General features: G+C 71.8%; 100 protein-coding genes and 1 tRNA gene (2 of these 101 cut by a window edge). 43 read left to right on the forward strand and 58 right to left on the reverse strand.

Annotation, left to right across the window (positions count from 1 at the left end):
- On the forward strand, positions 1 to 237 hold the 3' portion of the coding sequence (locus tag AA23TX_RS29695) for a mycothiol transferase (RefSeq protein WP_155546077.1). It extends 273 nt beyond the left edge of the window; only the last 237 of its 510 coding nucleotides appear in the window; its start codon lies off the left edge, out of view; the stop codon is at positions 235 to 237.
- On the opposite strand, the gene soxR is transcribed toward AA23TX_RS29695, so the two are convergent.
- Complete coding sequence (gene soxR / locus AA23TX_RS29700; RefSeq protein WP_155546078.1) at positions 234 to 704, reverse strand: redox-sensitive transcriptional activator SoxR; 471 nt, start codon at positions 702 to 704, stop codon at positions 234 to 236. The two genes, AA23TX_RS29695 and soxR, sit on opposite strands and share 4 nt — an antisense overlap.
- Positions 705 to 802: 98 nt before the next feature.
- Between soxR and AA23TX_RS29705 the strand changes: the two genes are divergently transcribed.
- Positions 803 to 1,396: an NADPH-dependent FMN reductase gene (locus AA23TX_RS29705; RefSeq protein ID WP_155546079.1), complete on the forward strand. Its 594-nt coding sequence runs from the start codon at positions 803 to 805 to the stop codon at positions 1,394 to 1,396.
- 107 nt (positions 1,397 to 1,503) lie between these two features.
- Here the strand turns inward: AA23TX_RS29705 and AA23TX_RS29710 are convergent, their stop codons facing one another.
- The 3 genes from AA23TX_RS29710 to AA23TX_RS29720 form a co-directional block, all read right to left on the reverse strand.
- Positions 1,504 to 1,992 carry a hypothetical protein gene (locus AA23TX_RS29710; protein ID WP_155546080.1) on the reverse strand — a complete coding sequence of 163 codons (489 nt, stop codon included), beginning with the start codon at positions 1,990 to 1,992 and terminating at the stop codon, positions 1,504 to 1,506.
- Positions 1,989 to 3,350, reverse strand: a complete 1,362-nt coding sequence (locus AA23TX_RS29715; RefSeq protein WP_439328795.1) for an ATP-binding protein — start codon at positions 3,348 to 3,350, stop codon at positions 1,989 to 1,991. Before AA23TX_RS29715 ends, AA23TX_RS29710 begins: the two co-directional genes overlap by 4 nt.
- 65 nt (positions 3,351 to 3,415) lie before the next feature.
- Positions 3,416 to 4,117: a response regulator gene (locus tag AA23TX_RS29720; protein ID WP_155546082.1), complete on the reverse strand. Its 702-nt coding sequence runs from the start codon at positions 4,115 to 4,117 to the stop codon at positions 3,416 to 3,418.
- Positions 4,118 to 4,227: 110 nt separating this feature from the next.
- Here AA23TX_RS29720 and AA23TX_RS29725 point away from each other — a divergent pair, with 110 nt between their 5' ends.
- Positions 4,228 to 5,133, forward strand: a complete 906-nt coding sequence (locus AA23TX_RS29725) for a phosphatase PAP2 family protein (RefSeq protein WP_439328779.1) — start codon at positions 4,228 to 4,230, stop codon at positions 5,131 to 5,133.
- 297 nt (positions 5,134 to 5,430) lie between these two features.
- Here the strand turns inward: AA23TX_RS29725 and AA23TX_RS29730 are convergent, their stop codons facing one another.
- Entirely contained in the window at positions 5,431 to 6,852 is a 1,422-nt protein-coding gene (locus AA23TX_RS29730; RefSeq protein ID WP_155546083.1) for a hypothetical protein, read from the reverse strand.
- A gap of 182 nt (positions 6,853 to 7,034) precedes the next feature.
- On the opposite strand from AA23TX_RS29730, the gene AA23TX_RS29735 reads away from it, so the two are divergent.
- Positions 7,035 to 8,420 (forward strand): pyridoxal phosphate-dependent decarboxylase family protein, encoded by a 1,386-nt coding sequence (locus tag AA23TX_RS29735; RefSeq protein ID WP_155546084.1) that lies wholly within the window; start codon positions 7,035 to 7,037, stop codon positions 8,418 to 8,420.
- On the opposite strand, the gene AA23TX_RS29740 is transcribed toward AA23TX_RS29735, so the two are convergent.
- Positions 8,417 to 10,087, reverse strand: coding sequence for a thiamine pyrophosphate-dependent enzyme (locus AA23TX_RS29740; RefSeq protein WP_230862762.1), 1,671 nt, complete (start codon positions 10,085 to 10,087; stop codon positions 8,417 to 8,419). The two genes, AA23TX_RS29735 and AA23TX_RS29740, sit on opposite strands and share 4 nt — an antisense overlap.
- Positions 10,088 to 10,089: 2 nt before the next feature.
- On the opposite strand from AA23TX_RS29740, the gene AA23TX_RS29745 reads away from it, so the two are divergent.
- Positions 10,090 to 10,764, forward strand: a complete 675-nt coding sequence (locus tag AA23TX_RS29745) for a GntR family transcriptional regulator (protein ID WP_155546085.1) — start codon at positions 10,090 to 10,092, stop codon at positions 10,762 to 10,764.
- A 300-nt stretch (positions 10,765 to 11,064) separates the two neighbouring features.
- Positions 11,065 to 11,907, forward strand: a complete 843-nt coding sequence (locus tag AA23TX_RS29750; protein ID WP_155546086.1) for an alpha/beta fold hydrolase — start codon at positions 11,065 to 11,067, stop codon at positions 11,905 to 11,907.
- Here the strand turns inward: AA23TX_RS29750 and AA23TX_RS29755 are convergent.
- From AA23TX_RS29755 to AA23TX_RS29765, 3 genes are all read right to left on the reverse strand, one after another.
- Positions 11,881 to 12,885 carry a pirin family protein gene (locus AA23TX_RS29755; RefSeq protein WP_155546087.1) on the reverse strand — a complete coding sequence of 335 codons (1,005 nt, stop codon included), beginning with the start codon at positions 12,883 to 12,885 and terminating at the stop codon, positions 11,881 to 11,883. The two genes, AA23TX_RS29750 and AA23TX_RS29755, sit on opposite strands and share 27 nt — an antisense overlap.
- A 151-nt stretch (positions 12,886 to 13,036) precedes the next feature.
- Positions 13,037 to 13,330: a hypothetical protein gene (locus AA23TX_RS29760; RefSeq protein ID WP_155546088.1), complete on the reverse strand. Its 294-nt coding sequence runs from the start codon at positions 13,328 to 13,330 to the stop codon at positions 13,037 to 13,039.
- Between the two features lie 183 nt (positions 13,331 to 13,513).
- Complete coding sequence (locus tag AA23TX_RS29765) at positions 13,514 to 13,948, reverse strand: single-stranded DNA-binding protein (RefSeq protein ID WP_155546089.1); 435 nt, start codon at positions 13,946 to 13,948, stop codon at positions 13,514 to 13,516.
- A 126-nt stretch (positions 13,949 to 14,074) separates the two neighbouring features.
- On the opposite strand from AA23TX_RS29765, the gene AA23TX_RS29770 reads away from it, so the two are divergent.
- Positions 14,075 to 14,671 (forward strand): PhoU domain-containing protein, encoded by a 597-nt coding sequence (locus AA23TX_RS29770; RefSeq protein ID WP_155546090.1) that lies wholly within the window; start codon positions 14,075 to 14,077, stop codon positions 14,669 to 14,671.
- Positions 14,672 to 14,741: 70 nt separating this feature from the next.
- On the opposite strand, the gene AA23TX_RS29775 is transcribed toward AA23TX_RS29770, so the two are convergent.
- Complete coding sequence (locus AA23TX_RS29775; protein ID WP_155546091.1) at positions 14,742 to 15,158, reverse strand: zinc ribbon domain-containing protein; 417 nt, start codon at positions 15,156 to 15,158, stop codon at positions 14,742 to 14,744.
- 100 nt (positions 15,159 to 15,258) lie between these two features.
- On the opposite strand from AA23TX_RS29775, the gene AA23TX_RS29780 reads away from it, so the two are divergent.
- Positions 15,259 to 15,684 (forward strand): nitroreductase/quinone reductase family protein, encoded by a 426-nt coding sequence (locus AA23TX_RS29780; RefSeq protein ID WP_155546092.1) that lies wholly within the window; start codon positions 15,259 to 15,261, stop codon positions 15,682 to 15,684.
- Here the strand turns inward: AA23TX_RS29780 and AA23TX_RS29785 are convergent.
- The 4 genes from AA23TX_RS29785 to AA23TX_RS29800 all read right to left on the reverse strand — a co-directional run bounded on the left by AA23TX_RS29785 (position 15,681) and on the right by AA23TX_RS29800 (position 19,853).
- On the reverse strand, positions 15,681 to 17,705 hold the full coding sequence (locus tag AA23TX_RS29785) for a transglycosylase domain-containing protein (RefSeq protein WP_230862956.1): 2,025 nt from the start codon (positions 17,703 to 17,705) through the stop codon (positions 15,681 to 15,683). The two genes, AA23TX_RS29780 and AA23TX_RS29785, sit on opposite strands and share 4 nt — an antisense overlap.
- Positions 17,706 to 17,831: 126 nt before the next feature.
- Positions 17,832 to 18,653 (reverse strand): ABC transporter permease, encoded by an 822-nt coding sequence (locus tag AA23TX_RS29790; RefSeq protein ID WP_155546094.1) that lies wholly within the window; start codon positions 18,651 to 18,653, stop codon positions 17,832 to 17,834.
- Complete coding sequence (locus AA23TX_RS29795; protein ID WP_196425587.1) at positions 18,613 to 19,416, reverse strand: ABC transporter ATP-binding protein; 804 nt, start codon at positions 19,414 to 19,416, stop codon at positions 18,613 to 18,615. Before AA23TX_RS29795 ends, AA23TX_RS29790 begins: the two co-directional genes overlap by 41 nt.
- Positions 19,413 to 19,853 (reverse strand): MarR family winged helix-turn-helix transcriptional regulator, encoded by a 441-nt coding sequence (locus AA23TX_RS29800; RefSeq protein WP_155546095.1) that lies wholly within the window; start codon positions 19,851 to 19,853, stop codon positions 19,413 to 19,415. Before AA23TX_RS29800 ends, AA23TX_RS29795 begins: the two co-directional genes overlap by 4 nt.
- Before the next feature lie 318 nt (positions 19,854 to 20,171).
- Here AA23TX_RS29800 and pspAB point away from each other — a divergent pair, with 318 nt between their 5' ends.
- The 4 genes from pspAB to AA23TX_RS29820 all read left to right on the forward strand — a co-directional run bounded on the left by pspAB (position 20,172) and on the right by AA23TX_RS29820 (position 22,667).
- The gene (gene pspAB, locus AA23TX_RS29805) at positions 20,172 to 20,729 is read left to right on the forward strand and encodes a PspA-associated protein PspAB (RefSeq protein ID WP_155546096.1); all 558 of its coding nucleotides are present in this window, start codon (positions 20,172 to 20,174) and stop codon (positions 20,727 to 20,729) included.
- A gap of 71 nt (positions 20,730 to 20,800) precedes the next feature.
- Positions 20,801 to 21,211: a VOC family protein gene (locus AA23TX_RS29810; protein ID WP_155547400.1), complete on the forward strand. Its 411-nt coding sequence runs from the start codon at positions 20,801 to 20,803 to the stop codon at positions 21,209 to 21,211.
- A gap of 78 nt (positions 21,212 to 21,289) precedes the next feature.
- Positions 21,290 to 21,928 (forward strand): hypothetical protein, encoded by a 639-nt coding sequence (locus tag AA23TX_RS29815; protein WP_155546097.1) that lies wholly within the window; start codon positions 21,290 to 21,292, stop codon positions 21,926 to 21,928.
- A 61-nt stretch (positions 21,929 to 21,989) separates the two neighbouring features.
- Positions 21,990 to 22,667 (forward strand): GNAT family N-acetyltransferase, encoded by a 678-nt coding sequence (locus tag AA23TX_RS29820; RefSeq protein ID WP_155546098.1) that lies wholly within the window; start codon positions 21,990 to 21,992, stop codon positions 22,665 to 22,667.
- Here the strand turns inward: AA23TX_RS29820 and AA23TX_RS29825 are convergent.
- The gene (locus tag AA23TX_RS29825; RefSeq protein WP_155546099.1) at positions 22,664 to 23,089 is read right to left on the reverse strand and encodes a DUF2269 family protein; all 426 of its coding nucleotides are present in this window, start codon (positions 23,087 to 23,089) and stop codon (positions 22,664 to 22,666) included. The two genes, AA23TX_RS29820 and AA23TX_RS29825, sit on opposite strands and share 4 nt — an antisense overlap.
- Positions 23,090 to 23,224: 135 nt before the next feature.
- Here AA23TX_RS29825 and AA23TX_RS29830 point away from each other — a divergent pair, with 135 nt between their 5' ends.
- Entirely contained in the window at positions 23,225 to 23,581 is a 357-nt protein-coding gene (locus AA23TX_RS29830) for a hypothetical protein (protein ID WP_155546100.1), read from the forward strand.
- Here the strand turns inward: AA23TX_RS29830 and AA23TX_RS29835 are convergent.
- The 6 genes from AA23TX_RS29835 to AA23TX_RS29860 all read right to left on the reverse strand — a co-directional run bounded on the left by AA23TX_RS29835 (position 23,578) and on the right by AA23TX_RS29860 (position 31,522).
- The gene (locus tag AA23TX_RS29835) at positions 23,578 to 24,918 is read right to left on the reverse strand and encodes an APC family permease (RefSeq protein ID WP_439328780.1); all 1,341 of its coding nucleotides are present in this window, start codon (positions 24,916 to 24,918) and stop codon (positions 23,578 to 23,580) included. The genes AA23TX_RS29830 and AA23TX_RS29835 overlap by 4 nt on opposite strands.
- 51 nt (positions 24,919 to 24,969) lie before the next feature.
- Positions 24,970 to 26,247, reverse strand: coding sequence for a sensor histidine kinase (locus tag AA23TX_RS29840; RefSeq protein WP_155546101.1), 1,278 nt, complete (start codon positions 26,245 to 26,247; stop codon positions 24,970 to 24,972).
- 96 nt (positions 26,248 to 26,343) lie between these two features.
- Positions 26,344 to 27,774, reverse strand: coding sequence for a carboxylesterase/lipase family protein (locus AA23TX_RS29845; RefSeq protein ID WP_155546102.1), 1,431 nt, complete (start codon positions 27,772 to 27,774; stop codon positions 26,344 to 26,346).
- A 175-nt stretch (positions 27,775 to 27,949) separates the two neighbouring features.
- Complete coding sequence (locus AA23TX_RS29850) at positions 27,950 to 30,124, reverse strand: xanthine dehydrogenase family protein molybdopterin-binding subunit (RefSeq protein WP_155546103.1); 2,175 nt, start codon at positions 30,122 to 30,124, stop codon at positions 27,950 to 27,952.
- Positions 30,121 to 31,083 (reverse strand): FAD binding domain-containing protein, encoded by a 963-nt coding sequence (locus AA23TX_RS29855; RefSeq protein WP_155546104.1) that lies wholly within the window; start codon positions 31,081 to 31,083, stop codon positions 30,121 to 30,123. Before AA23TX_RS29855 ends, AA23TX_RS29850 begins: the two co-directional genes overlap by 4 nt.
- Positions 31,070 to 31,522, reverse strand: coding sequence for a (2Fe-2S)-binding protein (locus AA23TX_RS29860; protein ID WP_155546105.1), 453 nt, complete (start codon positions 31,520 to 31,522; stop codon positions 31,070 to 31,072). The genes AA23TX_RS29855 and AA23TX_RS29860 overlap by 14 nt, the downstream gene beginning before the upstream one ends.
- A 197-nt stretch (positions 31,523 to 31,719) precedes the next feature.
- On the opposite strand from AA23TX_RS29860, the gene AA23TX_RS29865 reads away from it, so the two are divergent.
- The gene (locus AA23TX_RS29865; protein WP_155546106.1) at positions 31,720 to 32,286 is read left to right on the forward strand and encodes a TetR/AcrR family transcriptional regulator; all 567 of its coding nucleotides are present in this window, start codon (positions 31,720 to 31,722) and stop codon (positions 32,284 to 32,286) included.
- Here the strand turns inward: AA23TX_RS29865 and AA23TX_RS29870 are convergent.
- Genes AA23TX_RS29870 through AA23TX_RS29880 form a run of 3 tightly spaced genes read right to left on the reverse strand, consistent with a single transcriptional unit; the run spans position 32,283 to position 35,097 of the window.
- A complete protein-coding gene (locus AA23TX_RS29870) occupies positions 32,283 to 32,642 on the reverse strand; it encodes a hypothetical protein (RefSeq protein WP_155546107.1) in 360 nt (119 codons plus the stop codon). The two genes, AA23TX_RS29865 and AA23TX_RS29870, sit on opposite strands and share 4 nt — an antisense overlap.
- A 53-nt stretch (positions 32,643 to 32,695) precedes the next feature.
- On the reverse strand, positions 32,696 to 34,189 hold the full coding sequence (locus tag AA23TX_RS29875) for a CoA-acylating methylmalonate-semialdehyde dehydrogenase (protein WP_155546108.1): 1,494 nt from the start codon (positions 34,187 to 34,189) through the stop codon (positions 32,696 to 32,698).
- An 8-nt stretch (positions 34,190 to 34,197) separates the two neighbouring features.
- Positions 34,198 to 35,097, reverse strand: a complete 900-nt coding sequence (locus tag AA23TX_RS29880; RefSeq protein ID WP_155546109.1) for a Cgl0159 family (beta/alpha)8-fold protein — start codon at positions 35,095 to 35,097, stop codon at positions 34,198 to 34,200.
- Positions 35,098 to 35,214: 117 nt separating this feature from the next.
- Here AA23TX_RS29880 and AA23TX_RS29885 point away from each other — a divergent pair, with 117 nt between their 5' ends.
- The 11 genes from AA23TX_RS29885 (at position 35,215) to AA23TX_RS29935 (ending at position 58,459) form a co-directional block, all read left to right on the forward strand.
- Positions 35,215 to 36,009: a GntR family transcriptional regulator gene (locus AA23TX_RS29885; RefSeq protein ID WP_155546110.1), complete on the forward strand. Its 795-nt coding sequence runs from the start codon at positions 35,215 to 35,217 to the stop codon at positions 36,007 to 36,009.
- A gap of 62 nt (positions 36,010 to 36,071) precedes the next feature.
- A complete protein-coding gene (locus tag AA23TX_RS29890) occupies positions 36,072 to 37,094 on the forward strand; it encodes a ferritin-like domain-containing protein (protein WP_155546111.1) in 1,023 nt (340 codons plus the stop codon).
- Between the two features lie 36 nt (positions 37,095 to 37,130).
- Positions 37,131 to 38,447 (forward strand): hypothetical protein, encoded by a 1,317-nt coding sequence (locus tag AA23TX_RS29895; RefSeq protein ID WP_230862763.1) that lies wholly within the window; start codon positions 37,131 to 37,133, stop codon positions 38,445 to 38,447.
- The gene (locus tag AA23TX_RS29900) at positions 38,444 to 39,439 is read left to right on the forward strand and encodes a hypothetical protein (RefSeq protein WP_155546112.1); all 996 of its coding nucleotides are present in this window, start codon (positions 38,444 to 38,446) and stop codon (positions 39,437 to 39,439) included. The genes AA23TX_RS29895 and AA23TX_RS29900 overlap by 4 nt, the downstream gene beginning before the upstream one ends.
- 1 nt (position 39,440) lies before the next feature.
- Positions 39,441 to 42,401 (forward strand): hypothetical protein, encoded by a 2,961-nt coding sequence (locus AA23TX_RS29905; protein ID WP_155546113.1) that lies wholly within the window; start codon positions 39,441 to 39,443, stop codon positions 42,399 to 42,401.
- Between the two features lie 52 nt (positions 42,402 to 42,453).
- Positions 42,454 to 42,981: a hypothetical protein gene (locus AA23TX_RS29910; RefSeq protein WP_155546114.1), complete on the forward strand. Its 528-nt coding sequence runs from the start codon at positions 42,454 to 42,456 to the stop codon at positions 42,979 to 42,981.
- Between the two features lie 21 nt (positions 42,982 to 43,002).
- Positions 43,003 to 43,800: a DUF3592 domain-containing protein gene (locus AA23TX_RS29915; RefSeq protein ID WP_155546115.1), complete on the forward strand. Its 798-nt coding sequence runs from the start codon at positions 43,003 to 43,005 to the stop codon at positions 43,798 to 43,800.
- A 114-nt stretch (positions 43,801 to 43,914) separates the two neighbouring features.
- Positions 43,915 to 46,278, forward strand: coding sequence for a penicillin acylase family protein (locus AA23TX_RS29920; protein ID WP_155546116.1), 2,364 nt, complete (start codon positions 43,915 to 43,917; stop codon positions 46,276 to 46,278).
- Positions 46,279 to 46,657: 379 nt separating this feature from the next.
- Positions 46,658 to 50,917, forward strand: a complete 4,260-nt coding sequence (locus AA23TX_RS29925) for a LamG-like jellyroll fold domain-containing protein (protein ID WP_155546117.1) — start codon at positions 46,658 to 46,660, stop codon at positions 50,915 to 50,917.
- Between the two features lie 37 nt (positions 50,918 to 50,954).
- Entirely contained in the window at positions 50,955 to 57,983 is a 7,029-nt protein-coding gene (locus tag AA23TX_RS29930; protein WP_155546118.1) for an RHS repeat-associated core domain-containing protein, read from the forward strand.
- The gene (locus tag AA23TX_RS29935) at positions 57,980 to 58,459 is read left to right on the forward strand and encodes a hypothetical protein (protein WP_155546119.1); all 480 of its coding nucleotides are present in this window, start codon (positions 57,980 to 57,982) and stop codon (positions 58,457 to 58,459) included. Before AA23TX_RS29930 ends, AA23TX_RS29935 begins: the two co-directional genes overlap by 4 nt.
- Before the next feature lie 587 nt (positions 58,460 to 59,046).
- On the opposite strand, the gene AA23TX_RS29940 is transcribed toward AA23TX_RS29935, so the two are convergent.
- A tRNA-Leu gene (locus AA23TX_RS29940) sits at positions 59,047 to 59,120 on the reverse strand.
- A 174-nt stretch (positions 59,121 to 59,294) separates the two neighbouring features.
- On the opposite strand from AA23TX_RS29940, the gene AA23TX_RS29945 reads away from it, so the two are divergent.
- On the forward strand, positions 59,295 to 59,909 hold the full coding sequence (locus tag AA23TX_RS29945; protein WP_155546120.1) for an ANTAR domain-containing response regulator: 615 nt from the start codon (positions 59,295 to 59,297) through the stop codon (positions 59,907 to 59,909).
- A gap of 33 nt (positions 59,910 to 59,942) precedes the next feature.
- Positions 59,943 to 60,464: a DUF4352 domain-containing protein gene (locus AA23TX_RS29950; protein ID WP_155546121.1), complete on the forward strand. Its 522-nt coding sequence runs from the start codon at positions 59,943 to 59,945 to the stop codon at positions 60,462 to 60,464.
- Between the two features lie 47 nt (positions 60,465 to 60,511).
- Here the strand turns inward: AA23TX_RS29950 and AA23TX_RS29955 are convergent, their stop codons facing one another.
- The 5 genes from AA23TX_RS29955 to AA23TX_RS29975 all read right to left on the reverse strand — a co-directional run bounded on the left by AA23TX_RS29955 (position 60,512) and on the right by AA23TX_RS29975 (position 65,344).
- Positions 60,512 to 61,225, reverse strand: a complete 714-nt coding sequence (locus tag AA23TX_RS29955) for an ABC transporter ATP-binding protein (RefSeq protein ID WP_155546122.1) — start codon at positions 61,223 to 61,225, stop codon at positions 60,512 to 60,514.
- Positions 61,215 to 61,988 carry an ABC transporter ATP-binding protein gene (locus AA23TX_RS29960; RefSeq protein ID WP_155546123.1) on the reverse strand — a complete coding sequence of 258 codons (774 nt, stop codon included), beginning with the start codon at positions 61,986 to 61,988 and terminating at the stop codon, positions 61,215 to 61,217. The genes AA23TX_RS29955 and AA23TX_RS29960 overlap by 11 nt, the downstream gene beginning before the upstream one ends.
- Entirely contained in the window at positions 61,985 to 63,112 is a 1,128-nt protein-coding gene (locus AA23TX_RS29965; protein ID WP_155546124.1) for a branched-chain amino acid ABC transporter permease, read from the reverse strand. Before AA23TX_RS29965 ends, AA23TX_RS29960 begins: the two co-directional genes overlap by 4 nt.
- Entirely contained in the window at positions 63,109 to 64,080 is a 972-nt protein-coding gene (locus AA23TX_RS29970; protein WP_155546125.1) for a branched-chain amino acid ABC transporter permease, read from the reverse strand. The genes AA23TX_RS29965 and AA23TX_RS29970 overlap by 4 nt, the downstream gene beginning before the upstream one ends.
- A gap of 109 nt (positions 64,081 to 64,189) precedes the next feature.
- Entirely contained in the window at positions 64,190 to 65,344 is a 1,155-nt protein-coding gene (locus AA23TX_RS29975; protein WP_155546126.1) for a branched-chain amino acid ABC transporter substrate-binding protein, read from the reverse strand.
- Between the two features lie 549 nt (positions 65,345 to 65,893).
- On the opposite strand from AA23TX_RS29975, the gene AA23TX_RS29980 reads away from it, so the two are divergent.
- The gene (locus AA23TX_RS29980; RefSeq protein WP_155546127.1) at positions 65,894 to 66,664 is read left to right on the forward strand and encodes an alpha/beta hydrolase family protein; all 771 of its coding nucleotides are present in this window, start codon (positions 65,894 to 65,896) and stop codon (positions 66,662 to 66,664) included.
- On the opposite strand, the gene AA23TX_RS29985 is transcribed toward AA23TX_RS29980, so the two are convergent.
- Together AA23TX_RS29985 and AA23TX_RS29990 are read right to left on the reverse strand one after the other, a co-directional pair.
- On the reverse strand, positions 66,630 to 67,601 hold the full coding sequence (locus AA23TX_RS29985; protein WP_155546128.1) for a LysR family transcriptional regulator: 972 nt from the start codon (positions 67,599 to 67,601) through the stop codon (positions 66,630 to 66,632). The two genes, AA23TX_RS29980 and AA23TX_RS29985, sit on opposite strands and share 35 nt — an antisense overlap.
- Before the next feature lie 4 nt (positions 67,602 to 67,605).
- The gene (locus AA23TX_RS29990) at positions 67,606 to 68,046 is read right to left on the reverse strand and encodes a PaaI family thioesterase (RefSeq protein ID WP_020646636.1); all 441 of its coding nucleotides are present in this window, start codon (positions 68,044 to 68,046) and stop codon (positions 67,606 to 67,608) included.
- 62 nt (positions 68,047 to 68,108) lie between these two features.
- On the opposite strand from AA23TX_RS29990, the gene polA reads away from it, so the two are divergent.
- The 3 genes from polA (at position 68,109) to AA23TX_RS30005 (ending at position 73,301) form a co-directional block, all read left to right on the forward strand.
- Positions 68,109 to 70,850, forward strand: coding sequence for a DNA polymerase I (gene polA, locus AA23TX_RS29995; protein ID WP_155546129.1), 2,742 nt, complete (start codon positions 68,109 to 68,111; stop codon positions 70,848 to 70,850).
- A gap of 97 nt (positions 70,851 to 70,947) precedes the next feature.
- Positions 70,948 to 71,481 carry an EF-hand domain-containing protein gene (locus AA23TX_RS30000; RefSeq protein WP_155546130.1) on the forward strand — a complete coding sequence of 178 codons (534 nt, stop codon included), beginning with the start codon at positions 70,948 to 70,950 and terminating at the stop codon, positions 71,479 to 71,481.
- 209 nt (positions 71,482 to 71,690) lie between these two features.
- Positions 71,691 to 73,301 carry a S1 family peptidase gene (locus AA23TX_RS30005; protein ID WP_155546131.1) on the forward strand — a complete coding sequence of 537 codons (1,611 nt, stop codon included), beginning with the start codon at positions 71,691 to 71,693 and terminating at the stop codon, positions 73,299 to 73,301.
- 221 nt (positions 73,302 to 73,522) lie between these two features.
- On the opposite strand, the gene AA23TX_RS30010 is transcribed toward AA23TX_RS30005, so the two are convergent.
- The 6 genes from AA23TX_RS30010 to AA23TX_RS30035 form a co-directional block, all read right to left on the reverse strand.
- Positions 73,523 to 74,095, reverse strand: a complete 573-nt coding sequence (locus tag AA23TX_RS30010) for a TetR/AcrR family transcriptional regulator (protein ID WP_155546132.1) — start codon at positions 74,093 to 74,095, stop codon at positions 73,523 to 73,525.
- Positions 74,092 to 75,987, reverse strand: coding sequence for a YhgE/Pip domain-containing protein (locus AA23TX_RS30015; RefSeq protein ID WP_155546133.1), 1,896 nt, complete (start codon positions 75,985 to 75,987; stop codon positions 74,092 to 74,094). The genes AA23TX_RS30010 and AA23TX_RS30015 overlap by 4 nt, the downstream gene beginning before the upstream one ends.
- Complete coding sequence (locus AA23TX_RS30020) at positions 75,984 to 76,673, reverse strand: P-loop NTPase family protein (RefSeq protein WP_155546134.1); 690 nt, start codon at positions 76,671 to 76,673, stop codon at positions 75,984 to 75,986. The genes AA23TX_RS30015 and AA23TX_RS30020 overlap by 4 nt, the downstream gene beginning before the upstream one ends.
- Before the next feature lie 275 nt (positions 76,674 to 76,948).
- Positions 76,949 to 77,869, reverse strand: coding sequence for a GNAT family N-acetyltransferase (locus AA23TX_RS30025; RefSeq protein WP_155546135.1), 921 nt, complete (start codon positions 77,867 to 77,869; stop codon positions 76,949 to 76,951).
- A 23-nt stretch (positions 77,870 to 77,892) separates the two neighbouring features.
- Positions 77,893 to 78,807, reverse strand: coding sequence for a GNAT family N-acetyltransferase (locus AA23TX_RS30030; protein WP_155546136.1), 915 nt, complete (start codon positions 78,805 to 78,807; stop codon positions 77,893 to 77,895).
- On the reverse strand, positions 78,804 to 79,655 hold the full coding sequence (locus AA23TX_RS30035; protein ID WP_155546137.1) for a class I SAM-dependent methyltransferase: 852 nt from the start codon (positions 79,653 to 79,655) through the stop codon (positions 78,804 to 78,806). The genes AA23TX_RS30030 and AA23TX_RS30035 overlap by 4 nt, the downstream gene beginning before the upstream one ends.
- Positions 79,656 to 79,960: 305 nt before the next feature.
- Between AA23TX_RS30035 and rpsA the strand changes: the two genes are divergently transcribed.
- Complete coding sequence (gene rpsA / locus AA23TX_RS30040) at positions 79,961 to 81,460, forward strand: 30S ribosomal protein S1 (RefSeq protein WP_155546138.1); 1,500 nt, start codon at positions 79,961 to 79,963, stop codon at positions 81,458 to 81,460.
- A 106-nt stretch (positions 81,461 to 81,566) separates the two neighbouring features.
- On the opposite strand, the gene AA23TX_RS30045 is transcribed toward rpsA, so the two are convergent.
- Positions 81,567 to 82,181: a TetR/AcrR family transcriptional regulator gene (locus AA23TX_RS30045; RefSeq protein ID WP_155547402.1), complete on the reverse strand. Its 615-nt coding sequence runs from the start codon at positions 82,179 to 82,181 to the stop codon at positions 81,567 to 81,569.
- Between the two features lie 181 nt (positions 82,182 to 82,362).
- Between AA23TX_RS30045 and AA23TX_RS30050 the strand changes: the two genes are divergently transcribed.
- Positions 82,363 to 82,983, forward strand: coding sequence for an HD domain-containing protein (locus tag AA23TX_RS30050; protein ID WP_155546139.1), 621 nt, complete (start codon positions 82,363 to 82,365; stop codon positions 82,981 to 82,983).
- Between the two features lie 5 nt (positions 82,984 to 82,988).
- Complete coding sequence (locus tag AA23TX_RS30055; RefSeq protein ID WP_155546140.1) at positions 82,989 to 83,435, forward strand: OsmC family protein; 447 nt, start codon at positions 82,989 to 82,991, stop codon at positions 83,433 to 83,435.
- A 21-nt stretch (positions 83,436 to 83,456) separates the two neighbouring features.
- Here AA23TX_RS30055 and AA23TX_RS30060 read toward each other — a convergent pair whose 3' ends face one another.
- Together AA23TX_RS30060 and AA23TX_RS30065 are read right to left on the reverse strand one after the other, a co-directional pair.
- Positions 83,457 to 83,711, reverse strand: a complete 255-nt coding sequence (locus AA23TX_RS30060; protein WP_155546141.1) for a hypothetical protein — start codon at positions 83,709 to 83,711, stop codon at positions 83,457 to 83,459.
- Positions 83,712 to 83,860: 149 nt separating this feature from the next.
- A complete protein-coding gene (locus AA23TX_RS30065; protein WP_155546142.1) occupies positions 83,861 to 84,091 on the reverse strand; it encodes a hypothetical protein in 231 nt (76 codons plus the stop codon).
- 141 nt (positions 84,092 to 84,232) lie between these two features.
- On the opposite strand from AA23TX_RS30065, the gene coaE reads away from it, so the two are divergent.
- Positions 84,233 to 85,417: a dephospho-CoA kinase gene (gene coaE / locus AA23TX_RS30070; protein WP_155546143.1), complete on the forward strand. Its 1,185-nt coding sequence runs from the start codon at positions 84,233 to 84,235 to the stop codon at positions 85,415 to 85,417.
- On the opposite strand, the gene AA23TX_RS30075 is transcribed toward coaE, so the two are convergent.
- The 7 genes from AA23TX_RS30075 to AA23TX_RS30105 all read right to left on the reverse strand — a co-directional run bounded on the left by AA23TX_RS30075 (position 85,414) and on the right by AA23TX_RS30105 (position 92,685).
- On the reverse strand, positions 85,414 to 86,037 hold the full coding sequence (locus AA23TX_RS30075) for a response regulator (protein WP_155546144.1): 624 nt from the start codon (positions 86,035 to 86,037) through the stop codon (positions 85,414 to 85,416). The genes coaE and AA23TX_RS30075 overlap by 4 nt on opposite strands.
- A complete protein-coding gene (locus AA23TX_RS30080; RefSeq protein WP_230862765.1) occupies positions 86,034 to 87,305 on the reverse strand; it encodes a sensor histidine kinase in 1,272 nt (423 codons plus the stop codon). The genes AA23TX_RS30075 and AA23TX_RS30080 overlap by 4 nt, the downstream gene beginning before the upstream one ends.
- Positions 87,302 to 88,810 (reverse strand): ArnT family glycosyltransferase, encoded by a 1,509-nt coding sequence (locus tag AA23TX_RS30085; protein ID WP_155546145.1) that lies wholly within the window; start codon positions 88,808 to 88,810, stop codon positions 87,302 to 87,304. Before AA23TX_RS30085 ends, AA23TX_RS30080 begins: the two co-directional genes overlap by 4 nt.
- A gap of 91 nt (positions 88,811 to 88,901) precedes the next feature.
- Positions 88,902 to 90,320: an ArnT family glycosyltransferase gene (locus AA23TX_RS30090; RefSeq protein ID WP_155547404.1), complete on the reverse strand. Its 1,419-nt coding sequence runs from the start codon at positions 90,318 to 90,320 to the stop codon at positions 88,902 to 88,904.
- Positions 90,321 to 90,388: 68 nt separating this feature from the next.
- Positions 90,389 to 91,132 (reverse strand): ABC transporter permease, encoded by a 744-nt coding sequence (locus AA23TX_RS30095; RefSeq protein ID WP_155546146.1) that lies wholly within the window; start codon positions 91,130 to 91,132, stop codon positions 90,389 to 90,391.
- A gap of 11 nt (positions 91,133 to 91,143) precedes the next feature.
- Positions 91,144 to 92,049, reverse strand: coding sequence for an ABC transporter ATP-binding protein (locus tag AA23TX_RS30100; protein ID WP_155546147.1), 906 nt, complete (start codon positions 92,047 to 92,049; stop codon positions 91,144 to 91,146).
- Between the two features lie 117 nt (positions 92,050 to 92,166).
- A complete protein-coding gene (locus AA23TX_RS30105) occupies positions 92,167 to 92,685 on the reverse strand; it encodes a ribonuclease FAU-1 family protein (RefSeq protein WP_155546148.1) in 519 nt (172 codons plus the stop codon).
- 99 nt (positions 92,686 to 92,784) lie between these two features.
- Between AA23TX_RS30105 and AA23TX_RS30110 the strand changes: the two genes are divergently transcribed.
- From AA23TX_RS30110 to AA23TX_RS30125, 4 genes are all read left to right on the forward strand, one after another.
- Complete coding sequence (locus AA23TX_RS30110) at positions 92,785 to 94,299, forward strand: DUF5685 family protein (protein ID WP_155546149.1); 1,515 nt, start codon at positions 92,785 to 92,787, stop codon at positions 94,297 to 94,299.
- 13 nt (positions 94,300 to 94,312) lie between these two features.
- Positions 94,313 to 94,918, forward strand: a complete 606-nt coding sequence (locus AA23TX_RS30115) for a carboxymuconolactone decarboxylase family protein (RefSeq protein WP_155546150.1) — start codon at positions 94,313 to 94,315, stop codon at positions 94,916 to 94,918.
- A gap of 46 nt (positions 94,919 to 94,964) precedes the next feature.
- The gene (gene uvrB / locus AA23TX_RS30120; RefSeq protein WP_277875426.1) at positions 94,965 to 97,121 is read left to right on the forward strand and encodes an excinuclease ABC subunit UvrB; all 2,157 of its coding nucleotides are present in this window, start codon (positions 94,965 to 94,967) and stop codon (positions 97,119 to 97,121) included.
- 570 nt (positions 97,122 to 97,691) lie between these two features.
- Positions 97,692 to 98,039 carry an MmcQ/YjbR family DNA-binding protein gene (locus AA23TX_RS30125; RefSeq protein ID WP_155546152.1) on the forward strand — a complete coding sequence of 116 codons (348 nt, stop codon included), beginning with the start codon at positions 97,692 to 97,694 and terminating at the stop codon, positions 98,037 to 98,039.
- On the opposite strand, the gene AA23TX_RS30130 is transcribed toward AA23TX_RS30125, so the two are convergent.
- Together AA23TX_RS30130 and AA23TX_RS30135 are read right to left on the reverse strand one after the other, a co-directional pair.
- Positions 98,036 to 98,425: a VOC family protein gene (locus tag AA23TX_RS30130; RefSeq protein WP_155546153.1), complete on the reverse strand. Its 390-nt coding sequence runs from the start codon at positions 98,423 to 98,425 to the stop codon at positions 98,036 to 98,038. The two genes, AA23TX_RS30125 and AA23TX_RS30130, sit on opposite strands and share 4 nt — an antisense overlap.
- Before the next feature lie 66 nt (positions 98,426 to 98,491).
- Positions 98,492 to 99,886 carry a S28 family serine protease gene (locus tag AA23TX_RS30135; RefSeq protein WP_155546154.1) on the reverse strand — a complete coding sequence of 465 codons (1,395 nt, stop codon included), beginning with the start codon at positions 99,884 to 99,886 and terminating at the stop codon, positions 98,492 to 98,494.
- Between the two features lie 226 nt (positions 99,887 to 100,112).
- Here AA23TX_RS30135 and AA23TX_RS30140 point away from each other — a divergent pair, with 226 nt between their 5' ends.
- Complete coding sequence (locus tag AA23TX_RS30140; protein ID WP_155546155.1) at positions 100,113 to 100,616, forward strand: SRPBCC family protein; 504 nt, start codon at positions 100,113 to 100,115, stop codon at positions 100,614 to 100,616.
- Here AA23TX_RS30140 and AA23TX_RS30145 read toward each other — a convergent pair.
- From AA23TX_RS30145 to AA23TX_RS30160, 4 genes are read right to left on the reverse strand one after another with little or no spacing between them, the layout of a single operon-like run.
- On the reverse strand, positions 100,613 to 101,353 hold the full coding sequence (locus AA23TX_RS30145) for an enoyl-CoA hydratase/isomerase family protein (protein WP_155546156.1): 741 nt from the start codon (positions 101,351 to 101,353) through the stop codon (positions 100,613 to 100,615). The genes AA23TX_RS30140 and AA23TX_RS30145 overlap by 4 nt on opposite strands.
- A gap of 18 nt (positions 101,354 to 101,371) precedes the next feature.
- Positions 101,372 to 101,845: a hypothetical protein gene (locus tag AA23TX_RS30150; RefSeq protein ID WP_155546157.1), complete on the reverse strand. Its 474-nt coding sequence runs from the start codon at positions 101,843 to 101,845 to the stop codon at positions 101,372 to 101,374.
- The gene (locus AA23TX_RS30155) at positions 101,845 to 102,768 is read right to left on the reverse strand and encodes an ABC transporter permease (protein WP_196425588.1); all 924 of its coding nucleotides are present in this window, start codon (positions 102,766 to 102,768) and stop codon (positions 101,845 to 101,847) included. The genes AA23TX_RS30150 and AA23TX_RS30155 overlap by 1 nt, the downstream gene beginning before the upstream one ends.
- Complete coding sequence (locus tag AA23TX_RS30160; RefSeq protein ID WP_155546159.1) at positions 102,765 to 105,629, reverse strand: alpha/beta fold hydrolase; 2,865 nt, start codon at positions 105,627 to 105,629, stop codon at positions 102,765 to 102,767. Before AA23TX_RS30160 ends, AA23TX_RS30155 begins: the two co-directional genes overlap by 4 nt.
- Positions 105,630 to 105,933: 304 nt before the next feature.
- On the opposite strand from AA23TX_RS30160, the gene AA23TX_RS30165 reads away from it, so the two are divergent.
- The 3 genes from AA23TX_RS30165 to AA23TX_RS30175 are packed head-to-tail and all read left to right on the forward strand — an operon-like array spanning position 105,934 to position 109,525.
- Positions 105,934 to 106,896, forward strand: a complete 963-nt coding sequence (locus AA23TX_RS30165; protein ID WP_155546160.1) for a TerC family protein — start codon at positions 105,934 to 105,936, stop codon at positions 106,894 to 106,896.
- A 52-nt stretch (positions 106,897 to 106,948) separates the two neighbouring features.
- On the forward strand, positions 106,949 to 108,892 hold the full coding sequence (locus tag AA23TX_RS30170; protein ID WP_155546161.1) for a S9 family peptidase: 1,944 nt from the start codon (positions 106,949 to 106,951) through the stop codon (positions 108,890 to 108,892).
- Positions 108,893 to 109,525, forward strand: coding sequence for an HAD family hydrolase (locus AA23TX_RS30175; protein WP_155546162.1), 633 nt, complete (start codon positions 108,893 to 108,895; stop codon positions 109,523 to 109,525).
- On the opposite strand, the gene AA23TX_RS30180 is transcribed toward AA23TX_RS30175, so the two are convergent.
- From AA23TX_RS30180 to AA23TX_RS30195, 4 genes are all read right to left on the reverse strand, one after another.
- Positions 109,507 to 110,163, reverse strand: coding sequence for an RES family NAD+ phosphorylase (locus AA23TX_RS30180; RefSeq protein ID WP_155546163.1), 657 nt, complete (start codon positions 110,161 to 110,163; stop codon positions 109,507 to 109,509). The two genes, AA23TX_RS30175 and AA23TX_RS30180, sit on opposite strands and share 19 nt — an antisense overlap.
- A 51-nt stretch (positions 110,164 to 110,214) precedes the next feature.
- Positions 110,215 to 110,796 (reverse strand): MerR family transcriptional regulator, encoded by a 582-nt coding sequence (locus tag AA23TX_RS30185; protein ID WP_155546164.1) that lies wholly within the window; start codon positions 110,794 to 110,796, stop codon positions 110,215 to 110,217.
- 520 nt (positions 110,797 to 111,316) lie between these two features.
- On the reverse strand, positions 111,317 to 112,294 hold the full coding sequence (locus tag AA23TX_RS30190) for a LacI family DNA-binding transcriptional regulator (protein ID WP_155546165.1): 978 nt from the start codon (positions 112,292 to 112,294) through the stop codon (positions 111,317 to 111,319).
- 105 nt (positions 112,295 to 112,399) lie between these two features.
- Positions 112,400 to 113,177, reverse strand: the 3' portion of a protein-coding gene (locus AA23TX_RS30195; RefSeq protein WP_230862766.1) for a helix-turn-helix domain-containing protein. The gene runs 143 nt beyond the window's last position; the window shows 778 of its 921 coding nt (coding positions 144–921); its start codon lies off the right edge, out of view — the gene reads right to left on this strand; its stop codon occupies positions 112,400 to 112,402.

Genomic DNA, 113,177 nt, shown 5'->3' on the forward strand with positions numbered 1-113,177 from the left:
GACGTCGAGGCCGTCCGGGTCGACCGGCCGGACCTGCTCACCGGCTACTACGACGCGGTGCACGAGCAGACCGTCCGCTACCTCGAGAACCTCGACGAGCCGGCGCTCGACCGGGTCGTCGACGAGGCATGGGACCCGCCGGTGACGCTGGGTGTGCGGCTGGTCAGCGTCCTCGACGACGACATCCAGCACGCCGGGCAGGCGATGTTCGTCCGCGGAGTGCTGGAGCGCCGCTAGTCTTCGTAGCCCTCCCCGCGGTGATCGGCCAGGCGCCGCGGGCCGGGCCCCTCGACGCCGAGCTGGTCGCCCGGGTTGGCGAGCCGGCACTTGGCCAGGGACATGCAGCCGCAGCCGATGCAGTCGGTGAGCTGGTCGCGCAGCTGTTCCATCTGACGGATCCGCGCGTTCAGGTCGTGCTGCCAGCACTGGGAGATCCGGGCCCAGTCGGCCCGGGTCGGGGTGCGGTCGTCGGGGAGCAGGGCGAGCACCTCCCGGATCGCCGACAGCGGCATGCCGACCCGCTGGGACATCCGGATGAAAGTCACCCGCCGCAGCGCGTCGCGGCAGTAGCGGCGCTGGTTGCCGGCGGTGCGGCGGCTGCGGATGAGGCCTTCGTCTTCGTAGAACCGCAGGGCCGACGCGGGCACCCCGCTGCGCCGGGAGAGTTCGCCGACGGTGAGCTCGGGCAGTTTGGTGGTGACCATGGTTTCCAGCCAATCACAGCCGGACACTTGACTTCAAGCGAGCTTGAGGTCTGATCCTGGCTCGGACGGCAACAACGCCGCTGTGCCAAGGAGGAAGTGTGTCCGAAGCTCCCGTGCGGGTCGCGGTGATCGTGGGAAGTGTCCGGGAAGGACGGTTCGGCCCGGTGGTGGCGGACTGGCTGGCCGGCGTCACGGGCGACCACGGCGGGTTCGAGGTCGACGTCGTCGACCTCGCCGAGCCCGACCTCCCGATGGTGCTGCCGGCGTTCGGCGCGGTGCCACCGGCGGCGGTGGTCGCCGAGGTCGCGAAAGTGACGCCGCGGCTTCTCGCCGCCGATGCGTTCGTCGTGGTCACCCCGGAGTACAACCACAGTTATCCGGCCTCGCTGAAGAACGCGATCGACTGGCACCGCGCGGAGTGGACGGCCAAGCCGGTCGCGTTCGTCTCGTACGGCGGGATGTCGGGCGGCCTGCGCGCGGTCGAGCACCTGCGGGCGGTCTTCGCCGAGCTCCACGCGGTGACGATCCGCGACACGGTCAGCTTCCACGGCGCCCACGCCCGCTTCGGCGAGGACGGAACGCCGACCGACGCGGCGGCGGCGGTCGCGGCGAAGGCGATGCTCGACCAGCTGAGCTGGTGGGCCCGGTCGCTGGCGGAGGCCAGGACGGTCCGGCCGTACCCCGGAGCTTGACTTCAGGTCGGCTTGAACGGGGCGCACCCCGGCCGGTCGGTTCTTCCGGGCCGTCCCGATCTTCGTCGCCTCGGCCACCGTGCCGGTCAGTCCACTGTAGACAGTGCTCAGAACGCCTGGCACGCCTGGTACGGCAGCTGGACGTCCGTCCCGACGAGGGCGATGGTGCCGTCGACCGAGTACCCGCCCTGCGCGGCCAGCGCCGCGAACGCGGTGCAGACCAGCTGGTTGATCCCGGTGCCGGTGATCGGCTTCAGCGGGAACGCGAAGGTGATCGTCGCCTTCGGGCCGGGAGCCAGCTCGATCGGTCCGGTCCGGTACGGCAGGTTCGTCAAGTAGCCGTCGGCCGCCTCGTCGGTGCTCGGTCCGGCCAGCAGCATCGACAGCGCCGTTTCGACCCCCACGGTGGTACCGGTCGACCGCGTCACCGGGGCGACCCGTCCGTCGATGACGAAGTACAGGATCGCGTCGGTGCCGCGCCCGCTGCTGCCCGGGTTCCGCAGCGTCGGCGCCGGCCCGGCCGAGACGACACCGGTCGGCTTGACGCCGCACGCGCTCACCAGCAGCAGGACGACCAGGACGAAGAGCTTCTTCACCGCGCCTCCACGACCAGGGCCTGCCGGGGCAGGCGCACCTCGAAGCGGGCTCCCACACCGGTGTTGGCCGCGAGGATGTCGCCGCCGTGCAGCCGCGCGTTTTCGCGCGCGATGGACAGCCCGAGCCCGCTGCCCTCCGACCGCGCCCGGGCCGTGTCCGCCTTGGCGAAGCGGTCGAAGATCCGGGGAAGCACTTCGTCCGGGATGCCCGGCCCGTGGTCGGTGACGGTCAGCACGACGTCGGCACCCTCCGCCCGCAGCACCACTTCGACCGGGGGCGCGCCGTGCCGCAGCGCGTTGCCGACCAGGTTCGCCACGACGATGTCCAGCCGCCGCCGGTCGAGCGCGGCCGTGATCCCGGCCGGCAGGTCGGCGACCACCGCGGAGTCTTCGGAACCGGGTTCCCACCCGCGCGCGGCGAGGCTGTCGGTGACCGCGGCCGCGACGTCCAGCTCCTCCCGGCGCAGCTCGGCCCGCCCGGCGTCGAACCGGGAGATCTCGATCAGGTCCTGCACCAGCCGGGTCAGCCGTTTCGTCTCCGCCGACACCAGCCGCGCGGCGACCGCGGTGTCCGCGGGCAGCTGGCCGGCGTCCTCGTCGAGGACGTCGGTGACGGCGTTCATCGCCGCCAGCGGCGTCCGCAGCTCGTGCGAGACGTCGGCGACGAACCGCCGCGCGTCGGCCTCCATCGAGCGCAGCGTGCCGACCGTGCGCTCCAGCTCCGCCGCGGTGTGGTTGAACGTCGTGACCAGCTGCGCGAGCTCGTCGGAGCCCTTGACCCGCAGCCGCACGTCGAGGCGGCCCCGGCCGAGCTGGTCGGCCGCGGTGTTCAGCGCGCGGACCGGCCGCAGCACCTGCCGCGCGGCCAGCAGGGCCACCCCCACCGCGAAGGGCAGCGCGAGCGCGGAGACCAGCCAGGCCTGGCGGGCCAGTTCGTCGATCGCGGCCTGCTGCTGGTCGAGCGATGTCCCCGCGAAGACCTCGAGGCCGCTCGGCGTGCCCGACGCCGTCTGCACCGGGATCCCGACGTAGAACTGCGGGAACCCCTGGGCGTCGACGCGCTGGAACTGGGTGTACGTGCTGTTCGCCACGGTCTGGCGCAGCTCGGCGGGCACCTGTTCCAGCGACATGCCCGAAGTCGAGTGCAGGTTGTGGTAGACGACCAGCGCGCCGCTCGGCTTGAGCGCCGCCGCGAACGCGTCGAGCGTCGCTTGCGTCGGCGGCAGCGACACGGTCGGCAGGTACGCGACGATCTGGTCGCGCAGCTTCAGCATCGTCTGGTCCTGGATGCCCTTGAGGATGGCGTTGCGCGCGGAGACGTAACTCGCGCCGGCCGCGGCGGTGGCGCCGAGGATCATGATGACCGCGAAGGCGGCGACCAGCCGGGGCCTCAGCCCGGCGAGCCACGAGCGGACCTGCCGGATCACGACCGGCCGAACCGGTAGCCGAACCCCCGGACCGTCTGCACGTGTTCCGGCTTCGCCGGCACGTCTTCGATCTTCGCGCGCAGCCGCTGCACGCACGCGTCGACGAGCCGCGAGTCGCCGAGGTAGTCGTGGTCCCAGACGGAGGAGAGGATCTGCTGGCGGCTGAACACCTGCCCGGGTGTGCGCGAGAGCTCCAGCAGCAGCTTCAGCTCGGTCGGGGTCAGCGACACCGGTGCGCCGCGCTTGGTCACCTCGAGCGCGGCCCGGTCGATCACCAGGTCGCCGTGGCGTTCTTCGGGCGCCGACTGTTCACCAGGACGTTCGCCCGGCCGCTCGCTGACGGCCCGGCGCAGCACGGCCCGGATCCGCGCGTCCAGCACGCGGGGTTCGACCGGCTTGGCGACGTAGTCGTCCGCGCCCGCTTCGAGCCCGGCCACGACGTCGAAGTCGTCGCTGCGCGCGGTGAGCATGATGATCGGGATCGGTCCCGACGCGCGCATCCGGCGGCACGTCTCGAAGCCGTCCATCCCGGGCAGCATCAGGTCGAGCACGACGATGTCGGGATGCTGGTGCACGAGCACCTTGATGCCGCGCTCACCCGACTCCGCGGTGTGCACCACGTGTCCCTGCCGGCGCAGGGCCAGTTGCAGTCCTTCCCGCACCGCCGCGTCGTCTTCCACCACCAGTACCTCGGCCACGGCGCCATTATTCGGAAAAGCGCACGTCGTGGCGACCCGGGCCGATCTTGTAGCAAAACCATGACATCGCCCTGACGGGATCTCGAAATGCCGGAGCCAGACTCGAAGACATGGCAGTGATCATCTCCGACGTACGCCCCGCCGCCCCGCCGGCCGGGCGCCACGCGCTCGTGACCCGGGCCGTGTCCCGCACCGCCGTGCTCGCGGCGAGCGCGGGCGGGTTCGCTCTCGCCTTCGTCGCGGCCTACCTGCTCTTCGTCCGCACGGAGGCCGGGCGCGGCGTCGAGAACGGCGTCGTCCGCAGCGCCCAGTCCGCCGGGGCGACGGTCGAGTGGGCGGCCCCGCTCCGGGACACCGATCTGGTGGTCGTGCTCGGCGGCGTCGCGGTGCTGCTGGTGGTGATCGCCCTGGTGCGGCGCCGGTTCGCGCTCGGCGTGACGGCCCTGCTCATGCTCGCCGCGCCGCTGATGGTGGCGCAGCTGCTCAAGCTGTACGTCCTGGACCGCCCGAGCACGGGCGACCGGTTCGGTGTCGCGAGCCACAACAGCTTCCCCAGCGGGCACGTCAGCGCGGCGATGGCCGTCCTGGTCGCGCTCGCGATCGTGCTGCCACGCCGCTTCCGCCTGCAGGCCCTGATCGCCGGCGGGGTCGGCGTCGCCTGGGTCTCGGCCGCGGCCGTGGCGCTGGGCTGGCACCGGTTGAGCGACACCGTCGGCGGCTGTCTCCTGGTCGCCGCGGTCACCTGCGCCGGGGCGGCGGTGGTGTCCGCCCGCCGCCCCGACGGTGACCGGGTGCCGCCGGTCCCGGTGCTCTGCGGCTTGCTGGCGCCGGTGGCGCTGGTGCTGGCCGGCTACCTGATCCTCGGGACGGCGACGTCCGGCGCCGCCCAGTTCGTCGCCGCGATGGTCCTCGCCGCGCTGTCGGCGATGGCGGTGGTGCTGCTGCTGGCCGCGCCATTGCGGCGGGTGGCGTTCGACCCGGCCGAAGCCCGGGTCCGGCGGCTCCGGCGCCGCTGACCGCCCCGGCGGGACCGGGAGTCCGTGTTATCGTTCGAAACGCCTGCCGGGATCGACAGCACATCGGGTGCCCGATTGCGGCGATGAAGGCATGGGCATCGCGTCCCGACCGGAGGTCGGCTCGAGAGAGTCGGCCTGCGTGTGAGATCCAGGATGAGATACCGACTGGTACAGGGTAGGCGGTAACAGTCCCCTCATGGCGCCGGCGCTTGACCGGCCACTCGGGGGAGCGACACCGTCGAGTGCAGATCCGGTGCTTCCCCGGTCGTCCGTCATCGGCCGGGGACTACCCGGCGATCACAGACCCAGTGCCGCCCGCAGCGCGGTGACCGCCGCCGCGACGGCCGTTCCCGCTCCACCGGCACCCTTGGCGAGAGCGACCAGGGCGTTGAGCCGACGCAGCATCCCGGGCTTGTCCGGCTCCTTGGCCGCCAGTTCCTTGTTCACGCTCGCGACAGCGTCTTCGGCTTGGTCGGCGGCTTCGTCGGTCACCTTGCCGCGCAGTGCGGCGACTTCCGCCTCGAGCTTCTCCACGAGCGCCGCGAGGTCGGCGCCCTGCGTCCCCATGTTCACGTCCCGCATGGTGACCGTCGACTTGGACGCGACGACGCCCGCCGAGCCGTGGACGACGGTTTCGTTCTTCTCCTGCACGAGATCTCCTCCGTTGATCAGGTAGAAGTTTCCCCTGGGGCGCTCCAGCGCCTCGGACAGCATGGTCGCCGCATCGGTCAGCTTGCGGGCGAGGCCCTTGCTCGACACCTGGTTGCTCAGCACCTGCAGCATCCAGATGCGGTCGGCGTAGTAGCCGTGCGCCGCGTCGATCACCTCGGTCAGGTACTCGCGCTGCCTCAGCCCGTGCCGTTCCGGGCGCAGCAGCTTGCCGCACATGTCGTCGAGGAAATCCTCGACCCCGGCGCCGGGTGCCAGCCGGCCGGACCGGCAGAACCCCAGCACGGTCTCCAGCGCCGCCAGGTCCGCGTGCAGGTGCGACACCTGGACGCGCAGCCGCCGCAGGAGCTCACGGTCCGAATCCGCCGAGTCGGCGATGGTCCAGCACGACACCGGCGTGTTCGTGACGATGGGCGAGGTGTGCCAGAGCCGGACCGGCGGCGGCTCGTCCTTCGAGCGTTGCTGCAGTTCCAGGAAGACGCCGGGAGTGCCGACCGAAACCCACCAGCGTGGCGGCGTGAAACCGTCGGCGGTGCGGCGCGTCGTGGCGCTCAGCAGGTGGCCGGCGAGAGCCTGGCCGAAGTGCGCCAGGGGTTGTGGTTCGGCCGCGCCGCCGCGGATCCGTGCGAGCACACCGAGCGCTGTCCGCGCTCCCGAGGTGATCGTCGCCAGGTCCAACCCCCGGAAGTCGAGATCGCAGAAGAACCCGATCTCGAACCGGCCGACGACACCGTCGCTGTAGAACCGCCGGAACAAGGGCTTGAGCCGGACCCGGAAAGGGAGCCGGGGTTCCGTCCCGCGCATCCTCGACAGGACGATCCTGTTCCGGGCGTCGACGTAGAACGACTCGTTCAACCAGGGCGACGGGTTTCCGCGCATCCGCCGCCGGACCGGTCCGAGGCCGCGGATGAAGTCCGTCCGGCAGTCGTCCTGTGAGCCGCGGGGGTGGACCCGCAGCGGGTGCGGCCACTTCGGCGAGTCGATGCGGTGGTCCGGACCGGGCAGCAGGCCGCGCACGTCGACGACCGGGTGTTGCACCACGACCAGCACGTCGCCACCCCCTCCCGGCCGTCCGGAGCGCCGTTGGATGATCGGTTCGGCGATTCCGGTCGTTACAGATGAACGATACGTGTTCCACGGTCGGTAGCGGGCGGCGCGCGCCGCCGGCGAGCGGACCAGTTTCGGGGGATTGGACCGCGACAGCGCTGGTCGCGGCACTTAGCGTCGGTGCCGTGCATCCGAGGCTCGCCGAAGACCTGAACTCCCTGCCCGAGCTGCTCGACGCCGCGCGGAAGCTCGCCGGTGAAGCGCTGGCCGGGCTGCCCGACCGACCCGCCGCCGTCCCGCCCGGTGCCGTGTCCCGGGCGCCGCTGCCGCTCGGCGGTGCCGGGGGCCGGGCCGCGCTGGAGGAGTTCTCGCAGCGCTGGGAAGCCGGCGTCGCGGGCAGCGCCGGGCCGCGCTACCTCGGGTTCGTCACCGGTGGCGCGACCCCGGCGGCGCTGGCCGGGGACTGGCTCACCGCCACCTACGACCAGAACCCCGCCAGCGGCATGGACTCCTCGGCGCAGGACCTGGAGCGCGAGACGGTCGGCTGGCTGGCCGAGCTGTTCGGGCTCGGCGCGGAGTTCTCCGGCGCGTTCGTCACCGGCGCCACGATGTCCACGGTCACCGGTCTCGCCATCGCCCGCGAATGGCTCGGCGAGCGCGCCGGGGTGTCGGTGTCCGACGACGGCGCCGCCGCGCTCGGCCCGGTCACCGTGCTGTCCGGCTCGCCGCATTCGAGCGTCCCGAAGGCGTTGTCGTTCCTCGGGATGGGCCGGTCGGCGCTGCGGAAGGTGCCGGTGCTTCCGGGCCGCGAAGCCGTCGACGTCGCCAAGCTGGCCGAAGCGCTCGGATCGCTCGACGGGCCGGCCGTCGTCGTCGCGAACGCGGGCACCGTGAACACCGTCGACTTCGACGACCTGCGCGCGATCGCCGCTCTCAAGCAGCGGTACGACTTCTGGCTGCACGTCGACGCCGCGTTCGGCGGGTTCGCCGCGCTCGTGCCGGAGCACGCGGTGCTGACCGCGGGCCTCGACCAGGCCGATTCGGTGGTCGTCGACCTGCACAAGTGGCTCAACGTGCCCTACGACTCCGCCGTCCAGTTCACCCGCCGCCGCGACCTGCAGCTGCGCGTGTTCGGCAACAACGCGGCCTACCTCGGCGAGATCGGCGAAACCCCGGACTTCCTGCACCTCACGCCGGAGAACTCCCGGCGGCTGCGCGCCCTCCCGGCCTGGTTCTCGCTCGTGGCCTACGGCCGGGACGGGCACCGCGAGATCGTCGAGCGCTGCGTCTCGCTCGCCCGCGACCTCGGCGCGCGGCTCGACGGTTCGCCCCACTGGCGGCTGCTCGCGCCGGTGCGGCTCAACGTCGTGTGCTTCGCCCCGGCCGAGGACGTCACCCAGGACCGCATCGACGCCCTCGTCCGCGCCATCGCCGAAGACGGGACCACCTTCCTCACCCCGACCGTGTACGACGGCAGCCCGGCACTGCGTGCGGCCTTCAGCAACTGGCGGACGACCGCGGCCGACCTCGACCGCGTCTTCGCCGCGCTCGAGCGCGTGGCCGCCGGCTAGCTGCGGTCCGACTTCGGCATCAAGTACTTCCACGGCGAGGCGCCGGCACCCAGCTCGCACGGCACGTGGACCAGCGCCGGCCGGCCTGCTGCGAACGCCTTGTCGAGCGCGCCGCGCAGGTCGTCCGGGGTGCGCGCGGTCAGGCCGAGCGCACCGAAGGTTTCGGCGAGCCGGGCGAAGTCCGGGTTCCGCAGCCGTCCGCCCAGCGCGCGGCCCTCGAACAGCCGTTCCTGGTCGAGGTGGACGTTGCCGTAGTAGCCGTTGTCGAACACGACCGCCACCACGTTGAGCCCGTATTGGACGGCCGTGGCCAGTTCCTGCGCCGCGAACATGAAGCCGCCGTCACCGGCCACGGAAACCACCGGGCGGCCGGGGAACGCCGCCTGCACACCGAGCGCCGTCGGGTAGCCGAAGCCGAGCGTGCCCTGGTGGCCGCACGTGACGAAGGTGCGCGGCGAGTAGACCTCGAACCCGAAGTAGGACGCGAAGCCGACCTGGCAGATCTCTTCGACGAAGAACCCGTCGCGCGGCAGCACGTCCCGGATCGCCCGCAGGAACTCCAGTTCGGGGCCGACATCGGCGAAGTGCTCGGCCACGGTCGCCTTCAGCGCCACGAACTCCTCGGTTCGGTCCGTCCGTTGTGGACCGGCGGCCGCGGTCAGCGCGGCCGTGGCGTCGGCGGCGTCGGCGACGATCGCCACGTCCGCTTCCAGCCGGGTCGCCTGCCGCGGGTCGATGTCGAGCAGGATCGTCTTCAGGCCCGCGGGCTGGTCCGGCCAGCGGAACCAGGACAGCTCCATCCGCGATCCGATGCCGATCACGACGTCGGTCTCCGCCCAGCGCTCGAAGCCGGAGACGCAGGTGAAGCCCAGCGGGTGGTCGTCGCCGACGATGCCGCGCCCGCCGCGGAACGGCACCACCGGCGCCTGCAGCCGCTCGGCCAGCGCCCGGACCTCGGCGGCCGCGTGCCGGGCACCGCCGCCGACCATGATCATCGGGTTCTTCGCGCCCTGCACCAGTTCCGCGGCCGCGGCGACGGCCGCCGGGTCGACGGCCGGGCGGGGCAGCGGCAGCGGACCGGCCGCTTCGGCGGGTGCGCGCAGGCCGAGCACGTCCCAGGGCACCGCCAGGGAGACCGGCCGCGGCCGCCCGCCCGCGGCTTCGCGGAAGGCGGTCGCCAGCGCGTCCGGGACCTCGACCGGGTGCTCGACCAGCGCCGACCACTTGGTCAGGGTCCGGAGAGTGGTCAGCTGGTCGGGCATCTCGTGCAGGTGCCCGAGCCCGCGACCGAGGTACGCGCGGGGGATTTCACCGGTCAGGCACAGCACGGGTGCGCTGGCCCCGTGCGCCGAGAGCATCGCGGCCGAAGCGTTGAGGACGCCGGGGCCGGGCACGACCGTGTAGACGCCGGTGCGGCCGGTCGCCTGGGCGTACCCGAACGCCATGTAGGCCACGGTTTGCTCGTGCCGGGCGCCGATGACCCGGATGTCGTCGCCCGCGCGGGCGAGGCTGTCGAACAGGTCGTAGGTCTGCACGCCGGGCAGCCCGAAGACGGTGTCGACGCCGTGGGCCCGCAGCCCGTCGACGATCAGGTCGGCCGCGGTGGGGGCGGGCGGGGTAATCGGCATCGGCACGGCCTCCTGGGCGTCGTCCGTCGGCGGGACCATATATGGTTTCCTACATGATCAGCGCGTCCTCGGGAAGACCGGTCACGAAGTCCCAGCTGGCCTACGAGACGATCAAGGCCAGGATCCTCGACGGCCGCTACGGGCCCGGGTACCGGCTGGTGCTCGACCAGATCGGCCGCGAGCTCGAGGTCAGCGCGGTGCCGGTGCGCGAGGCCCTGCGCCGGCTCGAGGCCGAGGAGCTGATCGAGTTCGAGCGGAACGTCGGCGCCCGGGTGATCGCCATCGACCCTACGGAGTACCGGCACGCGATGGAGACGGTGGCGATCGTCGAAGGCGCGGCGACCGGGCTGGCCGCGCCGCTGCTCACGCCGTCGGCGTTGGCGCGCGCTCGGTCGCTGAACGAGCGGATGCGGCGGAGCCTGGCCGAGTTCGATCCGCTCGCGTTCACGGCGCTGAACGCGGAGTTCCACGAGGTGCTGTTCGGCGCCTGCCCCAACCCGAACCTGGTCGACCTGGTCCAGCGCTGCTGGACCAGGCTGGCGGCGGTCCGCGACAGCACGTTCGCGTCCGTGCCGGGCCGGGCGCCGCAGTCGGTCGAGGAACACGAGCGGCTGCTCGAGCTGATCGAGGGCGGGGGCGATCCGGCGGAGGTCGAGCGGTTCGCGCGGGGACATCGGTTGGCGACCTTGGAGGCTTATCTCGCGCGGGAGCGGTGAGGGCGCCGGGATTGGCTGGGGCGCTGGCTGGCGTGATTATCGTCCGGCAGACGTGCCGCGAGGTGCCTGGCGGGCGCGGGTGGGGTTGCCTGGCCGGCGTAGCCGAGGTTCCGCGAGTGGTGGGCAGGTGCGGGTAGCCCGGTGATGTGCGGTGGGCATGGGGTTGGTGTGAGCCAGGGTTGGCCTGGTCGCGTGCCGGGCTGGCGCGGAATTGCCGCGCGAGCGTGACCGCCGGGTGTGGGGCCGGTTGGTGCTCGGGTGAGGGTTGCCCGGGCCGCCTTCGGAGTGTCAGGGTCGGGGATGCCGATCTTCTCCGCGCCGGACGGGACTGCGCTCTGCTTCTACCTCTTCGGCTCCGGTGGTGCGCCCCTCGTCTGCCTGCCCGGTGGGCCCATGCGGGCCGGGGCCTATCTGGGGGATCTCGGGGGGCTTGGTGCCCGGCGTCGGCTGGCCGTGCTCGATGCGCGGGGGACCGGGGGCTCCGAGGTGCCCGGTGATCCCTCGACCTACCGGTGCGATCGGCAGGTCGAGGACGTCGAAGCGTTGCGCAAGCACCTCGGCCTCGAACAGCTCGACCTGCTGGGGCACTCGGCCGGGGCGAGTCTTGCCGTTCTCTATGCCGCCCGGTATCCCGGGCGGCTGCGCCGGCTTGTGCTCGTCGCGCCCAGTCCGCGGGCCGTCGGGTTGCAGCTGTCCGTGGCCGATCGGCGGCGGATCATGGCGCGGCGGGCCGGTGCTCCCTGGTTCGATGCCGCCGCCGCGGCCTACGAGTCCATTGCCGCGCGGACCGCGACCAGTGCCGACTGGGCCGCCATGGCCCCGATGTACTACGGCCGGTGGGACGACGCCGCCCGGCGGCACCAGGCCGCCGAGGCCGGCCAGCGCAACGGTGCCGCCGCCCGCGTCTACAACGCCGATGGTGCCTTCGAACCCGAGCGCACGCGGGCCGAGCTCGGGGCGGTCGAGGCTCCCGTGCTCGTGCTGGCCGGTGAGCTGGACTGGATCGCCAGCCCGGCCGTCGCCGACGAGTTCGCCGCGCTGTTCCGGGACGCGCGGGTCACCGTCCTGCCCGGCGCCGCGCACTATCCCTGGCTGGACGACTCGCCCGCGTTCGTCTCAGCCGTGGCCGGCTTCCTGGCCTGAAGCCGGGTTCCGGCGCGGTTTGATGCGGACCGCCGGCAGCTCCGGCGCCGGCAGCCGCCCCGGGGTGCCCGTGTAGCCGGTCACGCTGCCGAACTGGTCGGACTCCGCCTGCCAGGCCTCCCGGAACGCCGCGATCTCCTCGTGGGTCCGGCCGACGAAGTTCCACCACATCAGGATTTCTTCGTCGAACGGGGTCCCGCCCAGCAGGAGGAACCGGGCCGGCGCGGTGCCCCGGTTGCTGAGCGTCAGGGAGCGCACGCCGGTGCCGACGTAGCCCAGCTCGGCCGGGCGGACGCGGGTGCCCGCCACGACGACGTCGCCGGTGTCGGCCAGGACGCCGTGCTCGAAGCGCGGGTCGACTCCGAGGGACATGTGGGCGTCCGGGCCCAGCACGATCTCCGCGCCCAGGAGCGGGGTGAACGTCGGGATCGGGGACGTGCGCCCGGCCAGCGAACCGAGGAACACCCGGATCTCGGCGCCCTCGATCCGGTTCACCGACGGCACGTAGTGGTCGAAAGCGCGTGCGGTGTGCCGGTGCCGCTCGGGCAGCGCCACCCAGAGCTGGACGCCGTGCAGTGTCTTCGCGGCTTCGGTCGAGACCTCCGAGTGGCAGATGCCGTGCCCGCCGGTCATCAGGTTCAGCTCGCCGGGCCGGACCAGCGCGTGCGTGCCCAGGCTGTCGCGGTGCTCGATCTCGCCCTCGAACAACCAGCTCACCGTCTGCAGGCCGGTGTGCGGGTGCGGGGCGACGTCCATCGCGCCGGTCACTTCGGTCGGGCCGTAGTGGTCGGCGAAGCACCAGGCGCCGATCAGCGACCGGGAGCGCTGCGGGAGCGTCCGCCGGACCCGCATCGCCCGCGGGCCGCCCAGGGGCACCTCACGCGGGGTGAGGATCTCGACGGCCGGGTGCTCGGGATCGGCGGTCGCGGGCCGGTCGCCGCAGGCGAGCTCGGTGGGCGCGGCCTCGGTGTTGCTCATGCCCGCCACGGTAGTCGCGACGCGGACCCGGCCCCGGTGGGCGTGACCCGCGAGCCGGGCCCACAGCGACCCGAGTCGCGCTGACCGGTGGCGGCGGCGGGCAACGCGGCCGCGTTTGCGTTGTGGAGTTGTCAAGCTGCGCGCCGCCGGGTCAGGCGGCGTGGTGCTGCTGCTGCGCCGTGACGATCGCCTGGCCGTCGGCCGTCAGGACCGCCGGGACCAGCTCGCCCGGCAGGCCGGGGCGGGCCGCGCGGACCAGGCCCTGGTGGGCCAGCGCGTGGGCCGCGAACTGGTCACCGCACGACAGGCCGTCGATGAACAGGTCGGGCTCGCTGCTGCAGGACACCCGGCCGCGGCCCGCGCCGACCGCTCGCAGCATCGCCAGCATCCGGTGGTTCACCAGGGGTCGCACGGCCGGTGTTCCGGGCTGTTCGTTCCTGTTCATCTCGGTCCCTCCCGCTCGTGGTCCGATCTCGTCCTACCCGTGCGTCGAACCAGCTGAGGGGATTTCGACAGCACATCCGGAACGGCCCGGCCAGAAGCGTGCGTCCATCGTCACCGCCGCCGGTCGAGCCCGGGTCGACTCCCCGTTGACGGCTGTTCGGACTCAGGACGCGACCGGATGGGCTCAGAACGGGGGCGACCCCGCGACCGCCGGCTCCGGCGTCCACGAACTGGTCGCCTCGCCGCCGGCGGCCCGGCTGAGCCTGGTCACCTTCGCCGTGGCGTACCGCAGGGCCGGGCCGATCTCGTCGACGTCCAGCTCCGTCACGGTGCGCTTCTCGCCCTCCTTCGTGTCGTACGACCGCTGTCTCAGCCGGCCTTGGACGAGCACGCGGGCGCCGCGCCCGAGCGACTCCGCGACGTTCTCCGCGTACTGCCGCCACAGGCTGCAGCGCAGGAACATCGCCTCGCCGTCGCGCCAGGCGCCGGACTCGCGGTCGAACGTGCGGGGCGTGGACGCGACCGTGAAGTTCGCGACCGCGGCGCCGGCCGGGGTGAACCGCAGCTCGGGGTCGCTCGTCAGGTTGCCGACCACGGTGACCAGCGTTTCGCCTGCCATCGGGCTCCTCCTTCTCCTCCGGGTGCGGGGTGCACCGCTCTCGCCGATGAGGAGAGCACGGGGGACCGACAGTTCCGGGCCGGGCGACGAGATGCCGGTACCCGGCCGGGCTGGTTTCCTGCCGCCATGCCGACGGCGTTTCAAAAGGAGCTGGGCACGCTCGCCCACCGGCTCGCGGACCTGTGTGCGCTGGTCGCGATCGCGCTCGAAGGGGCCACGCGTTCCGTGCTCGAAAGTGACCACACGCTGGGCGGACGCGTGCGGGAAGACGTCGCCGCGGTCGCCGCGCTCGGGGCTGCGTGCGAGGACCAGGCGTGTGCGCTGCTGGCCCTGCACGCGCCGCGGGAGGCGGACGTGAAGGCGGTCGTCGCCGCGGTCCACACCGCCGCGGATCTCACTCGGATGGGTGGTCTTGCGCGGGAGGTCGCGGAGCCGCGGCGGGTGCCGGTGGAGGTGCGTCCGGCGCTCGGGCGGCTGGGCGGGCACGCGGTGGCCGCGGTCCGGGCACTGCAGGAGCTGCTCGCCGGGGGAGGCGGTGCCGGGCCGGCTGATGCGGTCGTGCTCGCCGAGGCCGCGGAGCGTGGGTTGCGCGAGGCAGCGCGCGGGTGTGGCGCGGGGGCCGCCGTCGACGTGGTGCTGCTGGCGGCGGTTTACGGCCGGTTCGCCGGGACCTCGGCCGTGATCGCCCGCCGGGCCTCGGGATTCGCGCCGGTCGGCGCTTGACGGGAGCGGCGAAAGATGCCGGAAAAGTCGAACTCGCCCCGGTTGTCCGAAAAGGACGGCGACCGAGCGCTCAGCTGCCCTGCTGCGGGAACTGACCCTGCTGCGGGTACTGCTGCTGTGACGGGTGCTGCGGCTGCGGAAAACCTTGCGGCTGCGAGGGGTGCGGAGGCTGGAAGCCCTGCGGAGCCCCCTGCTGCGGGAAACCCTGCGACGGCGGCTGCTGCGGGTAGCCGGACTGGGCACCCTGCCCCTGCTCCTCCTGCGCCTGCAGGCGGACGGCGTCCTCCTTGGGGATCCGGTTCTCGATCCCGCAGAACGTGCACTGCGCGGAGTACTTCACGCTGATCGGGAAGAGCGGGATGAAGAAGAGGGTGAACTTAGTGACCGCCTTGCGCACGGCGTGCGAGGCGGGGTTGCCGCACCGGCCGCACAGGAAGGTCGTCATCGCCAGCACGTAGATCCGCGTCCGCCAGCCCCAGATCAGCATCGGTACTTCTTTCTCCCAGGTCTTGTTCCGCCGCGCAGCCTCGCACACCGGCGCGCCGCCGCGTGGCGGTTTCGCGGAACTCGGGGACTAGATTGTGATCATGCCGAGCGATTTCGCCCTCAAGTCCATGAACGCCGTGCACCGCGGCCTGATCAAGCTCACCCGCGGGAAGGTGGGCTGGCACGCGGCCATGCCCGTCCTGGAGCTCACCACGATCGGCCGCAAGAGCGGCCAGCCGCGGTCGGTGCTGCTGACTTCGCCGCACCAGCAAGGCGACACCCTGGTCGTCGTGGCGTCGCGCGGCGGGGACGACACGCACCCCGCGTGGTTCCTGAACCTGCGCGACAACCCCGACGTCGAGGTCTCCCTGAAGGGCTCGCCGAAGCGGCCGATGCTCGCCCGGGTCGCCGACGCGGAGGAACGCGCCGAGCTCTGGCCGAAGATCTCCGGCGAGTTCAAGAACTACGCGCAGTACCAGACGAAGACCGAGCGCGAGATCCCGCTCGTCTTCCTCGAACCCCGCTAGCTCCGCGCGGTCAGGTAGCCCGGGTCCGGGCCGGGGATCGCCTGGTCCGGCACGCCCGCGAGCAGTTGGCTCATCGCGTGGAAGTACGGCGGCGCGGCGACCGTGCCACCGAATGCGCCGTGGCCGCAGTTGCCGAGGTGCACCGGCGTGCCGGGGCAGATTTCGCGCGGGCGCGGGCCGTCGGCGAAGACCATGGACGAGACCGCGTAGCCGTCGACGCCGCCGACGAACGCCACGGACTCGCTCTGCTGCGTCGTGCCCGTCTTGCCGATGTCGGGGCGCGTCCAGCCGGCCGCGTGGGCCGCCTGGGCCGACGTGCCGTCCGTCGTGTCCTTGCTCAGGCCCGCTTCGAGGGTGTTCGCCACGCCGGTCGGGATGACCTGCTCGCACGCCTGCTGCGGCACCGGGACGGCGTTCCCGTTCCGGTCGGTCATCGACAGGATCGGGTTCGGCGGGCACCAGACGCCGCCGCTCATCAGCGTCGCCGAGACGTTCGCCATCTCCAGCGGGCTGACCGGGCTGTTGCCGAGGGTGAACGACAGCAGGTTCTGGAAGTACTTCGACTGCGGTTCGTTGTACTGCGGGTTGCCCGACGCGGGGTCCGGGACGGCGCCCGCGTCGTTGGTCGCGAGGGTGTTCCGCAGGCCCAGCTTGTAGGCCATGTCGAGCACGGCGGGCATCCCGACCTGGCTCTCGAGCCCGACGAAGGCGACGTTCGGTGACGTCGCGAGGCCGTCGGCGAGGCTGATCGGGTCGGCGTAGTGGCCGTCGTTGTGGACGGTGTAGCAAGCCGAATGAGCGTCCGGCACCGGGAAGCACTGGCTGTCCGGGTTGGGCAGCGGCGTCTCCAGGCCCGCCTTGCCGGTGACGAGCGCCGCGGCCGAGGTGAAGATCTTGAACGACGAGCCCGCGCCGAACTCGTTGCTCGCGTCGGCGACGATGTCCGTGGACGTCTCGCCCCGCGCCGGGTCGGTGCCGTAGTTCCGGTTGGCGACCATGGCGAGCACCTGGTGGCCGGTCGAACCCGGCTGCACGACGGCGAAGGTGTTGGCGACGCCGTCCTGGGTGGTCGGCACGTTCGCGTCGACGGAGTCCTTCGCCACCTGCGAGACGCGCGGGTCGAGGGTGGTCTTGATCGTGTAGCCGCCGGTGGCGAGTTGGTCCGCGGTGAACCCGGCGTGCACGAGGTAGCTCTCGGCGTAGGCGCAGAAGAACCCCGCGTCCGGCGCCGCGCCCATGCACGTCCCGGACGGCGTCACCGGACCGTCCGGCAGCAGCCCGAGCGGCGCCGCCTTCGCCGTCGCCGCGTACGACGCCGGGATGGAGCCGTTGGTGACCATGGCGTCGATGACGAGGTTGCGGCGTTGCAGCGCTTTGTCCGCGTGGGTGTACGGGTTGTAGACGCTGGGGTTGTTCACCATCCCGGCGAGCAACGCCGCCTGCGGGACGGTCAGTTTGTCCGCCGTCGTCCCGAAATAGGCTTTCGCCGCGGCGCCGACCCCGTACACCGTTCCGCTGAATTCGACCACGTTGAGGTAATTCGCCAGAATGTCGTCCTTGCTCATGGTGTTGTTGAGCTGGACGGCCATTTTCGCCTCGCGCAGCTTGCGCGCGAGCGAGTCTTCGCGGTCTTGCTGCTGCGCGACCGGGTCGTTCCGGTCGACGACGTTCACGAGGTAGTTCTTGACGAACTGCTGCGAGATCGTCGACGCGCCCTGAAGCGAGCCGCCCGCGCTGTCGTTGACCGCCGCGCGGAGCATTCCCTGCACGTCGACGCCGCCTTCGGTGTAGAAGCGGCGGTCTTCGATCCCGATGATGGCGGCCTTCATCGTCGTCGCGATCCCGGCCGCGGTGACCGGCAGCCGGTACTGCGCGTACAGCGTCGCGATCGGCGTGCCGTCGCGGTCGGTCACCGTCGTGGTCAGCGGCGGATCGGCCGCGGCCAGCTGGGCGGAAATGGCGTCCACCGAATCGCCGACCTGATTCGACAGCAGGCCGGCGCCGATGGCGGCGGGCGCCATCGTGCCCGCCACCAGGATTCCGGCGAGAACGCACAAACCGGCAAAAGAGAACACGCCCGGGCGACCATTCACGAATCCGAGATTAGCCATCCGGGAATGAAGCTTCCGTTCGGTGAGACATGTGCCTCAACGGGCCAACCTGCCGAGCAGGGCCGAAGCGACCGAAACCGCGGCGACCGTCGCCGCGGCCAGCACGGCGAAGTCGAGCCCGAGGTGCGACGGCGTGCCGATCAGCAGCCCGCGCAGCGCGTCGACCTGGTAGCTCAGCGGGTTGACGTGGCTGAGCACCTTCAGCCACGACGGCATGAGGTCCACCGGGTAGAGCGCGTTCGAGCCGAAGAACAGCGGCATCGTGATCGCCTGGCCGATGCCCATCAGCCGTTCGCGCGACAGCACGATCCCGGCGATCACGATGGACAGGCAGCAGAAGAACGCCGACCCGAGCACGAGCACGACGGCCATCGCCAGCAGCTTCAGCGGGTTCACGGTCAGCCCGACGCCGAGGATCGCCGCCAGGATCAGCACCATCAAGGCCTGCACGAGCGCGCGGACGCCGGCGGCGAACGCCTTCCCCGCGACGAGCGCGGCGCGCGGGGTCGGGGTCACCAGGAGCTTGGCGAGCACGCCCGCGTCGCGTTCCCAGATGATCTGGATCCCGTAGAAGATCGAGATGAACAACGCCGACTGCGCGAGGATGCCGGGCGCGAGGTAGTCGAGGTACGGCGTCGAGCCGGTCGTGATCGCCTTGAGCCGGGTGAACGTCTCCCCGAAGATCAGCAGCCACAGCGCGGGCTGGATCGCCCGGGTGAGCAGCTCGGTCTGGTCGCGGCGCAGCTTCTGCAGCTCCACCAGGCACATCGCGCCGACGCGCGCGGCGAGGATCCGCGCCTGGCGCAGCGGGCCGGGGTCAGCCGAGACGGCGGGCGGTGCGGCGAGCGGCACGGACACTGCGGATCCCTCCTTCGTCGGTTTCGAGGCGGTCGCCGGTGACCGCCCGGAACACGTCGTCCAATGTGGACCCGGGGCCGAGGTCGGTCTCGAGCTCGGCGGGGGTGCCCAGCGCCCGGATCCGGCCGGCGTGCATGAGCGCGACTCGGTCGCAGTACTGCTCGGCCTCGTCCATGTAGTGCGTGGTGACGAGCACGGTCATACCGGTGTCGGTGCGGATCTGCGTGATCCGCTCCCACACGGCCGAGCGGGCGACCGGGTCGAGCCCGATCGTCGGCTCGTCGAGGATCAGCAGCCGCGGCGAGCTGACCAGGGCCTGGGCGAGCTCGAGCCGGCGGATCATGCCGCCGGAGTAGCCCTTCGCGACGCGATCGGCTTCGTCGGCCAGCCCGACGAGGTCCAGGGCCCGCCGCACCTCGCCGGCGCGCCGGGCGCGCGGCACGTCGAAGAGCCGGGCGAACAACGCGACGTTCTCGCGCCCGGTCAGGGCGCCGTCGGCGGACAGCTGCTGCGGGACGTAGCCGATCAGCCGCCGCACGGCCATCCTCCGGCGCGCGACGTCGACGCCGAAGACGGTGATGCGGCCCGTCGCGGTGGGCAGCAACGTGGTGATCATGCGCAGCGTCGTCGTCTTGCCGGCGCCGTTCGGGCCGAGCAGGCCGAACACCTCGCCGGGGGAGATCTCCAGATCGACGCCGTCGACCGCGCGGGTCGTCCCGAACGAGTGGCTCAGGCCGGTGCACCGCACCGCGGGTTCGGTCATGGCTGCTCCTTCAGGATGCCCATGAGCTTTTCCATGGCCGGCAACGCCTGTTCGATCGCCGCCGTGTCCTCTTCGGACAGTCCGGTGAGTGCTTCGGCGACGAGCCCGGTGCGGGCGCGCCGCCACGAGGCCATCCGGTCGCGCGCGGCATCGGTGATCTCCAGCCGGGCCGCGCGCCGGTCGGCGGGGTCGGCCTCCCGGCGCAGCAGGCCGGCGTCGACGAGCTGGTTCACCAGCGTGCTGACCGAGTTGGCGGCCAGGTGCAGTTCGCGCGCGGCCGCGGCGACGCCGATGCCGGGCCGGTCGGCCACGACGCGCAGGACCTCGACCTGCGCGCCGGGCAGTGGGAAGCCGGGCACCTCGGCGCGCACGCGGCGGCGCACGACCCGGCGGATCCCCTGGACGGCACCGAGCAGGCGTTCGGCGAGTTCGGTCATACCGTCAAGGTAGCTCTGACTCAGATCTATTAGCAACGCTAAATGTCTGGTAGTGGAGAATAGGTGGCGAAAGTCGGGATCCGTTCGCCGCGTGAGGCGAAAGGGATACCGCTGATCGGCTGAACCTGACACGGAGTGACCGTTCGGCGGCGAAGTGCTGCCGTTCGCCGCGTGATCGCGGGGTTCCGGTCCGGAACCGGCGGCCGCGGGAGCATGCTGTCCTTTCCGACCCCGCGTCCCCGCGCCTGACGTCCACAGTGGACACTGCCAGTGCGCCCGGCCCGGCGGTCCTTCACTACCGGAATAGGACACACCGTCGTGACCCTGCTGGACAGCAAGCTCGTCCGCTGCTGGACATCCCGTCCGCACCTGCAGTCCCTCTACACCCTCGCCGCGGCCGCCCCGCGGATGCGCGCCGCGCTCGGCCTCACGCCGACCGGCGGCGGCGCGATCGGCTTCAAGGTGGACGGGGACGCGCTGGCCCGCACCGAGGCGGAGCTGCTCGCCGCGACGTCGGCCCGGCTGCCGGTGCACCCGCTGGTGACGCAGGACCTGTACGGGCGTTCGACGGTCCGGTGCTGGCGCCGCAACCACGACCTGCGCGTGCTGACCGGCGACCTGGTCGACGTCGCGGACCGGCTGGCCCGGGCGGGCTACGGCGGCTGCCTGCGGTCGGCGACCGTCGAGTTCGCCGAGCCCGGTGGCCGCCGCGACCGCAAGCTCGCGCTGGTGTACCTGTTCGACCGCGGCACGTTCCACACCGCGCCCGTCGCCGGGAACGCGCCCCTCGACCCCGCGCTGGAGCTGCGCGCCCGCGCCGCCCTGCACGGCGCGCTGCCGTTGGAACCGCACGCGCACCGCCGGTTCGTCGTCTGAAATTCTCGCGTTTGTCGAGGTCACGAGCTTCTGCGAAGATGCTGCTCTCTTCCGACGAGAAGGAGACCGCAGTGGCTTCCGTGCTCAACCCGTACCTGAGCTTCCGCGCCGAGGCGCGGCAGGCCATGGAGTTCTACAAGAGCGTCTTCGGCGGCACTTTGACCGTGAACACGTTCGGGGAATTCGGTTCACCCGAAGGGGCGGACGCGGACAAGATCATGCACGCCCAGCTGGAGACCGAAAAGGGCTACCGGCTCATGGCGGCCGACACCCCGACCGGGATGGACCACAACCCGGGCACGAACATCACGGTCAGCCTCAGCGGCGACGACGCGGACGACCTGCGCGGCTACTGGGACAAGCTGAGCGAGGGCGGCACCGTGACGGTTCCGTTCGAAAAGCAGATGTGGGGCGACGAATTCGGCTCCTGCATCGACAAGTTCGGCATCCCGTGGATGGTCAACGTCGTCCATCAGGCGTAACGGGACGTTGCAGCCGGGACCCGCGTCGGTGACGATGAGGGACCGGCGTGCTTCCGCGCCGGGCGAGAAGGAGGCCCGATGGCGGGTGTCCCCTGGACGTGCGCGCAGTGCGGCGCGGTCAACGACCCCGCGGCCGGACGCTGCGGTACCTGCCAGAGCCTGGCGCCCGGCCGGGCTCGCGCGCGGGCGCTGTGGGTACTGCTGACCCTGATGCTGGTGGCCGGGGTCGCGATCGGCGGGGTCCTGCTGTTCAGCGCGCGCTCGAAGCCCACGCCGGACTCGGCCGGGCCGTTCCCCTCGTACACGACGCCCGCCCTCCCGACGACCAAGACCGTCGTCACGACCGCGAACGGCGTCACCCCGCCGGTGACGCCGTCCACGTCGACCTCGCCGTCGCCCACGCCGGCGGGGAAGCCGTGCCCGGGTGACGCCGCCCGCTACCTTCCCGGCGGCCAGGGGACGGCGCTGCTGGTGGCGCAGACGGTGAAGTCGCTGATCACGATCTGCCGGGTGCCCGACGGGCGGATCTTCTACGACGGCCAGGCCCGCGGGCAGGCGGCCTCGGGCGACACCCACATCATGCTGCCCGCCGAGGCCTCGGGCGACGGGTTCGTCGCGAAGAACGGGGACTACACGTACCAGGTCGGTGGCGGCAGGCTGGTCGTGTCGGCCGGGTCCGGCGTGCTTTCGGACGACGAGCTGACCACCGTCGGCTGAGCGCTTGCTCAGGATGTGGGAGCGCCGCCGCGCTACCGGCGGTTCCGGGGATCCTGGCGGTATGGCTTCTCCGCTGGACAACCCGGCTTGGGCGTCGCTGACCGGGCCGCACGCCCGCTTCGCGGAACGACGCGGGCGCGTGGTGCGCTACCTCGAGGACGTCGCGCCCTTCCTCGGCCTCCCCGGCGACCCGGACGAGCAGGACTGGCGGGACGTCGCCGAGCTGGCCGGGCCGGGAGTCGTCGTGCTCACCGCCGCCACCGCGCCGCGGCCGCCGTCCGGCTGGGAGGTGCTAGACGCGCTTCCCGGCGTCCAGCTCGTCGACGAGGGTGTCGCGGCCGCGCCGGACCCCGAAGCCGTGCGGCTGGGGCTCGCGGACGTGCCGGAGATGCTGGACCTCGTCGAGCGGACGAAGCCCGGGCCGTTCCGGAAGCGGACCGTCGAGCTCGGCACGTACCTCGGGATCCGGCGCGGCGGCGCGCTGGTGGCGATGGCCGGCGAGCGGCTGCACCCGCCGGGCTTCACGGAGATCAGCGCGGTGTGCACGGACCCGGCGTACCGCGGGCAGGGCCTCGGGACGCGGCTCGTGCTCGCCGTGGCGGCGGGCATCCGCGAGCGCGGCGAGACGCCGATGATGCACGCGGCCGCGAGCAACACCTCCGCGATCCGCCTCTACCTTTCGCTCGGCTTCGCCCTGCGGCAGCGGCCGGACTTCGTCGCGGTCCGCGTGCCCGGCTAGGCGCCGGTCGAGGAGCCGGGCCGCACGATCATCAGCACCGTCACCGCGGCCCACAGCAGGTTGAACACGCCCGTCACCATGGCGAGCCTGCTCAGCTTGCCCGAAGTGGACTCTTCGGCCAGCAGCCGCCGCTGCCGGGGCAGGACCAGCAGCGCGAGCACCGCGGCGGCGACGGCGGTCAGCCCGATCGACGTGAGCAGCCACGGGTCGCCCATCACGTGCATCGTGCCCGCCACGCCGAAGCCGAAGACCGGCACCGCGATGGCGGCGTAGGCGTACACGCGGCAGATCCGGTGCAGCACCTTCGCGATCTTGAGATCACCCTTCCGGACGGCGGCGGGGAACATGCTGGCCGCGACGGCGACCGGGCCGACGGCGAGGATCGCCGCCAGGACGTGGACCGAGAGCAGGATTTTCGACACGCGCCGAAGCTACCGATCTTCGCGCGGGCCGGGCAGTGGCTGGAATGCCAAGAACCGCCGAGTTCCGGCCAACCACCTCCGGATGTCGAATCCGATCGCCGCCCTTCGACGAACAGGTAGCGAAAGGGGACCACGATGACCGCCACGACCCGCACCACCGCCCGGATCCGCAGCCTGCCGGTCCTGCTCGCCACCGAAGACGACGCCGAGGACATGGGCCTGCTGGCGCCGGACGACCGCCTGACCTGCCACGTGCACGGCCGGTGGATCCACCAGTGCGTCGCCTCGCCGGCGCACGTCAGCCCGGTCACCCGCCACCGCTGGTGCCGCGGCTGCCGGACCGAGCTGTGCGTCGCCGTCGACGAGCTGTCCCTGGCCGTCGCGATGACCTGCCCGCGCTGCGGCCACGGCGGCAGCGCCGCCACCTCCCGGCTGACGACGGCCTGCCGCGCGAGCCTGGCCGCCGAGCGCGACGCCCGGCGCGCCGCCTAGCTGGACACGGCTTCGAGCCCGAGCTCGTCCAGGCCCGCGTAGACGTCCGGCCGGCGACGCCGCAGCCACATCGCGAGCGCGAGCCCGCCGGCCACCGCCACCGCCACCGCCAGCAGCCACGGCAGCAACGCGATCGCCGGCGCGTCGGACCCGGCGAGGGTCGGGAAGTTGAGGAACGCCAGCGTCGTCACGGCGATCAGGCCGAGCCCGCCGAGGCCGGGCGCCACCGCCGTGCGCCAGATCCGGGGGTCGCGCCGCCGGCGGAAGAACGCCACGACGGCGACCCCGGCCAGGGCCTGCAGCGCGATCACGCCGAGCGTCCCGATGCCGGTCATGCTGGCCGTGAGGTCGGCGAGCGGGTCCAGCCCGGCCAGCGCGTACACCGCCGCGATCAGCGTCGCCACCCCGATCTGCGCGCCGCTGGCGACGTACGGCGCGCCGTTGCCCGCGTTCGTCCGGCCGAGGACCGCGGGCAGCACCCGGGCCCGGCCGAGCGCGAACAGGTAGCGCGTCGCCGAGTTGTGCAGGGCCAGCAGCGCCGCGAACAGGCTGACGACCAGCAGCAGCATCATCACGTCGGTGAGGAGCGAGCCGAGGTAGGTGTGGCTGATCGAGAAGACGAGGTCCCCGGTGGCGAGGTGGTCCTGTGCGGTCTTGCCGGCCTCGGCGACGCGCGTCGCGCTGACCACCGCCCACGTCGTGAACGCGGCGAAGACGCCGATGAGCACGATCGCCGTGTAGGTCGCGCGGGAGATCGTCCGGTGCGGGTCCCGGGCCTCCTCGCTGAACAGCCCGGTGGCCTTGAAGCCGACGAAAAGCGTTGAAGGCGAACAGGAACGCGACCCCGACCGAGCCGGAGAACACCACACCGGGTGCGAAGGCGTGGACGTCCAGCCCGGTCCGGACGGCGACCGCGACGTCGAGGACGAGCAGGATCGACACCTCCAGGACCAGCGAGACCCCGAGCACCTTTCGTCCCGACCGCGCCGGCGACGATGCAGTTGTAGCCCAGCAGCGCGATCAGTGCCGCGACCAGGCCCAGCGGACGGCCGAGGCCCTTGGTGACGTAGACGTAGAACCCGCCGGCGCCGGTGACGACCTTGCTCATCTGCGCGTAGCCGACGCCGAAGAGCACGAGGATGACGGCGGCGAGCGGGAACGCGCCGGGCATGCCCCCGCCGTTCCCGAGCGCGATGCCCAGCGCCGCGATGACGACGATGCCGGTGAGCGGCGCGACGGCGGCCAGCACGAGGAAGACGACACCCGGCGTGCCCAGCGCGTCCCGGCGCTGTGCGTCGGACATGGGAATCTCCTCCCGCGGTGGCTTGTCCGGGCATGGTGCGCCCGGGAGGTCACCGCGGTCTTGGACCCCAGCGCAGAAGCGTTGTCTAGCTCGGCACCCACATCGTCACGCGGGTGCCGCGGCCCGGCTGGGAGTCCACCGTGCCGTGGCCGCCGACCTCGGCCAGGCGGGCCACGATCGACTGGGTGATGCCGAAGCCCGGCGGCCGGTCGTGGACGTCGAAGCCCTGGCCCTGGTCGCGCGCCACCACCGCGATCCCGCCGTCGCGCTCCTCCACCCGCAGCACCACCTGCTTCGTCCCGGAGTGCTTCACCGTGTTGCGCAACGCTTCCCGCACCGCCTCGCACATCGCCGTGCGGCGGTCCTGCGACAGCTTGTCGTCGTCGGCGAAGTCCGCGGCGACGAGCTGGGTGCGCAGGCCGTCGCGGGCCATCTCGGTCGCGACGTCGGCGAGCTCGACCGCGAACCCGCGCGCCGTCCCGTTCGGGATCGGCTCGGTGATCTGGCGGCGGATCTCGGCGGCCTCGGCCTTGGCCACCGACCGCACCTCGGACAGCCGGCTCACGGCGTGCGCGTCGTCGCCCGGCGCGGAGATGGCCAGCGCTTCCAGCGTCTGCAGCACGCTGTCGTGCATGATGCGCCGCGTCCGGCGGCGCTCGGCCTCGCGCCCGCGCCGGATCCCGATGTCGACCGCGAACCGGGTGCCGGCGCCGAGCAGGATGAGGATGCCCGCGGCCAGCACGATCGCCACGCCCAGCGCGACCATGCAGCCGATCGACCGCGTGATCGCGAGCTGGTTCGTCAGCGGCAGGCCGCCGGCCAGGGTGAGCGCCGCCCGGAGCGGGACGGCCGCCACCACCAGCCACAGCGCCGAGGGCAGCCCGGACGTACCCGCCCACATGGCCACCGCGCTGACCACCCAGGTCCAGGCCACGTCGACCGCGAACGGCTGCACCGCCGCCGGGGCCGTCGCGGCGACGGCGAAGTTGAGCGCCACTCCGACGGCCAGGTCCAGCGCCAGCGCGCGGCCGGTGACGCGGGCCCGCAGCCCGCCCGCGCGCAGCACCCAGGCCACCGCGCCGGCGTTGGCCGCGACGGCGAACACCGTGGCGGCGAGCACCGGCCCGAGCCCGAGCCTGCCGTTGGCCGCGGCGAACCCGATGAACACCTTGACGAACGCCGCGATCCGGTAGGCCAGCGGCACGACGACCCAGTAGCGCGCGGCACGGGCGAGCGTCGCGTCCCCGATGGCGGCCAGATCACTGTGGTCGTCGGGAGGCTCGGCCGGTTCCGCGGGTGTGCCGCTGCGCAACAGCGTGCGAACGAGCGCGCGCGGCGGCGCGGCGGAGCCCGCCTCGGGCATCGGTGGTCCCCATTTCATCCGGCCGTCCGGGCGGTCTGAGCCTGGCAGCGCGGCAGGGGCGTCGTCAACCGCTCGCGGGGTGGGGCCGAGCAGGGGTCAGTAGGTGTGGAACAGCGTGTCCTCGTCCGTGTACTCCGCCCAGCCGGGCGCGCCGGTGGCGGCGAAGCGGTACCAGGCGCCGTTCAGGTCGCGCGCCAGCTCCCGCGGCGGCTGCTCGCCCAGCAGGCCCCGCGGCCCGGACACCGGCCCCAGCGCGTCGAACACGAACGGCAGCTCGAGCCCGTGGCACGCGCCCAGCGCGCCGTCGAGCAGCGGCGAACCCCACTCGAACTCGTACCGGAAGGTTCGGCCGCCGTGGTGCTCGGCCAGGTCGCGGACGCCGTCGCGGAAGACCAGGTCGGTGAGGGCCGCGACGAGGACCTCGCCCGCCGAGCGGTCCGAGCCGAGGCCGTACCGCTGGAGCACGCCGGCCGGGTCGGGGTGCGACACCGCCAGCGACGCCACGGCCTGGTCGTCGGTGACGGCGTCCAGCGCGCCGGTGGGCACGAGGTAGAGCCGCATCTCCTCGCTGCAGCTGCCGACGACCAGGTCGACGTCGCGCCCGGCGCCCGCCCGGATCGCCTTGGCCGGGTGCTGCGGCAGGACGTCGTCGCCGACCATCGGGAGGAACGGGCTGAGGCCGTACCCGCGGTCGTAGCCGAGCGCGTCGCGCAGGTCGGGGGCGCCGCCGGGCCGCAGGACGGCGTCCTGGGCGTCGAGCAGCTGCTCGGTCGAGACCTTCCGGAACGCCTCGGCGGTCGGCTCGGCCTTCAGCTCGTCGGCGATCACCCGGGCGAGGCGGCGTGACTGGACGCCGTCGCGCACCATGTCCGGGTGTCCACTCTGGACGATGGCGCGGTGGAAGAGTCCCGTCGAGAGCGGGGAGCCGAGGAGGCAGGCGACGCTGACCGCGCCGGAGGCGGCGCCGAAGAAGGTGACGTTGCCGGGGTCGCCGCCGAACCCGGCGATGTTCTCCTGGACCCACCGCAGGGCCGCGAGCTGGTCGCGCAGCCCGAGGTTCGTCGTGCCGCCGTCCAGCGGCAGGAAGCCGTCGACGCCGAGCCGGTACTGGACGGTCACGAGCACCGCGCCGGCGTGCGAGAACGAGGTGCCGTCGTAGACCGGCGCCGACCCGGTGCCGCCGAGGAACGCGCCGCCGTGCACGAACACCAGCACCGGCAGTCCGGCCGCGCCGAGTTGCGGGGTCCAGACGTCGACCGTCAGGTACTCCGGGCCCGGCCGCCAGCCGGTGCCGGTGAGGGGGGAGAGGTCGAGGCCGGGCACGTCGTGCCGGCGCTGCGGTGCGGTCGGTCCGGGTCTGCTCGTGTCGCGGGTGTCCTCCCACGGCGGGGCCGGGACGGGTTCGGCGAAGCGCAGGTCGCCCTCGGGCGCGGCGGCGTACGGGATGCCGCGGAACAGCGCGAAGCCGGCGGCGGTGACTTGACCGCGGACCGCGCCGGACGTGGTGGGGACGACGGGGTCGGTCATGCCGGGGGGTCCCTTCGAGGAAGATCGGGCGAGCGCCCGTCAGCCTAGGACCGGGGACGGGCCGCCGTCATGGGCGATCCGCCGAGAGTTGTCGCGGATGGATAACGGCGCCGGGCTCGTTGCGCCAGGTGGCCGAACGCCGGGGTGGGACGCACGCGCGTCCCACCCCGGGCGATCAGTCCTCGAGCAGATCTTCGATGGTGATCGGGATGTGCCGGACCCGGATGCCGGTGGCGTTGTACACGGCGTTGGCCACCGCCGCCGCCATGCCGACCGTGCCGATTTCGCCGAGGCCCCGCGCGCCCACCGCGTTGTGGAGGGTGTCCGGGTACTCGACGAAGTGGACGCCGACCTCGGGGATGTCGGCGTTGACCGGGAGCAGGTAGCTCGCGAAGTCGCCGTTGGCGAGCCGGCCGTTCGCCTCGATCTCCAGGCCCTCGTGCAGCGCGGCCGAGACGCCCCAGATCATGCCGCCCATGATCTGGCTGCGGGCCGCCTTGTCGTTGATGATCCGGCCCGCGTCGAACACGCCGAGCATCCGCGACACCCGGGCCTCGCGCGTCCACTTGTGCACGCGGACCTCGACGAACTGGGCGCCCCACGAGGCGAAGGAGTGCTTGGTCAGCTCCTCCCCGGGTGCCGAGGTGCCGGTCACCTCGAGCGATTCGCGCCCCACGGTCCGCAGCAGCTCGCCGTAGGTCATCGACTCGCCGTCGGCGAAGACTCGGCCGTCGGCGTAGGTGACCTCCCGCCCTTCGAACGGCGCGCCGGGGTCGGCGGCGAGCGCGGTCAGTTCGTCGATCGCCTTGGTGGCGGCGAGCATGATCGCCGTGCCGGCGCTCGCCGTCGCCGTCGAGCCGCCGGACATGCCGCCCGGCGGGAGGGCGGAGTCGCCGAGGCGCGGGGTGATCCGGTCCGCCGGGATGTCCAGCGATTCGGCGCCCACCAGGGAGAGCACGGTGAGCAGGCCGGTGCCGGGGTCCGCGCCGCTCGTCGCGACGACGGCGGTGTCGTCCGCCCGCAGGGTGATCCCGACGGTGGCCGGGAACCGCAGGGCGGGGAACACCGCGGTGGCCACGCCCATGCCGACGAGCCAGTCGCCGTCGGTGCGCGAGCCCGCCGGGTGGTGCGCCCAGCCGAAGCGGTCCGCGCCGACGCGGAAGCACTCGTCGAGGTGCTTGCTCGACCACTGCAGGTCGTGGCCGGGCGGGGCGGTCGAGTTGTTGCGGACGCGCAGCTCGATCGGGTCCATGCCCAGCTTCACGGCGAGCTCGTCGACCGCGCTCTCCAGCGCGAACGACCCGGGTGCCTCGCCGGGAGCCCGCATGAACGTCGTCGGCGGGACGTTCAGCGGCACGATCTTCTGGGAGATGGACAGGTTCTTCGTGGCGTACCACTCGCGCGAGGTGCCGTGCGACGTCGGTTCGACGAACGACCGGGCGGTGTCGGTGTGGCACCACGAGTCGTGGCGCAGGGCCACCAGGGTGCCGTCCGGCTCGGCGCCGAGCGCGAGCTTCTGCACCGTCGCGGCCCGGCCGGCGGTGGCGGTGAAGACCTGTTCGCGGGTGAGCGCGGCCTTCACCGGCCGGTTGAGGGCGCGGGCCGCGGCCGCGGCCAGGAACGCCGGCGTGGACGTCCGGCCCTTGCCGCCGAACGCGCCGCCGACGAACGGGTTGATCGCGTGGACGGCCGCCGGCGCCAGCTCGAGGGCCATGGAGACCTCCGCCGCCTGCATGTTCGACGCCTGGTTCCCGCTGTAGATGGTCAGCTCGCCGTCGTCCCACACCGCGACCGCCGAGTGTGGCTCCATCGCGGCGTGGTTCTGCGTCGCGGTCGTGTAGGTCGCCTCGACGACCACCGGGCTCGCGGCCAGGGCGGCGTCGAAGGATTCGACGCCGTCTTCGAGCACCTCGATTTCCGGCGGTGCGCCGTCCATGGCCGGGGGCGCGGGTTCGGCCGAGTCGAGGTGTTCGGCGAGCGAGGTCCGGGCGGGCCGCTCGCGGTAGGCGACCTCGACGAGCCCCGCCGCGTCCCGGGCCTGCTCGAACGTCTCCGCGACGACGAACCCGATCGGCTGGCCGTAGTAGGTGACTTCCTTGTTCTGCAACGGAACCCACGTCTCGCCGAAGGGCGGCATGCTCGGGGTCTGCAGCGTCAGGGGGTCGAACGGCGTGTACACCTCGAGCACGCCGGGTGCGCTCTTCGCCGCGGTGGCGTCCACGGCCTCGATCTCGCCGTGCGCGATCGTGCTGAGCAGGACGTAGCCGTAGACCATGCCGGAGAAGGTGCGGTCGGCGCCGTACTTGGCCTCGCCGGTGACCTTCTGCGGCGCGTCGAGCCGGGTGATCATCGGGAGCTCCCCTCGGTCAGTTCGAGCAGGGCGCGGACGATCGTCCGCTTCAGCAGCGACACCTTGAAACCGTTGTCGGACAACGGGTGCGCGCCGTCGGCGGCCACGGCCGCGGCGGCTTCGAACGAGGCCTGGGTCGCCGGGGCGCCGCGCAGGGCGTCCTCGACGGCGGGCAGGTGCCACGGCACCGTCGCGACGCCGCCGGCCGCGACCCGGGCGTCGGCGATCTTCCCGTCCTGGACATCGAGCGCGACGGCGGCGGAGCACAGCGCGAACTCGTAGGACTGCCGGTCGCGCACCTTGACGTAGGTGGAGTTCGCCGCCCAGTCCAGCCGCGGCACGACGACCTCGGTGATCAGCTCGCCGGGACGCAGGTCGTTCTCCAGCGCCGGGGTGTCACCGGGCAGCTGGTAGAAGTCGCGCAGCGCCACTTCGCGGGTGCCTTCGGCGTCGGCCAGCAGCAGGCGCGCGTCGAGCGCGACCAGGGCCACGGCGACGTCACTGGCGTGCGTGGCGACGCAGGAGTCGCTGGTGCCGAGGATCGCGTGCATCCGGTTGGCGCCCTCGATCGCGGAGCAGCCGCTGCCGGGCTCGCGCTTGTTGCACGGCATCGCGACGTCCCGGAAGTACGAGCAGCGCGTGCGCTGCAGCAGGTTCCCGCCGATGCTGGCCATGTTCCGGATCTGCTGGGACGCGCTCAGCAGCAGTGCGCGCGAGATCGCCGGGTACACCTGCGGGTGCGCGGCGATCGCGCTCATCCGCTCCAGCGCGCCGAAGCGCAGGCCGTCGCTCGTGTCGATGCCGCGCAGCGGGACCTGGTTGATGTCCAGGACGTGCTGGGGCGTGAGGACGTCGAGCTTCATGAGGTCGACCAGCGTCGTGCCGCCGGCCAGGAAGGTGCCGGGCGTCGCGAGTGCCTCGTCGACGGTGGTGGGGGCGGTCAGCTCAAAGGGACGCATCGGCCCGCCTCGCCTGCTCGACGGCCTTGACGATGTTCGGGTAGGCCGCGCACCGGCAGAGGTTGCCGGACATGAACTCCCGCACGTCCTCGACGTCCTGCTCGACGGCGGCGACCGCCGACATGACCTGCCCGGCGGTGCAGAACCCGCACTGCAGGGCGTCCTGGTCGACGAACGCCTGCTGCACCGGGTGCAGCCGGTCCTCTGTGGACAGTCCTTCGACGGTGGTCACCGGCTGCCTGACGGTGGCGGCCAGGGTGAGGCAGGAAAGCACGGGCCGGCCGCCGACGTGCACGGTGCAGGCGCCGCACTGCCCGCGGTCGCAGCCCTTCTTCGGGCCGGTGACGTCGAGGCGCTCGCGCAGCGCGTCGAGGAGGGTCACACCGGGATCGACGTCCAGGTGTTCGGTACTGCCGTTGACTTCGAGTGAGATGTCCACTGGTCTCTTTCCGCAGCTCGTCCGGGTGGGTGCCTGACGGTGGTGGTGGCGGCGAACGGGGAGCGGATAGTCATCCGCTTCACCCGTTCGTGAGGCTAGCGGATTACAATCCGGTTCGCAACGAACCAGTCACGCTGGAGTCGCTCCAGGTCTGGGTTAGATTCGGCGAACGACAACTTCGGTGGACGGGAGGGACGATGACGACGGGTTCGGTCAGCCCCCGGCGCGCGGACACCCGGCGCAACCACGAGCGCATCCTCGTCGTGGCCGCGGAGTCGCTGGCCCGCACCGGCGAGGTCTCGTTCAACGCGATCGCGAAACAGGCCGAGGTCGGCGTCGGCACGGTGTACCGGCACTTCCCGACGCCGGAGTCGCTGATCCTCGCGGTGTACGAGCGCGAGGTGCGGCAGATCGTCGACATCGTGCCGGTGCTGCTGGAGGGACACGCCCCGGACGAAGCGTTCCGGGTGTGGGTGACCGATCATCTCGCGCACTACATGATGACCAAGAAGGGGCTGGCCGACGCGCTGCGCCGCGCGACGGCGTCCCGCGGCGAGCTGCCGGCGAGCGCGTACGAGGCGATGGTCGGCGCGGTGTCGGAGCTGCTGAAGGCCAACGAGGCGGCCGGCACCGTGCGGCCGGACCTCGACCCGCTGGTGGTGCTGCGGGGCCTGGCCGGGCTGCTGCTGCTCGACCCGAACGCCGACTGGCGCGGCGACGCGGCGGGGCTCGCCGAGCTGCTCTGGCACGGGATGGCGTCCTAGGCGTCGCCGTCGAGCCGGACCGTCACCGTGACGCGGCCCTTTTCGTCGCGCCGGGCGACGGCATGACCGGTGCGTTCCGCGTCGTCGAGTTCGAGGGACAGCGGACCGCCGTCGCCGGTGAAGTTGCGCCACCACTTCTTCGCCTCCGGCAGCATGACGCCGATGGTGATGACGTCGCCCGTCCGCCGGTAGCCGACGGGAGTGCTGAACGTGCGGCCCGACCGCCGGCCCGTGTAGGTGACCTGGGTGAGGTGGCGACGGACCAGCCCTCCCCAGCGCGGGGACGTCCGGAGCGAGCCGACGCACGTGTTGAAGCGGACGACGGCGTTTTTCGGGAGTGGACCTCGGTAACCCATGACGGCCACCCTACCAAGAAGCGGAGACTGGTGTTCCGCTTCTGCTCGGGGCCTCAGCTGGAGGTGGGGAAGGTGAACCCCGCCGCCGAGGTGCTCGTGTGCGGCCAGCGCGTCGTGACCACCTTCGCGCGCGTGTAGAAGTTGACGCCCGCCGGGCCGTGGATGGGGCTGTCGCCGATGAGGGAGTCCTTCCAGCCGCCGAAGGAGTAGTACGACATCGGGACCGGGATCGGCACGTTGACCCCGATCATGCCGACCTTGACCTCGCGCTGGAACGTGCGCGCCGCCTCGCCGCTGCCGGTGAAGATCGCCGTGCCGTTGCCATAGGGGTTGGCGTTGATGATCGCGATCGCCTCGGCCACGGTCTCCGCGCGGACGACCGCCAGCACCGGTCCGAAGATCTCTTCCCGGTAGGCCTGCATGTCCGTGGTGACGTTGTCCAGCAGGGACGGTCCGACGAAGAAGCCTTCCTCGTGCCCGTCGACGGTCAGGCCGCGGCCGTCGACCACTACCGACGCCCCTTGCTCCGCGCCCCGCGCGACGGCGTTCACCACGCGCTCGCGAGCGGCCTCGGTGACCACCGGGCCCATGTCGCTGGCCGGGTCCGAGCCGGGACCGACCTTCACCTCGCGGGCCTTGCGCTCGAGGATCTCGACCAGCTTGTCGCCGGCCGCCCCGACGGCGACGCCGACCGAGATCGCCATGCACCGCTGCCCGGCCGAGCCGAACGCGGCGGCGGTCAGCTGGTTCGCCGCGTACTCCAGGTCGGCGTCGGGCAGGACGACCGCGTGGTTCTTCGCCCCGCCGAGTGCCTGGACGCGCTTGCCGGCCGCGGTCCCGCGCTCGTGCACGTACTTGGCGACCGGGGTCGAGCCGACGAACGACACCGCCGCGATGTCCGGGTGGTCCAGGATCGCGTCGACCGCCGTCTTGTCGCCGTGGACGACGGTGAACACACCGTCGGGCAGCCCGGCCTCGGCGTAGAGCCGCGCGACGAAGTTCGACGCCGACGGGTCACGCTCGCTCGGCTTGAGGACGAACGTGTTGCCGGTGGCGATCGCGACCGGGTGCATCCACAGCGGGACCATGATCGGGAAGTTGAACGGCGTGATCCCGGCGACGACCCCGAGCGGCTGCCGGAAGTCGTGCACGTCGACGTCGCGCGAGACCTGGTCGGAGAAGCTGCCCTTGAGCGCGTCGGCGATGCCGCAGGCGTACTCCACGACCTCGCGGCCGCGCACGATCTCGCCGCGGGCGTCGTCGACGACCTTGCCGTGCTCGCCGGAGATGATCCGCGCGAGCTCGTCCTCGTGCTTCACCAGCAGCTCGCGGAAGGCGAACATCACCTTGGTCCGCTGGGACAGCGAGGAGTCGCCCCACGCCTCGAAAGCCTTGCTCGCGGACGCGACCGCGGTGTCCACATCGGACGCTTCGGCGAGCAGGACCTGCGCCTGCCGCTTCCCGGTGGCCGGGTCGTAGACCGGGGCCGTGCGGGTCGAGCCCGCGGACGTGGCGGTGCCGTCGATCCAGTGCTCGATGGTGTTCACGGTGCTCCCTACCGGTAGTGGCGCTGAGCCTGCTGGGTGCACAACAGCCCCACCGCGGTGTCGACGGCCTTGGCGACGTCCCCGTCGTGCGGGTAGAGCAGTGAGCGCCCGACGACCAGGCCCTGCACGGTCGGCAGCGCCAGTGCCCGCTGCCAGGCCGCGAACGCCGCGTCCGCGTCCTTGACCTCGCCGCCGAGCAGGACGGCCGGCAGGGACGAGGACGCGAGCACGCGCTCCATGTCGTCCACCACCGGCAGCTTGAGCCAGGTGTAGGCCGACGAGCGGCCGAGCGCGGCGGCGATCGTGATCGACTTGATGACGGCGTCGGGGGAGAGGTCGTTCTTGATCCGGCCGTCGGTCCGGACCGACAGGAACGGCTCGACCATCGCGATCAGCTTCCGGTCGGCCAGTGCGTTGACGGCCTTCGCGGTGTTCTCCAGGACGCTCGGCGTGGCCGGGTCGTCGAGGCAGATCCGGGTGAGCGTCTTGCCGCCGTCGAACCGCATCCGCTCGATCGCTTCGGCGTCGTAGCAGGCGAAGCGATCGTCGATCTCGAAGCTCGACCCGGCCAGCCCGGTGCGGTTCATCGACCCGATCACGGTCTTGCCGTCGAGGACGCCGAGCAGCAGCAGGTCGTCGATCACGTCCGCGGTCGCGAGCACGCCGGTGACGCCCGGCCGTTCCAGGGCCAGGCACAGCCGCTCGAGCAGCTCGCCCCGGTCGGCCATCGCCGACGGGTTGTCGCCCACCGCGTTGGCGCCGCGGGCGGGGTGGTCGGCGGCGATGATCATCGTCCGGCCTTTGTCGTTGAACGGCGACCGCGCCCGCACCCGGTTCGCGGCCGCCTCGGCGATCGCTTCCGGGTCGTGCACCCGTTTCGCGACGAGACGTCGCAGCATGTCGGTCACAGTTCCGCTCCTTCGGCCGGTACGAGAACGACAGTGCCAGAGCCCCGAAGACTTTGTCAAGACATATGGACAACAGGTCATCCCTACCGCACCGCGGAGCGCGGTAGGCTTCCCCCGATGAGCACCCCTCCGCCGTCGTCCCGCGTGGACGTCACGCACCCGGCCTGGGACCCCGGCCGGGAGATCGTGCTGGACCCGGGCAGCCCCGAGCCCCTGTACCACCAGGTTTCGCAGCAGCTGCACGCCGCGATCGAGGACGGCAGGCTCCCGGCGGGTGCCCGGCTGGGCAACGAGGTGGACCTGGCGGCGAACCTGCGGCTGTCGCGCCCGACCGTCCGCCAGGCGATCCAGACGCTGGTCAACCAGGGCCTGCTCGTGCGGCGGCGCGGCGTCGGCACCCAGGTCGTCCGCACCAAGGTGGCGCGGCCGCTGCGGCTGAGCAGCCTGTTCGACGACCTCGCCGGCCTCGGCGGCAAGCCGGAGTCGGTGGTGCTGGCCAACAGTGTGGCGGACGCCGACGCGAAGGTGGCCGAGCTGCTGGAAGCGCCGGGCCTGACGCGCGTGCGGCGGCTGACCCGCATCCGCTCGACCGACGGCGAGCCGCTCGCCTTGATGAACAACTACCTGCCCGACGGCGTCATCGATCCGACCGACGAAGAGCTGCGCGACAAGGGTCTCTACCAGCTGCTGCGCTCGGCGGGGGTCCGCCTGCACGCGGCGGAGCAGCACATCGGCGCCCGGCTGGCGACCGAAGAGGACGCGGAGCTGCTGGACGAGACGCCGGGAGCGGCTCTGCTGACCATGCAGCGCACGACGTACGACGACTCGGGCCGCGTGGTCGAGTACGGCTGGCACGTCTACCGCGCGTCCCGCTACGCGTTCAACCTCTCGCTGACCAACGGCCCTCAGTAGTCACAAGCCGGTGCGGCGTCTTGTCTCAGCTGCCGCAACCGACCCGACGAACCGAGGTAGCCATGGACACGCTGGACGATCTCCGCCGCCACCTGCAGTGGGCGATCGAGCTCGAGCACGCGACGATTCCCCCTTACCTGTGCGCGCTGTATTCGCTCGACCCGGCCCGCAATCCCGAAGCCGTGCAGGTGGTCGGGTCGGTCCTGGCGGAGGAGATGCTGCACCTCGCGCTGGCCGCGAACCTGCTCAACGCCGTGGGCGGTTCGCCCGCACTCGACACGCCCGCGCTGTTGCCGCCCTACCCGCATCCGCTGCCGCACGGCGATCGTTCCGTGCACGTCCACCTGGCGCCGTTCGGTGCCGAAGCCCTCGAGCTGTTCCTGCGCATCGAGCGGCCCGCGTCGGCGGACGCGCCGCCGGAATCGGACGAGTACGAGACGATCGGCCAGTTCTACGCCGCCATCGAGGCCGGCTTCCGAACGTTGTGCGACGAGCTGGGCGAAGCCGCGGTCTTCACCGGCGACCCGGCCCGGCAGATCGACGCGTTCCACCTCCGCGGCGGAGGCGGTGAGGTCATCGCGGTGCACGATCTGAAGTCCGCGATGGCGGCGCTGGCGGAGGTCGTCGAGCAGGGCGAGGGCGCGGCCCGCACCGACGTCTGGGACGGCGACCGCGACGTCTTCCACCCCGACCGCGAGGAGGTGGCGCACTACTACCGCTTCCAGGAGCTGCGTCTCGGCCGCCGCTACCGCACGGGCGACACCCCGGCGTCCGGCCCGTCCGGGGACGAGATCGCGATCGACCCCGACGGGGTGCTGCCGATGCGTCCCGATCCGCGGACGGCCGACTACCCGGAAGGCAGCGCGGTCCGCATCGCGCAGGAGGCGTTCAACCAGACCTACTGTGTGCTGCTTTACCAGCTGGAGCAGGCGTTCACCGGCGACCCGGGGCAGCTGCGGGACGCGATCGGCACGATGTACGCGCTGCGGGCCCAGGCGGTGGCGCTGATGAAGATGCCGAGCGGGGACGGGCGGACGACGGCGGGGCCGACCTTCGAGTACGTGCCGCCGGAGCGGCGGAACTGACGGGGCTGTCGCGTAGGGTGCGATCGGAGCGAGGGGGTGGCGGTGACGGGAGCGGGCAAGCCCCGGCTGCGCTCGGTCGTGCTCGCGGCGGCGTGGCGGCGGATTCCCGATGTCGAGGTCCTCTCGGCCGGGGACGGCGGCCCGCTGACCCGCACCGTCAAGAAGATCATCGACCCGCTCGTCGTCCGCACGGCGGCGCGGCCGAAGCTGGGCCGTCCGCTGCTGGAGCCCGCCGCCGCGGCCGAGGTCACCGAGCTGGTCCTCGCCGACGCATCGCGGTTGCGGGCGACGGCCGCGTGGTTCGTGCACCTCAAACGGCAGCGGCGCGCGCTGCGGATCACCGCGGGCGACGTCCAGGACGTCTGCTTCCCCTTGGCGTACGAGCTGGCGACGGGATACGGCATGCCCGGACCGGACGCCCCGGAAGCCGCGGCGTCGGCATTGCGCGAGCTGCACGGCGAAGGTGACGAAGCCGGCGTCGCGCAGCTGATCGCGTATCTCGCCGATCCCCGGGCCGCCGCGGACCTGACCGCCGCGCTGCACCGCCGCTGGCACACCGACGCCGGTCTCTCGCCGGACGACGCCGTGGTGCTGCTCGGCCGGTTCGCCGAAACCCTCACCGATGCCGCCTGGCTGGCCGGTTCCGCCGCGGGGCACGCCCTCGGCCTGGCGCTGCGCCGGCCCGGGGGAGCCGACGCGCTCGCCCGGGCCGCCGAGGCCGCTTCCGGCTCCCCGGCGCCGGATCTCGGTCTGCAGCGCGGCGATCGCACCGCCGTCCCGCCCCTGCGGCGGCAGGACGAAGCCGGCCCCGAGCTCCTCGAACGCAGCGTCGAACGGCGGGTGCGCGCCACCCTGCGCCGGCTCCCCGCGGGCGAACGGGGAGCCGTCGCCGAGCTCGTCGACGACGAAGCCCGCCGCGTCGTCGCCGGGTTCGGGCTCGGTTTGCCCGCGCTGGCCACGTGTTTCGCGCTCGGCGTCGTCCTCGCGCCCGCCCTCCGGCCGCTCGACGGCGCCGCACCCGGGACCGTCCCCGGGTTCGCGCGGCAGCTCAACGCCCAGGTCGCGCGCGAGGGGTACGTGTTCCACGCGCGCCGCGCGCTGGCCGGCACCACGCCGCTCACCCCGCGGCCCGACGACGAGCTGCTGCGCGAGCTGCGTGAGTTCGGCAAGCAGTTCCTCGGCCGGCTGTGGATCCGCCTGCACGGCTTCGACGTGCGCGGTGACCTCCCGGCCGACGCGGCGGACGTGCGGGACCTCGTCACCGGCGTCGTCCGGTCGACCTCCCTGGACCTGCGGACGAAGGTGCGCCGCGCGCTCGTGGCCCGGCTGCCGGACCTGGAGGCGGTCTCGTGACGCACCCGGTGCACACCCCCGTCGTCGCGGCGGACGGCGGCCTCGTCCGCTTCGCCCTCACCGATCTGCTCGCCGGCGTGCCCGGCTCGATGCGCGTCGAACTCACCGACGCCGGGGCCGCGGAACCCTGGCTGACCCGGCTCGTCGGCGAGGAACGCGCCCTCGATGCCCTCGTGTCCGGGCGCGTCGATGTCCCCGCCCGGCCGGAACTCGCCACCCTCGCGCTGCTGCTGTGGGCTCGCCGGTGGTGGCCCGCGAGCCCGACGCTCGGGATTCCCGCGTTGGACCCGGCGCTGCTGGACCTCGAAGCCGCGGTCGCCACCGCGGAGGTGGCCGAAGGCATGCTCGACGGTTTCGAAGCCACCCCGGCGGACCTGTTCGACGCGGCCGTCGACGGGCTCGCCGCGACGCCGGTGGCGGACGAGGTCCGGGGCCTGTGCACCAGGTTGTCGGCCTGGTTCGACGGCCAGGACGACGTCGTGCGCGCCGAAGCCGCGGCCCGGCTGGCGGCCGCCGTGACGCCGGGGCAGCGCGCGTATGCCCTGGCCGCGGGCATCGAGCCGGCCGCGTCCGGGGAAGGCGTCGTGACCGAGGGCCGGGAGAGCGTCGACTGGGCGCGGGTGCCGCCGGGCATCCTCGACGCCGCCGAGAACACCGTGACCTGGCGGGTCGTCGCGGCGCCGACGGCCACCCGGCTGGAGGTCGAGGTCGCCGGAGCGTTCGCCGACGCGACGCTGTCCGCCTTCGCGACCCGGGACGGCGAGGTCGTCGCGGAAGTCCCCTTGCGCTGGGGCGTCGGGCGGTTCGCCGGCGCCGTCGATCTCGCCCCTCCCGTCCCCATCGGACTGTTCGTCGGCGTGACTCCCGAGGACCTCGCCGGGACGACGGCGGAAGACCGGGCCGAGGTGGTGGCGCTCGTGCGGGCGCGCGAGGCGCTGCCGCCGGAAGCCCGGACGCTGGCCGAGCGCGCGGCCGCCGACGGGGAGTTCTGACGTGCTCGTCGGCCTGCCGCCGCCGTTTTCCCCGCCGGACCGGCCGGTGCCGGACGCGCTGGCCGGGGCGAGTTCGCACGGCTACAACTGCCGGTGCGTCGCCGCTCATTTCGGCTTGGACCCGGCACCCTACGGCGAACTTCCCGCGTGCTCGCTCACCGACGCCGAGTACCAGGAGCTGGCCGGTGAAGCCGTCGAGGTCCAGCGGGAGGCCAAACGGCTCGCCGCGGCACGGGACATCGCGGGCGCACAACGGTTGTACGGCCGGATGCGGCAGATCGCGCAGCGGCTCGACCGGAGCGACTTCGAACTCGCCGCGGTCAGCGACCTTGCCACGGTCTGCTATTCCGCGGGGGACCTGCGCAATGCCCGGCAATGCGCCGAAGCCGTGCTCGCCGCCTTCGAGGTGGGCACGGCCGCCGCCGTCCACTTCGGACAGTACGCCGAGCTGCGGACGATGGAAGGTTCCCGTGAGGTGGCCGATCGCGTGCTGATCTCACTGTCCACCGAGGACGGTGAGATCGCGCGGGCCCGTGAGCTGATCGCCGGACAGCGGCACCGGGCGGCGCTGCGGAAGGCCGCCGGACCGGAGCAGTACCCGCCCGAGCTGCTCGACCCGCACGGCACCGACGAGCTGGAGCTGCGCATCCTCGAGGTGCGCGTCCAGGTGGCCGCCGGCGATCCGGCCGGGGCGCTGACCGCGCTCGACGAGATCCTGAGCACGCCGGCCTGCGACCACTCGCCTTCCTTGAAGGCGATGGCCCAGGCCGAGCGCGCCCGCCTTCGCCGCGCCGGCGGTCAGGACGCCGACGCGCGCGCCGATCTGGTCCGGCTCACCGCGGACCACGCCGCGAAGTACGCCGTCGACCTGGCGACCGACCGTGCGCTGGCCGGTGACTTCCCGGGCGCGGTCGCGGCGATCGTCGCCGCTCGCGACGACCTCGCGACGGCGGGCGCGTCCGGCGACGTGGCGGAGGCGAGCCACGCGCTGGGGACGTTGCTGCTGCTCGCGGGCGACGCCCGGCAGGCGCGGGACCAGTTCGAGCACGCGGGCAAGATCTGGACGGCTCACGAAGACACGCCCGGCCTGCGACGGCTCGACGTGGCGCTGGCCCGGTGCGCCGCGGCGGACGGCGACTGGACGACCGCCGAGGAGCACGTGACGCGGGCGCGGGAGTCGGCGCGCGCGTCCGGCGAGTGGCTGGAGTGCCTGCACACGGACTTCGTCGCGGCCACGATCGGCTACGCGCGCGGCGACGACCTGGGCGCGTTGCTCGACCTGCTGCTGCCGCTGGCGCTGGCGGCGGCGGACTACCGCTTCGAGTTCGCGTCGCCGCGGGCCCGCACGGCGTGGGCGCGCGACGTCGCGGGACCGGCGACCGAACTGGTGATGGCGCTGCTGATGCGGCTGCGGGAGCCGCGGCTGGCGGCGGAGCTGGTCGAACGCACCTGCGCCGTCGGGGCCTACACCGAGGGACCGTCGCTCGAACTCACCGGGACGGTTCCCCCGCTCGAAGTGGCGCCCGCCGGTGACCGGCTCCCGCTCGCCGCGCTGGGCAGCGTGACCGCGTCGCTGCCGCTGCGCCTGGCCCCGCCGCCCGCCCTGCGGTGGTCCCCGGCGTCGCCGATGGAACTCGATCGCTGGCTCGACATCGCCGCCGAGCGGTATTCGTCGCCCCCGAGGGAAACTCCGGTCGTGCGCACCTGGCCGGCCACGGCCAGGGAGACGTTCCTCCTGCGGTACGCCGACGCCGGGCACACCTACCTCACCTGGCGGACGACCGGCGACCTCGACGACGTCCACACCCACTCGGTCGACGCCGCCCTCGTCGCGACGGCTCGCGAGTACCTGGACGCGGCTTGCCCGACGCCGCACGAGGGTGAGAGCGTGCCCGACGCCGTCGGCCGCGCGCTGTCCGCTTTCGCCGGCGAACAACGCCTGGCTCGGGTCCTCGGCTTGAACCTGCTGCCGGCCGATCTCGTCGCGCGACTGCGGGAGGCCGCGGCCGGAGGACGGCGTCCGCTGCTGCGCGTGCAGCCGTCGCCGAGCCTCGCCGCGGTGCCGTGGGGGCTGCTCGCCCTGCCCGACCGGCGGCCGGACCGCGTGCTCGAACCCGGCGAGGAAAGCAGCTGCTTCGACGGCGACGAGCGCGTCCTGGACGTCGCCGACGTCTCGCTGCTCGCGCCCGTCGGGATCCCGCGCCGTCCCCCGGCGCCGCCCGGGCCACCGGTGTACCTGCTCGACCCGCGGATCCCCGGCCAGAGCGCGTTCGGCGAGCTGGGCTCGGTGCTCGGCAAGCAGGACGCGGCGTCGCCGCTGATCCGCCACCTGGACGCGCGGATCGCCGAAAGCGCGGTCCGGCCGGCCGCCGCACGGGGCCTCGACCTGGTCCGCCGCACCGACACCGACCGGCGGCTGCTCGCGCGGCTGCTGGCCGGGCCCTGTTCGCGGCTGGTGTACGCCGGGCACGTCAGCCGGGTCCGCGACGAGCACGGCGCGCAGACCGCGCTCCACCTGTCCTGTACGGCCGACCTGCCCGGCACGGCCGAGCCGATCGGGGCGCACCGGCCCTTCACCGCCGCGGACCTCGCCCTGTCCGAAGTGGACGCGATGCCGGCGCGGGTGGCGCTGATCGGCTGCGCCAGCGCGAGCGACTTCGGCCTGCCCGAGCCGTTCGGCGTCCTGCTCGCCGCGGTCGCGGCCGGGGCCCGGCTGGTGGCCGCGACGCTGTGGGCGCTGCCGACGTCGGCGGCCGCCCCCGGCGCGGACCCGATGGCCGAGCTGGTGATCGCCGTCGACACGGCACTGGCCGGCGACGACCCGGTCGGAGAGCTCTGCGCGTGGCAGCGGACCCGGCACGCGCGGTGGCGCGAACGGGCCGAGCCGGAGCGTTCGCCGGTCTTCTGGGCGGCGCTGACCTGCCTCGATGCCTCCGATGACGGGCAAACCTGGGTTCGGTAGCAGCGCGCTCCGCCGAAGCTGTGTGCACACCACACAGCGAAAGGCGGGACCGATGTTCAAGAAGATCCGCGACAAGGTCAACGAAGCCACTCAGCAGGGCATGGCCCGCGGCGCACAGGACTTCCGGCAGCACGCCGAGCAGTTCCGGCAGGCCGCGGCGGCGCAGGGGTACGACATCACCCCGCAGCTGCCGACGCCGCAGCTGGCCGCGCAGGCGTTGCGCGGCCTGGCCGCCGACCCGGACATGGCGGCGTTCATGGCGCTCCCGCCGGAGGAGCAGCTGCGCCAGCAGCAGGAGCTGCAGGCCTACGGCACCGAGCTGCGACGGCTGTACGACACGTGCGAGCCGGCCACGCTGGTGATCCGCGCCCTCGAGCCGACCGGCAAGACGATCGCCGGGCAGGCCCAGTACACGGCGACGCTGGAGGTCACCCGCACCGGCGGCACCCCCTACCGGACGGTGACCCGGCTGATCGCGCCGCAGGCGACGATCCAGCAGTACGCGCCCGGCACCCGGCACGAGGCCCGCGTCGACCCCGCCGACCCGGCGAAGGTCGCCGTGTTCGGCCCGATCGACTAGGCGGCCGCCGTGTACGGATTCATGTCCGGCCTGTCGGACCCGCCTCGCAGCGGCCGCCGGGCCGGCCGTCGGCTGTGGCTCCTGGGGATCCCGACGACGCTCGCGTGGGCGGCCGCGGGCTGGTCCGGAGCGCTCGGGATGCTGGACGGCTTCCGGCTGATGTCGCTGAACCGCCTCGACTCGTGGGGGGTCGACGCGGGCTCGGCGGCGTCGCTGGTGCTGTTCTTCAGCGTCGCGGTCACGGTGGCGTCGTCACTGGGGTTCGCGATGCTGTGGGGCGCGGGGATGTCGGTGAACCGCCTCGGCATCGGCTTCCGGGCGAGCTCGCTGACCGCGGCGCTGGGCGTGGCGCTGGGCAGTGGCGTCGCGATCCCGTCGTGGACCCCGCCGGAGTCGGTGGGGCAGCGGCTCCCGTTCCTCGACGGGAAGGCCGAGCCGTGGTCCGACGTGGACTGGGTCGTGTACTACGAGCCGTACCTCCTCCCGGCGGTGTCCGCGCTGGTGGCCCTGGTCCTGATCGTCGTTCTGCTGCGGGCCTTCCTGAGCGAAGCGGAGGAGGAGGACCGGACCGAGGCGCTGCGGCAGCGGGGGCGGCGGGTCACCGGGCACGTGGTGCACGTCGAGTTCACCAACGTCTGGGTGATGGGGAACCCGCGGTTCGTCGTCCACGTCCGGTTCCCGGCGGAGACGGGGGAGCGCACGGTGGTGGCGACGATGGTGACGTCGCTGTTCCAGGCGCCGTCCCGCGGCTCGGCGGTGACGGTGCGGTACGACCCGCAGGACCCGGAAGCGGTGCTCGTGGAGCCCGGTGTGCCCTAGCCGATCAGGGCTCGCGCTCGCGGCCCGGACCCCTAAGGGGGCTCGTGGGACCGTGCCGCGGGCGGGGAACATACCGGACGAACCCGGTATCGAGCCCCGAACGAGGAGAGCACCATGGCCACACGCCGGCCGGTCATCCGCGGCCTGATCCTCGCCTTGGTCGTGCTCCTCTTGGCGCCGGTCCCGGGTGTCGAGGCGGCGGCCGGCCCGCGGTACGCCGTCGCCGGCCTGCACCGGCCGGTCGAGCTGCTCGTCGACAAGTGGGGCGTGCCGCACATCTACGCGGCCGACACCAGCGACCTCTTCTTCGCCCAGGGCTTCAACATCGCCCGCGACCGCCTGTTCCAGATCGACACCTGGCGCCGCCGCGGGCTCGGGACGCTCAGCGACGTGCTCGGTCCGTCCTATGTGGAGCAGGACCGCGCCGCCCGGCTGTTCCTCTACCGCGGCGACATGGACGCCGAGTGGGCGTCCTACGGCCCGGAGGGCAGGCTCGCCGCGACCCGGTTCGCCGAGGGCATCAACTCCTACGTCGACTGGCTGGGCCGCAACCCCGCCGCGCTCCCGCCGGAGTTCGCCAAGCTCGGCTACCAGCCCGCCCGCTGGCGCCCGCAGGACGTGGTGCGGATCCGTACGCACGCCATCGGGGAGAACCTGATGTGGGAGGTCGCCCGCGCGAAGCTGGTCTGCCTGGCCGGCCCCGGCGCGAGCCGCTACCTGCGTTCCCTCCACCCGGACCACGAGGCGGCGGTGCCCGAGGGGCTCGACCCGTGCTCGGTGCCGGACGACGTGCTCAAGGTGTACGACCTGGCGACCGCCTCGGTGAACTTCACCGGCGCCGGTCTGCAGACGAAGGACATCGCCGACGCGACGTCCGGCAGCAACGCCTGGGCGATCGGGCCGGGCCGGACGGCGTCGGGCCGGCCGATCCTGGCCAACGACCCGCACCGCGGCGCGGACGCCCTGCCCTCGGGCCGCTACGTCGCCCAGCTGTCGGCGCCCGGGCTGAACCTCGCCGGGGCGGGCGAGCCGTGGAACCCGGGGATCGCCATCGGGCACAACGAAAACATCGCGTTCGGCCTGACCAACCTGCCGATCGACCAGACCGACCTCTACATCTACGAGCTCGACCCGAACGACCACACCCGCTACCGCTACGGCACCGGCTGGGAGCGGATGACCACGCTCACGGAGTCCATTCCGGTGCGCGGCGGCACCTCGGTGACCCGGGAGCTGTCCTTCACCCGGCACGGCCCGGTCGTCAAGGTCGACGAGGCGGCGCACCGGGCGTTCGCGGTCCGCACGGCGTGGACGCAGCCGGGCAGCGCGGCGTACCTGGGCAGCCTGAACTACCAGCGCGCCACGAACTTCGACGAGTTCACCGCGGGCATGCGGAAGTGGGGCACGCCGGGCTCGAACCTGGTCTACGCGGACGTGCGGGGGAACATCGGCTACGTCCCGGCGGGGCTGACGCCGCGTCGTACGGGCGCCGGTTACGACGGCCTGCTGCCGGTCCCCGGTGACGGTCGTTACGACTGGAACGGCTTCTACGCGAACCGCGAGCTGCCGGGGCAGTACAACCCGCCGTCCGGCTACTTCGCCTCGGCCAACGACTTCAACATCCCGCCGGGCCACCCGGTGGTGTCGAACTACGAATGGCAGCTGCCGTACCGCAAGCAGCGCATCGACGAGCTGATCGAGTCCCACCCGGGCGCGACCGTCGCCGGCTCGCTGGCGCTGCAGAAGGACGAGAAGTCGCTGGTGGCCACGCAGCTCCTCGAGTTCGTGCGCGGACTGTCCTCATCGGACCCGGACACCGCGAAGGCGTTGGAGCTGCTGCGTGGCTGGGACGGCGTCGCGTCGGCGGGGTCGCCGGCGGCCGCGCTGTACGAGACGTGGATCATGAAGTACCTGCACTACGTCTGGGCGCACGCGGTGCTGCCCCAGGCCGCGGCGGACGCGCTGGTCCGCACGATCAACCCCGACTTCAGCCTGATCATCGCCTCGTTCCGCGACCCGGCCGGATGGCTGGGCCCGGACGGAGCAGCGGTGCGCGACCAGCTGATCCTGAGCTCGCTGCCGGTGGCGTTCCGCGACGTGGCGAGCCAGCTCGGCCCCGACCCGTCGACGTGGCACTGGGGGACGCTGCACCACAACGAGTTCAAGCACCCGCTGGGCACCCCGAACGTCGGCCCCACCCCGATCGGCGGCGACTACCACACGATCCACCCGTCGTTCTTCCACCCGCTGACGTACGCGCAGATCATCGGAGCGACGTTCAAGATGGCCCTGGACGTGGGCAACTGGAACGGCTCGGCGGCGATCAACGCACCGGGGCAGTCGGGGGACCCGCGTAGTCCGCATTACAGCGATCTGAACGGCCTGTGGGCTTCGGGTGGGTCGTTCCCGCTGCTGTACAGCCGCGGTGAGGTCGAGCGGAACCTGGACGTCCGGATCCGGCTGGAGCCGGCCGGCTGACCCTTTGCTTGCTGCGGAGTCACATCGAGGAACAAGCCGCTGGACGTAGTCCGACCGGGCGGATCTCGATCGTGTCGCCGGCACGGCAACTACGGGCGGCGTGTACTCCGGCGCTGGCGGCTTGGCCTAATCGAACAAAACACCCAATAAGTCACGAACGACACATGTTGCCGTCCATTATGGAGATTCGGTAACTTCGCACCGATTAAGCCGGTTGGACTATTTTCGCCGGTAGGCCGATTTGGCAGGGTGATCTCGGGTTCGTCGGGGGCCCGGCTGTGTGCTGGCGCTCTTGGACGAGGGGGATCTCGTGGGGGTTTTCGGCGTGCCTTGGCGCGCTCCTTTCCTGGCTGCCGTCGTCGGCGTCGCCGCTTTACCGATGCTGGCGGCACCGGCCGCGTCGGCCGCCGTCTCGGTGCCTGACCAGGCGCCGGATGAGGCGACGGCGTCGGTCTGGGCGCGTGAGGCCGGGAAACAGGTCTTGGTGACGTCGCGAACGACGGAGACGTCGCAGACGGTGGCGAATCCGGATGGTTCCTGGACTTTGACCGAGTTCACCCGTCCGGTGCGGGTCAAGCACGGTCCGGATTGGACACCGATCGACACGACGCTGGTCCGCAACGCCGACGGATCGGTGGCGCCGAAGGCGACGGTGCTGGACCTCGCGCTGAACGCGGGCGGTACCGGCTCGGCGGCCGAGCCGATCGTGCAGGCCGGCGAAGACGGCAAGGAGGTCGGTCTGAAGTGGACGAAAGATCTCCCGCAACCGTCGTTGTCCGGTGACACGGCGACCTATGCCGAGGTGCTCCCGGGTGTGGATCTGACGGTGCGGGCGCTGCCGGCGGGCTACACCGAGAACCTCGTCGTCAAGACCCTTTCCGCTGCGCGGAACCCGGAGCTGCGTGACATCTCGTTCGGGCTCCACACCAAGAACACCACGGTCTCCGTCGTGCCGGGTGCCGGGCGCGCCACGCCGACCTCCGGTGCCCGGGCCTCGGACGGCTTGGAGGTCAAGGACGCCACTGGAGCGGTCGTCTTCGCCGGCGACGCGTCGCGTATGTGGGACTCCTCCGGCGCGGGTTCCGAGGCTGAGCGTCAGCTGGGTGAAGGCGGCGGCCGTCACGAGGCGGTCATGGGGGTGAAGCTCTCGGCGGACGCGGTCGCTATCTCGCCCGACCAGACGTTCCTCGCCGATCCGGCGACGCGGTATCCGGTGACGCTCGATCCGGACACCTGGTGCTCGACCTGCGGGATGCAGGCGCACGCGGTCGTGCAGTCCGGGCATCCGGAAGCGCGCAACTACAACGCGTCCGACGGCGACCTGTCCGACCTCAAGGCGGGTTACGAAAACGACGACAGCGCGGGCACTTCGCGTTCCTACCTGCAGATGAACACCACGCAGATCGCCGGGACCGTCGTGCATTCGGCCAGCCTGAACACCACGATCACGCACACCTACAACTGCTCGAACGCGGCGGACACCGACCTGTGGCTGACCGGCCCGTTCGGCGGGGACATCACGTGGAACCACCAGCCGGGCTGGAGCTACTACATGTCTTCGGTGAACGTGGCCAACTGCGGCAACGCGCCGAACGTGACCGGACAGTTCGATGCGACGCACGCCGCGAAGGACGCGGCGGCGGGCCGCTGGCCGAACGTGTCCCTCGCGCTGGTGGAAGACGGCCAGGGCGGCGGCGTGGCCACCTGGCGGCGGTTCGCGCTGAACCCCTACCTGCAGGTGAACTACGATTCCGCGCCGAACCTGCCGACGGCGCTGTCCATGCAGAACGGGTTGCTGCCGTGCACGAGCGGGCCGAACCGCCCGTGGGTGTACACGAAGAACCCGCAACTCGCGGGAAAGGTGTCCGATCCCGACGGTGGCACGCTGTACGCGAAGTTCGCGGTGGCGTACGGCGCGCTCGGGCACAACGTCTATGCCCACGACAACGGCGGCAACATGGTCGCGGTGGGTACACCGGGCCAGAACCAGCAGGCGACCGCGCAGCTGGCCGCGGTCCCGGCGGGGTGGATCAACGAGGACGGGATCTACAACTGGTCGATGCAGGTGACCGACAACGAGCTGTGGTCGAGCTGGGTCGGCAACTGCGAGTTCACCGTGGACAGCAAGGTACCCGCGCAACCGGTGGTCGCGATGCCGTCGTGGACGCATCCGGCCGTGCAGGGTGATCCGGTCGAGTTCAGCATCTGGACCGGGATGGCCACCGACAACTTCTACGACATCGACCACTTCATCTACACGACCGACGGATCCGAGCCACAGGTTCAAGGATCGCCGAGCGTTCCGGCGACGCAGTCGACCGACGGCGCCGGGAAGATGGTCGCCGTCGGCGGAATCAAGGCGACCGCGCTCAACGGGAACCAGAACATCATCAAGGTCAAGTCGGTCAACAAGGCCGGCACGGCAAGCCCGGACGCGCAGTGCGTGGTCATCCCGGATTCGAACCCGGCACTGGACCCGGCTTCCTGCTCTTACCACGTGGAGCCGATCACACCGGGCAAGAACCTCGTCGCCGCGTGGAGCGCGGACGAGTCTTCGGGCACGACGCTTGCGGACACGGCTGCGGACACGCCGGGGAACGCGGGTCTTGCCGCGCATCCGATGACGACCGTCGGCGGGGTCACTTCGGGGCCGGGCTACGACCACGGGAACAGCTGGACGTACCCGGACACCAATGGCTACAGCGACGGCGTGAAAGGTGCGATCAGTCTCGACGGCACGACCGGCTATGCGAAGACCGCGGACCAGGTGATTGACACATCGAAGGCGTTCTCCGTCGCGGCGTGGGTGAAACTGGCCGATACGGTGAAGTCGCAGGCGGTCATCGTGCAGGACGGTACGCAGACGGCGCCGTTCTCCCTGCAGTACAGCCAGGTGAGCAAGACCTGGACGGTGCGGTTCACGAACGCCGACCAGGCGAACGCGACGGACGTGCGGGCGGCCGCGAGCGGCCCGGCGCAGGCGGGAGTGTGGACACATCTCGCCGCGACCTACGACCCGCCGACCCAGGTCGCCACGCTGTACGTGGACGGGGTGAAGCAGAATACCGTGGTGACGCCGGTGTGGCCGGCGTCGGGGCCGATGGTGCTCGGCTCGGGGAAGGCGAACGGCGTTGGCACCGACTTCCTGCACGGTCAGATCGACGACGCGCAGGCGTGGCAGCGGACGCTGTCGGCGGCGGACGTGCGAGACCTCGCCAACACCGCGGCACCGGTGGCGAACTACAGCTTCGCCGAGGGCTGCGCGCCGGAGCTGACGGCGGGGACGTCGCGGGTGACGTCGTTGCAGGCGGCGTGGACGCTGGGCGAGAAGACCGGGGCGACCGCGAAGGACGCGACCGGCAACGCGAACGCGATCACCCTGACGGGCGGGTACGCCTGGGTTGACGGCCGCAGTGGCGGCGGGGTGCAGCTGGACGGCACCGGATCCGGCTCCACCGCCATGTCGGTGGTGGACACGACGCAGTCGTTCACGGTGTCGGCCTGGGTGAAGGCCGACGACCTGAACAGCGATTACACGGTCCTGTCCCAGAACGGCGTCAACACGCCGGGCTTCGTGCTGCGATACGCGAAGAACAGCAACCGGTGGGCGTTCGGGATGAACCCGTCGGACACCGCCGGAGCCGCCACCCAGTGGGCGACCGGAACCTCGGTGCCGCAGGCCGGCGCGTGGACGATGGTGACCGGCACGTTCGATCGTGGCGCGCTGCGGATCAGCCTGTCGGTGAACGGGAAACGTGAGGCGAGCGCGGGCGTCCCGGCGGCGTGGAGCGCGGCGGGCGCGTTCGTCCTCGGCGGTGAACCCGGGGCGAAGAACCTCTTCAAGGGCGTCGTGGATCAGGCCCGGGTGTGGGGCAAGGCGCTGAGCGCCGACCAGATCGCGGCCATGGCCGGCGCCCGGTACTACGACACGGTCACGCAGGGCAGCGCCACCGCGACCGGCGGTGTCTCGCTGGCCACGGAACAGGACAGCGGCGGCAATCCCGCCGACTGCGCGGCGAAGTTCGACAGCTCCTGGACGGGCCACATCGACGCGGCCAAGCCGGCGGACCTGCGTACGGACAAGTCGTTCACGGTCGAGGGCTGGGTACGCCACGACTGGTCGGCCGCGGATGCCTCGGCGCACGGCGCGGTCGACAACGTCGCACGCACTGTCGCCGGCATGGACGACGGCCAGGCGTCGCCGTTCATCCTGGGTTATCAGCCGTGGACGGACTCCGGCGGCGCGGTGCACGGCCGGTGGGCGTTCCTACTGCCGAGCGGGACCGTGGACGGGAACGGCACGTCGATCGAGTTCGGCGACTCCGACGTCGTGAACAACACGTGGACGCACCTGGCGGCGACCTATGACCTGAGCACCAGGACGATGGCGCTCTATGTCAACGGCGTCCGTCAGGCGGGTGTCCTCTACACGCCGACAGGTAACGCGTCCGGGGTGACGCCTCGCGCGGCGACGGGTGGTCTCCTGGTCGGCGAAGGGGTGTGGACGAAGGTCCACAGCAACTACTTCTACGGTGGTGTCGCCGGAATCCGTGTCTATTCCGGGGTCCGCACCGACACCGGCATCGTCATCGACAAGAGGGTCGACGACCCCGGCGCCCTCTTCGGCGTCCGCCACTGAATCCCGTACCGGCTTCCGCACACAGGGGTAGGTTCACATGATCGTCAGACGTGCGCGTTTCCGCCTGCGGGCGACCGCGGTCGGTGTCGTCCTGGTGATGCTCGGCTCGGCGCAGTCGGCCGCGGCCGTGGCCGGCACGGGGTGGCACGGTCTGGGATGGGATCTCCCGCCCCTGCAGCAGACAGCTTCGGTGAAGGGCGCAGACGGCGGCTTCCTGCCGGTGACCAAGCCGACGGCGATGGCCCCCGCGGCCGTGGCGCAGGTCAGCTGGCCCGCCGCCGCGAGCAGCGTCGTCGACCTGTCCGCACCTGCCGGCACGGGCCAGGTCAAGGTGGCGCGGAGCGGCCAGAAGCAGGCACCGGGGGCGGCCGCGAAGGGCACGGTCAAGGTCACGACGCTCGACCAGGCGGCCGCGGCCAAGGCGGGGATCAAGGGCGTGCTCATGCAGGTGGCCCCGGTGTCCGGCGACATCGCCGGCCCGCTCCAGGTCGACCTCGACTACCAGAGCTTCGGCGCCGCGTACGGCGGTGGCTTCGGCGACCGGCTCCGCTTCGTCCAGTACCCGGCGTGCGTTCTGTCCACTCCGGACAAGCCCGAGTGCCGCGTCGGAACGCCGGTGGCGTCGAACAACAACAGCGGCACGCACCACCTGACCGGCGAGGTGGCGCTGCCTGCCGCCGGCGCGCAGGCCGGCAAGGCCGACGTGAACACCCCCACCGCGAAGTCGGCGGTCGTCGCGGCGGAGGCAGGCACAGCCGGCGGCGGCGGGAACTTCGGCGCGACCGACCTCAAGCCGTCCGGGTCGTGGACGGCGGGTGGTCCCTCGGCGGACTTCCGGTTCTCCTACCCGATCGCGACGCCGTCGTGGCCGGGTGGCTCCGGGCCGTCGATCAGCCTCGACTACTCCTCCAGTGCGGTCGACGGGCTCACCTCGTCGACCAACAACCAGTCGTCGGGCCTCGGCGACGGCTGGGGCCTCAGCGGCGGCGGGTTCATCGAGCGCTCGTACAAGGGCTGCTCGGACGACCTCGGCGGCAACAACGCGCAGAACAAGACCGGCGACCTGTGCTGGTTCAACGACAACGCGACCATCTCCTTCTCGGGCGCGAGCGGTGATTTGGTGCTCGACAAGGCGACCGGCGCCTGGCACCCCAAGGACGACGACGGCACGCGAGTCGAGCGGTTCGCGAACACCGTGAACGGCGACAAGTTCAACGAGTACTGGAAGGTCACCACCCCGAACGGGACCCAGTACTTCTTCGGCCTCAACCGGCTGCCCGGCTGGGCGGGCGGGCGGGCGGAGACGCAGTCGACGTGGACGGTCCCGGTCTTCGGCAACAATGACAACGAGCCATGCCACGCGGCCACCTATGCCACGTCGTGGTGCCAGCGCGCGTGGCGCTGGAACCTCGACTACGTCGTCGATCCGCACGGCAACGCGATTTCCTACTACTACCAGCCGGAAACCAACTACTACAACGTCAACCAGACGGCCGCGACCGCGAAGGACCCCGGCACGGCCTACACCCGCGGCGGTTACCTCACCAAGATCGAGTACGGCTTCAACGCGAATCTCGGTGACGTCTTCGGCCACGCCCCGGTGCAGGTCCTCTTCGACACGAGTGAGCGGTGCGTGCCCGGCGGGACCGTCACGTGTGATCCCTCGCAGCTGAATTCGAGCACGGCGAAATCCTGGCCGGACGTGCCGGCCGACCAGATCTGCGCCCCGGGCGTCGCCTGCAAATACGGCTCGCCGACGTTCTTCTCCCGCAAGCGGTACACCAAGATCCGGACCCAGGTCAGCGACGGCGGAACGGGCTGGAAGCCGGTCGACGACTGGGCGCTCGGTCAGTCGTTCCCGGCGAGCGGCGACGGCAGCCCCGCCGCGTTGTGGCTGGATTCGGTCACCCAGACCGGTCGTGTCGCGAGTCCCTACACAACCGGCAACGCGATCACCCTCAACCCGACGACGTTCCACGGCGTCCTGAAGGCCAACCGCGTCAACGCCAACAGTCAGTACACCGCGATCACGCGCAACCGCATCGACGCGATCACGAACCCGCAGGGCGGCCTCACCACGATCACCTACGCGGACCCGGAATGCGTGCCCGGCGTGAAGATGCCCGCCAACCCGGAGTCCAACACGCTGTCGTGCTACCCGGTCTACTGGACGCCGGGCGGTGCCACCAGTCCGATCCTGGACTGGTTCACCAAGTTTCGGGTCACCGACGTCCTCGAAGACGGCCGGACCGCGTTGTCCCAGACGAAACGCACGCACTACGACTACCTCGGCGGCGCGGCGTGGCACCACGACGACAACCCGCTGACCGACCCGAAGTACCGGACGTGGTCGGACTGGCGCGGCTACGGCGACGTGAAGACGACGGTCGGACAGGCGGGCAGCGACCCCGCCGGGCCGCCGGTGGTGTCGGAGTCGATCTACCTGCGGGGCATGGACGGCGACGCCCAGCCCGGAGGCGGCACCCGCAGCGTCAGCGTGACCAGCGACAACTGGAAGGAGTCGGTCACCGACCGGAAGGAGCTCACCGGGTTCGTCCGCGAGACCGTCTCCTACCTGAGCGGTAAGCCGATCGGCGGAGCGCTCAACGATCCCTGGGTCTCGGACCCGACGGCCACCGACGCCGACGGCCGCACCGCCGCTTACGTCGACACCGGGACCAGCCGCAGCCGTACCTGGCTCGAGGCGGCCGGCGCCTGGCGCATCGGGCGGACGCATACGACGTTCGGCAAGTACGGACTCGCCACGCAGGTCCAGACCGAGGCCGACACCGCCGACGCCGAGCAGACGACCTGCAGCATCACGCACTACCTCGAGAACACCGCCGACTGGCTGGTGACCTCCTCGAGCGACGTGCAGAAGATCTCCGGTCCGTGCGACGAAAAAGCGAACCCGCCGGGCCCGGACAACATCATCACCGACACCCGGACCTACTACGACGACCAGGCCCTGGGCGACGCGCCCAAGAAGGGCGACGTAACCCGGATCGACGGCCTGCAGTCCTGGGCCGCGGGGAGCGCGGAAACGTTCAAGGCCCCCGCTTCCACCACGGTGTACGACCTCTACGGCCGGGTCACGAGCGCCACGGACGCGCTCGGCCTGACGACCACGACGACCTACATCCCCGACAAGGGCGGCCCGGTCACCAGGATCGTCACCACCAGCCCGCCGATCAGCGCCGCCAACCCGGTCAAGCTGACCGAGATCAAGGACTTCGACCCGGTCTCCGGCGCGCTGGCCGGCGAGACCAGCCAGAGCGGGCTGCGCACGGACGCGACGTTCGACGCTCTCGGCCGCACGCTGGCGGCCTGGCAGCCCACCCACAGCAAAGGAGCCAACGCTCCCGCCGACGTGACGTACGCGTACTCGCTGAGCAACACCGGTCCCAGCTCCATCGTGACCGGCTCGCTGCTCGCGAGCGGCAAGTACGCGAGCTCGTACGAGCTGGTCGACGGGCTCGGCCGGACCGTGCAGAAGCAGGCCCCGGCCCCGGACGACAGCGGTGGCCGGGTGGTCACCGACCACGTCTACGACTCCCAGGGCCGGGCCTGGAAGACGCACAACGCCTACTGGAACAGCACGGCACCGGGCTCGACGTTGCTCGTCGTGCAGGACAACGCCGTGCCGAACACCGGCGCCACCACCTACGACAGCGCTGGGCGGGCAATCGCGAGCGCGTACCTGGCCAAGGGCACGGAACAGTGGCGCAGCACGACGATCCCGGACGGCGACCGCACCACGACGATCCCGCCCGCGGGTGGCACCGCCACCACCACGATCACCAACGGCCTCGGCCAGCAGACCCAGCTGCTCCAGTACAAGGATCCGGCGAAGACGTCGCCGGGATCGCCCGCGGACACCACGACGTACACCTACACTCGCAGTGGCCAGCAGGCGAGCATCACCGACACCACGGGCAAGAACCGCTGGACGTTCGGCTACGACCTGAACGACCGCAAGACCTCGTCGACCGATCCGGACACCGGGACGACGACGTTCACCTACGACGACGCCGGGAAGCTGACCAGCACCACCGACGCCCGGCACCGGCAGATCAGCTACGCCTACGACAACCTCGGCCGGAAGACGGCCGAGTACGACGGCGACGTCGCGTCGGGCACGAAGCTGACCGAGTGGACCTACGACACGCTGCTGCCCGGGCTGGCGACCGCGTCCATCCGGTACGCGGACGGCAAGACCTACCGGAAGGAAGTCACCGGTTACGACACCGCCGGACGGCCCACGGGCAGTACCGTGACGATCCCGACGGGGGAGATCGGGCTGGCCGGGACGTACCAGTTCGGGATCACCTACGACCCGAACTCCGGTGCCGTGCGCACGATGACCAGCCCGGGGGTGGGCCGGCTGCCCGACGAGGAGATGTCGTTCGGCTACTCCACGCTGGGCGTGCCGCTGACGATGCTGGCCGCCGACTCGACCGGTGGTGCGACGCAGCTGGTCTCGCAGACGAAATACAACCCGCTGGGGCAGGTGCTGCGGACCAACTTCCAGGACGCGGCGAACCCGAACCAGGTTTCGGTCACCACCACCTACGAGGACGGCACGAACCGGCTCGCCACCACACAGGCCCAGCGGGCCACGTCGGCGAACTACTGGATCGCCAACCGGGTGTACACCTACAACCCGGCCGGCGGCATCACGAAGATCGCCGACACCCCGGCGGACGCGCTCGCCGACGTCCAGTGCTTCCGGCAGGACTACCTCCAGCGGCTCACCGACGCCTGGACGCCACCTTCGGGCGACTGTGCCACCGCACCCACCACAACCGGTTTGGGTGGCGCGGCGCCGTACTGGACTTCCTGGACGTTCGACGACCTCGGCAACCGGAAGACGCAGGTCCAGCACGCGGGCGCGGGCGACATCACCACGACGTCGACCTATCCGGCGTCGGGCGACCTGCAGCCGCACGCGGTCCAGGCGACGACCACGTCCGGTCCGGCGGGGACGTCGCAGGCGGCCTACAGCTACGACGAAGCGGGGAGCACGAAGAGCCGCGGCCCGGCCGGCGCGGCGCAGACGTTCACCTACGACGCCGAGGGGCACGTCGCCACCGCCACCGAGGCCAACGGCGCGACCAGCAAGTACCTGTACGACGCGGACGGCGCGTTGCTGATCGTGCGTGAGCCGACCGGGACGACGCTTACGGTCGGCGACACCGAGCTGAACGTCCCCACGGGCGGGACGAAGGCGCTCGGCACGCGGTCCTACAGCTACAACGGCCAGGTGATCGCCACCCGCAGGGGCGACACCGGCCTCTCGTGGAAGCTGTCCGACCACCTCGGCACGACGTACGCCACGGTGGACGCGGGGAACCTGGCGGTGTCGAAGCGCTGGCAGGACCCGTATGGCCTGAGCCGCGGCACCCCGCCGTCGACGTGGCCGGACAAGCACGGCTACGTCGGCGGCTACCAGACCACGACGGGGGTGACCCACCTCGGCGCGCGCGACTACGACCCGGCCACCGGCCGGTTCCTGAGCGTGGATCCGGTCCTGAACCCGGCGGATCCGCAGTCGATGAACGGCTACGGCTATGGCGACGCGAACCCGGTCAACCTCTCCGACCCGTCCGGCCTGTACGTGGTGGGTGGCGTGGACCCGAACACCGGCGTGCCCTACGGCGTCAGCTACAACGACCACGGAGGGGCGACGCTGGTCGGGATCTTCCCGGAGAGCGAGCTGGCCGGCGCGGCCTTGATCAACCCGAAGCAGGCCAAGAAGCAGCGCGCGTATCACGAGAGCGTGCATAGAGCGCAACGCCAGCGTCATTTGTCGACGTATTCCCCGGTGACGAATGACTTCGTCCGATTGCAGAGCTTCTGGTCGATGATGGGCAGCGCGTACAACGACCGGGATTTCTGGGACACGGCGACCGGGGCCGGCAATGAGCACGCGTGTTTCGGCGCGCGTGGGTGTCAGATGGCGTGGATTCACCTCCAGGAGAATCCCGACGACATCGAAGGCGCGAAGAGTATCGCGGCGTTCTATTGTGTCGAGCACTACGAGGAGTGCGCGCACACGAAGTTCTGGGACGACAACGTCCACCAGATGTTCCAGGACCTGCTGATGCTCGGCGCGATGGGCCTGGGCGGCGCCGGGAGTGCGGCAGAAGGCGAAGCGGCAGCGGCGACCGGTGCCGAAGGTGCGGCCAGGGCCGAGGCCGAAGCCGGAACAACGGCCTCCGCGGGCAGGTCCCTCGAGGAAGGTGGGGGTACCTCGAAGAGCTGTAAAGCGCGCGGCGCCAACAGTTTCGTCGCCGGTACGCCGGTTCTCATGGCTGATGGCACGACGAAGCCCATCGACGAGGTCAAGGTCGGCGACGAGGTCGAGAACGAGTTACCCGGAAGCGACTGGCGCCAGCGCCATGTGGTGACCGCACGCCACGTGACCGATGACGACAAGGACTTCGCCGACATCACCGTCGAGACACCCACAGGCACCAGTGTGGTCAAGTCGACCGCGCACCACCTGTTCTGGGACGTCACCACTCGCACGTGGACCTTCGCGGCGGACCTGCGGCCGGGCGACCAGCTCGATACGCCGCGCGGCGATGCCCGCGTTGGTGGTGTACACCGCTTCACCGCTGCAGCTCGTACCTACAACCTCACGGTTGACGAAGTCCACACGTACTACGTGGTCGCGGGCGATACGCCGGTGCTCGTGCACAACGACCCGGCCGGTCCGCCGGACCCTGGTCCCGGCCGGATTTACCTTTGGCGTGCGGTTACCGCGAGCGAGCTCGGGGACATCTCGGCGAATCGGACCTGGAACAGTCCGCAAGGCGTCAAATACTTCTCTTTTACCGAGCAAGGTGCTTCCGAATATGCGCGACGAGCTTACGCGGCCTTTCCTCAGGATGGTCCGTATACCATGATTCGCACTTCGGTCAAGGCTTCGGACCTCTCCGAAGGGGCGCGCATGGCGTACACTGCCGACGTCGTTGATGGTGGTGTGGCTCTCAACAACGGTGAGCTGAAGATTCTCGGAAGGCCTTCGATCATGACTGGCATGAGTGTGGGTTGCGGATGAGATACGTAATCGCCGCGTCCACGGCCCGGCTGGTCGAGGAGTGCAGGAAAGCCTTGGCAGGAGTCCCGGACATCGACTTCCGAGTCGGCTCGGTGTCCGAGTCCGGGGCCGACTGCGATGCCGCGGTCCTTAGCTTCCCGCTGGCCCATGAGCGCTACGGAGGAGAGCCGCGCGTGGGCGTCGCTCAGGTTCTCGTGAATGAACGGGAAGACGATGCACCGCCGATCATCTTGGCGGCTCCGCCTCGACCTGTTGTAGCTACCGCGGCTGAAGTAAGCGATGCCGAGGTCGAGGAGCATGTCGTTCGTGTTCTCGTCTCGACCAGGGACGTGTTCTTGAGGGCGTTTCCGGAGGAAACGGATTCGAGGATACTTGTCCATTTGGAGGCGGCCGGAATCGATCGCCGGGACATGAAGCCGACGCTCAGCGCGCTCCGGAAGTTCCTGAGCGGGCATGGCGTGCTGAAGGGGCGCTGAAGGAGGCTCTCCTCGAGCTGACCACGCCGCATTGGTCGAGTCGGTCTGCTGACATTAACGTCGCGGCCGCCTACAGGCCTGCCTGATGGCTGTCACCGACCTACGCAGGTGCTTTCCCGGCTCACCACAGATGAGGGTGGACCGAGAAACTTTGACACGGCAACGGCGTCGCAGTTGCTCACCGAAGTTGCGGCAGCTCTGACCAGCGGCCGCGGCGTGCCCAGGGCGGGCGCCATCTGTCGCTGCTTCGTCGGCCGGCGAAGTCGGCATCGAGGAAGGCGAGCAGCTCAGCCAGATCGGGCTGCCAGTTGTCAGTCAGTACGTCAGACGACCCACAGCGGGAAGAACCTCGGTCGCGGTGCTGCACCAGATCTACGCCAAGGTCATCGCTGGCTTGGAGTCAGCGGCCCACAACCGCGTCGAGAAGGCGCTCGACTGGCAGGACGACGACGGCCCGAAGCGCGGGGGCGCATAGGGGGTGAAGGGTCGTAGACAGCTGGACACCGCCGGACACGACCGGACTCACGAGAACGGCCCCTGACCGGATAACGCCTGGTCAGGGGCCGTTCTGTGCTGGTGAGCCACTGTGCCCCCGGTGAGATTCGAACTCACACTGGACGGGTTTTGAATCCGTTGCCTCTGCCAGTTGGGCTACGGGGGCGTGACGCAGTTACTCTACGGGATCACCGGGCGCCGACAGCTACCGGGGCGGGGAGTGTCGCGCCCGCCACTACGTGGTGAACGCCATCTCTGCTTCTGGATCGTTCCCGGTAGGCTTCAGGTTCGCGGGAAGCCGCGAAACCGACCGTCCCGCCGACACTTCAGGAGGACCCCGGTGACCGATCAGGCTACCGAGGCCAACGGTGCCGCCACCGTGCCGCAGCGTCGGGTGCTCGTCGCGGAAGACGAGGCGCTCATCCGGCTGGACCTCGTCGAAATGCTGCGCGAAGAGGGCTATGAGGTCGTCGGCGAGGCCGGGGATGGCGAACAGGCCATCTCCCTCGCCACCGATCTCAAGCCCGACCTCGTGATCCTCGACGTCAAGATGCCCAAGCTGGACGGGATCGAGGCCGCGGCCAAGATCACCGGTGACCGGATCGCGCCCGTCGTCATCCTCACCGCCTTCAGCCAGCGTGATCTCGTCGAACGCGCCCGGGATGCCGGCACCATGGCCTACCTCGTCAAGCCCTTCGCCAAGCGGGACCTCGTGCCCGCCATCGAGCTCGCCGTCAGCCGGTTCTCCGAGCTGCAGGCCCTCGAAGCCGAGGTCGCCGGGCTCACCGACCGGCTCGAGACGCGGAAGGTCATCGACCGCGCCAAGGGCCTGCTCATGAGCCGTCAAGGCCTCACCGAGCCCGACGCCTTCCGCTGGATCCAGCGCACCGCCATGGACCGCCGGACCACCATGAAGGCCGTCGCCGAGGCCGTTGTCGAGAGCATCGGAACCTAGCCGGACCGACGGCCGGCGGGCAGAATCACCAGCGTGAAACTGCTGCCGGCCGTCGTCGCCCTCGCACTGCTGGCCGGGTGCGAAGCCGCCCCCAGCACCCCCGCGCCGACGACCTACGAGCTGCCGCCGCGCCAGGTCCGGCCCGACGAGACCGCCCTCAAGGTGCCGCCCGCGAAGAACGGCGACACCGAGTTCACCCTGATCGGCCTCGCCGCCGGCCTGCCCAGCATCACCGGGAGCCACGCCGAAATGCTCCCCAAGGGCCAGTACGTCCGGTTGCGGCTCGTCGTGACGAACACCGGCACCTCGAGCGTCCTGTTCGAGCCGAAACGGCAGCTGCTCGTCGACGACCAGGGTGCCGCGCACCCGCCGGACGAGCAGGCCATGCTGATCAAGCGCCAGCCCGCCCAGTTCGACCTCGGGCACAGCGTGCGCGTCGAGTTCGACCTCTACTGGGACCTCCCCAAGGACCGGAAACCGGTCGCGCTCAGGGCGTTCGGCGGCCCCACCATCACCGACATGAAGAACGTCAACGGCACCGACATCAAGCTGTGAAAAAAAGGGGCCCGGCACGAATGCCGGGCCCCTCACCAAAGAAACACTCAGACGCCGAGGTCGCCACCGAGGTAGGCGGCCCGCACCTTCGGGTCGTTCAGCAGCTCGGCCCCGGGCGCGCTCTGGACCACGCGGCCCGTTTCGAGCACGTACGCCCGGTCCGACAGCTTCAGCGCCTGCTGGGCGTTCTGCTCCACCAGCAGCACCGTCGTCCCGCGCTTGTTGATCTCGCGGATGATGTCGAAGATCTGCGCGATCAGCATCGGCGCCAGGCCCATCGACGGCTCGTCGAGCAGCAGCACCTTCGGCTTCGTCATCAGCGCGCGGCCGATGGCGATCATCTGCTGCTCGCCGCCCGACATCGTGCCGCCGAACTGGGTCTTCCGCTCCGCGAGCCGGGGGAACAGCTCGAAGACCTCTTCCAGGTCGGCGTCGAGGTCGTCCTTGCGGGTGTAGGCACCCATCAGGAGGTTCTCCTGCACCGTCATGCCGGGGAACACGCCCCGGCCTTCCGGTGACTGGCCGATCCCGAGCAGCACGCGCTTGTGCCCCGGGGTCTTCGAGATGTCCTGGCCGTTGAACAGGATCCGGCCGCTGGTGAGCGGCCGCAGCCCGGAGATCGTCTTGAGCGTCGTGGTCTTGCCGGCGCCGTTGGCCCCGATGAGGGAGACGATCTCACCCTCGTCGACCTGGATGCTCATGCCCTTCAGGGCCGCGATCTTGCCGTAGTGGACGTTGATGTCCTCGACCTCAAGAAGCATCTTCGGACACCCCCAAGTACGCCTCGATCACCTTCTGGTTGTTCTGCACCTCGTGCGGCAGCCCTTCTGCGATCTTCTGGCCGAAGTCGAGCACCGCCAGCCGGTCGCTGATGTGCATGACCAGGCCCATGTCGTGCTCGATGAGCAGCACGGTGCGGCCGTCGTCCCGGATCTTGCGGATCAGCGCCTGCAGGGCGTTCTTCTCCGCAGGGTTCATGCCCGCGGCCGGCTCGTCGAGCAGGAGCAGCTTCGGGTCGGTCGCCAGGGCACGCGCGATCTCCAGCCGGCGCTGGTCGCCGTAGGAGAGGTTCTTCGCGACGTTGTGCTCGACCCGGCCGATGCCGACGAAGTCGAGCAGCTCCCGGGCCCGCTCGCGGCCGTGCTTCTCTTCCTTGCGGTGCCACGGCAGGCCGAGCGTCGCTCCGATCGCGCCCGTCTTGTGGTGCGCGTCGACGCCCACCATGACGTTCTCCAGCGCCGTCATGTTGTGGAACAGCCGGATGTTCTGGAACGTCCGGGCGATGCCGCGCTTGGTGACCTTGAACCGCTTCATGCCGTCGATGCGGTCACCGTCGAAGCGGACTTCGCCCTCGGTCGGCTGGTAGACGCCGGTGACCACGTTGAACACCGTGGTCTTGCCGGCGCCGTTCGGCCCGATGAGGGCGAAGATCTCGCCCTCGTTGATGGTGAGGTTGACCTCGCGCAACGCCGTGACGCCGCCGAAGCGCATGGTCACGTTGTCGAATTCGAGCAGCGGGCTCACTTCGTCACCTCCGCCGAAGCCTCGGAGTCGGGGCCGGCCACTTCCGCGCCCATGGCGCCCATGCCGCCGGTTCCTTCCCGTAGTTCGGCCTTGCGCTGCCGCGACGGCAGCAGGCCTTCGGGCCGCAGCGCCATCATCAGCACCAGCACGGCACCGAAGATGAGGACGCGGTAGTCGTTGAACTGGCGGAAGCGCTCCGGCAGCCACGCGATCACGAACGCCCCGAGGATGACGCCGGGCAGGTTGCCGGAGCCACCGAGCACGACCGCGGCCAGGATGGTCGCGGACAGGATGAACGGGAAGTTGTTCGGCTCGATGAACACGGCCTTGCTGGCGTAGATCGTGCCGGCGAAGCCACCGATCATGGCGCCGATGGCGAAGGCGAGGAGCTTGAACTTGAACGTCGGCACGCCCATCAGCTCGGCCGCGTCCTCGTCCTCGCGGATCGCCGCCCACGCCCGCCCGACCCGGCTCTTGGTGAGCCGCACCGAGAAGACGATGACGAGCGCGATCGCGAACACCATCAGGTAGTAGTACGGCGCGGGGTCGAGGAAGAACTCCATGCCGAACAGCGGCTCGGGGTGCGGGACGTTCGTGATGCCGCGCGCGCCGCCGATGCCGTCGGTGTTGTTCGCCGTGATCCGGACGATCTCACCGAAGCCCAGTGTCACGATGGCCAGGTAGTCGCCGCGTAGCCGGAGTGTCGGTGCGCCGAGGATGACGCCCGACACCGAGGCCAGGAAGATGCCGATCAGCACCGTCGGCCAGAACGACCAGCCGTAGGTCGTGCCGATCGACGCCCACGTGTACGCGCCGATCGCGAAGAACGCCACGTACCCGAGGTCGAGCATGCCCGCGTGGCCGACCACGATGTTGAGGCCGACGGCGAGCAGGATGTAGGTGCCGACCGGGAAGATCAGGACGGTCGTCCAGTCCGAGTACGGCGACATGAACGAGCCGATCCACGGCGCCGGCAGGATCAGCACCAGGACGATCAGGGCGAGGTACACGCCGTAGCGCTGCCACGCGGGCGCGTCGGCCCACCAGTCGCGCATCCCGTCGACGGGGTGGAAACCCTTGCGCGCCGGGGTTTCGTTGTTGTCAGCCACTCCGTCGCCTTTCATGCGCGTGCTCGCTGGAGGGATTCACCGAGGATGCCGGTGGGCCGGAGCATGAGCACGAGGACGAGGACCACGAACGCGGTGACGTCCTTCCACTCGGAGCCGAGGAAGATGGAGCTCCAGTTCTCGACCAGGCCCAGGACGATGCCGCCCAGCAGGGCGCCGCGCAGGTTGCCGATGCCGCCGAGCACCGCCGCGGTGAACGCCTTGATGCCGAGCAGGAAGCCGACCCGGTAGTCCGTGTTCTCGTATTCCATGACGTAGAGCGCCGCGGCGACGCCGGCCATCGCGCCACCGAGCAGGAACGTGATCCGGACGATGCGGTCGATGCTGACGCCCATGAGGACGGCGGCTTCGGGGTCCTGCGCGGTGGCCCGGATGCCGCGGCCGATGCGCGTGCGGCTGACCAGCTGGTCGAGCACGACCATCACGACGACGGCGGCGATGATGACGAAGACGTGGTCGGTGCGCACGACGCCGTTGCCGATCCGGAACAGCTCGTCGTGCGGCACGAACCGGGGGGCGTTCTGCTGGACCTTGCCCGCCTTGTCCGACAGCGCGGGGATGATCGCGAGACCGAACAGCTCCTGCAGGAACAGCGAGGCGCCGATCGCGGAGATCAGGGCGGCGAGCCGGGTGGCGCCCTTCTTGCGCAGCGGCCGGTAGGCCAGCTGCTCCAGCACGATGGCGGAGCCGCCGGACGTGATCGCGGAAGCCACCGCGATGAGCAGCAGGATGCCGATCATCCCGAACACGCCGACCGTGATCGGGGCGGTGCCACCGGCGATGGCGATGAGGATGAACAGGGACGTCATCGTCCCGATCATGAAGATTTCGGAGTGCGCGAAGTTGATCAGCCTCAGCACGCCGTAGACCATCGTGTAGCCGAGGGCGATGAGGGCGTAGATGGAGCCGGCTACCAGGCCGCCGATGGTGCTGCCCAGAAACTGGCTCTGCAGATCTTGGAACATGACGTAGTTGCCTTACCTGACGGGGCGAGGATGGTCGCCACATTGGCGGGGAGCGGGGGTGCTGTGGTTCACAGCGCCCCCGCTCCCGTTAGGTGTTTCTACTGCTCCGTCAGCCGGTGATCTTGGCGGTGGTCGAGTCGCCGAGGTTCTTGATGACCCCGCCGACGACCTGGTAGACGTAGATCGCGTTCGTCTGCGGCTCGCCGTTCTCCTTGAACTTGACCTGCTTCGACGCGCCCTTGAAGTCTTCCGTCTTCAGGAAGTCGTTGATCTTCTCACCGGTGGTGTTGCCCGCCTTGACCGCGTTGATGATGGCGGTCGCCGCGTCGTAGCCCTCGGTGGCGTAGATCGCCGGGTCGACGTTGAACTTGGCCTTGTACTTGGTGGCGAACTCGTTGGTGGCACCCGCGTCCGGGATGTTGCACGGGCAGCCGATGACCGCGCCGTCGGCCGCCGCGGCACCCGCACCCGAGACCAGCTGCGGGTCGAGCGAGCCGTCACCGGTGGCGAAGACGGCCTTCACGCCGCCGTCACGGAGCTGCTTGAGCAGCCGGCCGCCCTGGGCGTAGTAGCCACCGAAGGTGATGACGTCCGGGTTGGCCGCCTTGACCTTCTGCACCGTCGACGAGTAGTCCGACGCGTCCTTGGCGAACTTGTCGCGCTCGGTCGTGATGCCCTTGTCCTTGAAGGTCTTCTCGAACGCGTCCGCGAGGCCGACGCTGTACTCCTGGTCGTCCGAGAGGACGTACGCGTTCTTCGGCGACTTCGCCGTGATGAGGAAGTTCGCGATCGCGGGGCCCTGGTCGTTGTCGTTCGCGACGACGCGGTGCCAGTACTTCCAGCCGTTCGAGGCCAGGCCCGGGTTGGTCGCCGACGGCGACACGCTCGGGACCTTGCCCTGCTCGAGGACGCCGCCCACGGCCTTCGACTCACCCGAGAACGCCGGGCCGATCAGGGCGGTGATCTTGTCCGTCCCGATCGCGGTCTGCACCAGCGAGGTGGCCTGCTCCGGCTTGCCCTGGCTGTCGTAGTTCTTCAGCTCGAGCTTCACCTTGGGGTTCGTGGCGTTGTACTCGTCGATGGCGAGCTTCGCCCCGTTGTTGGGCGGGATCACGATCCCGGAGTTCTCCCCGGTCAGGTCGCCCATGAACCCGATCTTCAGCGTGCTGCTGTCACCGCTGCCCGACGAGCTGCTGCCGCCGGCACAGCCCGCCAGCGCCAGCGACGTCGCCGCTGCGAGGGCGAGAACCCGTCCAAAACGCACTCCTGACACCGACTACCTCCCATGACCAACCAGCCGCCGGTAGGCGTTGCCCCCGACACAGGGGCTAGGTTAGGGCAGGAAGATATCCCTCTCGCCCGTCATGTGCACAGGCGGCCTCACTACTCTGTGTCCACATCGTGACGATCGCAACCGACACGAATTGCACGAAAAGCCGAACGACGTTTCGTTACAGCCCGCCGCTGGTCACGTAGCGATACTAAGTATCGGGGCCCGTTATGCGAATGGGTGACGGCCGTGTTTCCACGGTATGTCATCGTCCATTTCGCCGGGCGGTGCGTGGCCGGTTTCCCGGCTTTCCGCTGTTCACCCTGGCGGGGGCCCCGCGCGGCGGGCACCGCCGCAGGGATGCACCTTACGTCCGGTTCGGGCGGCCGAACGGACCACCCCCGGTCACCGGGAACCTCAGGTCTGCCCGAAGGGGCACCCGGCCGTCACAACCACCGGTTGTCGTGGACGCCGGAACGGCTGTTGGACCCGCACCCGTCCCCGGCGGTTCGCTGGAGGCAGCCGAGAGACAGGGAGAGACGGATGCGGGAAGTGGTCGAGGGGGTCGCGGCGGGCGTGCCGTTCGTGGCGCTGGCGCCGGCGGACCCGGGAGCGACGGCGGCGCTGGTGGCGGGCTGGCACCTGATGGAGGTGCCCGCGAGCGAGCAGGCCTTCGCCGAAGCGGTGCCGATGAGCGGCCTGCAGGCGTGGCGGGTGTACTTCGGCCTGCCGCTGACCGGGGCCCGGCTGCCCGAGGGCGGTCCGGCGGAGCTGTTCCGGCGGGCGAGCGAGGACGCGGTGCTCAACGTCTTCGAGCCGGTCACCGAGCAGGCGGTGGCGGAGTTCCCCGCGGCGCTGGCCGAGCTGCGGGACCGGCTCCCGGGCGCGGACGGCCCGCTCGGCGTCTTCGGCGGCTCGGCGGGCTCGCTGGTCGCGCTGGAGGTGCTCGCCCGCGGGGACGTCGCCGTCGAGGCCGCCGCGGTGGTCAGCCCGGTCGCGCGGCTGGGCCCGGTGATCGGGCGCAACGAGCGGCTCTTCGACGTCACCTACCCGTGGTCCCCGCGGTCGCGGGCCGTCGCCGACCACTACGACTTCGTGCGCCGGGCCGGGGAGCTGACCGCGCCGCTGCTGCTGGTCGCCGGGGCCGAGGACGACAGCGCCGTGCGCGAACCGGCGCGAGCCCTGCGCGAGGAGCTGGGGACCGAGCTGGTGACGGTCGAAGGAATGGGGCACGAGTTCGCTCCGGGGAGCCCGGAAGCGAAGCACGTCGACGCGGCGTTCAGCGAGTGGTTCGCGCGGCGGTTGCGAGCCTGAGGTCGTCGTCGGGCAGCCAGGCGTGCGCCGGGTCGTAGGCGCACCAGTTCTCTTCACGGCTGGTGCGCCCGGCCAGCGCCAGCAGCCGCCGCAGCGCCGGGTGCGCCTTCCCGCGCCGCCAGACCAGCGACCACGGGAACAGCGGGGACGGCTCGAACGGCAGCACCTTCAGGTCCAGGTCGGGCGCGAGCTCCATGTCGGCCCCGGCGAGCGTGACGCGCCGCTTGCCGTACCGCGTCTGCTCGAGCGTGTGCCGCAGGTCGTAGCTGACGCCGGAGTCGTCGATCGGCACGTCGAACCGGCCGCACATCGCCTGCAGGTAGGACAGCCATTCGGCGGCCCCGCCGGACCCGGGCAGCCAGATGCCCTCGGCGCGCAGCTCGTCGAGCCGCAGCGCGTCCAGCTGGGCCAGCGGGTGCTCCGGCGCGAGCAGCGCGACCAGCGGTTCGAGCCGGACCGTCCGGTGCTCCAGCTCGTCGGGCAGCGGCCGGCCGAAGCCGGTGACGCGGCCGACGGCGGCGTCGAGCTCCCCGGACAACAGCGGCTCGACGGCGTGGGCGAACCCGCCGCCGGCGACCCGGTCGATCCGCAGCGCCGGCTCCCGTTCGGCGAGCCGGCGCAGCAGGAACATCGGGGAGAGCCGGAAGTCGACGACGTCGAGGCGCAGCGGCCGGTCGTCGGCGCTCATGGCGGCCACCGCCGCGTCGGCCACCCGCACCAGCTCGCGCGCGTGCGGGAGGAACCGTTCGCCGTCGGCGGTCAGCTCGACCGACCGGTTGGTGCGCAGGAACAGCGGCGTGGCCAGCGTGTCCTCGAGCTTCCGGATCCGCTTCGACAGCGCCTGCTGCGTGAGGAACAGCGTCTGGGCCGCCCGCCCGAAGTGGCGCTGGTCCGCGGTCACGACGAACGCCCGCACCTGGGCGAGGTCGAGGTCCACCGGCTCAGGCGCCCGGCGGGCGGTCCCGGACGACGCAGGTGAGGCGCGCGGTGCAGGTGCGCCGGCCCTCGTCGTCGGTCAGGACGATCTCCGCGGTGATGGTGCCGCGGCCGACGTGCAGCGGCGTCGCGACCCCGGTGACGGTGCCCGAGCGGACCGCCCGGTGGTGCGTGCAGGACAGCTCCAGCCCCATCGCCGCGCGGCCCGGGCCCGCGTTGAGCGCGGCGACCGTCGAGCCCAGCGCTTCGGCGAGCACGGCGTTGGCGCCGCCGTGCAGCAGGCCGTACGGCTGGAGGTTGCCCTCGACCGGGATGGTGCCGACCACGCGTTCGGCCGTCGCTTCCAGCAGCTTCATGCCGACTTTGTCGTTCAGCTGCTGGTCCGCGGCCGCCGGGTCGATGCCCGACAGCCGGTCCACGTCGATGGGGGCGGCACTTTCGGTCACGCAATGCTCCTGTTCCTATGCGACACGTAAGAGTGTCGGACCCTCAGCCTAGACTCGGCTCCGTGAGCCCGAGTGAGAAGACGACCGTTGCCAACGCCACAGGAACGACCACTGTCGCCGAGCGGCCGAAGCTGCTGCTGATCGACGGCCATTCGATGGCCTACCGGGCGTTCTTCGCCCTGCCCGCGGAAAACTTCAAGACCAAGACCGGGCAGGTCACGAACGCCGTCTTCGGGTTCACCTCGATGCTCATCAACCTCCTGCGCGACGAAGCGCCGACCCACCTCGCGGTGGCGTTCGACCTCTCGCGCAAGACCTTCCGCTCGGAGACCTTCGCGGACTACAAGGCGAACCGCAGCGCGACCCCGGACGAGTTCCGCGGCCAGGTGGACCTGGTCCGGGAGGTCCTCGACGTGCTCGGCATCCCGTCGCTGACGAAGGAGAACTTCGAAGCCGACGACATCATCGCCACGCTCACGACGCAGGCCGCGGCGGACGGCTTCGACGTCCTCATCTGCACCGGCGACCGCGACGCGCTGCAGCTGGTGACCGACCACGTCACCGTGCTGTACCCGAAGCGCGGCGTCTCGGAGATGACGCGGTTCACGCCGGACGCCGTCGAGGAGAAGTACGGCCTCACCCCGCAGCAGTACCCGGACTTCGCCGCGCTGCGCGGCGACCCCTCGGACAACCTGCCGAACATCCCCGGCGTCGGCGAGAAGACCGCGGCCAAGTGGATCAAGCAGTTCGGCTCGCTCGACGACCTGATCGACCGCGTCGACGAGGTCAAGGGCAAGGCCGGCGAGGCGTTGCGCGCGCACCTCAGCTCGGTCCAGCTGAACCGCCAGCTCACCGAGCTGATCCGCGACGTCGAGCTGGAGGTCGGCCCGTCGGGGCTGGAGCTGCGCCCGTGGGACCGCGAGGCCGTGCACGCGCTGTTCGACGAGCTGGAGTTCCGCGTCCTGCGCGACAGGCTGTTCGCGACGCTGCAGAGCGCCGAGCCGGAGGCCGACGAAGGCTTCGAGGTCTCGGGTTCCGCGCTCGCGCCGGGCGCGCTCGCGGCGTGGCTCGCGGCGCACGCGGGCGAGGGCGAGCCGGTGGCGCTGGCCTTCCGCACCGCGGGCGCGTCGGTCCGGTCGGACCTGCGCGCGATCGCTTTCGCGTCGGCCGACGGCGAAGGCGCTTACGTCGACGTGACGGCGATGGACCAGGCCGACGACGCCGCGCTCGCCGCGTGGCTGGCCGACCCGAAGATCCGCAAGACCGGCCACGACCTCAAGGTCCCGCTGCACGCGATCCGCTCCCGCGGCTGGACGCTGGCCGGGCTCGCCATGGACACCGCGCTGGCCGCGTACCTCGTGCGGCCCGGGCAGCGCACGTTCGAGCTGGACGACCTCGCGCTGCGGTACCTGCACCGCGAGCTGCGCTCGGAGACCGACGGCGGCGACGGCCAGCTGTCGCTGCTCGACGGCGGCGCGGAAGGCCTGGAGCAGAAGGAGATCGACGAGGAGCTGGTCAAGGCCCGCGCGATCTTCGAGCTGGCCGGCGCGCTCGAGAAGGAGCTGGACGAGATCGGCGGCGCCCGGCTGCTCGCCGAGCTGGAGCTGCCGCTGCTGGAGGTCATCACCGAGCTGGAGATCGCCGGCGTCGCCGTCGACCTGGAGCAGCTGACCACGCTCGAGGCGCACTACCTCTCGCGCGTCACGCAGGCAGCCGAAGAGGCGTACGCGGTGATCGGCAAGCAGATCAACCTCGGTTCGCCGAAGCAGCTGCAGGTCGTGCTGTTCGACGAGCTGGGCATGCCGAAGACCAAGCGCACCAAGACCGGCTACACCACCGACGCCGAGGCGCTGCAGGGCCTGTTCGAGAAGACCGAACACCCGTTCCTGCAGCACATGCTGGAGCACCGCGACGCGACGAAGCTGCGCACGACCGTCGAGGGCCTGATCAAGTCCGTCGCCGACGACGGCCGCATCCACACGACGCTGCTGCAGACCATCGCGGCCACCGGGCGGCTGTCCTCGACCGAGCCGAACCTGCAGAACATCCCGGTCCGCACCGAAGAAGGCCGCCGCATCCGCGACGCGTTCGTCGTCGGCGAGGGCTTCAGCGAGCTGATGACCGCGGACTACAGCCAGATCGAAATGCGGATCATGGCGCACCTGTCGAAGGACGAGGGCCTCATCGAGGCGTTCAACTCCGGCGAGGACCTGCACACGTTCGTCGCGTCCCGTGCGTTCTCGATGCCGCCGGAGGAGATCACCCCGGAGCTGCGCTACCGCGTCAAGGCGATGTCGTACGGCCTCGCGTACGGGTTGTCGGCGTACGGGCTCTCGCAGCAGCTGCGGATCTCGACCGAGGACGCCAAGTCCCAGATGGAGGCGTACTTCGACCGCTTCGGCGGGGTGCGCGACTACCTCCACTCGGTCGTCGGCGTCGCGGCGAAGAACGGGTACACCGAGACGGTCTTCGGCCGCCGCCGCTACCTGCCGGACCTCAACAGCGACAACCGCCAGCGCCGCGAGATGGCCGAGCGGATGGCGCTGAACGCCCCGATCCAGGGCAGCGCGGCCGACATCATCAAGGTCGCGATGCTCAACGTCCACCGCTCGCTGGTCGAGGCGAAGCTGAAGAGCCGGATCCTGCTGCAGGTGCACGACGAACTGGTGCTCGAAGTCGCCGAAGGTGAGCGCGAGGAGCTGGAGAAGCTCGTCCGCCACGGCATGGGCTCGGCGTACGACCTGGCCGTGCCCCTGGAGGTCTCGGTCGGCTACGGCCGGTCCTGGAACGAAGCCGCGCACTGATCTCACCGAGCGTCACGGCCCGGATCACCGGGTCGTGACGCGGGTGTACTCGGGCGGACGTCGTCGGGTGGCGGTCTTCGCGGCGAAGCTGTCGTGCATGGCCAGTGACTTCCAGCGACGCAAGATCTCCGGCATTTTCGGCGCGATGGACGCCGACGACGACGGCTACCTGACCGAGTCCGACTTCCGGGCGCTCACGGCGAGGTGGCTCGACCTCCGCGGCACCGACGGCAGCACGCCCGAAGGGGAGAAGCTCGCCGCCATCATGATGGGCTGGTGGGCGACGCTGCGTGACGCGTCCGACCGCGACCGCGACGGCAAGGTCTCCCTCGACGAAGTCCTGAGCGTCGTCGACGAGCTGCCGAAGATGCCCGGTGCGGTCACCGGGACCGCCGACGCGATGTTCGAAGCGGTGGACGAAAACGGGGACGGCGCGATCTCGGCGGCGGAGTACCGCCGGATGATCGAGGCCTGGAGCGGCACCGGCGTCCCGACGGCCGAGGTGTTCGCCTTGCTGGACACCGACGGCGACGGCCGCCTCTCGCACGACGAGTTCACCGGCCACTGGTACGAGTTCTGGGCGGGCGACGACCCGGCGGCCCCGGGGAGTGCGGTCTTCGGCCGGGTCTGAGGCGCCGGGGCACTCTTCGGTGATCGTTCGGGCAGTCGCTCAACGGGCCGTTGTCCCGCTGAGCGGTCTCCGAGCGTGCCCGTCCGCTCACTCGGACGCAGAAATCGTTGGCATTACTACGAACGGCTGACTCCGTTCGGGTGAGCCATTACCGCTGGGTAGGGAGGTCGGCGCCCGAGGCGCGACGATCACGGCGTAGGGTCCGCCGAATGGGGTTCGAGCGTGAGCGACGACGCTGGCGGGTCCGGCTGCACGACGAACTCGGCCGGGTGTGCGGTGCGGGCACGGTGCTGGACGAGTACCACGTCCTCACGAGCGCGCACGTCGTCGAAACCGCCGGGGGACCGCGGTCCGCGCTGAGCGTCGACTTCGTCGGCCTGGCCGAGGCGATGCCCGGCACGGCCACCGTCGTCGAAGGCTGCTGGGTGCCCTCCGACGGCGGCGGGCGCGGCGATCTCGCCGTGCTCCGCCTCGATCGTCCCGAATCCCGCGTCTTCCGGGCGCCGCTGCACCGCATGCCGATCGGCGAGCACCAGCTCGTGCGCGCCTTCGGCTTCCCGCCCGGCTCGGTCGGCCGCTGGACCCACGCCCGGCTCGGCGGCCCCGAGCACCCCGGCGGCCCCGGCGGCGAGTGGGTCCGGCTGTTCCGCACCGCCGAAGCCGAACCGCTCGGCCCCGGCTTCGGAGGCACGGCGGTGCTCGACGAGGCGACCGGCCACCTCGTCGGCGTGGTCGTCGGCAAGGACACCGGCACCTGGATGATCCCGGTCGAGACCATGCTCGGGCACCTGCCGCAGCTGAGCATCTGGACCTCGGGCAGCCCGGCCGTGGACGCCAGCTTTTCGCGGCCCGTCGGGGAAGCCGTCGACGTCTCCTTCGTGCAGCGCGTCGCCGACTGGTTCGCCAAGGCCGAGCCCGGCACGGTCTGGGTCGTCGACACCGGCGAGGCCGGGTCGCCCGTCGCCGCGGCCCTGCGGTTCGGGATCGTCCTCGCCGACCGCGAACGCTCCCTCGGCGTGTCCGGCCTGCCGCCCGCCCTGGGCCAGATGCCGCCGGCGGGCAGCGTCGACCTCGCCGTCGACGCCACCGGCCGCACCGCCGACGCCGTCCGCCACCGGATCGCCGACCGGCTCACGACCGGCGTCGCGGGCCGCACCCTCGTCATCGACGCGATCGACGACTCCGCCGAACCCGACCGGCTCGTCGGTGAGGTGCTGGCCCCGCTCGCCGGCCGCGCGGCCGAGCTCGGCATCCGCCTGCTGCTCGGGTTCCGGGAAGAGTCCTCGCCCGGCGTCGCGGCGGTCCAGGCGGGCACCCTCGGGGCCCGCCCGGCGCGGGACGACCTCGCGGGCCGTCTCGACGTGTTGACGCAGTCCGTGGAGGAGCTCGCCGAGATCGAGGCGTACCAGCTGCGCGTGGCGACCCGGTTCACCGGCGTCGCGATGCTGCCGGCCCGCGCCCAGCGGCTGCGCGGGGCGCTGAAGCAGCTGCGCTCGGCCGAGGTCGACGGCGACGCGGAGTGGGTCGAGAAGCACATCGACGGCCACGAGCACGCGGTCGCCCCGGCGGTCGAGGACGGCCGCCGCCAGCGCGCGGTGCTCGACGGCCTGGTCGCCCGCCGCGAGGAACTGCGTGCGCGTTTGGCGGCGGACAACGAGCTGACCCGCGAGCACGGCCTCGACGGCGACCCGGAGCTGGAGCAGGCGTACACGCCGGCGAAGAGACTGCTGATCGACGGCCCGTGCGAGCTGACGGCGGCGGCCACGGCGGTCGACACGTACGCGGCGGCGGTCCGGGCCCGCATCGAGGACCGCGGCTGACCGAGCCGGAACTGTCGGTGCCGACCGGTGAAGTAGAGAACGGGGGCCCCGCGAGCGGGGCCCCCGAGCTGCGCGGTGCCGCCTCGGCCGAGCGCCCCGCCGTGTCGGCGCTGCCGCGCCGGGTGCGAAAACGGAGCGCCCCGCCTACCGCGTTCGGCGCCGGAACTGTCGGTGCCCACCGGTAAAGTGGAAAACGGGGGGCGCCCCGCGAGTAGTGCTGTTCAGCGGCGACCCAAGCCACGGATCAGCACCATCACCGCTTCCCGCACCTCGGCCCGCGTTCGCTGCGGCCCGAACACCTGCCAGTCCAGCGCCACCACCAGCATCGTGCCGAACAGCCCGGCCGCCGCCGTCGGGATCTGCACTCCCTCCGGCAGCCGGCCGGCCGACTCCAGCCGCGACAGCTGGCCCTTCACGATCGAGATGATCTCCTCGCGCAGCAACGAAAGCGTGCCGTGCCACTGGCCCGGCGTCCGCCACAGCTCGCTCACCAGGATCTGCGAAAACCCCGGGTACTGGGCGATGAACTCCAAAGTCACGTCGACCTGCGCCTCGATCACGTCGAGCGGATCCGCGTCGGACACCGCGAGACGAAGCCGCTCGGCGAGCGTGTCCACCCCGTACCGCAGGAGCCCGTCGACCAGGCCGTCCTTCGACCCGAAGTTGTAGTAGACCGTGCCCTTCGCGACGCCCGCTTCGGCGGCGATGTCGTCCACCGTCAGGCCGACCAGGCCCCGGCTCTTCGAAAGCCGCAGCGTGGCCTCGAAGAGCTTCTGCTTCGTCCCGCCGCTCACAGGCTCAGCTCGGGCTTGAGCGCGGACACCGTCCAAACGCGACGTTTGCGCGCGGCCAGCGTGGACACGAGGATCCCGCCCACCAGGTAGGCCAGCAACACGCCGATGTCGCCCAGGATCTGCACAGTGGCGCCACTGTAGAACAGGTGGCGGAAGCCGTCGATCGCGTAGCCCATCGGCAGCACCACGTGCAGCGGGTACAGCGCGTCCGGGATGGTCTGCCACGGGAACGTCCCGCCCGCGCTGACCAGCTGCAGCACCAGCAGCACCAGCCCGAGGAACTTCCCGACCGCGCCGAAGAACGCGTTGAGCGCGTGCACCACCGACGTGAACGTCAGCGACACGAGGACGGCGAAGCCGATCGCGCCCAGCGGGTGCGCGATGTGGATGCCGACCAGCCACGTCACCGCGCCGAACAGCACGATCACCTGCGCGACGCCGAGCAGCGCCGACGACAGCCAGCCGCCCACCGCGACCCGGAACGGCGCCGCGCCCGCGGTCAGCGCCCGGGTCGAAAGCGGCCGCAGGATCAGGAACAGCACGAACGCGCCGATCCAGGTGGCCAGCGAGATGAAGAACGGTGCGAGACCGGCGCCGTACGTCCCCGCGGACGCCTCGCCGTTGGCGTTCACCGCCACCGGGTCGGCGATGGTGTTGGCCGTCGCCGAGCGGGTCGGGTCGTCCGGGTTCGGGATTTCCTTGAGCCCGGCCGAAAGCCCGTCACGCAGCTTCACCGCGCCGTCCGCCAGCTGATTGGTGCCGTTGACCGCGGTCTTCTCGCCGTCGCTGAGCTGGGACGCACCATCCTTCAGCTGGTTCGCGCCGTCGGACGCCTGCGCGATGCCGCTCGCCAGCTGCGGCGACGCCGCGGCGAGCTTGGCCGCGCCGTCGGACACCTGGCGGGCGCCGTCGGCCAGCTTCGCGAGGTCGCCGTTGGCCTGCTGGATCTTGCTGTTCGCCTGGTCGACGGGGGAGCGCAGCTGGTCGGCCTTCGCGAGGATCGCCTGCACCTGCGCCTCCGGGACGCCGGCGTCGCGCAGGTCGGTCTGCAGCTGGCTGCGGTAGGAGTCGAGCTTGCCCTGGATGTCGGACGACGCCGTCGCGGCGACCGAAGCCGCGTCGGCGACCTTCTGGTCCCCGGCCGCCACCTGCGAAGCACCGCTGGCGAGCTGCTGCGTCTGCGAAGGCAGGGAAGCGGTGCCGCTCTTGAGCGTGCCGAGGCCGGTCGCCAGCGTCGACGAGCCGTCCGCGAGCTTCGCCGCGCCGTCGGCCAGCTTCTGCTGACCCGACTTGAGCTGGGTGGCGCCGTCGGCGAGCTGGGCCGCGCCGGTCGAGGCTTCCTGGATCTTGGCGTAGATCGTGGAGAAGCCGACCAGGAACCGGTCCGCGGCCTCGCTGCCGACCTTCTCCGCGATCGTCTTGCGCACCTGCTCGGCGACCTGCTTCGCGATGGTGCCGGACAGGTAGTTGTTGGCGTCGTTGGTGGTCAGCGTGATCGTCGCCTGCTGCGGCTGGAAGTTGCCGACCGAGAGCAGCGCGGCGGAGAAGCCGCTGGGGATGCCGATCGCGAAGGAGTACTTGTCGTCGCGGACGCCGTCACGGGCCTCCTGCTCGGACACCTCGTGCCACTGGAAGGTGCCGGACTTGGTCAGCTCGTCGGTCACCTCGCGGCCGACGTTGCGCTGCTGGCCGCTCGCGTCCTTCGCACCGGTGTCGCTGGTGAAGACGGCGGCGGGCAGCTTGTCGAGCCTGCCGTACGGGTCGTAGTTCGCGTAGAGGTAGAAGGACGCGTAGAGCAGCGGCACCAGCACGAGCGCGACCAGCGCGAGCTTGGGCATCGTGCCGGTGGAGAGGCGGCGCAGCTCGTTGCGCGCGATCCGGAAGGCGTTCATTCGGTGACCTCGTCAGTGCTCGCGGGGAGCTCTTCGGTGGGGGTGGGTTCGGGGGCGTGGTGCTGCGGCTCGGGCTGCTCGGCCGAGCCGAGGCGCGCGGGCGTGAAGGGGAGGGCGGACAGCGGGGTCGTCGCGGCGAGCACGACGACGGCGAAGCCGCGCTCGGCCTGCTCGCGCGCCAGCCCCGCCCAGCTTTCGACGTCGCTGGTGTGCCGGTCGGGGGTGTCGAGGACGAGCAGCCGGACGCCCTCGCGTTCGGCGGCCAGCTCGGTCAGCAGCCGCGTGCGCAGGACCGGGGCGAGGTTCTCGAACCGCGTGCCCGCGAACGGCGCCGCGTCGTGGCCGGCGAGCCAGCGGGCGACGTCTTCCTTGCCCGCCGGGCGGTGGGCCAGCGCCAGCTCCTCGCCGACGACGACGCGCAGGGGGAGGGCGTCGTCGGGCTCGCTGACGCCGGGGGCGTCGACGACCGCGACGAGCTCGGGCAGCGCGGTGTCGGTGCCCTCGGCGTGCACCGTGCCGGTGGTCGGCTTCAGCCGCCCGGCCAGCGCCAGGCCGAACGCGGTGACGCCGACGCCGGGTTCGCCGTGCACGATCGCCAGGTCGCCCTCGCCGACGGTCAGCGAGGTGGGCGGTAACAAGGGGCCGTGGTGTCCTTCGAGGGACACCCGATCGGCGCGGACCTGCACGGTTACTCCAGCGTCGGGAACTTTTTGAACTGACCGGTCAGTTCAAAAGCTAGCCCTCGCGGCGGGGTGCGGCAAGATCACCGGACGCACGTCACACTCGTGGGTGACTTTCGCAGCTCGCCGGTCGCGACGCCCACTCGGCGGCCCCGGCCGGGGGAGGGGTGCCGCTCAGCGGAGCGCCGACGCCGGGAGGTCGTGAGTGAGAAACAGTGTTCTAACCCTGTTTCTCACTCACGACCGCCGCGGTGTGCGGACCCGGCCGGTCGCTGCCGTGCTCAGCGGAGCGCCGACGCCGGGCGCACCTCCCAGCTGGTCCACAGTGGACGGTAGCCCTGCCGGTGCCAGAACACCGAGGCCAGCGGGTTCGTCGGGTTGTAGTAGAGGTACGTCCTGCTCGCCCCGCCCCGGTGCAGCTCCCGGTGCACGTGGGCCATCAGCGCCCGGCCGAAGCCGCCGCCGCGCTCGCCGGGTGCCGTCACCACGTTGTTCACGTAACCCCAGCGCCCCGGCGGGAGCAGCTCGGCCGCCTCGCTCCCCGGGGTCGCGTCGATCCACGCGCAGTGCGCGACGGCGCGGATCTCACCGTCCTCCTCGGCCAGCCACACCGCCGGTTCGTCCTCGGCCAGCGCGTCGCGCAACGCGGGGGCCAGCAGCTCGGCCGTGTTCGCCCGGCGGGGCGCGGCCACCAGGCCGGTGTAGTCGAACGTCGCCGCGGCCAGCTCCAGCGCCGCGGCGAAGTCGTCCGGCCGGGCGCGGCGGACGGCGACCGCCGGGGCCGCCCCGACCGGGGGCGCCGTGCGCACGCCGACCGCGGAGAGCGGGACGAGACCGTGGTCGAGGAAGGCGCGGATCGCCTCGGCGTCCCGGCTGGGCCAGAGGACGACGCACGACGAGTCGTCGCCGATCTCCTCCGCCTCCAGCACGCCCTTGAGCGCGCGGAGCAGGAGGTCGACGCCCTCGGTGCCGGTGGCGCCGAAGTACGGGAAGAGCTGCCGGACGTCGGCGGCCGCCCACAGCATCGTGACGTCGCCGGGCGCCGAGCGGTGCCGCTGCAGCACCCCGGTGATCCGGGTGCCGTCCGCGGTCGCGACGTCCAGCCGCTGTCCCTCGGCCGGGGGCGCGGCGGGCGGCAGCAGCGCGTCGACCGCCGCGAAGCGCGCGCGGTGGGCGGCGAGCAGCGGCTCGGCGATGTCCATGGGTCCCCCTGGTGGTGCGTCGGTCAGGACCAGGCGGGGCGCCGGATCCACATCGTCCACAGTGGACGATAGCCCTGCCGGTGCCAGAATACCGGCGAGAGCGGGTTCGCCGGGTGGTAGAAGAGGAACGTACCGCGCAGCTCCGGCCGGAGCAGCTCGCGATGGGCCACCGCCATCAGCGCCCGGCCGACGCCGCCGCCCCGCGCGCCGGGCGCGACCGACAGCGTGTCGACGTATCCCCAGCGGCCCGGCCGCAGCCGGCCGTGGATGCCGTCGCCCGGTGCGGGCGAGGCCAGTGCGCACGAAGCCAGGCCGACCGGCACGCCGTCGTCCTCCGCCAGCCAGACCAGGCCGCTGAAGCGCAGCGCGCGGACGACCTCCGCGCGCAGCAGCGCCCGCGCGCCGGGGCGCGGCACCGCGGTGCCGACCAGCGACGTGTAGCGCCATTCCGCCACGCGCAGGTCGGTCAGGGCCTCGACGTCGCCGTCGCCCGCGCGGCGGACGGTGACCCGCGACGGCCCCGCGTCCGCGGGCGGCTCCGGGGGCCGCACGGCCAGGCACGTCATCGGCGCGAAGCCGTGCGCCAGCAGGACCGCCGACGCTTCGGCGTCACGGCTCGGCCAGGCCAGCGTGCAGCCGGAGTCCGGCTCGGGCCGCGTGCCGCGCATCCGGTCGCGCCACGCCCCCAGCAGCGCGGTCAGGCCCGCCGCGCCGCTGTCGCCCGGTACCGCGGTCAGGTCCCAGATCTCCAGCGGGCCCCACAGCGCGGGCCACGCCCCCGGCGCGTGCACCACGTGCGTCAGCAGGCCGCCCGCCCGGTGCCCGCCGGCGGTCACCACGAGCGGCTCGCTGGCCGCCGACGGCGGGGCGGCGATCGGCGGCAGCAGCGGGTCGAGCGCGGCGAACCGGGCGTTCTGCTCCTTTTCCAGGGGGTTCACGAGCGGTGCGTGCGGAAGATCGCGGTGCCCGGGAAGAGCCGGCCGCGCAAGGGGCTCCACTGGCCCCAGACCCGCGTGTGCCCCGCCGGCCATTCGGGCTCGACGAGGTCCGTCAGGGTGAACCCGGCCGAGGCCAGCGCGCGCACGTAGTCGCCGAGGGTGTGGTGGTACTCGACGTAGGTCGCGGTGCCGTCGTCGTCGACCTCCACGTACGGCGTGCGGTCGAAGTAGGGCTGGGTGACGGTGAGCCCCTGCGGGCCGGGGTCGTCCGGGAAGATCCACCGCATCGGGTGGGTCACCGAGAACACCCACGGCGCGCCCGGCCGCAGCACCCGGTGCACCTCGGCGAAGACGGCGTCCACCGAGGCGACGAACGGGATCGCGCCGAAGGCCGAGCAGGCCGCGTCGAAGCTGCCGGACGCCAGCGGCAGGTACTCGGCGTTCGCCTGCACGAGCGGGATGCCGGCGCCGGTGCGCTCGTTGCCCTCGCGGGCGTGGCGCAGCATGCCGGCGGACAGGTCGGTCGCGACGGGGCGGGCGCCCTGGGCCGCCAGCCAGCGCGAGCACGCGGCCTGCCCGCAGCCGACCTCCAGCACGCGCTTGCCGCGGACGTCGCCGAGCAGCCGCGCGTCGGCCTCGCGCACACCCTCCGGGCACCAGACGAAGTCGGCGTCGCCGAGGAACCCGCCGTGCTCGGCCTGGTAGTCGTCGGCGTCGGCGTCCCACCAGGCGAGGTTCGCGGCCGCGGCTTCGGGGCCCCCGACCTCGCGGTAGGCGACGGCCGTGGTGCCCAGCCGGTGCTCGGCCGCTTCGTGGCGCCCCGGCGCGGGCGGCTCCTCCGGTGGCATGATGGTGGTCTCCGGTCCTGCGTCCTGGTGCCTGCGATTTGCTTCCGCGAGGACCTTAGCGACCGAGGGGGACCCTGATTGTGCCGCCTAGCGGCCGCCGCGTAGGATAAGTGTTAGCGCAGTGGGTTCGCGCTGCCTTCCGCTCAGCTTTTCCTGGTCGGGCTCGGGGTCGCGCACCGTTATGCGGGTCATGCCGCGGTCGTTCACTGGTGGACGTTTGCTCGCAGGGTCGTCGCATGCTCACAACAGCCCATCGCGCCGACAACTGCCAACCCTCGATCCCATCCACCGGAGCAACCCGCCTAATGACCATCGACACCGCCACCGCCCCGACCGCCCCGAACGCGGCCCCGCAGGTCGCCATCAACGACATCGGGTCGGAGGAAGATTTCCTCGCGGCTATCGACAAGACGATCAAGTACTTCAACGATGGCGACATCGTCGAGGGCACCATCGTCAAGGTCGATCGCGACGAAGTCCTGCTCGACATCGGCTACAAGACCGAGGGTGTCATCCCCTCGCGTGAGCTGTCCATCAAGCACGATGTCGACCCGGCTGAGGTTGTCACCGTCGGCGATGAGGTCGAAGCCCTGGTTCTCCAGAAGGAGGACAAGGAAGGCCGTCTGATCCTGTCCAAGAAGCGCGCGCAGTACGAGCGCGCCTGGGGCACGATCGAGGAGCTCAAGGAGAAGGACGAGCCCGTCAAGGGCACCGTCATCGAGGTCGTCAAGGGCGGCCTCATCCTGGACATCGGCCTGCGCGGCTTCCTCCCCGCGTCCCTGGTCGAGATGCGCCGCGTCCGCGACCTGCAGCCGTACGTCGGCCGCGAGCTCGAGGCGAAGATCATCGAGCTGGACAAGAACCGCAACAACGTGGTCCTGTCCCGCCGCGCCTACCTCGAGCAGACCCAGTCCGAGGTGCGCAGCGAGTTCCTCAACGCGCTCGCCAAGGGCCAGGTCCGCAAGGGCGTCGTGTCGTCCATCGTCAACTTCGGTGCCTTCGTGGACCTGGGTGGCGTCGACGGCCTGGTGCACGTTTCCGAGCTGTCCTGGAAGCACATCGACCACCCGTCCGAGGTCGTCGAGGTCGGCCAGGAGGTCACGGTCGAGGTCCTGGACGTCGACATGGACCGCGAGCGCGTCTCGCTGTCGCTGAAGGCGACCCAGGAAGACCCGTGGCGCCAGTTCGCCCGCACCCACGCGATCGGCCAGATCGTGCCGGGCAAGGTCACCAAGCTGGTCCCGTTCGGTGCGTTCGTGCGCGTCGAAGAGGGCATCGAGGGTCTGGTCCACATCTCGGAGCTGGCCGAGCGCCACGTCGAGATCCCGGAGCAGGTCGTCCAGGTCAACGGCGACGTCATGGTCAAGGTCATCGACATCGACCTCGAGCGCCGTCGCATCTCGCTGTCGCTGAAGCAGGCGAACGAGGGTGTCACGCCGGACACCGAGTTCGACCCGGCCCAGTACGGCATGGCCGCCGAGTACGACACCGAGGGGAACTACATCTACCCCGAGGGCTTCGACCCGGACACCCAGGAGTGGCAGGAAGGCTTCGACAAGCAGCGTGAGGAGTGGGAGCGCCAGTACGCCGAGGCGCACACTCGTTACGAGGCCCACATGAAGCAGGTCGTGAAGGCCGTCGAGGCCGACGCGGAAGCCGCCGCTGACGCGGCGACCGGCGTCGAGGGTGGCTCGGAGAGCTACACCTCGGGCTCGACCTCGACCGACACGAAGAGCAGCGGCGGCACCCTCGCCTCCGACGAGCAGCTCGCGGCGCTCCGCGAGAAGCTCTCCGGCGGTGCGTGAGCACTAGCGCTCTGAGCTGAAAGCGAACCCCCGGTCCCGAGTGGACCGGGGGTTCGCTGCGTTCGGGGGTTCTCGCGGGTCGTTCGGCCGCTGACTGCTGCCCGCCTCAGCGGTTCCGCAGGCCCAGCCCGGTCATCATCGCCACCACTCCGCGGCGGTACATGCGCTCGTTCGCCTCGTCCGTCGGCGGGATGAACCAGTCCGGCAACGGCGTCCGCGAAGCCAGCATCAGCTCCGCCCCGACCAGGCCGTGCATCGCCGTCCACAGCTGGTACGCCGTCTCGCGGGCGTCCGCTCCCGGTGGGCACACCCGCTGGACGCGGGCGATGAACAGGGTGAACGTCGTCCGCAGCACCGCCGAGCGCAGCGCCGGATCGGGGTCGAACCCCGGGACCGGGCGCTCGAACATCAGCGCGTACCGAACCGGGCTCTCCCGGGCGAACAGCCGGTACTCGACCGCCAGGTGCAGCAGGTCCGCGACCCCGTCCGGGCCGGCAGGCGGCAGGCCCTCCAGCAGCTCCCGCAGCGAGTCGAACGTGCGCTCGTACAGCGCGTCGAGCAGGCCCGTGCGGCCGCCGAACCGCGCGTACACCGAGATCGTCGACGCGCCGGCCGCCTCGGCCACCCCGCGGACCGTCAGCCCGGTGACGCCGCGGTCGAACAGCACCGCCAGCGCCGCGTCCAGGAAGCGCTCGCGGTTGCCCTGCTCGGCGGGGCGCATCGACAGGTGCCTGGTGGCCACGGCGCACCCCCTTCGCGCACAACGACGTCCGGGTGACCCACTCGCAGCAAAAGATACGATATCCGGCGCGTCTTGGGAATGTGCCCGATGTCCGGATGTGCGGGATTCCCGTCCGGCGGACGCATGTCCGAGCACCGCGCGGGCGGGCATCGTCGACGTCATGACCATCGACGTCCCCGACACCGCCCTCGCCCGCGAAGCCGCCGAGTACGTCCGCGACACCGCGGGCCCGCTCCTCTACGACCACTCCGCCCGCGTCTACTTGTTCGGCGCGCTCCAGGGCCGCCGCCGCGGCCTCGGCTTCGACGCCGAGCTGCTCTACGTGGCGGCCCTGTTCCACGACCTCGGGCTCGTCGCGGGCCACCGCACCGACCGGCGCTTCGAGCTCGACGGCGCGGACGAGGCCCGGCACTTCCTGCTCGGCCACGGCGTCGACGCCGAACGCGCCCGGGTCGCCTGGACGGCCATCGCGCTGCACACCACCCCGGGCATCCCCGAGCACATGGAACCCGAGGTCGCGCTGGTGACGGCCGGGGTCGAGTACGACGTCCTGGGCATCGGGTACCACGACCTCCCCGCCGACGCCCGGGCCGCGGTCGTGGCCGCGCACCCGCGGCCGGACTTCAAGCGGCGCATCCTCGCGGCCTTCACCGACGGCATCCGTGACCGGCCCGACACGGCGTTCGGGAACGTCAAAGCCGATGTGCTGGCCCGGTTCGTGCCAGGCTTCGTGCGCACGGACTTCGTCACCACGATCTTGGACTCACCCTGGGAGGACTGACACCGATGGAGCACCCCGAGCCCGGCACGGTCGTCGTCACCGCGACCGGCGACGGCACCTACACGCAGCAGGTCACGACGGCGACCCACGAGCTGCTCGTCGACGAACCGGTCGCGGTCGGGGGCGCCGACGCCGGTCCGAACCCGTACGAGCTGCTGCTCGCGTCCCTGGGTTCGTGCACGGCGATCACGCTGCGGCTGTACGCGGACCGCAAGGGCATCCCGCTGACCCGGGCGACGATCCGGCTCCGGCACGACCGCATCCACGCCGAGGACTGCGCCAAGTGCGAGACCGAGCGCGGGATGCTGAGCCGGATCACCCGCGAGATCGAGCTCGAGGGCGAACTGGACGACGACCAGCGCGCGAAGCTGATGCTGATCGCCGACAAGTGCCCGGTGCACCGGACGCTGTCCGCGGAGATCGCGATCGAGACGCGTGAGACCGGCCGCTGAGGTTGAGCGGGGCTTCGGCCGTCAGGCCGCGGCGGCGTGGACGGTGGCCGGGCGGATGGCCGCCGAGCCCACCGCGGGGACCCAGATGCGCTCGAGTGCCGCGGCGCGGGCCTTGCGGCGGAGGCCGGCGAAGCTGTGCTTGGCCGGTACGAGCAGGGCGCTGAGCCACGTCCGGCGGTAGTCCGCGAGCGCCTCGGCCACGGTGCGGTGGAGAAGGCAGTGCACCAGCCCCGGCGTGCCGAGCCGGTGCTTCCCGGCGTGCTTGCTGTCCGCCATCGTTCCTCCGTGTGGGCGACCCTGTCGCGCGCACGGTACGCAGCCGGGCCCGTGAAGGTGAGGAAGCAACGCGGCGTGTCCGGATATCGGTTGAGTCACGCGTCACGTTCGCCTTGCGGGTCACCCGTTCGTATGCCCTCGCTCCGCCGTCAGGCGGGCGGGCCGCTGACCTCGCTCTTCGTGCACGTCGTGGGGAACGGGATCCAAGCGCTCTTCACCGCGTACAGCGGGCCCGACGGCTGGGCCCGCACCCGGTAGACACCGGACAGGCAGTGAACCGGCTCGGCCGGGGCGGCCACCGTGAACGCGGGCGCCCCCACGGCGAGGCCGCCCACCCCCAGCAGCACGACCGCCGCCCGGCTGATCCTCGTCATCTTCATGGTCCCTCCCTTGACCAGGCGGGTGGTAACCCGCTGCCGGTCCGATCGGAAAACGATTACCCGTGTTACGGGGCAGGCCAGTGCGTCACACGAATGGGCGCACCGCCCAGCGGGCCGTCCGGCCTGACTAGGGTGATCGGCATGTTGCGTGTGGGGCTGACGGGTGGGATCGGGGCCGGCAAGTCGACCGTGGCGAACCGGCTCGCGGAGCACGGTGCCGTCTTGATCGACTCCGACCGGATCGCCCGCGAGGTGGTCGAGCCCGGAACCGAAGGGCTCGCCCGGCTCGCCGAGGAGTTCGGGCCGGAGATCCTGGCCGCCGACGGGTCGCTCGACCGGCCCGCGCTCGCCGCGAAGGCGTTCGCCGACGACGAGTCGCGACACCGGCTGAACGCGATCGTGCACCCGCTGGTCGGCGCCCGCACCGGCGAGCTGATGGCCGCCGCCGCGCCGGACGCCGTCATCGTCCACGACATCCCGCTGCTGGTCGAAAACGGCCTCGCGACGGCGTACCACCTGGTCGTGGTCGTCGACGCGCCGGTCGAGGTGCGGGTCCGGCGGCTGGTGACGGCGCGGGGCATGGCCGAGGAGGACGCGCGGGCCCGGATCCGGGCGCAGGCGAGCGACGAGCAGCGCCGCGCCGTCGCCGACGTCTGGCTGGACAACGGCGGTGCCGAAGACGCCGTGCTCGCCGACGTCGACGCGTTGTGGGCCGACCGGCTCGTGCCGTTCGAGGCGAACGTCCGGCTGCGCCGGCCGCGGCCGCCGGTGTCCCCGAAGATCGCCGAGTACGACCTGACCTGGCCGGTGCAGGCCGAGCGGGTGCTCGCCCGGGTCCGCGCCACGGCGGGGGAACTGGCCCGCCGCGCCGACCACATCGGCTCCACCGCTGTTCCGGGCCTGCCGGCCAAGGACGTCCTCGACCTCCAGCTCACGGTGCCGACGGTGGACGACGCCGACACGCTCCGGGAGCTCCTGTCCGACGCCGGGTTCCCGCGCCTGGAGGGCGACTGGGTCGACGACGCCCAGGACGGCACCGGGACGTGGCCCAAGCGCCTGCACGTCGGCGCCGACCCGAAACGCCCGGTGAACCTGCACGTCCGGTCCGAGGAGACGCCCGCGTGGCGGCTCGCGCTGCTGTTCCGCGACTACTTGCGCGCGAACCCGGAGGAGCGCGACGACTACCGCGACGTCAAGCTGCGGCTGGCCGGCGAGCACGCCGAGGACGGCAACGTCGCGGCCTACGCGGATGAGAAGCAAGAGTGGGTCAACGGGGTGTTCGCCCGCGCGGAGAAGTGGGCCGCGACCACCGGCTGGACGCCCTAGGACCCCAGCAGCCCGCGTTCGAACGCGACGGCGACGGCCGCCGCGCGGTCCTTCACGCCCAGCTTCGCGTAGACGTGGATCAGGTGCGTCTTGACCGTCGCTTCGCTGATGAAGAGCTTCTTCGCCGCTTCCTTGTTGGTCGAGCCTCGGGCGACCAGGGTGAGCACCTCGAGTTCGCGCTGGGACAGGGCAGTCGGCACCGGCGCGCGCATCCGGCCCAGCAGCCGGCTGGCCACCGCGGGCGAGAGCACCGCCTCGCCGCGGGCGGCGGCTTCGACGGCGCGGAAGAGGTCTTCGCGCGGGGCGTCCTTGAGCAGGTAGCCCGTCGCGCCGGCCTCGACGGCGGGCAGGACGTCGGAGTCGGTGTCGTAGGTCGTGAGCACCAGGACCCGCGCCGGATTGCCCAGCCTGGCCAGCTCGGTGATCGCGGCGACGCCGTCGGTGCCCGGCATCCGCAGGTCCATCAGCACGACGTCGGGGCGCAGCCGCTCGGCCAGCGCGACGGCTTCGGCGCCGTTCGCCGCCTCGCCGACGACTTCGAAGCCGCGGCCGGTGAAGATGCCGCGCAGCCCGTCGCGGACGACCGGGTGGTCGTCGGCGATGAGCACGGTGATCGTCATGCGGAGGCCTCCGGCGGGGACGGTACGGCGGGCAGGACGGCCGAGATCGCGGTACCGCCGCCGGGCTCGGACTCGACGTGGAGCGTACCGGCGAGCCGCTGGACGCGGCGCCGCATCCCGGGCAGCCCGAAACCCGGACCAGGGGCGGGGGTGAACCCGGCGCCGTCGTCGCGGACGTCGAGGGTCACCTCGTCGTCCATGTAGGACAGGGTGAGGCCGACGCGGCCCGCCGCGGCGTGCTTGTCCACATTGGACAGCGCTTCCTGCGTGACCCGCAGGATGGTCGACTCGATCTCGGGGTGCAGCGGACGCGGGTCGCCGGTGGCCGTGACCGCGGCGGGCACGCCGGTCCGCTCGCTCCAGCGCGCCGCGATGCCGGCGAGCGCCTCGGGCAGCGACGCGGTCTCGAGGGCTTCCGGGTGCAGCGCGCGCACCGAACGCCGGGCGGCGGTGAGGTTCTCGCGCGCGAGCGCGTTCGCGGAGTCCAGGTGCCGCTGCCACTCCGCGGGCTCGTCCTTGGCCAGCGCGGCGGCTTCGAGCTGCGTGATGATGCCGGTGAAGCCCTGCGCCAGGGTGTCGTGGATCTCCTGCGCCAGCCGCTGCCGCTCGTCGAGGATCCCGGCTTCCCGGGCCTGGCTGAGCAGTTGCCGTTGCAGCCCTTCGTTTTCCGCGTGCGCCGCGGCGAGGTCGTCGAGCATGCGCCGGCGTTCTTCGTTCTGCCGGGCGATGGCCGTCGAGAGCAGGCCGCCGCCTCCGATCGCCGCCGTCTGCACGACGATGATCGTGACCCAGATGGCCGGCCGCTCGCGCAGGGCGTGCACGGGACCGCCGTTGCCGAGGGTGTTGATCAGCAGTGAGGTCACCGCCAGCGCGGCGAACGCGAGCCACGTGGGCCGCAGCCGCATGGCGGCCAGGAACGTGAAGATCATGAAGATGAGGAACGTGATGTCCCGGACTTCGAGGACGCTGCCCAGGCCGGCGATCCCGAGGAACGTCAGCAGGGCGAAGGCCGGCTGTTCGCGCAGCCGCGGCGGCGCGAGGACCACCGTGCCGAGCACCCAGAGCGCGGCCGCGGCGACCCAGGCGCCGGTGACCGCCCACCAGCGGGCGTCGTGGCCGCCGACGCCGAGGGTGACCGCGGTCGCGACGGCGAGCAGCACGCCGGGCAGGATCCGTTCGGCCCGGAACAGCCACGGCTGCCAGCCATCCGGGGTCCGCGCCGACTCCGGTGGCCACATCGGCCGGCTCCAGTCGACATCGAGGCTCACGCTCTCATGTCCTTCGACCGGGGCCAGATCACGTCCCAGCTCGCGGTCCGGCCGCTGAGCTGCCAGACCGGCATGTGCTCGCTCGCGTTGGCGACGCCGAGCCGGTTGCCGACCTGCCCGGCGATGTGCGTGCTGCCGAAGTACTTCGCGAGCTTCGACGGGTCGTAGCCGACGAAGAGCACCGTGTCGGCGTCGTCGGCGGGCCGGCCGAAGTACCAGAAGCCCCGGCTGGGGCTGTACGCCTCGGGCAGGCCGCGTTCGGGCCCGTAGCGGCCGAGCGCGCCCGCCTGCCAGTAGCCGCCGGTGACGATCGCCGTGCCCGGCGGGGCGGTCCGGTACAGCGCGGCGACGTCGTCGGCGAGGTCCGGCCAGCCGATCTCTTCGGCCGCGTAGGCGGGCCGCGGCGCGGCCGGGTGGTCGGCCAGCCAGTGCACCGGCCAGAGCGGCAGCGTGAACGGCAGGCTGAACAGCGCCGACAGCACGAACACCGGCCAGGTCGGCACCCATCGCCACCAGCGGGACGGCTCGAGTGCTTCAACGTGGACGGCGGCCGCGGCCCACAGCACGCCGAACATGCCGGCGGCGTAGTAGTACCGCCCGTTGGCGACCAGGAAGACCGCGACGACACCCAGCGCCGTCCAGCCGAGGAACCGGTACGGCCGCAGCTGCTCGCTCCCCAGCAGCACGGCGACGCCGTAGAGGACGCCGAGCGCGCCGATCACCCAGCCGGCGCCGGCCAGGAGGTTCGGGACGAAGCTCTCGCGCCCGCCCGCCGCGTCGACCTCGGCGCCGACCGCGTTCCCCATACCGAGCTGCGGCCAGCCGTTCGCGCGCTGCCACAGCAGTGTCGGCACCAGCGAGACGGCGGCGATCACCGCTCCCAGCCACAGCTTCGGGCGGCGAAGCAGCTCTCGCGGCCCGAACACGAGCACCGCGAGCCCGGCCACCACCCAGAACGCGCCGATGAGCAGCTTTCCGTTGAGCGCCACGGCCGTCACGACCCCGAGCCACACGAGGAGCGCGTCGGCCCGGGTGCGGACCCAGCGGACCAGCAGCCACAGCACGAGCGTCCACAGCAGCGGGTCGATCGTCGACGTCGCCAGGTAGTGGCCGCTGCCGACGAACTGCCCGCAGATCGCGTACGCCGCCGCCGCGCGTGCCTGCGCCTTGCGCTGCCCGCCGAGCTCCCGGGCGATCAGGGCGGTGACGACCACGCCCGCGGCGGTCGCGGCGATCGCCGGCAGCCGGAACACGACCAGGTTCCCGGGCGCGAGGGAGTCCATCGCCCAGGCCAGGAACGGGACGAGCGGCGGCTGGTCGGCGTAGCCCCACGCGAGGTGCTTGCCGGCGGCGAGGAAGTACAGCTCGTCCCCGAAGTAGCCGTAGCGGCCGGCCGTCAGCAGGAGCGCGAGGGCGGTGCCCGCCGCGAGCAGGGCGACCGGCAGCCGGGCGAACGGCGCGAGGGCGGCTTTCGACTGGTCGGGGGCCGTGGATACGGCGTCCATCATGCTCCTGTCGTCGTCCGGCCCGGTCCCTTCCGCACCCTACGGGGGCCCACCCGGCGCCACCGCGCGGAAGGTGACGCCGGGCACACGCTCACGGGTGGGTGTTGACCAGCTCCGGCCATAGCGCGGACCAGGGCCCGGTCCGGCCGGTCGCCAGCCACAGCGGCACGCCGTCGAAGTAGCTCGGCTTCGCGGAACCGGTGTCCACCTTGCCGATCGGCCGCACGCCGGCGAAGTGCCCGCGCAGCGGCCGCGGGTCCGCGCCCACGAACAGGACGTCGGTCGCCGTCTCGGGCGGCACCCCCAGGGTCGCATAACCGCGGTTGCCGCTGGCCGGCTCGGGCAGGCCGAGACCGGGGCCGTAGCGGGCGAGCGCACTGGCCTCCCAGTACGTCTCGGTCACCACCGCCGTGTGCTCCGGGCCGGGCAGCCGGGCGAACGCGCCTGCCACCGAGTTCGTCCCTTCCGGCCAACCGATCTCCGCGAAAGCGAGCGCCGGCGCCGGCAGTGCCGGGTGTTCGGTCAGCCACGCCCGCGGCCAGACCGGCAGCGAGACGGGCAGGACGAGCACCGCCGCGAGCACGTAGCACGGCCAGGTCGCGACCCACCGCCACCAGCGGGCCGGCTCCCGGCGTTCGAGCGCGACCGCGGCCACCGCCCAGCAGAGCGGGTACATCCCGGCGAGGTAGTAGAACCGGCCGTTCACCGCCAGGAACACGAGGGTCAGCAGCAGCGTCGTCCAGCCGAGGAAGCGCAGCTCACGGCTGCGCAGGAGCCGGTACAGGCCGTAGCAGAGCAGGACGGCACCCACCGGGAGCCCGGCGGTGAGCAGCGCCGTCGGCAGGAACAGCAGCCGCCCGCCCCCGCCGTCGGCGACCTCCCGCGAGATCGCCGCACCCATGCCCAGCTGGGGCCAGCCGTGCGTGGCCTGCCAGACCAGCGTCGGGACCAGCGCCGCCACGGCGATCGCGGCGCCGAGCCACAACGCCGGGCGCCGCAGCAGTTCGCGGGGACCGCGGACCAGGAGTGCGACCCCGGCGGCGAGCCAGAACCCGCCGATGAGGAACTTCGCGTAGAGCGCGACCGCCGTCACCACGCCGGCCAGGACCAGCAGGCTGTCGGCCCGGGTGCGCAGCCACCGGACGAGCAGCCACAGCAGCAGCGTCCACAGGAACGGGTCCACTGTGGACGTCGCGAGGTAGTGCCCGCCCGCCAGCAGGTTCGTCGAGACGGCGAAGGTCGCGGCGGCGAGCGTCTGTGCCTTGGCGCCACCGCCCAGCTCCCGGGCGATCAGCGCGGTGAGCACGACCCCGCCGAGCGTCACCAGCATCGCGGGGATCCGCAGGACGAACGGCGAATGCCCGACCTCGTCCATGATCCTGGCCAGCAGGGGAAGCAGTGGTGGCTGGTCGACGTACCCCCAGGCCAGGTGCCGTCCGGCGGCGAGGAAGTACAGCTCGTCGCCGAAGTAGCCGTAGCGGTTCGCCGTCAGCAGCAACGGGATCGCCATCAGCGTCGTGACGATCGCCACCGGGACGACGGCGACCGATCGGATCCGGGCCGGGGCGGGCGCGAGCGTCACTCCCACCGGAACACCCGCACCGCGACGGTGGTGCAGACGACGGCGAAAGCCGCCATCGCGCCGAGCTGCAGCAGCTCCGGGGCGTCGCCGGCCCAGGTGGCGCGCAGCGCGTTGAGCGTCGCTCCGAGCGGCAGGACGTCGGCGACGTGCTGCAGGAAGACCGGCAGCTGCTCCTTCGGCACCCAGACCCCGCCCAGCGCCAGCATCGGGAAGAACAGCGCGCTGCCGATGCCGCTCGCCGCGCGACCGGTCGGTGCCAGGGCCGCGACCAGGAGCCCGACGGAGAACAGCGCGAGCGCGCCGAGGACGATCGAGAGCAGGAAACCGCCCGGGTTGCCCGGCAACGGGATGCCGAGCACGAGCCGGCCGACGCCCGCGACGAGCAGGACCACGACGACCGCGGCCGCCAGGTTCACCAGCAGCTGCGCGGTGAGCAGCCGGCTCGGCGGCACCGGGCTCGCGGAAAGCCGTTTGAGCAGGCCCTTTTCGCGGTAGGTGGCCATCGTGTTCGGGAACAGCGTCAAGGCCAGCATGGCCAGCAGGATCGTGACGGCCATCGGCGCGATCACCGTGGCCAGTGCGCTGTGCCCGCCGTACTTCGGATCGGGCTCGTTCGCGCCGGGCAGGAGCCCGAACACGAGCAGCAGGGCGAGCGGGATGCCGACGACGATGGCCGGGGCACCCGGGTCGCGCAGGAACACCTTGGCCTCGGCGGCGGTCAGCTTGGTCAGGACGGACATGGTTTCCCCCTTCATTCCGGCCGGTGGCCGGTGAGCGCGACGAAGGCGTCGTCGAGGCCGGCCTGCTCGACGCGCAGGTCCCCGGCGATCACGCCGAGCCGGGCCAGCAGCGACGTCACCGCGTGGAGCACGTTCCCGGTGCCGCTGACCACGACGCGGTCGCCCTGGCGCTCGGCCTTCCGGACCTCCGGCAGCGCCTCGAGCGCGGCGGGGTCCAGTGGGGCCGACGGCCGGAACCGCACGACCTGCTCGTCGGCCACCCGCGCGACCAGCCCGGCCGGCGTGTCGACGGCGACGACGCGCCCGGCGTCGATGACCGCGATCCGGTCGCAGAGGCGCTCGGCTTCGGCCATGAAGTGCGTGACCAGCAGGATCGTGACGCCCTGGGCCCGCACGGTTTCGATGAGGTCCCAGGTGTCGCGGCGGGCCTGCGGGTCGAGGCCGGTGGTCAGCTCGTCGAGCACCGCCAGCTCCGGGCTCCCGATCAGCGCGAGGGCGATGGACAGCCGCTGCTGCTGACCGCCGGAGAGCTTCTTGTACGCCTTGTCGCGGTGCTCGGTGAGCCCGAGCGTGTCGAGCAGCGTGTCCGGGTCCGCCGGGGTGCGGTAGAAGGCGGCGTAGAGGTCGAGCAGCTCGCCGACCCGCAGCTTGTCCTGCAGCCGCCCCTCCTGGAGCTGCACGCCGACGCGCTGGCGCAGCTCGGCCCGGTCCCGGTGCGGGTCGCGACCCAGCACCGAAAGCCGGCCGCCGTCGGGCGTCCGGAGGCCCTCCAGGCACTCGACGGTCGTGGTCTTGCCCGCGCCGTTCGGGCCCAGGATCCCGAAGATCTCGCCGCGCTCGACCGTGAACGACACGTCGTCGACCGCGACCTTGTCCCCGTACCGCTTGTGGAGGTGTTCGACCTCGATGACCGGCATGGCGCCGACCCCCTTCTCGATCCGTTGTCGCTGGATCGAGAATCCCGCGCCGGCCCGGTCCGGCACGTCGTCGGAACGGTCCGCGTCGCATCCGTCATCCGGTGGATGCGACGGCCCCTAGGGGTGCCGGCGCCAGGTCAGCGTGATGTCCTTCGTGGACAGCCAGGCGGCGAGGTCGTAGCCGTGCGCGGCCAGCCCCTCCACCGCCGCGTAGGTGGTTTCGAGGGCGTACTGCGCGTCTTCGGCGGTGACGAGACCGGCGGCGTGGGCTTCGAGGAGCTCGTCGGTGTCGATCACCCGCAGCGACAGCTTGTCCTTGAGGACGATGTCGACGTAGAGGTCGGTGGCGACCCAGCGCGGGCCGTCGCGGCGGACGCGGACGACGTCGAGGTAGAAGTCCTGGTCGCGTTCGTGGCCGGGGGTGAACCAGAAGTCGGTGAACCGCAGCCCGAGCCCGGGCACCAGCCAGGACTCGAGGTAGTGGAACTGGGCGCGGCCGGGCGCGGGGCGGGCGAGGTACAGGCCGAACGGCTCCTCGCGGTACTCGTCGACCTCGCGGACGATGCCCTTCGGGTCGATGTTCGCGCGCGCGGCGGGGTCGAAGACCTCGACCTTCGGCGGGTGCAGTGCGGCCATGGCGCTCATCCTGCCCGGCGGGTCACGAATCGAGCAGACGCGACGCGCGCGCCACACGTTCGGGCTAAGGTGCGCCGACTGTGAGTGAGGGGACTGGGGATGTTCGGGATCATCAGGCCGTGCCGGCATCGGCTGTCCGAAGGCCTGCACGCGGACTGGCTGGCCCACCTGTGCGGCCTGTGTCTGACGCTGCGTGACGAGCACGGGCAGCTCGCCCGCGTCGTCACGAACTACGACGGGCTGATCATCTCCGCGCTGGTCGAGGCACAGGCACCGCGAGGGGAGCTGCGCCGCGACGCTGGGCCGTGCCCGCTGCGGGGCATGCGGGCGGCATCGGTGGCACGCGGGGAGGGCGCCCAGCTCGCGGCGGCGGTGTCCCTGGTGCTGGCGGCGGCGAAGGTGGACGACCACGTCGAGGACCGCGACGGCGCTTTCGGCCGGCGTCCGGTGGCGCTGGCCGCGCGGCGGGTCGCGGCCCGGTGGGCGTCGCAGGGCAGCAGTACCGGCGGCCGGGTGGGGTTCGACACTTCGGTGCTGGTGGAGGCGGTCTCGCGGCAGGGTTCGCTGGAGCGGTCTCTCGGGGTGGGGGATTCGGCGCTCGCCGCGACCGAGCCCGCCGAGCTGGCCACCTCCGCGGCTTTCGCGCGGACGGCGGAGCTGGCCGGGCGCCCGGGGAACGTGGCCCCGCTGGCGGAGGCGGGCCGCCTGTTCGGCCGGGTGGCGCACTTGCTGGACGCGGTCGAGGACCACGCGGCGGACGCGGCGGCGGGAGCGTGGAACCCGTTGCGGGCCACGGGAACTTCCCTGGACGAGGCGCGCCGGTTGTGCGATGACGCGGTGCTCGGGGTGGAACTGGCGTTGCGCGAAGCCGAGTTCGCGAAGCCGGGGCTGGTGCACGCACTGCTGGTCCACGAGCTGCGGCAAGCGGTTCGGCGCGCCTTCGGACACGGTTCGGCGCACGGCCACAGTCATGCCCACGGCCCGGCTTCCGGTGCCGGTCCGGTGGTGGGAAGCGGCTTCGGGTCTGGCCTGACCTCCGGCGCTGGTCCGGTGGGTGGAAGCACCTCGGATGTCGAGTCCGGGCAGCAGCCGCCGCCCGGGTGGATCGGGCCGGGGCCCACTCCACCCCAGCACCCGCAGCAGCCTCCGCCGGGCTGGATCGGCCGGGGGCCGACGCCCCAGCAGTACCCGCACCAGCCGCCGGGCGGTCCGGGGTCCGGTGTGCCGCAGGGCTTTCCGCCGCCCGGCGCACCCGGCCCGGGCGGACCTGGTGGCCGCGGGCCCGGCGGCCCTGGTGGACCCGGCGGCCCAGGAGGTCCCGGTGGTCCAGGCGGCCCCGATGGCCCCGATGGACCCGGCGATTCCCACGGCCCGGAGCCGCTCGACGGCAAAGGCGGCGGCCTCTGGTACCCGAAGTTCGCCGTCCCGGCGAAGAAGCGCAACTTCTTCCTCGGCTGCGCGCTCACTCCCTACATGTGCTGCACCTGCCAATTCTGCTGCCGCGATCCCTATCCTGGGCCGTGGAGCGGGAAACCGCACACGACCGGCGGCTGCGACTGCGGCGGCTGTGACTGCGACTGTGGTTGCTGCGACTGCTGTGACTGCAGTTGCTGAAGGGGGCAGCGGGATGACGATGGACGACCTGCACGACCGGGGCCGCGAGACCTTCGCCGGGCTCGTCGACGGCGGCGCGGAGCGGCTCGACGCGTTGTTCGCCACCGTCCCGGCGCTGGGCGAGCTGGCGGTCGGCACCGTCTACGGCCACCTGCACGAACGCCCGGCCCTGGACGCCCGGACGCGGGAGGCGGCCACCCTGGCGGCGATCGTCGCGGCGGGGATGGTCGGGCCGCCGCTGAGCGTCCACCTCCGCACCGGCCTCGCCTCGGGGCTTTCGCCGGCCGAGATCTGCGAAGTCGTCGTCCAGACGGCCGCCTTCGCGGGCTTCCCGCGTGCGGTTTCGGCCGCCGACCAGCTGAACCGCCTCTTCGAAGGCCACGGCCTGCCGATCCCGCCTCCGCCGTCGCCGCGTGAGGTCGTGCTGACGTACCTCGCGGAGCCCGAAGCCGAGGTCGCCGAGGTGCTCGGGGAATTCCCGCGCACCGAGGTCCAGGCGACCGGACCCGACCGGGTGCTCGTCTCGTGTTTCGGGGACGCCCCCGTGCCCGGTGCCGTCCTGCACTGCGCCGTGACCGGCGGCGAAGTCACGTCCGTCACGGTGTTCCGACCCTCCTGACCAGGGCCGACGGAAATTGTCGGTGGTGAGTCGTACTCTGGTCGACGTGGCTTTCGCAACCGAACACCCCGTGCTCGCCCAGTCCGACTTCCGGCCCGTCTCGGAGATCCCCCGGACCGGCGGCCGCTTCGAGGTGGTCAGTGACTACCAGCCCGCCGGTGACCAGCCGGCGGCCATCGACGAGCTCGAACGCCGCGTCCGCGCGGGCGAGAAGGACATCGTGCTGCTGGGCGCCACCGGCACCGGCAAGTCGGCGACCACGGCGTGGCTGATCGAGCGCGTCCAGCGCCCGACGCTGGTGATGGCGCCGAACAAGACCCTGGCCGCGCAGCTGGCCAACGAGCTGCGCGAGCTGTTCCCGCACAACGCGGTCGAATACTTCGTCAGCTACTACGACTACTACCAGCCCGAGGCGTACATCGCGCAGACGGACACCTACATCGAGAAGGACTCGTCGATCAACGACGACGTCGAGCGGCTGCGGCACTCGGCGACGATGAACCTGCTGTCGCGGCGGGACGTCATCGTGGTCGCCAGCGTCTCGTGCATCTACGGCCTGGGCACCCCGCAGTCCTACCTCGACCGGTCGTCGATGCTGAAGGTCGGCATGCAGCTCGACCGGGACGTGTTCCTGCGGGCGCTGGTGGACGTGCAGTACACGCGCAACGACATCGCCTTCGCGCGCGGCACGTTCCGGGCGCGCGGGGACACGGTCGAGATCATCCCGGCGTACGAGGAGCTGGCGATCCGCGTCGAGTTCTTCGGCGACGAGGTCGAGAAGCTGTACTACCTGCACCCGCTGACCGGGGACATCGTCAAGGAGGTCGACGAGGTCCGGATCTTCCCGGCGACGCACTACGTCGCGGGCCCGGAGCGGATGGAAAAGGCGATCCAGGGCATCGAGAAGGAGCTCGAGGATCGCCTGGCGGAGCTGGAGAAGTCCGGCAAGCTGCTGGAAGCGCAGCGGCTGCGGATGCGCACGGCCTACGACATCGAGATGATGCGGCAGGTCGGGTTCTGCTCCGGCATCGAGAACTACTCGCGCCACATCGACGGCCGCGGGGCGGGCACGGCGCCGGCGACGCTGATCGACTACTTCCCGGACGACTTCCTGCTGGTCATCGACGAGTCGCACCAGACGGTCCCGCAGATCGGCGGCATGTACGAGGGTGACATGTCCCGGAAGCGGAACCTGGTGGAGTACGGCTTCCGGCTGCCGAGCGCGGTCGACAACCGGCCGCTGACCTGGGAGGAGTTCTCCGACCGGATCGGGCAGACGGTGTACCTCTCGGCGACGCCGGGGCCGTACGAGATGGGCCAGGCGGGCGGCGAGTTCGTCGAGCAGGTCATCCGGCCGACCGGCCTGGTCGACCCGAAGGTGGTCGTGAAGCCGACCGAGGGCCAGATCGACGACCTGGTGCACGAGATCCGCGAGCGCGCGGAAAAGGACGAGCGCGTCTTGGTCACCACGCTGACCAAGAAGATGTCCGAGGACCTCACGGACTACCTGCTGGAGCTGGGCATCCGGGTGCGCTACCTGCACTCGGAGGTCGACACGCTGCGCCGGGTGGAGCTGCTGCGGCAGCTGCGGGCGGGCGACTTCGACGTGCTGGTCGGCATCAACCTGCTGCGCGAGGGTCTCGACCTGCCGGAGGTGTCGCTGGTGGCGATCCTCGACGCGGACAAGGAGGGCTTCCTCCGGAGCGGAACGTCCCTGATCCAGACGATCGGCCGCGCGGCGCGAAACGTCTCGGGCGAGGTCCACATGTACGCGGACAAGATCACCGACTCCATGCGGCACGCGATCGAGGAGACCGACCGCCGCCGGGAGAAGCAGGTCGCCTACAACGTGGAGCGCGGGGTCGACCCGCAGCCGCTGCGGAAGAAGATCGCGGACATCCTCGACCGGGTGTACAGCGAGGCGGAGGACACCGAGCAGGTCTCGGTGGGCGGCTCGGGCCGCAACTCGTCGCGCGGCAAGAAGCCGGAGCAGGGCGACCGGGTGCGCAGCTCGGGGATGCTGGTGGACAAGGACGTGTCGGCCATGCCGCGCGCCCAGCTGGCGGACCTGATCCAGCAGATGACGGACCAGATGATGCAGGCGGCACGCGATCTGCAGTTCGAGCTGGCCGCTCGGCTTCGCGACGAGATCCAGGATTTGAAGAAGGAGCTGAGGGGCATGGACGCGGCCGGCATCAAGTAGGCGACACCCGGGGCCGGGGCCGGGGCCGGGGCCGGGGCCAGGGCCAGGGCATGTGGGGCGAGGGCCGGGCCGGTTGGGCCGGGGGAGGTTGGCGGGCCGGTGGGGCTGTGGGCTGAGCGGGGCAGTGGCCTGCTGGCGAGGTGGTGAGGCGCCGACCCGGTGGCCTTGTCCCGAGGTCGGCTACCCGCCGTCGGATAGCGTCGCTGGGGCAGCCGCGACGATGCCGCCGCCGAGTAGCGGCGCTGATCGGTGGCCTTGTTCCGAGGTCGGCTACCCGCCGTCGGATGGCGTCGCTGGGGCAGCCGCGACGATGCCGTCGCCGAGTAGCGGCGCTGATCGGTGGCCTTGTTCCGAGGTCGGCTACCCGCCGTCGGATGGCGTCGCCGGGGCAGCCGCAACGATGCCGTCGCCGGGCGGCGGCGCTGACCGGTCGCCTTGCCTGGTGGCCGGCTACCCGCCACTGGGTCAGCCGCGACGACGAGCGCTGCCGCCCAGCGGCGCGAGTGTTCCTCTGCCGGCCGTCGTCGGCGGCTCGTGCTTGGTCCGTCGTGCACTGAGGAGGCCTGAACCGTGAACATCGAAGCCGTCGTCGCCTACTGCCTTGGCAAGCCCGGGGCCGAGGAGACCTACCCCTTCGGTGACCACGTGCTCGTCGCCAAAGTCGGGGGCAAGGGCTTCGCCTTCATCAGGCAGGACGAGCCCGGCAGTGTCGCCCTCAAATGCGGTGCCAGCCGAGACGAAGCCGCCGAGGTCCGGGAACGGTACCCCGACTCCGTCACCGTCATGGACTACCTCGGCCGCTACGGCTGGAACCGCGTCGCGCTCGGCGCCGCTGTTCCCGGTGCCGAGCTCGAAGAGCTCATCGACGCCTCCTACGACGACGTCGTCCGGCGGCTGCCGAAGGCGAAACGTCCTTAAGACGGCGCCGGCGCTTCGGAGTCCGGTTGCAGCATGCCGAAGATGTTGCCTTCGGTGTCCTTGACGTACGCCAGCCACCCGACGCCCGGCACCGGGTTCTTCGGCAGCGCCAGCGATCCGCCCGCGTCGCTCACCGCGGCGAGGGACGCGTCGAGGTCGGCGACGTCGATCGTGTTCACGAAACCGTGCACCGGCGCTGATTCCGCGGGCGCCGGGCCGACCCGCGGCACGAGCCCGCCGTCGATGCCGTCACCCTCGCCGGTCGTGATCACCCAGTACGGGACGTCGCCCCAGCGCTCGAACTTCCAGCCGAACACCGCCGTGTAGAAGGCGACCGCGCGTTCGGGGTCGCCCGCGTGGATCTCGAAGTGGACGGGACGAGGCATGGGCGTCTCCTCGGGCCGGGGCCGTCAAGTCGACGTGAGACTACGCCCGGCCCGGGGAAACACAAGTCACAGCGGCGGCCGCGCCGAAAGGGTGACGTCGGTGTCGAAGTCCGGGAACCCGGCCGGGGCGCTCCTCGCCGTCAAAGCGGCCGCGGGAGGCAAGCCGGCCCAGCGGCGGACCGTCGCCGTCGCCGCGGCGGCGTCGGCCGCGGGCAGCTGCGCGATCTTCGAGCCGTGGTTGCCGCCCGGGACGTAGTAGCGGTACGAGTCGCGGCTGCCGAAGCCCAGCTCGAACGGCTCGGCGCCCCACGGGTCGTTCGAGCCGTACACGAACAGCAGCCGGGTGCCGCGGGACTTCACCCAAAAGTCGACGTCCGGCATCGCCAGGTAGTCGAACCGCGGCAGCTTGATCGACGCCGGCACGAACGTCTTCGGCTGGTCGGCGCCGGGGTAGCGGAGCAGGTCGCGCAGGTAGCCGTCGTAAGCCTCGGGGGAGCCCAGCTGGACCGCCGCCTGGTAGTAGTACGGGATGTACGGCGCCAGGTCCTGGTCGGAGTAGGTGTTGAGGCTCTCGACCTTTTCGTACCAGGCGTAGACGTCGGCCGCGGGCGCGCCCGGCGCCGGCACCGTCGCGCAGTCCGCCTGCTTCTGGTACTGCCAGAACGCGAAGTACGAGTCGATCACCGAGATCTCGAGGGACTTGTCGGCCGAGCCGACGATCGAGAACGTCAACCCGCGGCGAGCCGCGTCCGCCGCGGCGATCACGCCCAGTTCGTCACGCCGCTTCAGCGCGTCGCGCTGGATCGCCTTCAACGCGTCGCGGCAGCCCGGGTCGTTGCCGACGCGGGAGAGGAACCGGTTGTAGACGTCGAGCGGGTCGATGACGTCGTTGGGCGCGACGTACGGGATCGTCGCGTCGACGTCGTCGGGGAAGAAGCGCCGGAAGTACGTCGCGGTCATGCCGCCCTTGCTGCCGCCGGTGGCCAGCCACTTGCCCGGGTAGATCGCCTTGAACGCCTGCACCGCGCGGTGCTCGTCCGCGGCGGCCTGCCAGATCGTCAGCTGCTTCGCCCAGTTCTCCGGCTGGGGCCGCGACGGCGTGAAGTACCGGTACTCCATCGACAGCTGGTTGCCGTCGACGATCTGCGTCGGCTCCGACCGGTTCGGCGCGGTGCTGACGTTGTAGCCGCTGGTGAAGGCGACCGTCGGCGCGGCGAAGTCGCGGTGCAGCAGGGTGAACCGCTGCTGGAACGTGCCCGCGCCGGGGTGGCGGTGGTCGGCGGGCTGGGTGAAGGTCAGCTCGAAGAACCGGAACCCGGCCGGCGCCGGGTCCTCCTTGACGATCGTCAGGCCGGGGATCTTCCGCAGCGCGGCCTCGATGTCGGTCGACGCCCCCGCGGCGGGCGCGAGCCCCACCACGGCCAGCACGACCGCCGCGACGGCGGTGAACAGTCTGCGCATGGACGCACCCTCCCCGGCTTCGGATCCCACCGTGGGACCCTCACAGAACCGGCCGCGGTCGGCAATCGGCTGTCCGGGCGCAGAATCGGTCAGGTTCCGACTTTCGTCGGGTGGTGCGCGCGTCCTCATCCGTGCGCAACCGCGGGCACCGTGCGAGTTGTCCGGGTGATCAGCGCCACGTTACGGTCCGAAACCGTAGGCACCGGCATCGAGCGAGGGGTCCGCCATGAAGGTTTCCGACTGCCCTACGACGCAGGTCGAAGTCCGCATCGCCGCGCGACCGGCCGAGGTCTGGTACTGGCTGCTCGACATCGACCTGCCGGCCCGGTTCTCCACCGAGTTCCAGGGCGGCGGCTGGGTCGAGGGCACCGAGCCCGGCTTGGGCGCCCGGTTCCGCGGCCGCAACTCCCATCCCGTCGCCGGGGAGTGGGAGACGGTCTCGACGGTGACCGGCTACGAGCCCGAGCGGCTGTTCGCGTGGGCCGTGATGGACGTGGAGAACCCGGCCGCGTCGTGGCGCTTCGAGCTCGTCCCCGACGGCGACGGCACGATCCTGCGCCAGTGGGCCCAGATCGGCCCCGGCCCGTCCAACCTGACGACGATCATCGGCTCGATGCCCGAGCACGAGGAGGAGATCGTCGCGATGCGGCTGGGCGAGCTGCAGGGCAACATGCAGAAGACGGTCGAAGGCATCAAGGCCCTCGCCGAAACCGGTGTCCACGCCGCCTAGCGGAGCACCTTGTCCACATAGGACTTCACGGCGGCGAGCGCCGCGGGCGAGCGCCACAGCCGCTCCACCTCGGGGTCGTCGGTGTGGCGGTGCTCGGCGATCCGCTCGTGGAAGGGCTGGCGGATCTGGGCCTTGGTGTGCGCGAACGCCTCGGCGGGCAGCTCGCCGAGGCGGGTCGCGACGGCGAGCGCCCGGTCGAGCACGTTCTCCGGTGGAGCCAGCTCGTCGACCAGGCCGCGGGCGAGGGCGTCCTCGCCGCCGTACGTCGAACCCGAGTAGGTGAGCGACGGCAGCGGCGCGGTGCCGTAGGCGCAGCGCAGGATCTCCAGCGCGGCCAGCGGGAACGGCACCCCGACCAGCAGCTCGGTCACGCCGATGGTGCCGCTCCCGAGCACGCGGTGGTCGCAGGCCGCGGCGAGCACGGCACCGCCGGCGATCGCGTGCCCGTTCAGCGCGGCGACCACCGGACGCGGGAAGCCGAACACGGCCAGCAGCGCGTCGGACAGCAGCGGCAGGAACTCCGAAACGTACGCCGCGCCGCCGTCGTGGATCCGCTTGAGGTCGACGCCCGCGGAGAAGATGCGGCCGGTACCGGTGAGCACCACGGCGCGGGCTTGCGAGGCTTCCTCCAGCCGGAACACGAGCTCGCGGCAGGAGTCGCTGTCGAGGGTGTTCCCGCCGCCGTGGTCGATCCGCAGCACGGCGACGTCGTGGTGGCGCTCCAGGGTGATCGGCACGCGCCCGACCGTAACCGCTCAGGTTTTGCGGCTCAACCGGACGACACCGAAGTGCTCGCGGCGCACCAGCCGGGTGACCTCGTCGGAGGTCGGCAGCCGGCCGGCCGGGAACCGCAGGCCGATCTGCCGCGCGGCCCCGCGCCGCCCGAGTTCGGTGATCCGGTCCAGGTAGAGCCGCACCACGGCGGCCTCGTCGTCGACGAGCACGCCGCGCATCGGCGTGGTCCGCCCGGCGAACGTCACGTCGGCGTCCGCGCCACCGGTGAAGTTCAGCCGCCAGCCGGCGGGCGTGAGCACGTACGGCCCGCCGGCGTCGCGGTGCGCGGTCACCGGGACCCGATAGCGGCGTCCGGACCGGCGGCCGGTGAAGGCGAGCAGCATGAACTCGCGCACGCCGCGCCCGAGCGGGCTCGGCAGCAGCGCGCGAAGCACCCCGTTGAACGCCTTCACCAGCGGCGCGGGCGGCTGGTGGCCTTCGACCACGGCGGACATCAGCTGGTGATGTCCTTCCGGGCGAACCGCCGCCCCGCGTAGAGGAAGAACACCGTCCCGTAGATGACCGCCGAGAGCATGCCGCTCGCCAGGTTGGTCCAGTCGACGTCGGTCGAGATCAGGTCCATCCACGAGAACGCGTAGTGCGTCGGCAGGTAGTTGCGCAGACCCTCCAGCGCGGTGATCTGGTCCAGGATCTGCGACAGGATCGCCACCAGCACCGCGCCGCCGACCGCGCCGAGCGGGGCGTCGGTCGACACGCTCAGCGCGAGCGCCAGCCCGGCCACCCAGGCCAGCTGCAGGATGATGTACACAGTGGACAGTGCGATCGCCAGGAGGCTGTCGCCGAACGAAACCGCGTCGCCGGTCGGGCTGATCGCGTCGCCCGCGCCGTACCAGAGCACCCCGACGCCGAGCGACACCAGGGGCAGCAGCACCAGCGCCGCCGCCGACAGGAGCCCGGACACGATCGCCTTCTGCCGCAGCACCCGCTGCCGCGGCACCGGGATCGCCAGCAGGTACTTCAGGCTCGACCACGACGCCTCGCTCGCGATCGTGTCGCCGAAGAACAGCGCGACGATCATCGGCAGCAGGAACGTCCCCGACACGAACAGCGCCAGCACGACGAAGTTCGGCGCGGACGCCGTGGCCAGGTCGACGAACCCGCCGCTGCGCCGGTTCGGGTTCGACTGGCCGGCCTCGAACGCGAGCACCAGGATGAACGGCAGGATCGCGACGAACCCGAGCAGGAACTGCGTGCGCCGCCGCTTGAGCTGGCGCCGCAGCTCGACGCCGAGCCCCAGCGTCCGCCGGGCGGAGTAGCCCTCGACGGCGCCGTCCGGCCCGACCCCGGCGTGCTCGTGCGACGCGACGTCGCTCAGCTCGTCCAGCGCGTGCGGGTCGGTGTGCACACCCTCGCTCATGATTCCTCTCCGACCAGTTGCAGGAACGCGTCTTCGAGCCGGCGCCTCGGCCCGGCCTGCTCCACGGCGACGCCGGCGCGGACCAGGGCCGCGACCGCTTCGGCGCGCGGCAGCCCGTCGAGATCGGCGTGCACGAGGTCGCCGTCGACGTCGACCGAGGTGACCCCGCCGGCCGCCTTCAGCGCGGCGGCCGCCGCCTCCGGGTCGTCGACCCGGAACGTCGCCTCGCCGCCGGCCGCGGCCAGCTCGCCGACCTCGCCCGAGGCGACCAGCGCGCCGCGGTGCATGACCACGACGTGCGTGCAGGTCTGCTCGACCTCGGCCAGCAGGTGGCTGGAGACCACCACGGTGCGGCCGGTCGCGGCGTAGCGCTGCAGCACCTCGCGCATCTGGTGGATCTGGGGCGGGTCGAGCCCGTTGGTCGGCTCGTCGAGCACCATGAGCTCCGGCAGGCCGAGCATCGCCTGCGCGATCGCCAGCCGCTGCCGCATGCCCTGGCTGTAGGTGCGGACCCGGCGGTCCACCGCGGCGCCGAGCCCGGCGATCTCCAGCGCCTCGCCGAAGTGCGCCTTCTCCGCCGGTCGCCCGGTGGCCGCCCAGTACAGCTCGAGGTTCGCCCGGCCGGACAGGTGCGGCAGGAAGCCGGACCCCTCCACGAACGAGCCGATGCGCGAGAGCACCGGAGCGCCGCCGGTGATCTTGTGCCCGAAGACCCGGATGTGGCCCTTCGTCGGCGTGATCAGGCCCATCAGCATCCGCAGCGTGGTCGTCTTGCCCGCGCCGTTCGGCCCGAGCAGGCCGAGCACCTGGCCCGGCTCGACGCGGAAGGACAGGTCGTTCACCGCGACGAACCCGCCCGGGTACTCCTTGCGCAGCCCCTCGATGACCAGCGGGGTGGTGGCGAGCTCGGGGTCGATGTCGGTGGCCCGGCGGCGGCGCAGGGCCGCGAAGAGCACCGCGGCCCCGGCGATCGCCAGCGTCACGCCGATGCCGACGAGCTGCCCGACCGGAGCCGGCGAGCCGACGGACGTCCCGGGCACGACCGGCACGGCCAGAGCGGTGCCGCCGGCGAGCGCGACCCGGAACACCGCGGGGGCGGCCGGGGTCGCGAACGCCTGGTCGGTCGTGCCGACGACCAGGCGCAGCGAGTGGCCGCCCTCGATCGGCCGGACGATGCCGGGCAGCGTCACGGTGACGTCGACCGGCGTGCCGTCGGCCGGCAGCCCGCTCACCCGGAACGGGGCGATCGCGTTGGCCGGCAGTACCCGGGAGCCGTCCTGGCCGACGTCGTAGAGCTTCGCGAACAGCACCGCGTCCGGCTGCGGGTGTGCCGGGTCGGCGGCGACCCGCAGCCGCACGGTGGAGGAGCCGCTGACGACGATCTGCCCGTCGACCGGCGTGGTCGTGAACTGCGCGGCCTGGCCCGGCGGGTCGTTACTGAACAGCGCGCCCAGCCGCGACGTGCTGCTCGCGACGCCGTTGAGACCGGGGATCCCGCTCACGGCCGAGGGGTTCGCCCCGGCCGGGCGCACGATCGCCTGCGCGGGACCGGCCATCGCCAGCATCCGCCGCTCGGTGGCCGGGCCGGTCAGACCGGGGTAGGTGTCGGCGTTGACGGTGCGGACCGACGGCGTCCCGTTGGCGCGCAAGGTGCCCTGGACGTCGTAGCTGAACCCGGTGCCCGGGTCGCCGCCGTTCACCGCGGTCCAGAGGAAGTCGCCGATCTTGCCGCGCAGCTGCGGTCCCGGCTTGCCGCCGTCGTGGCCGCCGGTGTACCAGATCGTCCGCACCTTGCCGCCCGCCGCGGTGATCTGCCGCGCGCTGGCATCGGACTGGTCGAGGCCGAACAGGGTGTCGCTCTCGCCCTGGACCAGCAGGGTCGGGACGGTGATCTTGCCGGTCACCGACACGGGGGAGACGCGGCGAAGCAGGTCGACGCTCGCCTGGCTCGCCTGCCCGGTGGTGCCCAGCTCGGTGTAGGCGCGGCAGACGGCGGCGGTGAACCGGCCGCACGGGTCGGCCGGACCGCTCGGCCGGCCGCCGCCCGCGCCCGGGGGCACGGCGGGGACGGCCGCCGCGGCACCCCCGGCCGCGCCGGTGGACCCGGCGTCCGTCGGCTGCCCGGCTTCCGGCGCTTCGGCCGACGGCGAGCCGCTGGAGGCGGCGCCGGAGCCGGCCGAGAAGAAGATCCCGGCCCAGCTCTTCTTGAACACGCCGTCGGTCGCGAAGGCGCCGGCGGCCGGGGTGCCCGAAGCCTGGAGGCCGGGCGTGGCCGCGTTCGGGACCAGGCCCTGCGCGAGGTCGTTGTAGGTGATCACCGGGGCGATCGCGTCGACGCGCTTGTCCGTGCCGGCCAGCAGCAGCGAGAGCGCACCGCCGTAGGAAGCGCCGGTGACGGCGACCTTCGGGTCACCACCGGCGTCGGTGGTCACCTGGTGCTGCGCGACGAGCCGGTCGATCAGGCGGCTCGCGTCGGCGACCTCGCCGTCCGGATCGTTGAGCCCGATCTTGCCGGTGCTCTTGCCGAACCCGCGCGCGGACCACGTCATGACGACGAAGCCCTTCCTGGCGAGTTCGCGCGCGTCGTCGGCGACGCTGTTCTTGTCCCCGCCGAACCCGTGCGCGAGCAGCACCGCGGGTGCGGGCACGGTGGCGGGCAGGTAGGTGGTCGTGTCGATCTTGACCTGCTCCGCCGAACCGGGGGCGGCGGGCATGTCGATCAGCGCGTCCTGGGTGGGCACCGGCGCGGGCGCCGCGGGGCGCGTGATCCAGAAGACCGCACCGGCGGCCAGGACCACGACGACGGCGGCGAGCGCGGTGAGGCGGGCTCCGCGGGTGCGCGGGAGCGGGAGTCGGGGCACGAGGTGACCGTATGTGAACTTTCCTGAGAGTGTCCTCACCGGCTCACTTCGATCACACGCGCGTGACCGCCTGGTGGACCGAGGTGACCGAAATTACAGGACCAACCTGGTGACGTGCGCGATTCCAGCTGGCGCTGGGGAGGGGAGAACCGGCAAACTGGACGCGCTGTGAGGGGAGTATTCCTTCGCGGCGGTGTCGTCAGCACGGTGGCCTTGCGCCCCCGGCACCGTCGGCCGGTGTTTTCACCGGCGGGAGAGACCTCCGGTTAGTTGCTCATGCGCACTATCCGGAGGTTTCGGTTTCATGACTGTCCCCCTGTGGCTGTGGATCGCCACGATCGGTGGCCTGCTCGCGCTCATCGCGCTGGACCTGGTCATCGTCGATCGCAAGCCGCACGAAGTCACCACGGGGGAAGCCGCTCGCTGGGTGATCTTCTACGTCTCCTGCGCGGTGCTCTTCGGTGCCGGCGTGTGGTTCTTCGCCGGGCACGACCCGGGCGTCGAGTTCTTCACCGGGTACATCACCGAGTACTCCCTGAGCGTCGACAACCTGTTCATCTTCATGATCATCATGGCGTCGTTCAAGGTGCCCGCCATCCACCAGCACCGCGTGCTGCTGGTCGGCATCCTGCTCGCGCTGGCCTTCCGCAGCGTCTTCATCGCCGTCGGCGCCGCGCTCATCGCGCAGTTCGTGTGGGTGTTCTTCCTCTTCGGCGCGATCCTGGTCTGGACCGCGGTCAGCATGCTGCGCGGCAAGGGCGAGGACGAGGAGTACCACGAGAACGCCGTCACCCGGCAGGTCCGCAAGTTCGCCCCGGTGACCGACGACTACCACGGCCACCACTACACGGTGAAGCTGAACGGCAAGCGGATGATCACGCCGATGCTGCTGGTCATCGTGGCCATCGGCTCAGCGGATCTGCTCTTCGCGGTCGACTCGATCCCGGCGATCTTCGGCATCACGCAGGAGGCGTTCCTCGTCTTCACCGCCAACGCGTTCGCGCTGATGGGCCTGCGGCAGCTGTACTTCCTGCTCGGCGGCCTGGTGACGAAGCTGGTCTACCTGACCTACGGCCTCGCGGTGATCCTCGCGTTCATCGGCGCGAAGCTGTTCCTGCACGCGCTGCACGAGTACCACGTCGTGCCGGACTGGCTGGACATCAACAACTGGATCTCCCTCGGCGTCATCATCGTCGTGCTCACCGTGACCACGGTGGCGAGCTTGGCGAAGGCCCGGCGCGACGAGCGCAAGCAGGTCGCCGCGTAAGTCCCGACGAAGGTCGTTCGCAGCGCTAAGGATTTCCGGTACCGTCGGGGACGTGCGTCCTGCCGACATCGAAACCCTCGTCGTCCCCGGCCGTCCCGCGCTGCGCGGGAACCTGCTGCTCACCGCGCTGAAGAAGCCCGACCTCGAGACGAACGCCGCGCACAGCGCGCTGCGCCGCGTCTCGCTCGACGGTGGCGAGTCCGCGTGGACGCACGGTCCGCGCGACTCGGCGCCGTCGATCTCCCCGGACGGGCGCTGGGTGGCGTTCCTCCGCTCGGGAGAGGGCAAGGGCGCCGACGGCAGCCCGCAGCTGCACGTCATGCCGGCCGACGGGGGTGACGCGCGCCGCCTGACGTCGCTGCACCTCGGGGCCGGCGAACCCGCTTGGGCGCCGGACTCCCGACGGATCGCCTTCACCGCGCGCGTGCCCGAAGCCGGCCGCTACGGGACGGCGGACGCCGACGGCGAAACCCCGGAGCCGGCCGCCGAGGCCCCGCGCCGGATCACGCGCATGGACTACCGGATCGACGACCTCGGGTTCCTGCGCGACCGCGTGCAGCGGCTGTTCGTGGTCGACGCGCTGGCGGAGGATCTGGCGGAGCCCGAGCCGCTGACCGGCGACGGCTTCGACGTGACTTACCCGGCGTGGACCCCGGACGGCACCCGCGTCGTCTTCACCGCGCCGCCGGAGTGGGGTGCGGCCGAGAGCGACTTCCGCGACGTCTGCGCGATCTCCGCCGACGGTGGGGAGCCTGAGGTTCTCGTGCGGGGCGAAGGGTTCTCGGAGCGCCCGGTGTTCGGCGCCGACGGCACGCTGTTCTACTTCGGGCAGGACTTCGGCGAGCACCACGAAGCCGCGATGACCGGGCTCTACACGGCGGTACCCGAGTTCGGCGCCGGCCCGGTCAAGGCGCGCCGGCTCACCGACATCGAGACCGTCGACTGCGAGACCTCGGCGGGCCCGCCGGCGCCGCGCGAGGGCGACGTGCTCGTGGCCGTCCGCCACCGCGGCGCGGTGGAGCTGCGCGCGGTCGCCGTCGACGCCGCGGACGCCCCGCTGGCCGACCTGCCGGTGGTCTACGCGGACCGCACCGCCCTCCGGTCGTTCACCCTGGACGGCTCGGTGCTGGCGGCGGTGATCGCGACGCCGGACACCGCGGGCGAGGTCGTGCTGCTGCGGGACGGCACCCCACAGGTGCTGACGGACTACGCGAAGCCGGTGCGCGACAAGGGTATCCGGCCGATGATCGAGCTGGAGACCACGGCGCCGGACGGCTACCCGGTGCACGGCTGGCTGGTGCTGCCCGAAGGCGACGGCCCGCACCCGGTGCTGCGCGTGGTGCACGGCGGCCCGTTCACCCAGCAGGACTGGGCGGTGTTCGACGAGGCCCAGGTGTACGCGGCCGCGGGGTACGCGGTGGTGCTCGGCAACCCGCGCGGGTCGGCGGGCTACGGGCAGACCCACGGCCACGCGATCACGCACGGCTTCGGCACGGTCGACGTCGACGACGTCCTGGCGCTGCTGGACAAGGCCCTCGAACGCCCGGAGCTGGACTCCTCCCGCGTCGGCATCATGGGCGGCTCGTACGGCGGGTTCATGACGAGCTGGCTGGCGGCCCACCACAGCGAGCGCTTCAAGGCGGCGTGGAGCGAGCGCGCGGTCAACGCGTGGGACTCGATGGTCGGCAGCTCCGACATCGGCTACACGTTCGTCGACGCGTACATCGGCGCCGATCCGGCGGAGCAGCGCGCCCGTTCGCCGCTGTCGTACGCCGCGCAGATCAAGATCCCGTTCATGGTGGCGCATTCGGAGCAGGACTGGCGGTGCCCGCTGGAGCAGGGGCAGCGGATGTTCGTGGCGCTGCGCCGCGCGGGCGCGCCGGCGGAGTTCCTGCTGTTCCCCGGGGAAGGCCACGAGCTGTCCCGGTCGGGGCGTCCGCGGCACCGGGTGCAGCGCTTCGAAGCGATCCTCGAGTGGTGGGGGCGGCACCTGTAAGTGCGCGGCCTGGTCTGCTTCGACGTCGACGGCACGCTGGCCCCCGGCCCGAGCTCGTGCGCGTGGGTGGCCGCAGTGCTGGGACACGAGGCCGAGCTCGTGGCGGCCGAAGCGGCGTACGACGCGGGCCTGATGACCAACCAGGAGGCGTCGGTGATCGACGCGCGCGGCTGGGCCGGGCACACCGAGGCCGAGATCGGGGCCCGGCTGGCGTCCTTGCCGCTGGTCGAGGGGATCGCCGAGACGGTGGAGTGGTGCCACGAGCACAGCCTGCGCCCGATCCTGACGACGCTCGCGTGGACGCCGGTGGGGCGCATGCTCGCCGGGCGGTTCGGGTTCGCCGCGTACTGCGGGCCGGTGCCCGCGGTGCGCGACGGCCGCTACACCGGCGACGTCGCCGAGCACTTCGACGAGTACGGCAAGCGGGACTTCGCGCTGGCCCAGGGCATCGCCCCCGAGCGGTGCGTCGCCGTGGGGGACGGCCGGTCGGACCTGCCGCTGTTCGCCGCCGTCGGGATGAGCATCGGCTTCAACGCCTCGCCGCCGGCCCGCGCCGTCGCGACCCAAGTCGTCGACTCCGGTGACCTGACCGCGATCGTCCCGCTGCTCGAAGCTCAGTTCAGCAGCGTGTAGTTCAGCTCTTCGCAGACCCGGCCCAGCGGGACGTCCAGGCCCGGGTGGTCCAGCGGCAGCAGCACGTCCGGCGCGATCGGCAGCGCCGCGCCCGCCGGCGGGTCCCACAGGCAGATCGCCGGGTCGCCGGAGTCCATCGAGGAGCGGTACCAGAGGCCGTCGAGGTCGCTGAACGCGCCGCGGATCGCGCGGGCCCACGCCTGCGTCAGCTTCTTCGGGCCGCTGGAGATCTCCTGCGACGCGCCCACCCGCGTCGGCCACAGGCTGGTCAGGTCGAGCAGGCGCAGCGTGCGCGTCGGGCGGACGACGACGAGCCGGGGACCGCGCGTGCGGCGGTCGACCGCGGAGCTCGTCTGGAAGACCTCGGCGACCGAGGTGCGCACCGTGAGGCCGAAGTAGAGGACCCCGTTCGCGGGGTCGGTGACCGGGGCGCCGCCGCGCCCGGGCGACTGCTGGTCGAACCGGCCGTGCGGGAGCGGGCCGGTGTAGCGGAACGAGTTCCACTGCTGGGGGTGGTTGCCGTGCGCGGTGAAGATCCGGACGAGCCTGGTCGTGGGCTGGACCGTCACCACGTCGTTGGCGCGATTCAGCTGCCGGACCAGGACGGATCGGGCGGGCGGCAGCGGGAGCCGGGCCATGGGTCGGGGGTGGTCCGTCCTTGTCGGTGATCTTGCTCGGGGTGGTCCAGCCTAGAACGGCGAGCCGAGCGTGGCGATGAGGCGGGCGACGTGGTCCGGGTCACCCCCGGAGAGGAGCCATTGGCGCGGGGTCGCGGGATGCTCGTTGATGACGAGGTCCGGCTGGGGCGTGCTCATGAACGCGGCGACGACGAGCGCCGGCTGGTCTTCGGGGAGGGCCTTGAGCACGACTTCGAGGCCGGGCAGCACGCCCGAGCCGGCGAACTGCCACGCCGGCAGCCGCCAGCCGCCGTCCTTCCAGCCGGTCAGCCTGCCTTCCTTGAGGCGGTGGCGGATCCGGCTGTCGTCGACGCCGAGCGCCCGCGCCGCCTCGTTGACGCTGAGCGCGCCCTCGGCCAGCACGGCGTGCGCGGCGACGGTTCGCGCCCGGAAGTCCGGCTCGCCTTCGCGGTGCGGCGACAGGTCGAGGCCGACGTCGGTGAGCGCGGCCCGCTGATCGGCGGAGAAGTAGTGCGATGGATCCGGGTTCGGCGGGGACAGCCTGCGCGCCGCGTCTTCGACGAGCGTGAGGAACTCGTTCGCGTCGATTTTCAAGCCCGCCTTGGCGAGGATGTTCTCCAGCGCTACAGACATGAGACTGAGGTTAACCCGAAACAGCGCGCGTGTGCGGGTTCGTGCGGTTTCTTGCCCTGACTGTGGGTGAATTCACCAGAGATCGACACTTACCGCACATCAGTCAACACGTTGAGTAAACAACTTCCGGCCAGTGTGCCCGCATCGGACGACGTTGTCCAGGCTTGACAGAGTGCTTCTCCGGACTTACGTTCCGGGTGAGTAAACGATTTCCGCTCCGTGCTCACAGGATCCGGCGGGTTGGCGCCGGCCATGGGGGACACAGGGGGTGGGGCGTGCCTGGGGGCCCGGCACGAGCCGGCCCCAGGCACGTCGCTCCACCCCCGCACAGGCGAGTCGACCTCCCCATCACGCGAGTCGACCCTTCAATCACGCGAGTCGGCTCCCCAGTCACACGTGTCGTCCATCCAGGCACGCGTGTCGTCCGTCTGGGTACGCGAGTCGGCTGTCTGCGTACGTGAGTCGGCCTTCCAGGTACGCGAATCAGCCCTTGCCGCGTGTGAGCCGGTGGTCGCACGGGTCAGCGACGGGAGCTCTTCCGCTCGATCAGCCGGGCTTCGAGCGTCGTGGTCGTCGCGTCGCGGCTGCTGTCGGTGATCCGGGCCAGCAGGAGCTGCGCCGCCACGCGGCCGACCTCGTACGCCGGCTGGGCGACCACCGTCAGGGGCGGGTCGATGAGCGTCGTCCACGGGGCGTCGTCGAACGAGACGATCCCGACGTCGCGGCCCGAACGCAGGCCGCGCGACGACAACGCCTCCAGTACGCCGATCGCCATCGTGCTGTTCGCGACCAGCAGCGCGTCCGGCGGCGACGGCTCGTCGAGCAGCTCCAGCGCGGCCAGCCGGGCGCCCTCGGCGCGGTATTCCGCCCGCCGGGACACGACGTTCGCCTCGCCGACGACGTCGGCGTACCCGGCCAGGCGGTCGTCGGCGGTGCGGACACCGGCCGGCCCGGTCAGGCAGCCGACCCGGCGGTAGCCGCCCGCCAGCAGGTGCCGCGTGGCTTCGGCGGCCGCGTGGCGCGTGTCGACCAGGACCTGGTCGCCCGTGTCGGCGGGCAGCGGGCGGTCCACCGCCACCAGCGGCGTGCCCTGGCGTCGCAGGCCCTCGACGTTCGTGGACCGGCCGGTGGGGGACAGCACCACCCCGGCGACCCGTTCTTGCAGCGCGACCTCGATGTAGCGCCGTTCCTTGTCCTCGTTCTCGTCGGAGTTGCAGAGCACGACGGAGTAGCCCGACCGCTGCGCGAGGTCCTCGACGCCGCGCGCGATGGCCGTGAAGAACGGGTTTTCGACGTCGGAGATGATCAGCGCGAGAACGGCGGTCTCCTGGCGGCGGAGGTTCCGCGCCAGCCCGTTCGGGTGGTAGCCGAGCTCGGCGGCGGCCTCCTGGACGCGCGCGGCGAGCATCGGGTCCACAGTGGACTTGCCGTTGAGCGCGCGCGACACGGTCGCCGTGGAGACGCCGGCCCTGGCCGCGACGTCGCTGATGGTGGCCACACGCCCTCCCTGATCACTGGTCGAAGGGAGAATAGCGCTCTTGGTAGTCGTTTACCGTCCGCTTACCTTCTCGGGTGAGGCCTCACTTCCGGTTGCCCGCAGGGGTTACGCCGAACGGAGTCGATCACTGTGCGTCGAGTCCACAGTGGAGGCCGTGCCGAAGTAGCCGCGGGGAGTCAGGCCGGTCAGGGCCCGGCAGTCCCGGCTGAGGTGCGCCTGATCGGCGTACCCCGCGGCGACGGCCAGCGCGGCCAGCCCGGAGGCGCGCGAAGCGAGGGCGACGGCCCGCTGGAAGCGGGCGACGCGGAGGTAGGTGGCGGGCCCGTACCCGACGGCTTGGACGAAACGCCGCCGCAGCCGCCGTTCGCTCACCGCGACGGGCTCTTCGAGACGTGCGGCGGCGACTTGGGCTGGGTCGGTGCCTCGGGCGAGTAGGGCGGCGACTTGCTCCGGATTCAAGCCTCCGCGGGCGATCGCGGCGGCGATCCGGTCCGGATCGGCACCCCGGGCGAGCGTCGCGGCTTCGGCTTCAGGCCGCTCCGGCGCTGCGAGAGTCCCGGCAGCCGTCACCATCGCCGCCGCCTCCGACACTCGCGCCGCCCCCGCGTCCAGCCTCGCGATCAGCGCCGCCACCGCTTGATCCGCCGGTGGCACCTCCGCCAGCCTCGACGCAACCGCTTGCGCCGGCGTCACGTCGCCCGACAGCAACCGCTCCGTCAGCAGCTCTCCGGCGTGCCCCCACAACTCGTCGAGTGGCACCCGGCGGTCGCGTAGCTCGTCGGCCGCCACGCCCAGGACCGCCGGGGCCCGGCCCGGCGTGAACCGCACTCCGCGCAGCTCAGCGCCCGGCCGGGTCACCGACGACCACGCCGCCGTGTCCGGG

It is taken from the genome of Amycolatopsis camponoti (assembly GCF_902497555.1).
GTDB lineage: Bacteria > Actinomycetota > Actinomycetes > Mycobacteriales > Pseudonocardiaceae > Amycolatopsis > Amycolatopsis camponoti.

What these genes read in the sequence shown, in the direction of transcription:
- AA23TX_RS30085 (WP_155546145.1), bottom strand. Translation starts at nt 88,810, where the DNA reads ATGGACGCCGTATCCACGGCCCCCGACCAGTCGAAAGCCGCCCTCGCG.
- AA23TX_RS29915 (WP_155546115.1), top strand. Translation starts at nt 43,003, where the DNA reads ATGTCCGGCCTGTCGGACCCGCCTCGCAGCGGCCGCCGGGCCGGCCGT.
- AA23TX_RS30130 (WP_155546153.1), bottom strand. Translation starts at nt 98,425, where the DNA reads ATGCCTCGTCCCGTCCACTTCGAGATCCACGCGGGCGACCCCGAACGC.
- AA23TX_RS29755 (WP_155546087.1), bottom strand. Translation starts at nt 12,885, where the DNA reads ATGAGCAACACCGAGGCCGCGCCCACCGAGCTCGCCTGCGGCGACCGG.
- AA23TX_RS30140 (WP_155546155.1), top strand. Translation starts at nt 100,113, where the DNA reads ATGAAGGTTTCCGACTGCCCTACGACGCAGGTCGAAGTCCGCATCGCC.
- AA23TX_RS29820 (WP_155546098.1), top strand. Translation starts at nt 21,990, where the DNA reads ATGGCTTCTCCGCTGGACAACCCGGCTTGGGCGTCGCTGACCGGGCCG.
- AA23TX_RS29780 (WP_155546092.1), top strand. Translation starts at nt 15,259, where the DNA reads ATGCCGAGCGATTTCGCCCTCAAGTCCATGAACGCCGTGCACCGCGGC.
- AA23TX_RS30060 (WP_155546141.1), bottom strand. Translation starts at nt 83,711, where the DNA reads ATGGCGGACAGCAAGCACGCCGGGAAGCACCGGCTCGGCACGCCGGGG.
- AA23TX_RS30075 (WP_155546144.1), bottom strand. Translation starts at nt 86,037, where the DNA reads ATGACGATCACCGTGCTCATCGCCGACGACCACCCGGTCGTCCGCGAC.
- AA23TX_RS30045 (WP_155547402.1), bottom strand. Translation starts at nt 82,181, where the DNA reads ATGCGCCCCGCCGAGCAGGGCAACCGCGAGCGCTTCCTGGACGCGGCG.
- AA23TX_RS29715 (WP_439328795.1), bottom strand. Translation starts at nt 3,350, where the DNA reads ATGATCCTCGGCGCCACCGCCGCGGCCGGCGCGAGTTACGTCTCCGCG.
- AA23TX_RS30005 (WP_155546131.1), top strand. Translation starts at nt 71,691, where the DNA reads ATGGGGTTCGAGCGTGAGCGACGACGCTGGCGGGTCCGGCTGCACGAC.
- AA23TX_RS29770 (WP_155546090.1), top strand. Translation starts at nt 14,075, where the DNA reads ATGCCGACGGCGTTTCAAAAGGAGCTGGGCACGCTCGCCCACCGGCTC.
- AA23TX_RS29870 (WP_155546107.1), bottom strand. Translation starts at nt 32,642, where the DNA reads ATGGGTTACCGAGGTCCACTCCCGAAAAACGCCGTCGTCCGCTTCAAC.
- AA23TX_RS30090 (WP_155547404.1), bottom strand. Translation starts at nt 90,320, where the DNA reads ATGGCGATCCCGTTGCTGCTGACGGCGAACCGCTACGGCTACTTCGGC.
- AA23TX_RS29830 (WP_155546100.1), top strand. Translation starts at nt 23,225, where the DNA reads ATGACCGCCACGACCCGCACCACCGCCCGGATCCGCAGCCTGCCGGTC.
- AA23TX_RS29965 (WP_155546124.1), bottom strand. Translation starts at nt 63,112, where the DNA reads ATGAAAGGCGACGGAGTGGCTGACAACAACGAAACCCCGGCGCGCAAG.
- AA23TX_RS30065 (WP_155546142.1), bottom strand. Translation starts at nt 84,091, where the DNA reads ATGAAGATGACGAGGATCAGCCGGGCGGCGGTCGTGCTGCTGGGGGTG.
- AA23TX_RS29865 (WP_155546106.1), top strand. Translation starts at nt 31,720, where the DNA reads ATGACGACGGGTTCGGTCAGCCCCCGGCGCGCGGACACCCGGCGCAAC.
- AA23TX_RS30015 (WP_155546133.1), bottom strand. Translation starts at nt 75,987, where the DNA reads ATGAACGCCTTCCGGATCGCGCGCAACGAGCTGCGCCGCCTCTCCACC.
- soxR (WP_155546078.1), bottom strand. Translation starts at nt 704, where the DNA reads ATGGTCACCACCAAACTGCCCGAGCTCACCGTCGGCGAACTCTCCCGG.
- AA23TX_RS29970 (WP_155546125.1), bottom strand. Translation starts at nt 64,080, where the DNA reads ATGTTCCAAGATCTGCAGAGCCAGTTTCTGGGCAGCACCATCGGCGGC.
- AA23TX_RS29980 (WP_155546127.1), top strand. Translation starts at nt 65,894, where the DNA reads ATGCGGGAAGTGGTCGAGGGGGTCGCGGCGGGCGTGCCGTTCGTGGCG.
- AA23TX_RS29795 (WP_196425587.1), bottom strand. Translation starts at nt 19,416, where the DNA reads ATGACCGAACCCGCGGTGCGGTGCACCGGCCTGAGCCACTCGTTCGGG.
- AA23TX_RS30110 (WP_155546149.1), top strand. Translation starts at nt 92,785, where the DNA reads ATGTTCGGGATCATCAGGCCGTGCCGGCATCGGCTGTCCGAAGGCCTG.
- AA23TX_RS29885 (WP_155546110.1), top strand. Translation starts at nt 35,215, where the DNA reads ATGAGCACCCCTCCGCCGTCGTCCCGCGTGGACGTCACGCACCCGGCC.
- AA23TX_RS29935 (WP_155546119.1), top strand. Translation starts at nt 57,980, where the DNA reads ATGAGATACGTAATCGCCGCGTCCACGGCCCGGCTGGTCGAGGAGTGC.
- AA23TX_RS29955 (WP_155546122.1), bottom strand. Translation starts at nt 61,225, where the DNA reads ATGCTTCTTGAGGTCGAGGACATCAACGTCCACTACGGCAAGATCGCG.
- AA23TX_RS29835 (WP_439328780.1), bottom strand. Translation starts at nt 24,918, where the DNA reads ATGCCCGGACAAGCCACCGCGGGAGGAGATTCCCATGTCCGACGCACA.
- AA23TX_RS30185 (WP_155546164.1), bottom strand. Translation starts at nt 110,796, where the DNA reads ATGTCTGTAGCGCTGGAGAACATCCTCGCCAAGGCGGGCTTGAAAATC.
- AA23TX_RS30055 (WP_155546140.1), top strand. Translation starts at nt 82,989, where the DNA reads ATGGAGCACCCCGAGCCCGGCACGGTCGTCGTCACCGCGACCGGCGAC.
- AA23TX_RS29925 (WP_155546117.1), top strand. Translation starts at nt 46,658, where the DNA reads ATGCTGGCGGCACCGGCCGCGTCGGCCGCCGTCTCGGTGCCTGACCAG.
- AA23TX_RS30180 (WP_155546163.1), bottom strand. Translation starts at nt 110,163, where the DNA reads ATGGCCCGGCTCCCGCTGCCGCCCGCCCGATCCGTCCTGGTCCGGCAG.
- AA23TX_RS29760 (WP_155546088.1), bottom strand. Translation starts at nt 13,330, where the DNA reads ATGAACAGGAACGAACAGCCCGGAACACCGGCCGTGCGACCCCTGGTG.
- AA23TX_RS29775 (WP_155546091.1), bottom strand. Translation starts at nt 15,158, where the DNA reads ATGCTGATCTGGGGCTGGCGGACGCGGATCTACGTGCTGGCGATGACG.
- AA23TX_RS30035 (WP_155546137.1), bottom strand. Translation starts at nt 79,655, where the DNA reads ATGCCACCGGAGGAGCCGCCCGCGCCGGGGCGCCACGAAGCGGCCGAG.
- AA23TX_RS29750 (WP_155546086.1), top strand. Translation starts at nt 11,065, where the DNA reads ATGCCGATCTTCTCCGCGCCGGACGGGACTGCGCTCTGCTTCTACCTC.
- AA23TX_RS30025 (WP_155546135.1), bottom strand. Translation starts at nt 77,869, where the DNA reads ATGGACATCGCCGAGCCGCTGCTCGCCGCCCACCGCGCGCGCTTCGCG.
- AA23TX_RS29910 (WP_155546114.1), top strand. Translation starts at nt 42,454, where the DNA reads ATGTTCAAGAAGATCCGCGACAAGGTCAACGAAGCCACTCAGCAGGGC.
- AA23TX_RS29920 (WP_155546116.1), top strand. Translation starts at nt 43,915, where the DNA reads ATGGCCACACGCCGGCCGGTCATCCGCGGCCTGATCCTCGCCTTGGTC.
- AA23TX_RS29745 (WP_155546085.1), top strand. Translation starts at nt 10,090, where the DNA reads ATGGTTTCCTACATGATCAGCGCGTCCTCGGGAAGACCGGTCACGAAG.
- AA23TX_RS29855 (WP_155546104.1), bottom strand. Translation starts at nt 31,083, where the DNA reads ATGCGTCCCTTTGAGCTGACCGCCCCCACCACCGTCGACGAGGCACTC.
- rpsA (WP_155546138.1), top strand. Translation starts at nt 79,961, where the DNA reads ATGACCATCGACACCGCCACCGCCCCGACCGCCCCGAACGCGGCCCCG.
- AA23TX_RS29765 (WP_155546089.1), bottom strand. Translation starts at nt 13,948, where the DNA reads ATGGCAGGCGAAACGCTGGTCACCGTGGTCGGCAACCTGACGAGCGAC.
- AA23TX_RS29930 (WP_155546118.1), top strand. Translation starts at nt 50,955, where the DNA reads ATGATCGTCAGACGTGCGCGTTTCCGCCTGCGGGCGACCGCGGTCGGT.
- AA23TX_RS29785 (WP_230862956.1), bottom strand. Translation starts at nt 17,705, where the DNA reads ATGGCGCCCGCCGCCATCGGCGCCGGCCTGCTGTCGAATCAGGTCGGC.
- AA23TX_RS29815 (WP_155546097.1), top strand. Translation starts at nt 21,290, where the DNA reads ATGGCGGGTGTCCCCTGGACGTGCGCGCAGTGCGGCGCGGTCAACGAC.
- AA23TX_RS29840 (WP_155546101.1), bottom strand. Translation starts at nt 26,247, where the DNA reads ATGCCCGAGGCGGGCTCCGCCGCGCCGCCGCGCGCGCTCGTTCGCACG.
- AA23TX_RS29725 (WP_439328779.1), top strand. Translation starts at nt 4,228, where the DNA reads ATGGCAGTGATCATCTCCGACGTACGCCCCGCCGCCCCGCCGGCCGGG.
- AA23TX_RS30150 (WP_155546157.1), bottom strand. Translation starts at nt 101,845, where the DNA reads ATGTCCGCCGTGGTCGAAGGCCACCAGCCGCCCGCGCCGCTGGTGAAG.
- AA23TX_RS30115 (WP_155546150.1), top strand. Translation starts at nt 94,313, where the DNA reads ATGACGATGGACGACCTGCACGACCGGGGCCGCGAGACCTTCGCCGGG.
- AA23TX_RS29890 (WP_155546111.1), top strand. Translation starts at nt 36,072, where the DNA reads ATGGACACGCTGGACGATCTCCGCCGCCACCTGCAGTGGGCGATCGAG.
- coaE (WP_155546143.1), top strand. Translation starts at nt 84,233, where the DNA reads ATGTTGCGTGTGGGGCTGACGGGTGGGATCGGGGCCGGCAAGTCGACC.
- AA23TX_RS30165 (WP_155546160.1), top strand. Translation starts at nt 105,934, where the DNA reads ATGACTGTCCCCCTGTGGCTGTGGATCGCCACGATCGGTGGCCTGCTC.
- AA23TX_RS30000 (WP_155546130.1), top strand. Translation starts at nt 70,948, where the DNA reads ATGGCCAGTGACTTCCAGCGACGCAAGATCTCCGGCATTTTCGGCGCG.
- AA23TX_RS30100 (WP_155546147.1), bottom strand. Translation starts at nt 92,049, where the DNA reads ATGCCGGTCATCGAGGTCGAACACCTCCACAAGCGGTACGGGGACAAG.
- AA23TX_RS29740 (WP_230862762.1), bottom strand. Translation starts at nt 10,087, where the DNA reads ATGGTCCCGCCGACGGACGACGCCCAGGAGGCCGTGCCGATGCCGATT.
- AA23TX_RS30135 (WP_155546154.1), bottom strand. Translation starts at nt 99,886, where the DNA reads ATGCGCAGACTGTTCACCGCCGTCGCGGCGGTCGTGCTGGCCGTGGTG.
- AA23TX_RS30105 (WP_155546148.1), bottom strand. Translation starts at nt 92,685, where the DNA reads ATGGCCGCACTGCACCCGCCGAAGGTCGAGGTCTTCGACCCCGCCGCG.
- AA23TX_RS30050 (WP_155546139.1), top strand. Translation starts at nt 82,363, where the DNA reads ATGACCATCGACGTCCCCGACACCGCCCTCGCCCGCGAAGCCGCCGAG.
- AA23TX_RS29845 (WP_155546102.1), bottom strand. Translation starts at nt 27,774, where the DNA reads ATGACCGACCCCGTCGTCCCCACCACGTCCGGCGCGGTCCGCGGTCAA.
- AA23TX_RS30095 (WP_155546146.1), bottom strand. Translation starts at nt 91,132, where the DNA reads ATGTCCGTCCTGACCAAGCTGACCGCCGCCGAGGCCAAGGTGTTCCTG.
- AA23TX_RS30155 (WP_196425588.1), bottom strand. Translation starts at nt 102,768, where the DNA reads ATGAGCGAGGGTGTGCACACCGACCCGCACGCGCTGGACGAGCTGAGC.
- AA23TX_RS29850 (WP_155546103.1), bottom strand. Translation starts at nt 30,124, where the DNA reads ATGATCACCCGGCTCGACGCGCCGCAGAAGGTCACCGGCGAGGCCAAG.
- AA23TX_RS29800 (WP_155546095.1), bottom strand. Translation starts at nt 19,853, where the DNA reads ATGACCGAACTCGCCGAACGCCTGCTCGGTGCCGTCCAGGGGATCCGC.